Source organism: Salinivibrio sp. IB643, from assembly GCF_001996105.1.
Lineage (GTDB): Bacteria > Pseudomonadota > Gammaproteobacteria > Enterobacterales > Vibrionaceae > Salinivibrio > Salinivibrio costicola.
Map to the genome: position 1 here is coordinate 1 of NZ_MUFF01000006.1, position 115,343 is coordinate 115,343.

The 115,343-nt window shown below is 49.9% G+C and carries 116 protein-coding genes and 1 tRNA gene (1 of these 117 running past the window's edge); 102 read left to right on the plus strand and 15 right to left on the minus strand.

Features of this window, described 5'->3' with window-relative positions; all coding sequences use genetic code 11:
- Positions 1-323: 323 nt before the first annotated feature.
- Positions 324-1,931 (plus strand): malate synthase A, encoded by a 1,608-nt coding sequence (aceB, locus tag BZG77_RS03650; RefSeq protein ID WP_077646239.1) that lies wholly within the window; start codon positions 324-326, stop codon positions 1,929-1,931.
- A 77-nt stretch (positions 1,932-2,008) separates the two neighbouring features.
- On the plus strand, positions 2,009-3,313 hold the full coding sequence (gene aceA, locus BZG77_RS03655) for an isocitrate lyase (protein WP_077646240.1): 1,305 nt from the start codon (positions 2,009-2,011) through the stop codon (positions 3,311-3,313).
- 57 nt (positions 3,314-3,370) lie between these two features.
- Here the strand turns inward: aceA and BZG77_RS03660 are convergent, their stop codons facing one another.
- Complete coding sequence (locus BZG77_RS03660) at positions 3,371-3,811, minus strand: CBS domain-containing protein (RefSeq protein ID WP_077460260.1); 441 nt, start codon at positions 3,809-3,811, stop codon at positions 3,371-3,373.
- 297 nt (positions 3,812-4,108) lie between these two features.
- On the opposite strand from BZG77_RS03660, the gene queA reads away from it, so the two are divergent.
- From queA to secF, 5 genes are all read left to right on the plus strand, one after another.
- Positions 4,109-5,167 (plus strand): tRNA preQ1(34) S-adenosylmethionine ribosyltransferase-isomerase QueA, encoded by a 1,059-nt coding sequence (gene queA, locus BZG77_RS03665; protein WP_077646241.1) that lies wholly within the window; start codon positions 4,109-4,111, stop codon positions 5,165-5,167.
- A 107-nt stretch (positions 5,168-5,274) separates the two neighbouring features.
- A complete protein-coding gene (gene tgt / locus BZG77_RS03670) occupies positions 5,275-6,396 on the plus strand; it encodes a tRNA guanosine(34) transglycosylase Tgt (RefSeq protein ID WP_021022911.1) in 1,122 nt (373 codons plus the stop codon).
- Positions 6,397-6,432: 36 nt separating this feature from the next.
- Complete coding sequence (yajC, locus tag BZG77_RS03675; protein ID WP_077646242.1) at positions 6,433-6,762, plus strand: preprotein translocase subunit YajC; 330 nt, start codon at positions 6,433-6,435, stop codon at positions 6,760-6,762.
- A 27-nt stretch (positions 6,763-6,789) separates the two neighbouring features.
- On the plus strand, positions 6,790-8,643 hold the full coding sequence (gene secD / locus BZG77_RS03680) for a protein translocase subunit SecD (RefSeq protein WP_077646243.1): 1,854 nt from the start codon (positions 6,790-6,792) through the stop codon (positions 8,641-8,643).
- 12 nt (positions 8,644-8,655) lie between these two features.
- Positions 8,656-9,603, plus strand: a complete 948-nt coding sequence (secF, locus tag BZG77_RS03685; protein WP_077646244.1) for a protein translocase subunit SecF — start codon at positions 8,656-8,658, stop codon at positions 9,601-9,603.
- A 135-nt stretch (positions 9,604-9,738) separates the two neighbouring features.
- On the opposite strand, the gene suhB is transcribed toward secF, so the two are convergent.
- Complete coding sequence (gene suhB, locus BZG77_RS03690; RefSeq protein ID WP_077646245.1) at positions 9,739-10,542, minus strand: inositol-1-monophosphatase; 804 nt, start codon at positions 10,540-10,542, stop codon at positions 9,739-9,741.
- 237 nt (positions 10,543-10,779) lie between these two features.
- On the opposite strand from suhB, the gene trmJ reads away from it, so the two are divergent.
- The 19 genes from trmJ (at position 10,780) to der (ending at position 28,264) form a co-directional block, all read left to right on the plus strand.
- Positions 10,780-11,544 carry a tRNA (cytosine(32)/uridine(32)-2'-O)-methyltransferase TrmJ gene (trmJ, locus tag BZG77_RS03695; RefSeq protein WP_077646246.1) on the plus strand — a complete coding sequence of 255 codons (765 nt, stop codon included), beginning with the start codon at positions 10,780-10,782 and terminating at the stop codon, positions 11,542-11,544.
- 122 nt (positions 11,545-11,666) lie between these two features.
- Positions 11,667-12,188, plus strand: coding sequence for a Fe-S cluster assembly transcriptional regulator IscR (iscR, locus tag BZG77_RS03700; protein WP_021022917.1), 522 nt, complete (start codon positions 11,667-11,669; stop codon positions 12,186-12,188).
- 30 nt (positions 12,189-12,218) lie between these two features.
- Positions 12,219-13,433, plus strand: coding sequence for an IscS subfamily cysteine desulfurase (locus BZG77_RS03705; protein ID WP_021022918.1), 1,215 nt, complete (start codon positions 12,219-12,221; stop codon positions 13,431-13,433).
- 53 nt (positions 13,434-13,486) lie between these two features.
- Positions 13,487-13,870 (plus strand): Fe-S cluster assembly scaffold IscU, encoded by a 384-nt coding sequence (gene iscU / locus BZG77_RS03710; RefSeq protein ID WP_025744586.1) that lies wholly within the window; start codon positions 13,487-13,489, stop codon positions 13,868-13,870.
- 21 nt (positions 13,871-13,891) lie between these two features.
- Complete coding sequence (gene iscA / locus BZG77_RS03715; protein ID WP_021022920.1) at positions 13,892-14,215, plus strand: iron-sulfur cluster assembly protein IscA; 324 nt, start codon at positions 13,892-13,894, stop codon at positions 14,213-14,215.
- 13 nt (positions 14,216-14,228) lie between these two features.
- Positions 14,229-14,741 carry a co-chaperone HscB gene (gene hscB / locus BZG77_RS03720; protein ID WP_077646247.1) on the plus strand — a complete coding sequence of 171 codons (513 nt, stop codon included), beginning with the start codon at positions 14,229-14,231 and terminating at the stop codon, positions 14,739-14,741.
- A gap of 45 nt (positions 14,742-14,786) precedes the next feature.
- Positions 14,787-16,637 carry a Fe-S protein assembly chaperone HscA gene (gene hscA, locus BZG77_RS03725; protein ID WP_077646248.1) on the plus strand — a complete coding sequence of 617 codons (1,851 nt, stop codon included), beginning with the start codon at positions 14,787-14,789 and terminating at the stop codon, positions 16,635-16,637.
- Between the two features lie 2 nt (positions 16,638-16,639).
- Positions 16,640-16,978: an ISC system 2Fe-2S type ferredoxin gene (gene fdx, locus BZG77_RS03730; RefSeq protein ID WP_077646249.1), complete on the plus strand. Its 339-nt coding sequence runs from the start codon at positions 16,640-16,642 to the stop codon at positions 16,976-16,978.
- A gap of 29 nt (positions 16,979-17,007) precedes the next feature.
- Positions 17,008-17,208: a Fe-S cluster assembly protein IscX gene (gene iscX, locus BZG77_RS03735; protein ID WP_077460268.1), complete on the plus strand. Its 201-nt coding sequence runs from the start codon at positions 17,008-17,010 to the stop codon at positions 17,206-17,208.
- 203 nt (positions 17,209-17,411) lie between these two features.
- Positions 17,412-18,713, plus strand: a complete 1,302-nt coding sequence (gene pepB / locus BZG77_RS03740) for an aminopeptidase PepB (RefSeq protein ID WP_077646250.1) — start codon at positions 17,412-17,414, stop codon at positions 18,711-18,713.
- Positions 18,714-18,863: 150 nt separating this feature from the next.
- Positions 18,864-19,292: a nucleoside-diphosphate kinase gene (gene ndk, locus BZG77_RS03745; protein WP_021022926.1), complete on the plus strand. Its 429-nt coding sequence runs from the start codon at positions 18,864-18,866 to the stop codon at positions 19,290-19,292.
- Between the two features lie 246 nt (positions 19,293-19,538).
- Positions 19,539-20,660, plus strand: coding sequence for a bifunctional tRNA (adenosine(37)-C2)-methyltransferase TrmG/ribosomal RNA large subunit methyltransferase RlmN (locus BZG77_RS03750; protein ID WP_021022927.1), 1,122 nt, complete (start codon positions 19,539-19,541; stop codon positions 20,658-20,660).
- Between the two features lie 28 nt (positions 20,661-20,688).
- Positions 20,689-21,444 (plus strand): type IV pilus biogenesis/stability protein PilW, encoded by a 756-nt coding sequence (gene pilW, locus BZG77_RS03755; protein ID WP_077646251.1) that lies wholly within the window; start codon positions 20,689-20,691, stop codon positions 21,442-21,444.
- Positions 21,434-22,426, plus strand: coding sequence for a cytoskeleton protein RodZ (rodZ, locus tag BZG77_RS03760; RefSeq protein ID WP_077646252.1), 993 nt, complete (start codon positions 21,434-21,436; stop codon positions 22,424-22,426). The genes pilW and rodZ overlap by 11 nt, the downstream gene beginning before the upstream one ends.
- 15 nt (positions 22,427-22,441) lie before the next feature.
- Complete coding sequence (ispG, locus tag BZG77_RS03765; protein ID WP_021022930.1) at positions 22,442-23,569, plus strand: flavodoxin-dependent (E)-4-hydroxy-3-methylbut-2-enyl-diphosphate synthase; 1,128 nt, start codon at positions 22,442-22,444, stop codon at positions 23,567-23,569.
- A 54-nt stretch (positions 23,570-23,623) separates the two neighbouring features.
- The gene (gene hisS, locus BZG77_RS03770; RefSeq protein WP_028569626.1) at positions 23,624-24,892 is read left to right on the plus strand and encodes a histidine--tRNA ligase; all 1,269 of its coding nucleotides are present in this window, start codon (positions 23,624-23,626) and stop codon (positions 24,890-24,892) included.
- A gap of 12 nt (positions 24,893-24,904) precedes the next feature.
- A complete protein-coding gene (locus tag BZG77_RS03775; RefSeq protein ID WP_077646253.1) occupies positions 24,905-25,498 on the plus strand; it encodes a YfgM family protein in 594 nt (197 codons plus the stop codon).
- A gap of 9 nt (positions 25,499-25,507) precedes the next feature.
- On the plus strand, positions 25,508-26,665 hold the full coding sequence (bamB, locus tag BZG77_RS03780) for an outer membrane protein assembly factor BamB (protein ID WP_077646254.1): 1,158 nt from the start codon (positions 25,508-25,510) through the stop codon (positions 26,663-26,665).
- 93 nt (positions 26,666-26,758) lie between these two features.
- Positions 26,759-28,264 carry a ribosome biogenesis GTPase Der gene (der, locus tag BZG77_RS03785; protein ID WP_077646255.1) on the plus strand — a complete coding sequence of 502 codons (1,506 nt, stop codon included), beginning with the start codon at positions 26,759-26,761 and terminating at the stop codon, positions 28,262-28,264.
- A 400-nt stretch (positions 28,265-28,664) separates the two neighbouring features.
- On the opposite strand, the gene xseA is transcribed toward der, so the two are convergent.
- The gene (xseA, locus tag BZG77_RS03795; RefSeq protein ID WP_077646421.1) at positions 28,665-30,020 is read right to left on the minus strand and encodes an exodeoxyribonuclease VII large subunit; all 1,356 of its coding nucleotides are present in this window, start codon (positions 30,018-30,020) and stop codon (positions 28,665-28,667) included.
- Between the two features lie 269 nt (positions 30,021-30,289).
- Here xseA and guaB point away from each other — a divergent pair, with 269 nt between their 5' ends.
- From guaB to tadA, 4 genes are all read left to right on the plus strand, one after another.
- A complete protein-coding gene (gene guaB / locus BZG77_RS03800) occupies positions 30,290-31,753 on the plus strand; it encodes an IMP dehydrogenase (protein WP_077646257.1) in 1,464 nt (487 codons plus the stop codon).
- A gap of 75 nt (positions 31,754-31,828) precedes the next feature.
- A complete protein-coding gene (gene guaA, locus BZG77_RS03805) occupies positions 31,829-33,406 on the plus strand; it encodes a glutamine-hydrolyzing GMP synthase (protein ID WP_021022937.1) in 1,578 nt (525 codons plus the stop codon).
- Between the two features lie 320 nt (positions 33,407-33,726).
- A complete protein-coding gene (locus tag BZG77_RS03810) occupies positions 33,727-35,241 on the plus strand; it encodes an AbgT family transporter (RefSeq protein ID WP_241844100.1) in 1,515 nt (504 codons plus the stop codon).
- A gap of 117 nt (positions 35,242-35,358) precedes the next feature.
- Positions 35,359-35,904: a tRNA adenosine(34) deaminase TadA gene (gene tadA / locus BZG77_RS03815; RefSeq protein ID WP_077646259.1), complete on the plus strand. Its 546-nt coding sequence runs from the start codon at positions 35,359-35,361 to the stop codon at positions 35,902-35,904.
- Here tadA and BZG77_RS14895 read toward each other — a convergent pair.
- Both BZG77_RS14895 and mltF read right to left on the minus strand, forming a co-directional pair.
- Entirely contained in the window at positions 35,901-36,062 is a 162-nt protein-coding gene (locus BZG77_RS14895) for a hypothetical protein (protein WP_198532384.1), read from the minus strand. The two genes, tadA and BZG77_RS14895, sit on opposite strands and share 4 nt — an antisense overlap.
- A 7-nt stretch (positions 36,063-36,069) precedes the next feature.
- Positions 36,070-37,578: a membrane-bound lytic murein transglycosylase MltF gene (gene mltF, locus BZG77_RS03820; RefSeq protein WP_077646260.1), complete on the minus strand. Its 1,509-nt coding sequence runs from the start codon at positions 37,576-37,578 to the stop codon at positions 36,070-36,072.
- Between the two features lie 339 nt (positions 37,579-37,917).
- On the opposite strand from mltF, the gene purL reads away from it, so the two are divergent.
- Positions 37,918-41,808 carry a phosphoribosylformylglycinamidine synthase gene (gene purL / locus BZG77_RS03825; RefSeq protein WP_077646261.1) on the plus strand — a complete coding sequence of 1,297 codons (3,891 nt, stop codon included), beginning with the start codon at positions 37,918-37,920 and terminating at the stop codon, positions 41,806-41,808.
- A 147-nt stretch (positions 41,809-41,955) separates the two neighbouring features.
- A complete protein-coding gene (gene glnB / locus BZG77_RS03830; RefSeq protein ID WP_021023014.1) occupies positions 41,956-42,294 on the plus strand; it encodes a nitrogen regulatory protein P-II in 339 nt (112 codons plus the stop codon).
- A gap of 129 nt (positions 42,295-42,423) precedes the next feature.
- Here the strand turns inward: glnB and BZG77_RS03835 are convergent, their stop codons facing one another.
- On the minus strand, positions 42,424-43,041 hold the full coding sequence (locus BZG77_RS03835) for a YitT family protein (RefSeq protein ID WP_077646262.1): 618 nt from the start codon (positions 43,039-43,041) through the stop codon (positions 42,424-42,426).
- Between the two features lie 553 nt (positions 43,042-43,594).
- Between BZG77_RS03835 and glyA the strand changes: the two genes are divergently transcribed.
- The 9 genes from glyA to BZG77_RS03880 all read left to right on the plus strand — a co-directional run bounded on the left by glyA (position 43,595) and on the right by BZG77_RS03880 (position 50,971).
- A complete protein-coding gene (glyA, locus tag BZG77_RS03840; protein WP_077646263.1) occupies positions 43,595-44,845 on the plus strand; it encodes a serine hydroxymethyltransferase in 1,251 nt (416 codons plus the stop codon).
- A 172-nt stretch (positions 44,846-45,017) separates the two neighbouring features.
- Complete coding sequence (gene nrdR, locus BZG77_RS03845; protein ID WP_021023017.1) at positions 45,018-45,467, plus strand: transcriptional regulator NrdR; 450 nt, start codon at positions 45,018-45,020, stop codon at positions 45,465-45,467.
- Positions 45,464-46,594, plus strand: a complete 1,131-nt coding sequence (ribD, locus tag BZG77_RS03850; protein WP_077646264.1) for a bifunctional diaminohydroxyphosphoribosylaminopyrimidine deaminase/5-amino-6-(5-phosphoribosylamino)uracil reductase RibD — start codon at positions 45,464-45,466, stop codon at positions 46,592-46,594. The genes nrdR and ribD overlap by 4 nt, the downstream gene beginning before the upstream one ends.
- A 4-nt stretch (positions 46,595-46,598) precedes the next feature.
- A complete protein-coding gene (locus BZG77_RS03855; RefSeq protein ID WP_077646265.1) occupies positions 46,599-47,261 on the plus strand; it encodes a riboflavin synthase in 663 nt (220 codons plus the stop codon).
- Between the two features lie 10 nt (positions 47,262-47,271).
- Complete coding sequence (ribBA, locus tag BZG77_RS03860; RefSeq protein WP_077646266.1) at positions 47,272-48,381, plus strand: bifunctional 3,4-dihydroxy-2-butanone-4-phosphate synthase/GTP cyclohydrolase II; 1,110 nt, start codon at positions 47,272-47,274, stop codon at positions 48,379-48,381.
- Between the two features lie 122 nt (positions 48,382-48,503).
- Positions 48,504-48,974, plus strand: coding sequence for a 6,7-dimethyl-8-ribityllumazine synthase (gene ribH / locus BZG77_RS03865; protein WP_021023021.1), 471 nt, complete (start codon positions 48,504-48,506; stop codon positions 48,972-48,974).
- Positions 48,974-49,438: a transcription antitermination factor NusB gene (gene nusB / locus BZG77_RS03870; RefSeq protein WP_021023022.1), complete on the plus strand. Its 465-nt coding sequence runs from the start codon at positions 48,974-48,976 to the stop codon at positions 49,436-49,438. Before ribH ends, nusB begins: the two co-directional genes overlap by 1 nt.
- 62 nt (positions 49,439-49,500) lie before the next feature.
- Positions 49,501-50,490: a thiamine-phosphate kinase gene (gene thiL, locus BZG77_RS03875; RefSeq protein WP_077646267.1), complete on the plus strand. Its 990-nt coding sequence runs from the start codon at positions 49,501-49,503 to the stop codon at positions 50,488-50,490.
- Positions 50,477-50,971 (plus strand): phosphatidylglycerophosphatase A, encoded by a 495-nt coding sequence (locus tag BZG77_RS03880; protein ID WP_077646268.1) that lies wholly within the window; start codon positions 50,477-50,479, stop codon positions 50,969-50,971. Before thiL ends, BZG77_RS03880 begins: the two co-directional genes overlap by 14 nt.
- A gap of 34 nt (positions 50,972-51,005) precedes the next feature.
- On the opposite strand, the gene BZG77_RS03885 is transcribed toward BZG77_RS03880, so the two are convergent.
- Together BZG77_RS03885 and BZG77_RS03890 are read right to left on the minus strand one after the other, a co-directional pair.
- A tRNA-Arg gene (locus tag BZG77_RS03885) sits at positions 51,006-51,081 on the minus strand.
- 50 nt (positions 51,082-51,131) lie between these two features.
- Entirely contained in the window at positions 51,132-52,265 is a 1,134-nt protein-coding gene (locus BZG77_RS03890) for a flagella assembly protein FlgT (RefSeq protein WP_077646269.1), read from the minus strand.
- Positions 52,266-52,476: 211 nt separating this feature from the next.
- Here BZG77_RS03890 and BZG77_RS03895 point away from each other — a divergent pair, with 211 nt between their 5' ends.
- Positions 52,477-53,112: a FlgO family outer membrane protein gene (locus tag BZG77_RS03895; RefSeq protein ID WP_077646270.1), complete on the plus strand. Its 636-nt coding sequence runs from the start codon at positions 52,477-52,479 to the stop codon at positions 53,110-53,112.
- Positions 53,113-53,137: 25 nt separating this feature from the next.
- Positions 53,138-53,572, plus strand: a complete 435-nt coding sequence (locus BZG77_RS03900; protein ID WP_077646271.1) for an LPP20 family lipoprotein — start codon at positions 53,138-53,140, stop codon at positions 53,570-53,572.
- Positions 53,573-53,789: 217 nt separating this feature from the next.
- On the opposite strand, the gene BZG77_RS03905 is transcribed toward BZG77_RS03900, so the two are convergent.
- The 3 genes from BZG77_RS03905 to flgA all read right to left on the minus strand — a co-directional run bounded on the left by BZG77_RS03905 (position 53,790) and on the right by flgA (position 55,344).
- A complete protein-coding gene (locus BZG77_RS03905; protein WP_077646272.1) occupies positions 53,790-54,224 on the minus strand; it encodes a flagella synthesis protein FlgN in 435 nt (144 codons plus the stop codon).
- A gap of 15 nt (positions 54,225-54,239) precedes the next feature.
- Complete coding sequence (gene flgM, locus BZG77_RS03910) at positions 54,240-54,563, minus strand: flagellar biosynthesis anti-sigma factor FlgM (protein WP_077646273.1); 324 nt, start codon at positions 54,561-54,563, stop codon at positions 54,240-54,242.
- Between the two features lie 88 nt (positions 54,564-54,651).
- On the minus strand, positions 54,652-55,344 hold the full coding sequence (gene flgA / locus BZG77_RS03915) for a flagellar basal body P-ring formation chaperone FlgA (RefSeq protein WP_077646274.1): 693 nt from the start codon (positions 55,342-55,344) through the stop codon (positions 54,652-54,654).
- A gap of 123 nt (positions 55,345-55,467) precedes the next feature.
- Between flgA and BZG77_RS03920 the strand changes: the two genes are divergently transcribed.
- From BZG77_RS03920 to flgL, 13 genes are all read left to right on the plus strand, one after another.
- Positions 55,468-56,391 (plus strand): chemotaxis protein CheV, encoded by a 924-nt coding sequence (locus BZG77_RS03920; RefSeq protein ID WP_077646275.1) that lies wholly within the window; start codon positions 55,468-55,470, stop codon positions 56,389-56,391.
- Positions 56,392-56,417: 26 nt separating this feature from the next.
- A complete protein-coding gene (locus BZG77_RS03925; protein ID WP_077646276.1) occupies positions 56,418-57,245 on the plus strand; it encodes a CheR family methyltransferase in 828 nt (275 codons plus the stop codon).
- A 187-nt stretch (positions 57,246-57,432) separates the two neighbouring features.
- Entirely contained in the window at positions 57,433-57,828 is a 396-nt protein-coding gene (gene flgB / locus BZG77_RS03930) for a flagellar basal body rod protein FlgB (RefSeq protein WP_021023033.1), read from the plus strand.
- A 3-nt stretch (positions 57,829-57,831) separates the two neighbouring features.
- The gene (flgC, locus tag BZG77_RS03935) at positions 57,832-58,245 is read left to right on the plus strand and encodes a flagellar basal body rod protein FlgC (protein ID WP_021023034.1); all 414 of its coding nucleotides are present in this window, start codon (positions 57,832-57,834) and stop codon (positions 58,243-58,245) included.
- Between the two features lie 14 nt (positions 58,246-58,259).
- Complete coding sequence (flgD, locus tag BZG77_RS03940; RefSeq protein ID WP_077646277.1) at positions 58,260-59,003, plus strand: flagellar hook assembly protein FlgD; 744 nt, start codon at positions 58,260-58,262, stop codon at positions 59,001-59,003.
- Positions 59,004-59,027: 24 nt separating this feature from the next.
- The gene (gene flgE, locus BZG77_RS03945) at positions 59,028-60,341 is read left to right on the plus strand and encodes a flagellar hook protein FlgE (protein WP_077646278.1); all 1,314 of its coding nucleotides are present in this window, start codon (positions 59,028-59,030) and stop codon (positions 60,339-60,341) included.
- 169 nt (positions 60,342-60,510) lie between these two features.
- A complete protein-coding gene (locus BZG77_RS03950) occupies positions 60,511-61,260 on the plus strand; it encodes a flagellar basal body rod protein FlgF (RefSeq protein WP_077646279.1) in 750 nt (249 codons plus the stop codon).
- 22 nt (positions 61,261-61,282) lie between these two features.
- Positions 61,283-62,071: a flagellar basal-body rod protein FlgG gene (gene flgG / locus BZG77_RS03955; protein WP_021023038.1), complete on the plus strand. Its 789-nt coding sequence runs from the start codon at positions 61,283-61,285 to the stop codon at positions 62,069-62,071.
- A gap of 23 nt (positions 62,072-62,094) precedes the next feature.
- A complete protein-coding gene (locus BZG77_RS03960) occupies positions 62,095-62,892 on the plus strand; it encodes a flagellar basal body L-ring protein FlgH (protein ID WP_439437554.1) in 798 nt (265 codons plus the stop codon).
- Positions 62,893-62,917: 25 nt separating this feature from the next.
- Positions 62,918-64,006 (plus strand): flagellar basal body P-ring protein FlgI, encoded by a 1,089-nt coding sequence (locus BZG77_RS03965; RefSeq protein ID WP_077646281.1) that lies wholly within the window; start codon positions 62,918-62,920, stop codon positions 64,004-64,006.
- Between the two features lie 9 nt (positions 64,007-64,015).
- Positions 64,016-64,966, plus strand: coding sequence for a flagellar assembly peptidoglycan hydrolase FlgJ (gene flgJ / locus BZG77_RS03970; protein ID WP_077646282.1), 951 nt, complete (start codon positions 64,016-64,018; stop codon positions 64,964-64,966).
- 170 nt (positions 64,967-65,136) lie between these two features.
- Positions 65,137-67,014 (plus strand): flagellar hook-associated protein FlgK, encoded by a 1,878-nt coding sequence (flgK, locus tag BZG77_RS03975; RefSeq protein ID WP_077646283.1) that lies wholly within the window; start codon positions 65,137-65,139, stop codon positions 67,012-67,014.
- 12 nt (positions 67,015-67,026) lie between these two features.
- Positions 67,027-68,220 carry a flagellar hook-associated protein FlgL gene (flgL, locus tag BZG77_RS03980; RefSeq protein WP_077646284.1) on the plus strand — a complete coding sequence of 398 codons (1,194 nt, stop codon included), beginning with the start codon at positions 67,027-67,029 and terminating at the stop codon, positions 68,218-68,220.
- A gap of 103 nt (positions 68,221-68,323) precedes the next feature.
- On the opposite strand, the gene BZG77_RS03985 is transcribed toward flgL, so the two are convergent.
- Positions 68,324-70,426, minus strand: coding sequence for a tetratricopeptide repeat protein (locus tag BZG77_RS03985; protein ID WP_077646285.1), 2,103 nt, complete (start codon positions 70,424-70,426; stop codon positions 68,324-68,326).
- A gap of 106 nt (positions 70,427-70,532) precedes the next feature.
- A complete protein-coding gene (locus BZG77_RS15120; protein WP_274532592.1) occupies positions 70,533-70,661 on the minus strand; it encodes a hypothetical protein in 129 nt (42 codons plus the stop codon).
- Between the two features lie 222 nt (positions 70,662-70,883).
- Here BZG77_RS15120 and BZG77_RS03990 point away from each other — a divergent pair, with 222 nt between their 5' ends.
- The 36 genes from BZG77_RS03990 to BZG77_RS04165 all read left to right on the plus strand — a co-directional run bounded on the left by BZG77_RS03990 (position 70,884) and on the right by BZG77_RS04165 (position 106,255).
- Positions 70,884-72,026 carry a flagellin gene (locus tag BZG77_RS03990; RefSeq protein ID WP_077646286.1) on the plus strand — a complete coding sequence of 381 codons (1,143 nt, stop codon included), beginning with the start codon at positions 70,884-70,886 and terminating at the stop codon, positions 72,024-72,026.
- A 263-nt stretch (positions 72,027-72,289) separates the two neighbouring features.
- Complete coding sequence (locus BZG77_RS03995; protein ID WP_077646287.1) at positions 72,290-73,414, plus strand: flagellin; 1,125 nt, start codon at positions 72,290-72,292, stop codon at positions 73,412-73,414.
- Between the two features lie 55 nt (positions 73,415-73,469).
- The gene (locus BZG77_RS04000; RefSeq protein WP_077646288.1) at positions 73,470-73,898 is read left to right on the plus strand and encodes a flagellar protein FlaG; all 429 of its coding nucleotides are present in this window, start codon (positions 73,470-73,472) and stop codon (positions 73,896-73,898) included.
- Positions 73,899-73,916: 18 nt separating this feature from the next.
- Positions 73,917-75,275 carry a flagellar filament capping protein FliD gene (fliD, locus tag BZG77_RS04005; RefSeq protein WP_077646289.1) on the plus strand — a complete coding sequence of 453 codons (1,359 nt, stop codon included), beginning with the start codon at positions 73,917-73,919 and terminating at the stop codon, positions 75,273-75,275.
- A gap of 2 nt (positions 75,276-75,277) precedes the next feature.
- On the plus strand, positions 75,278-75,580 hold the full coding sequence (locus BZG77_RS04010; RefSeq protein WP_021023051.1) for a hypothetical protein: 303 nt from the start codon (positions 75,278-75,280) through the stop codon (positions 75,578-75,580).
- Between the two features lie 12 nt (positions 75,581-75,592).
- Complete coding sequence (gene fliS, locus BZG77_RS04015) at positions 75,593-75,997, plus strand: flagellar export chaperone FliS (RefSeq protein ID WP_077646290.1); 405 nt, start codon at positions 75,593-75,595, stop codon at positions 75,995-75,997.
- A 163-nt stretch (positions 75,998-76,160) separates the two neighbouring features.
- Positions 76,161-77,645 carry a sigma-54 dependent transcriptional regulator gene (locus BZG77_RS04020; protein ID WP_077646291.1) on the plus strand — a complete coding sequence of 495 codons (1,485 nt, stop codon included), beginning with the start codon at positions 76,161-76,163 and terminating at the stop codon, positions 77,643-77,645.
- Positions 77,646-77,782: 137 nt separating this feature from the next.
- A complete protein-coding gene (locus BZG77_RS04025; protein WP_077646292.1) occupies positions 77,783-78,832 on the plus strand; it encodes a sensor histidine kinase in 1,050 nt (349 codons plus the stop codon).
- On the plus strand, positions 78,829-80,241 hold the full coding sequence (locus BZG77_RS04030) for a sigma-54-dependent transcriptional regulator (RefSeq protein WP_077646293.1): 1,413 nt from the start codon (positions 78,829-78,831) through the stop codon (positions 80,239-80,241). Before BZG77_RS04025 ends, BZG77_RS04030 begins: the two co-directional genes overlap by 4 nt.
- 110 nt (positions 80,242-80,351) lie before the next feature.
- Complete coding sequence (gene fliE, locus BZG77_RS04035; protein WP_021023056.1) at positions 80,352-80,663, plus strand: flagellar hook-basal body complex protein FliE; 312 nt, start codon at positions 80,352-80,354, stop codon at positions 80,661-80,663.
- Positions 80,664-80,678: 15 nt separating this feature from the next.
- Complete coding sequence (gene fliF / locus BZG77_RS04040; RefSeq protein ID WP_077646294.1) at positions 80,679-82,454, plus strand: flagellar basal-body MS-ring/collar protein FliF; 1,776 nt, start codon at positions 80,679-80,681, stop codon at positions 82,452-82,454.
- On the plus strand, positions 82,444-83,496 hold the full coding sequence (gene fliG / locus BZG77_RS04045) for a flagellar motor switch protein FliG (RefSeq protein ID WP_077646295.1): 1,053 nt from the start codon (positions 82,444-82,446) through the stop codon (positions 83,494-83,496). The genes fliF and fliG overlap by 11 nt, the downstream gene beginning before the upstream one ends.
- Positions 83,497-83,525: 29 nt before the next feature.
- Positions 83,526-84,497 (plus strand): flagellar assembly protein FliH, encoded by a 972-nt coding sequence (locus tag BZG77_RS04050; RefSeq protein WP_077646296.1) that lies wholly within the window; start codon positions 83,526-83,528, stop codon positions 84,495-84,497.
- Positions 84,494-85,813, plus strand: coding sequence for a flagellar protein export ATPase FliI (gene fliI / locus BZG77_RS04055; RefSeq protein ID WP_077646297.1), 1,320 nt, complete (start codon positions 84,494-84,496; stop codon positions 85,811-85,813). The genes BZG77_RS04050 and fliI overlap by 4 nt, the downstream gene beginning before the upstream one ends.
- Positions 85,814-85,816: 3 nt before the next feature.
- Complete coding sequence (gene fliJ, locus BZG77_RS04060; RefSeq protein WP_077646298.1) at positions 85,817-86,266, plus strand: flagellar export protein FliJ; 450 nt, start codon at positions 85,817-85,819, stop codon at positions 86,264-86,266.
- A gap of 96 nt (positions 86,267-86,362) precedes the next feature.
- Positions 86,363-87,853, plus strand: a complete 1,491-nt coding sequence (locus BZG77_RS04065) for a flagellar hook-length control protein FliK (RefSeq protein WP_077646299.1) — start codon at positions 86,363-86,365, stop codon at positions 87,851-87,853.
- A gap of 35 nt (positions 87,854-87,888) precedes the next feature.
- Complete coding sequence (gene fliL, locus BZG77_RS04070; protein ID WP_077646300.1) at positions 87,889-88,380, plus strand: flagellar basal body-associated protein FliL; 492 nt, start codon at positions 87,889-87,891, stop codon at positions 88,378-88,380.
- A gap of 8 nt (positions 88,381-88,388) precedes the next feature.
- Positions 88,389-89,459 carry a flagellar motor switch protein FliM gene (gene fliM / locus BZG77_RS04075; protein WP_077646301.1) on the plus strand — a complete coding sequence of 357 codons (1,071 nt, stop codon included), beginning with the start codon at positions 88,389-88,391 and terminating at the stop codon, positions 89,457-89,459.
- A gap of 29 nt (positions 89,460-89,488) precedes the next feature.
- Complete coding sequence (gene fliN, locus BZG77_RS04080) at positions 89,489-89,887, plus strand: flagellar motor switch protein FliN (RefSeq protein ID WP_077646302.1); 399 nt, start codon at positions 89,489-89,491, stop codon at positions 89,885-89,887.
- Position 89,888: 1 nt separating this feature from the next.
- Positions 89,889-90,281 carry a flagellar biosynthetic protein FliO gene (gene fliO, locus BZG77_RS04085; protein WP_158011412.1) on the plus strand — a complete coding sequence of 131 codons (393 nt, stop codon included), beginning with the start codon at positions 89,889-89,891 and terminating at the stop codon, positions 90,279-90,281.
- Complete coding sequence (gene fliP / locus BZG77_RS04090) at positions 90,278-91,117, plus strand: flagellar type III secretion system pore protein FliP (protein ID WP_077460311.1); 840 nt, start codon at positions 90,278-90,280, stop codon at positions 91,115-91,117. Before fliO ends, fliP begins: the two co-directional genes overlap by 4 nt.
- Positions 91,118-91,128: 11 nt before the next feature.
- Complete coding sequence (fliQ, locus tag BZG77_RS04095; RefSeq protein WP_021023068.1) at positions 91,129-91,398, plus strand: flagellar biosynthesis protein FliQ; 270 nt, start codon at positions 91,129-91,131, stop codon at positions 91,396-91,398.
- 11 nt (positions 91,399-91,409) lie between these two features.
- Entirely contained in the window at positions 91,410-92,198 is a 789-nt protein-coding gene (gene fliR, locus BZG77_RS04100; RefSeq protein ID WP_077646304.1) for a flagellar biosynthetic protein FliR, read from the plus strand.
- Positions 92,198-93,334, plus strand: a complete 1,137-nt coding sequence (flhB, locus tag BZG77_RS04105) for a flagellar biosynthesis protein FlhB (protein ID WP_077646305.1) — start codon at positions 92,198-92,200, stop codon at positions 93,332-93,334. The genes fliR and flhB overlap by 1 nt, the downstream gene beginning before the upstream one ends.
- A gap of 192 nt (positions 93,335-93,526) precedes the next feature.
- Positions 93,527-95,632, plus strand: coding sequence for a flagellar biosynthesis protein FlhA (gene flhA / locus BZG77_RS04110; protein ID WP_077646306.1), 2,106 nt, complete (start codon positions 93,527-93,529; stop codon positions 95,630-95,632).
- Positions 95,633-95,657: 25 nt separating this feature from the next.
- Complete coding sequence (gene flhF / locus BZG77_RS04115; RefSeq protein ID WP_077646307.1) at positions 95,658-97,196, plus strand: flagellar biosynthesis protein FlhF; 1,539 nt, start codon at positions 95,658-95,660, stop codon at positions 97,194-97,196.
- A complete protein-coding gene (locus BZG77_RS04120; protein WP_077646308.1) occupies positions 97,189-98,076 on the plus strand; it encodes a MinD/ParA family protein in 888 nt (295 codons plus the stop codon). Before flhF ends, BZG77_RS04120 begins: the two co-directional genes overlap by 8 nt.
- On the plus strand, positions 98,069-98,794 hold the full coding sequence (locus BZG77_RS04125) for an RNA polymerase sigma factor FliA (RefSeq protein ID WP_077646309.1): 726 nt from the start codon (positions 98,069-98,071) through the stop codon (positions 98,792-98,794). Before BZG77_RS04120 ends, BZG77_RS04125 begins: the two co-directional genes overlap by 8 nt.
- Before the next feature lie 51 nt (positions 98,795-98,845).
- Entirely contained in the window at positions 98,846-99,214 is a 369-nt protein-coding gene (locus tag BZG77_RS04130; RefSeq protein WP_077646310.1) for a chemotaxis response regulator CheY, read from the plus strand.
- Between the two features lie 31 nt (positions 99,215-99,245).
- The gene (locus tag BZG77_RS04135; RefSeq protein ID WP_021023076.1) at positions 99,246-99,980 is read left to right on the plus strand and encodes a protein phosphatase CheZ; all 735 of its coding nucleotides are present in this window, start codon (positions 99,246-99,248) and stop codon (positions 99,978-99,980) included.
- Between the two features lie 9 nt (positions 99,981-99,989).
- Entirely contained in the window at positions 99,990-102,194 is a 2,205-nt protein-coding gene (locus tag BZG77_RS04140) for a chemotaxis protein CheA (RefSeq protein ID WP_077646311.1), read from the plus strand.
- 18 nt (positions 102,195-102,212) lie between these two features.
- On the plus strand, positions 102,213-103,349 hold the full coding sequence (locus BZG77_RS04145) for a protein-glutamate methylesterase/protein-glutamine glutaminase (RefSeq protein ID WP_077646312.1): 1,137 nt from the start codon (positions 102,213-102,215) through the stop codon (positions 103,347-103,349).
- A 10-nt stretch (positions 103,350-103,359) separates the two neighbouring features.
- Complete coding sequence (locus BZG77_RS04150; RefSeq protein ID WP_077646313.1) at positions 103,360-104,142, plus strand: ParA family protein; 783 nt, start codon at positions 103,360-103,362, stop codon at positions 104,140-104,142.
- Complete coding sequence (locus BZG77_RS04155) at positions 104,129-105,298, plus strand: chemotaxis protein CheW (RefSeq protein WP_077646314.1); 1,170 nt, start codon at positions 104,129-104,131, stop codon at positions 105,296-105,298. Before BZG77_RS04150 ends, BZG77_RS04155 begins: the two co-directional genes overlap by 14 nt.
- Positions 105,299-105,332: 34 nt before the next feature.
- Positions 105,333-105,821 carry a chemotaxis protein CheW gene (locus BZG77_RS04160; protein WP_021023081.1) on the plus strand — a complete coding sequence of 163 codons (489 nt, stop codon included), beginning with the start codon at positions 105,333-105,335 and terminating at the stop codon, positions 105,819-105,821.
- Positions 105,821-106,255 (plus strand): DUF2802 domain-containing protein, encoded by a 435-nt coding sequence (locus BZG77_RS04165; protein ID WP_077646315.1) that lies wholly within the window; start codon positions 105,821-105,823, stop codon positions 106,253-106,255. Before BZG77_RS04160 ends, BZG77_RS04165 begins: the two co-directional genes overlap by 1 nt.
- Positions 106,256-106,258: 3 nt before the next feature.
- On the opposite strand, the gene BZG77_RS04170 is transcribed toward BZG77_RS04165, so the two are convergent.
- Together BZG77_RS04170 and BZG77_RS04175 are read right to left on the minus strand one after the other, a co-directional pair.
- A complete protein-coding gene (locus tag BZG77_RS04170) occupies positions 106,259-106,585 on the minus strand; it encodes an EscU/YscU/HrcU family type III secretion system export apparatus switch protein (RefSeq protein WP_021023083.1) in 327 nt (108 codons plus the stop codon).
- Positions 106,585-107,388, minus strand: a complete 804-nt coding sequence (locus BZG77_RS04175; RefSeq protein WP_077646316.1) for a hypothetical protein — start codon at positions 107,386-107,388, stop codon at positions 106,585-106,587. Before BZG77_RS04175 ends, BZG77_RS04170 begins: the two co-directional genes overlap by 1 nt.
- Before the next feature lie 121 nt (positions 107,389-107,509).
- Here BZG77_RS04175 and ccmA point away from each other — a divergent pair, with 121 nt between their 5' ends.
- The 10 genes from ccmA to BZG77_RS04225 form a co-directional block, all read left to right on the plus strand.
- Positions 107,510-108,127, plus strand: coding sequence for a cytochrome c biogenesis heme-transporting ATPase CcmA (gene ccmA / locus BZG77_RS04180; RefSeq protein WP_077646317.1), 618 nt, complete (start codon positions 107,510-107,512; stop codon positions 108,125-108,127).
- Positions 108,124-108,792 (plus strand): heme exporter protein CcmB, encoded by a 669-nt coding sequence (ccmB, locus tag BZG77_RS04185; RefSeq protein ID WP_077460320.1) that lies wholly within the window; start codon positions 108,124-108,126, stop codon positions 108,790-108,792. The genes ccmA and ccmB overlap by 4 nt, the downstream gene beginning before the upstream one ends.
- Before the next feature lie 28 nt (positions 108,793-108,820).
- Positions 108,821-109,558, plus strand: a complete 738-nt coding sequence (locus BZG77_RS04190) for a heme ABC transporter permease (RefSeq protein ID WP_077460321.1) — start codon at positions 108,821-108,823, stop codon at positions 109,556-109,558.
- Complete coding sequence (gene ccmD / locus BZG77_RS04195) at positions 109,558-109,764, plus strand: heme exporter protein CcmD (RefSeq protein WP_021023088.1); 207 nt, start codon at positions 109,558-109,560, stop codon at positions 109,762-109,764. The genes BZG77_RS04190 and ccmD overlap by 1 nt, the downstream gene beginning before the upstream one ends.
- On the plus strand, positions 109,761-110,246 hold the full coding sequence (ccmE, locus tag BZG77_RS04200; RefSeq protein WP_021023089.1) for a cytochrome c maturation protein CcmE: 486 nt from the start codon (positions 109,761-109,763) through the stop codon (positions 110,244-110,246). Before ccmD ends, ccmE begins: the two co-directional genes overlap by 4 nt.
- Positions 110,243-112,216: a heme lyase CcmF/NrfE family subunit gene (locus BZG77_RS04205; protein WP_077646318.1), complete on the plus strand. Its 1,974-nt coding sequence runs from the start codon at positions 110,243-110,245 to the stop codon at positions 112,214-112,216. The genes ccmE and BZG77_RS04205 overlap by 4 nt, the downstream gene beginning before the upstream one ends.
- Positions 112,213-112,764 (plus strand): DsbE family thiol:disulfide interchange protein, encoded by a 552-nt coding sequence (locus BZG77_RS04210; RefSeq protein WP_077646319.1) that lies wholly within the window; start codon positions 112,213-112,215, stop codon positions 112,762-112,764. Before BZG77_RS04205 ends, BZG77_RS04210 begins: the two co-directional genes overlap by 4 nt.
- Positions 112,761-113,306: a cytochrome c-type biogenesis protein gene (locus BZG77_RS04215; protein WP_077646320.1), complete on the plus strand. Its 546-nt coding sequence runs from the start codon at positions 112,761-112,763 to the stop codon at positions 113,304-113,306. Before BZG77_RS04210 ends, BZG77_RS04215 begins: the two co-directional genes overlap by 4 nt.
- Positions 113,303-114,514 carry a c-type cytochrome biogenesis protein CcmI gene (ccmI, locus tag BZG77_RS04220; protein WP_021023093.1) on the plus strand — a complete coding sequence of 404 codons (1,212 nt, stop codon included), beginning with the start codon at positions 113,303-113,305 and terminating at the stop codon, positions 114,512-114,514. The genes BZG77_RS04215 and ccmI overlap by 4 nt, the downstream gene beginning before the upstream one ends.
- A 74-nt stretch (positions 114,515-114,588) precedes the next feature.
- Positions 114,589-115,343: the 5' portion of an MlaA family lipoprotein gene (locus BZG77_RS04225; RefSeq protein WP_077646321.1), read on the plus strand. Its footprint extends 4 nt past the window's final position; only the first 755 of its 759 coding nucleotides appear in the window; it begins with the start codon at positions 114,589-114,591; its stop codon lies beyond the right edge, outside the window.

Genomic DNA, 115,343 nt, shown 5'->3' on the forward strand with positions numbered 1-115,343 from the left:
CTTAATTACGTAAGTGGTTACCTTAATTACGTAAGTGGTTACACTTAAGTGACAAAAATATGATCTTGGTAGCAGTGTTACATCATTCTGCTAATCCATTCAAAAAAGCATATTCGAGCTTATGCTCTAAATTATTTAAATGTCTGATTTTAAGTGTTTATTACTGGTTTTTGATTGATAGATGTGAGGTGTTAGGTTGATTTTTATCCGAGGTTGAGTCAACGTAAGATAACTAGCGTGGCGTTGAGTGAGTGAGATGCCACTTGATGTCCGTAAACAACTTTTGTTGTGATTGGATTACAAATGACAGCCAGGGAGGCGATATGACAGAAGCATGCTCAACCTTACGCGAATCACTGGTAATTAACGAGACCGTTACCCCTGCGCAGGCAGAAATCCTAACCGATGATGCCTTGTGTTTTTTAGCCAGTTTGGCTAATCGATTTGCGGATCGTATACCTGGGCTTCTTGCCGCTCGCGAGCAGCGCCAACAGCGTATTGATGCGGGAGAGCTGCCCGATTTCCTTCCTGAGACGCAATCGATTCGCCACGATGATTGGACCATTCGTGGCATCCCCAAAGACTTGCAAGATCGACGGCTAGAAATTACTGGCCCAGTGGATCGGAAAATGGTGATCAACGCCCTGAACGCCAATGTGAAAGTGTTTATGGCGGACTTTGAAGACTCGTTCGCACCAGCTTGGCCACAAGTGGTCGAGGGGCAGCGCAACTTGCGCGATGCTATTAACGGCACCATCAGTTATGAACAACCAGAGACAGGAAAGCGTTATCAACTTAACGATGATCCCGCGCGCCTGATCTGCCGGGTTAGGGGCCTTCATCTGACAGAAAAACATGTCATGTGGCAAGGTAAACCGCTACCCGGTGCTTTATTTGATTTCGCGCTATACTTTTTCCATAACTATCGTCGGTTGCTTGAGACAGGATCCGGTCCTTACTTCTACTTGCCCAAACTACAAGCCTATCAAGAAGCGTCGTGGTGGAGCGATGTGTTCTCATTTGCAGAAGATGAATTTGGGCTAAGCCGAGGCACGATCAAAGCAACCGTATTGATCGAAACCCTACCGGCCGTGTTTGAAATGGATGAGATTTTATATCACCTACGCGATCACATCGTCGCGCTGAACTGCGGTCGCTGGGATTATATTTTCAGTTATATCAAAACGCTTCGTAATCATCCTGATCGGGTGCTACCTGACCGTCAGGTGGTCACCATGGACAAACCTTTTCTCAATGCTTACTCGCGACTGTTGGTGAGAACCTGTCATAAGCGCGGTGCATTGGCCATGGGAGGGATGGCGGCATTTATCCCGAGCAAAGACCCAACCGAAAACCAACAAGTGCTCGAGAAAATCGAAAAAGATAAAACGCTAGAGGCAAATAATGGCCATGATGGAACCTGGATTGCCCACCCCGGATTAGCAGACACGGCAAAAGCCATTTTTGATAAAGCGCTCGGCGATAAGCCGAATCAGCTAACGGTTTCTCGTGAGCAAGATGCGCCAATTACCGCGGCGGATTTGCTTGCGCCTTGCGATGGAGAGCGCACCGAAGCGGGCATGCGCCACAATATTCGGGTTGCGGTCCAATATATCGAGGCATGGGTTTCGGGTAATGGCTGTGTGCCGATTTACGGCTTGATGGAAGATGCGGCGACCGCCGAAATTTCGCGTGCGTCGATCTGGCAATGGATCAAGCATCAAAAGCCGCTCAGCAATGGCAACGTGGTAACCAAAGAGCTATTTACGCAGTACCTCGAAGAAGAAATGGCTGTGCTTGAAAACGAACTGGGCACTGGACGTTTTGCTCAAGGGCGATACCGCCAAGCGGCAACGTTAATGGCCGAGCTGACAACCAGTGATGAGCTAGTTAACTTCTTAACCCTGCCAGGGTACGAGTATTTGCCTTAATGGGCATGGAAGCAAAACAACAACATGGAATGAAAGCGAAGGGCTGACAAGGCTCTGCTAACAAAGAGGAATGGAACATGACTTTGACTCGCCAACAACAAATCGCGCAACTGGAAAAGGATTGGGCTGAAAATCCACGCTGGAAAAACGTAAAGCGAACGTACACCGCTGAAGAGGTGGTCAGTATGCGCGGCTCTTTTGTCCCCGAGAATACCATTGCTAAACGCGGTGCAGCTAAGCTGTGGGACCTTGTTAACGGCAGTGCGAAAAAAGGCTATGTTAACTGCTTGGGCGCGTTAACGGGTGGCCAAGCTGTGCAGCAAGCAAAAGCCGGCATTGAAGCTATTTACTTGTCAGGCTGGCAAGTGGCAGCCGACAATAACACAGCGTCCAGTATGTATCCGGACCAGTCACTGTATCCAGTTGACTCAGTCCCCTCGGTTGTTAAACGTATCAACAATGCTTTTCGCCGCGCGGATCAAATACAGTGGTCAAAAGGTGGAACCCCAGAAGAGGGGACTGATTATTTTCTCCCTATTGTTGCCGATGCCGAAGCTGGCTTTGGTGGTGTACTCAACGCCTATGAGTTGATGCGCAATATGATTGAGGCAGGCGCAGCAGGCGTCCACTTTGAAGATCAATTGGCGTCAGTGAAAAAGTGTGGTCACATGGGTGGAAAGGTATTGGTGCCAACCCAAGAAGCCGTGCAAAAGCTGGTTGCAGCGCGTTTGGCGGCGGATGTTGCAGGGACTGACACGCTCGTGATTGCCCGTACCGATGCTAATGCGGCTGATCTGCTTACCTCAGACTGCGACCCTTATGATAAAGACTTTATTGCAGGTGAGCGCACCGCAGAAGGTTTTTATCGCGTGCGTCCAGGGATTGAACAAGCTATTTCCCGTGGTCTCGCTTATGCACCGTATGCTGATTTGATTTGGTGTGAAACCGCGACACCGGATCTGGAAGAAGCACGTCAATTTGCCGAGGCGATTCATGCGCAATATCCGGATCAATTATTGGCATATAACTGCTCGCCATCCTTTAATTGGGAACAGAACTTGGATGCCGACACCATCGCTCGTTTTCAGCAAGCGCTGTCCGACATGGGTTACAAGTATCAGTTCATCACCTTAGCGGGCATTCACAACATGTGGTACAACATGTTCGATCTTGCCCACGCTTATGCGCAAGGTGAGGGAATGCGCCATTATGTAGAGAAGGTACAGCGACCTGAATTTTCTGCGGCGGAGCGTGGTTACACGTTTGTGGCTCACCAGCAGGAGGTCGGTACTGGCTATTTTGACCAGATGACTAATATTATCCAAGGCGGTCAATCTTCGGTAACCGCACTGACGGGCTCAACGGAAGAAGATCAGTTTTAATTAAAACCGTTATCATGGAAATGAAGCCAGAAAGGGAGTGGAAACACTCCCTTTTATTTATTCACCGTCTTCCATCGGCTCGCTTTCTTCTTGAATTTCGAGCAAGGTCGACGCAATGGCGACAAAGTCACTATCAGTAATGATCCCAACAAGGCGTTGATTTCTAATCACGGGTAAACACCCTATTTTACGCGCTAACATTGATAATGCTGCGGCACGTAACGACGCCTCTGGCGCGACGGTGACAAGTTGCTTATCGGTAAATTGTGCGAGTGGGGTATGGATTTGATGATCGCCATTGGTTGCTCTTCCTAAAGACGATGCCTGGGCTGAAAGCACATCGCGCTGGGTAACGAGCCCAAGCAAGCGTTCATTATCATCGACGATGGGTAAGTGACGGAAGCGTTCCGCGCGCATTAAGCGGTGGGCATCATCAAGCGTATGATCCGGACTCAGTGTATGTGGATGGCGAGTCATCATATCATCAACGGTAAACATGGCACCTCCTTGTTATCAGTGCACAGGATTAATTTAACTGTAGTGCACTTGGCACGGGGTGGACGTGATACACATCAATTATCTGCGCGAGGCTATTATCCGCAAAAGGCTATTATTCGCAAAAGGCAATGATCTGCAAAAGGACATCATCCGCGAAAGTTAATCATCCGCCAAAGGCTTCAAACGTAAATATCGCCATGCTATTAATGCGCACTGAAACGATTGCCTGCTTCGCTCGCTTGATATTCACGGTGGGCTACCTATACTAGCGGCCTGCTTTTTATCTAGGCAAACGTCATGCAATTATCCGATTTTCACTTTGAACTCCCTGATGAGTTGATTGCGCGCTATCCACAGCCGGATCGCAGTGCAAGTCGCTTATTGTCACTTGATGGCACCAGCGGTGAGGTAGCGCATCGTCAGTTTAAAGATATCCTCGAACTGGTTGAACCTGGGGATTTGATGGTGTTCAACAACACACGTGTGATCCCTGCACGCGTGTATGGCCACAAAGCCTCGGGTGGAAAAATAGAGGTGCTGGTGGAGCGTGTGCTCGACGAACGTCGTTTCCTTGCCCACGTGCGCGCGTCTAAAGCGCCAAAACCCGGTGCTGAGTTATTCCTCGGTGATAACGGACAGATCCCGGCAGAAATGGTGGCACGCCATGACGCCCTGTTCGAAATCCAGCTAAACAGCGATAAAGGCGTAGTGGATACACTCAACGACATCGGCCATATGCCGTTGCCGCCGTATATCGACCGTCCTGATGAAGAAAGCGATAAAGAGCGTTATCAAACCGTGTATAACCAAAAACCCGGGGCGGTAGCTGCACCAACGGCGGGATTACACTTTGATGATGCCATTATGGCAACGCTTAAAGAAAAAGGCGTCAATATTGCCTTTGTTACTTTGCATGTGGGCGCCGGAACATTTCAACCGGTTCGGGTCGACAACATTGAAGAGCACATCATGCATGCCGAGTATGCTGAAGTGCCTCAAGAGGTGGTCGATGCGGTCAATCGAACACGTGCACAAGGTAAACGCGTGATTGCGGTGGGGACCACGTCAGTACGGTCATTGGAAAGTGCAGCACAAGCGGCGAAGCAAAAAGGTGAATCACTGGCGCCATTTTTTAATGACACCCAGATTTTTATCTATCCCGGTTACCAGTGGCAGCTAGTGGATGTGCTTGTCACCAACTTCCACTTGCCGGAATCAACCTTGATCATGCTGGTGAGTTCTTTTGCCGGTTACGAACATACCATGGCCGCTTATCGCGCGGCAGTTGAAGCGCGCTATCGCTTTTTCAGCTATGGCGATGCCATGTTTATAACCCGTCAGCAACAACCTGATTAATTAATTTCACGCGAAGCCTGGCTTCGTGTGATCTAAGCTTGCGGCAAGGTAAACCTTGTTAGCATAAGACACACGCCAGACTGTTTCTCTGGCACTGAGGAGGATTCGTGGAATACGAACTGAAGAAAACCGATGGACGCGCCCGCCGTGGCCGTTTGATTTTTGAGCGCGGCACGGTCGAAACCCCGGCATTTATGCCCGTGGGGACCTATGGCACCGTAAAAGGCATGACCCCAGAAGAAGTGAAAGGCACTGGGGCTGAGATCTTACTCGGTAATACCTTCCATTTATGGTTACGTCCGGGGCAAGAAGTCATGCGACTGCATGGGGATTTGCATGACTTTATGCAGTGGCATGGCCCTATTTTAACCGACTCTGGTGGCTTCCAAGTTTTCAGCTTAGGAGATATCCGTAAAATCACTGAAGAAGGGGTGCATTTTCGTAACCCGGTTAACGGTGATCGGATTTTTATGGATGCGGAAAAATCCATGGAGATCCAATACGACCTTGGCTCAGACATCGTGATGATCTTTGATGAGTGCACCCCGTATCCTGCGACGCACGCTGAAGCGAAAAAGTCGATGGAGATGTCACTGCGCTGGGCCAAGCGTAGCCGCAATCATTTTGACAAACTTGGTAACAAAAATGCGCTGTTCGGCATTGTGCAAGGTGGTGTATACGAAGACTTACGCGATGTGTCGGTAGAAGGCCTAACTGAGATTGGCTTTGATGGTTACGCCGTTGGCGGGCTTGCCGTCGGTGAGCCAAAAGAAGATATGCATCGCATTTTGGAGCATACCTGCCCGCAGTTGCCGGAAGACAAACCCCGTTATCTAATGGGAGTGGGTAAACCGGAAGACCTCGTGGAAGGGGTGCGTCGTGGCGTTGATATGTTCGATTGCGTGATGCCGACCCGAAATGCCCGAAATGGTCACCTATTTATTACCGGCGGTGTGATCAAGATCCGTAATGCGAAACATAAAAGTGATACCTCGCCTTTGGATCCAGAGTGTGACTGTTACACTTGCCGCCATTATAGCCGTGCCTATCTTTACCACTTAGACCGTTGTAATGAAATCCTCGGTGCGCGACTCAATACTATCCATAACTTGCGTTATTATCAGCGCGTCATGGAAGGTTTGCGTAACGCGATTGACGAAGGTAGATTAGATGCCTTTGTAGCGGATTTCTACGCGCGTCGTGGCAAGGAAGTGCCACCGCTCGATTGATTTCGAATTCAACAACTAAAACGAGGACGTGATTGAATGTTTATCTCACAAGCTCACGCAGCGGCTGAAGCCGGCCCACAAGGTGGCGGTATGCAGCTTTTTATTATGCTTGGTCTCTTTGCGGTTATTTTCTATTTTATGATTTATCGCCCGCAATCTAAGCGTGTTAAAGAGCATAAAAACCTAATGGCATCCATGAGCAAAGGAAACGAAGTACTGACCGGTGGTGGTTTGGTGGGTAAAATCACCCAAATTGCTGAAGACAATGACTTTATTGTTATTGCTCTTAACGACAATAACGAAGTGACCATTAAAAAAGACTTCGTGACGGCAGTACTGCCCAAAGGTACTATCCAGTCTCTCTAATTCTCGCAACCATAAAGGATGCATGCTGTGCTAAACCGTTATCCTTTGTGGAAGTACATCATGGTGCTAATAACCTTGGTTATTGGCATCGTGTATGCGCTTCCCAATTTATACGGTGAAGATCCAGCAGTACAAATTTCCGGGGCGCGTGGCGCCTCGGTAGATATGACTGCGCTGGACTCCATCAAACAGACCCTCGAATCTAATGACCTCTCCTACCAATCCATTGCGCTTGAAGACGGCACTGTCTTAGCCCGCTTTAAAGACACTGAATCGCAAATCAGTGCTCGTGATGCGTTGATGTCTCGCTTCGATAGCAATAACTATGTGGTCGCATTAAACCTGGCGCCAGCGACCCCGTCTTGGTTAGACGCCCTTGGCGCAACACCAATGAAATTGGGACTCGATTTACGTGGCGGGGTACACTTCTTAATGGAAGTGGACATGGACGCTGCGCTAGAAAAGTTGATTACCCAGCAAGAAGACAGCTTTCGTACCGATTTACGTGAAGCGCGCATTCGCTATCGTGGTTTACGTGTCGAAGATAACACGCGCGTAATGGTTAACTTGCGTAACGCAGAAGACACCAATAAAGCGCTTGAGCTACTGTCGAGCAATTATCGGGATATGAACTTCTCGATTGATGAAGACGACGGCACCTTAACCGCGGTATACAAAGAAGAGCGGTTAAAAGAAATCCGTAACTACGCGGTGGCGCAAAACATCACTATTTTGCGTAATCGTGTCAATGAGCTCGGGGTCGCAGAGCCTTTGGTCCAACGTCAAGGTGCGAGTCGCATCGTGGTTGAGCTGCCAGGTGTGCAAGATACGGCCCGAGCAAAAGAAATTCTCGGCGCGACCGCGACCTTGGAATTTCGTGAAGTCGACCAAGATGCCGATTTATCTGCAGCGATGGCAGGGCGTGTTCCACCGGGTAGTGAGCTAATGAGCTCGCGTGACGGACGTCCTGCGGTGTTGAAAAAGCGGGTCATCTTAACCGGTTCACACATCACAGACGCCAATTCATCACGTGATGAGTACAGTCGCCCACAAGTGAACATCTCGCTCGACAGTGAGGGCGGTGACAAAATGTCTGACTTCAGTAAGCGTAACATTGGCGAACTGATGGCAACGGTGTTTGCTGAGTACAAAGACAGTGGTGAGCGTGACGAAAATGGCAAAGTGATCTTGGAAAAACACGAAGAAGTGATTAACCAAGCGACCATTCAATCGGCACTAGGCCGTAACTTCCGCATAACTGGGATCGACTCAGCAGCTGAAGCTCACAACCTTGCGTTATTGCTACGCGCCGGTGCCTTGATTGCGCCCATTTCGATTGTTGAAGAACGCACCATAGGACCATCCTTGGGGCAGCAAAACATCAATATGGGCATACAAGCCTGTTTATGGGGCCTCGTTGCAGTCATGCTGTTTACACTGGTGTATTACCGCCGCTTTGGCTTGTTTGCTAACTGTGCCTTGTTCGCGAATATCGTCTTGATTATTGGGATTATGTCGCTTATTCCAGGCGCCACCATGACGCTACCGGGCATTGCCGGTATTGTCTTAACCGTGGGGATGGCGGTGGATGCTAACGTGCTTATTTTTGAACGTATTCGAGAAGAGCTGCAAGAAGGGCGTAGTCCACAACATGCGATTGATCGGGGTTATTCCAACGCCTTTAGTACCATTGCCGATGCTAACATTACCACGCTGATTACGGCGATTATCTTGTTTGCTGTGGGTACTGGCGCAATTAAAGGTTTCGCGGTGACACTATCGATTGGTATTTTGACCTCCATGTTTACCGCTATCGTGGGAACGCGTGCACTGGTAAACCTTGTGTATGGCGGCAAGCGCGTCGAAAAACTGTCGATTTAAGGGAGCCCAAGCATGTTTCAAATATTTAAACCGGACATGTCGATCAACTTTATGCGTTGGTCTAAAGTGGCCTTCGTGTTCTCGATCTTCATGATTGCGGCCTCTGTGGTCACCTTATCAACCAAATGGTTGAATTGGGGGCTCGATTTTACCGGCGGTACCTTGATTGAAGTCGGTTTTGAACAACCGGCTGATCTTGCCCTAATCCGTGATTCGTTATCCGCTGAAGGCTTTGGCGATGCGGTGGTGCAAAACTTTGGTAGCGCCACGGACGTGATGGTTCGGCTGCGTCCACGTGATGACATGGAAGGTGAAAACCTCGGTAATGAGGTACTGAGTGCCATCAAAGCCGGTACCGGTGATAACGTCGAGATGCGCCGCATCGAGTTTGTCGGCCCCAATGTCGGGGACGAGCTGACCGAAGCGGGTGGCTTGGCAATCATCATTGCATTGGTTTGTATCCTGATCTATGTCTCGTTCCGTTTCGAATGGCGTCTAGCTTCCGGTGCCGTCATGGCGCTGGCTCACGATGTGATTATTACGCTGGGGATTTTCTCTCTGTTCGACGTGGAGGTGGATCTCACTATCGTCGCTGCTTTGCTGACAGTCGTGGGTTACTCGCTTAACGATACCATTGTGGTGTTTGACCGTATTCGTGAGAACTTCCGCAAGCTTCGTAAAGGCGAGTCAGACGAAATCATCAATGCGTCTGTTTCACAAACCCTAAGTCGGACAACCATTACTTCAGGCACTACCTTGTTTGTGGTGATTGCGCTCTTTACCTTGGGTGGATCGATGATCCATGGGTTTGCCATGGCACTGTTGATTGGTATTACCGTCGGGACATACTCATCGATTTACGTCGCTTCGGCGCTGGCCTTGAAACTCGGTATTGCGCGCGAGCACCTCTTGATCCCTGAAGTGGAAAAAGAAGGGGAAGAGTTCGACGCGATGCCTTAACCACGCTTGCCCTGCGCTTAGAGTGGGGCTATGCAGTGACCAAGTGGCGAATTGTTTACAATACATCATCTTCTTCAGGCACAAAAAAGCGGCGCTCATTGAGCGCCGCTTTTTATTAATATCTTATCGGTGTCTTTATTTTTTCATCGACTCAGGCGCGTGTTCGCGAACTTTGGCGAGCATACCTTTCACCACACGTGCGCCACCGCTGACAATATTGCCAGAGCGCATGTAGTCGGTACCGCCGTTAAAGTCAGTGCAAATGGCACCCGCTTCGCGCGCAATTAACTCACCCGCAGCCAGATCCCAAGGCTTAAGGCCAAGCTCAAAGAAGCCGTCAACACGGCCCGCGGCCACGTAGCAAAGGTCGAGCGCTGCTGAGCCAGTACGACGGAAGTCAGCACAATCGACAAACAACGCCCCAACAACGGCGATAAAGCCTTCAGCGTGCTGTTTAGCTTTGAACGGGAAGCCCGTGGCTAAGACGGTACCGTCAAGCTCTTTGGCGCTGCCAGTACGAATACGCTTGTTATTGAGTTGTGCGCCAGAACCACGTTGAGCGGTAAATAGCTCATTGCGGATAGGATCGTAAACGCAACCAATTTCTGTACGGCCTTTAATGCGCACAGCAATGGAAACGCAGAAATGCGGGAAGTCGTTAATGAAGTTAGTGGTGCCATCCAGTGGGTCGATGATCCATTGATAATCGCTATCTTTGCCTTCCGCCACGCCTGACTCTTCGCCAATGATGGTGTGGTCCGGATATGACTTTTTAATAATATCGATAATGATTTGTTCCGCCGCTTTGTCGACATTAGTGACGAAGTCATTACTGCCTTTTTGTGCGGTTTCGATGTTGTCTTTGTTTTCTGCAGATTTAGCGATAAAATCGCCAGCCTTCCGTGCAGCACGGACGGCGATGTTTAGCATCGGATGCATACGGTTTTCCCAACGGATGTTAAAGAACGAAAGCGGGGCGGAGTATAACAGAGCCAGAGCAAAAGGAAAGTGGGTATTTTTTAACCGTCAATAAGCGCGTGCTCTCTGCTAAATATGACGCCAGCCGCAGGCTTAGCTGAGAAGTATTATCGATTGCACTGTGATAAACTGCGCAGATCTGACAGACCGCTGCCCATCCCATCCAAGATGGACAGAGCAAGAGACGAAAACAACATCATGCTAGATCAAATTCGCGTTGTATTAGTAGGCACGTCCCACTCCGGAAACATTGGCTCAGCCGCCCGAGCGATGAAAGTCATGGGACTGACCAACATGACATTAGTGGCGCCTGGCTGTGAAGTGGACGGTCAAGCTATTGCCTTAGCCGCAGGGGCCAGTGATATTGCCAATAACGCGAGAGTGGTGAATACGCTTGAAGAAGCGGTGGCCGATTGTGGCCTAGTGATAGGCACCAGCGCAAGAAGCCGAACATTAGAATGGCCGATGCTGGATGCGCGAGCGTGCGGCCAAAAAGCCATTCAAGAAGCCGCAACACATCCGGTCGCCATCGTTTTTGGCCGAGAGCGAACTGGCTTAACCAATGAAGAGCTGCAAACATGTCACTATCATGTTTCGATTCCATCCAATCCAGACTACAGCTCTTTGAATTTGGCCATGGCTGTGCAAACGCTGTGTTATGAAATGCGTGTCGCCTGGTTGGACAGTCAAGCCTATCAAGGAGCAACCCTTGAACAAGACTATCCGCTGAACCAAGATTTGGCGCGTTTTTATACGCACCTCGAAACGGTTCTTACTAAAACAGGGTTTATCCGTACTCAGCACCCTGGCATGGTCATGACAAAACTACGTCGCTTATTTAATCGCGCGCGCTTAGAGAGTCAGGAGCTCAATATTTTACGAGGCGTGCTGTCTTCGGTGGAAAAGGTGACCAAACAGGCGGCATCGAGCGAGCAAAATACCGATAATCACTCCCCACGTTGATCCTTTCAAATGAGGCGTCGTACACCTTGGTGAAAACTTGACAGAAATACTCAGGTAAATACTTGACCAAAATACTCGGGTATGTAACCATTTGAGCATCTATTCACCACAGGTAGCGTGTTATGAGATTGACTTCGAAAGGCCGTTATGCGGTTACCGCCATGCTCGACGTGGCGCTTCATGCCGAGCAGGGCCCTGTGCCCCTGGCGGACATCTCTGAGCGTCAAGGCATTTCCTTGTCTTATCTTGAGCAACTTTTTTCACGGCTCCGTAAGTCGGGACTGGTCAGCAGTGTTCGTGGTCCAGGCGGTGGTTATCGTCTCGGGATAGCAGCCAACGAGATTGCCGTTGGCGCGGTGATTGCCGCGGTTGACGAATCGGTTGATGCGACAAAATGCCAAGGTAAAGCAGATTGCCAAGGCGGAACCCGTTGTTTGACACACACCTTGTGGCACGACTTAAGTGCCCGTATTAGCGGTTTTCTAAACGACATCACGCTCGGTGAGCTGATGCATGATAACGAAGTGAAGCAAGTAGCAGATCGTCAGGATGCTAAACTGGACGCCTCATTGGCGCCAAGAAACACGTTTAGCTCGAAGGTCAAACAAGATAGCGCCACCATAGGCGTGAACGTTCGCTCCTGATGACCAATGTCGGTGTAATTGGAGAAAAACATGAAATTGCCCATATATTTTGATTATTCAGCCACGTGTCCGGTTGATCCGCGCGTTGCTGAAAAAATGAGTCAGCATCTGACCATGGACGGGGTCTTCGGTAACCCAGCCTCTCGCTCGCACCGTTTTGGTTGGCAAGCAGAAGAAGCCGTTGATACCGCACGCGAAAACATTGCCGACTATTGCAATGCCGATCCGCGTGAGATCGTGTTCACCTCTGGCGCGACGGAATCAGACAACTTAGCCATTAAAGGCATTGCCAATTTCTACTCGAAAAAAGGCAAGCACATCATTACCTGCAAGACCGAGCACAAAGCGGTACTTGATCCATGCCGGCAGCTAGAGCGAGAAGGCTTTGAAGTCACCTACCTCGACCTAGAAGAAAACGGCTTAGTTGATCTGAAAAAGCTAGAAGCGGCGATGCGTGATGACACCATTTTGGTCTCTATCATGCACGTGAATAACGAAATTGGCGTGATTCAGGACATTTCGGCTATCGGCGAATTATGCCGCGAGCGCAAAATTATGTTCCATGTGGATGCTGCACAATCTGTGGGCAAAGTGCCTTTAGATGTGAAAGAAATGAAAATTGATCTGATTTCTTTCAGCGCGCACAAAGCTTACGGACCAAAAGGCATCGGCGCTTTGTATGTTCGCCGTAAGCCACGGGTGCGTATTGAGGCGCAAATGCACGGTGGTGGTCACGAGCGTGGTATGCGCTCAGGCACCTTACCGACCCACCAAATTGTGGGTATGGGTGAAGCCTTCCGTATCGCTAAAGAAGAGCGTGAAAAAGATTTTGAACATGCACTTGCGTTACGTAATCGCTTTTATGACGGCGTCAAAGATTTAGAAGAAGTTTACGTTAATGGTGATTTGGAGCAGCGCGTTCCACACAACTTGAACGTGAGCTTTGCCTTTGTTGAAGGTGAGTCTTTGTTGATGGCGCTAAAAGATCTGGCGGTATCGTCTGGGTCGGCGTGTACATCAGCAAGCCTGGAGCCTTCTTATGTTCTTCGTGCGCTAGGACGCGACGATGAGCTAGCACACAGCTCACTACGCTTTTCATTTGGTCGTTTTACCACTGAAGAAGAAGTGGATTACGCGATTGAAAAAGTCCGTGAGGCCGTGAACAAGCTGCGAGAAATGTCACCACTTTGGGACATGTACAAAGACGGTATTGATTTAAGTACCGTTGAATGGGCGCACCACTAATACGAAAAACGCGCCAACTGGCAACAGTGAGCAATCATATTGAGGAAACAATTATGGCTTACAGCGAAAAAGTAATTGACCACTACGAAAACCCACGTAACGTTGGCTCGTTTGAAAAAGGCGATCCATCCGTCGGTAACGGCATGGTCGGTGCCCCTGCATGTGGCGACGTCATGAAGCTACAAATCAAGGTGAATGACGAAGGCATCATCGAAGACGCCAAATTTAAAACCTATGGTTGCGGGTCAGCGATCGCATCGAGCTCGTTGGTCACCGAATGGGTAAAAGGCCGTTCGATTGACGATGCCGCTGCAATCAAAAACTCTGAGATTGCGGAAGAGCTTGAGCTGCCACCGGTTAAAGTCCACTGCTCTATCTTAGCGGAAGACGCCATTAAAGCAGCAGTTAGCGACTACAAGAAAAAACACCAGCAGTAAAACGAAGGGGTTGTTGATACTATGGCTATTACCATGACACAAGCGGCATCAGATCGCGTAAGAGCGTTTCTAGACAACCGTGGAAAAGGCATTGGCTTGCGTCTTGGCGTACGGACGTCAGGATGTTCTGGCATGGCCTATGTCATTGAATTTGCTGATGAGCTTCAAGAAGGTGATCAGGTATTCGAATACGATGACGTCAAGGTAATCGTCGATGGCAAGAGCTTGCTCTATCTCGAAGGGACAGAGTTAGATTTTGTCAAAGAAGGCCTAAATGAAGGTTTTCAGTTCAACAACCCTAACGTCAGTAGCGAATGTGGTTGTGGCGAAAGCTTCAACGTGTAAAACGTGAGAGCACATGAATCATTTTGAACTCTTCGGGCTACCGTATCAGTTTGAGCTGGACGGTAGCTCGCTTTCTTCAACGTTTCGGGAGCTGCAACGCCAGTATCACCCAGATAACGTTGCTAGCCAAGACGATAAAACGCGTCTTCAGGCGGTGCAGAAAGCCTCGCAAATTAACGATGCGTTTCAGACGTTGAAAGATCCCGTTCGACGCGCTGAATATATGCTGACGTTACAAAGCATTGATATAAAAGACGAAAAGCAAACAATGCAGGATCCTGAGTTCTTAATGCAGCAAATGACACTGCGTGAAGAACTGGAGTCGATCACTGATAGCCAAGACGATGCTGCGTTATTTGATTTTGGCGCAAAAGCACAAGCGCTTTATGATGCCTTGATCAAAGAGGTTAAGCAGGCACTCGCTACTTCTCAATGGCAAGAGGCGGCAGTGATTGTGCGCAAGCTTAAGTTTGCAGAGAAGCTTCGCTCCGAAGTGGAGCGCGTCGAAGATCAGCTGATGAGCTGATCGGCACTATTCGCCTGTCAACGCAGTAAAGTTTAAGGATTAGACATGGCACTGTTACAGATTTCAGAGCCCGGTCAAAGTGCCGCGCCGCATGAACACAAGCATGCAGTCGGCATCGATTTGGGTACGACCAACACTTTGGTTGCCACGGTACGAAGCGGTGTCGCAACCACCTTGAACGATGAATACGATCGATCACTGATCCCGTCGGTGGTCCACTATGGTGGTGATGCCATTTCAGTGGGTTATGATGCCCTTCCTCATGTGCAAACGGATAGTGCCAACACCTTGGTATCGGTCAAGCGCATGATGGGACGCTCTTTGGATGACGTCCAGACACGTTATCCGCAACTTCCTTATCGGTTTTCACAAACTGAAAATGGCCTGCCACAAGTCGAGACACGACGTGGATCCATCAACCCAGTTCAAGGCTCGTCCGATATTTTGCGGGCGGTACGTGAACGTGCAGAAGTCAGCTTGGGTGATGCGCTTGAAGGCGTGGTGATCACTGTTCCAGCTTATTTTGATGATGCGCAGCGAGCAGGCACCAAAGATGCCGCGACACTCGCGGGCCTGAATGTACTCCGTTTACTCAATGAGCCAACCGCAGCGGCCATTGCTTACGGGCTCGACTCGGGCCAAGAGGGCGTGATTGCTGTGTATGATCTCGGGGGCGGGACCTTCGATATATCGATTCTCCGTCTCTCCCAAGGCGTGTTTGAAGTCATGGCCACCGGGGGCGATTCAGCACTAGGTGGGGATGATTTTGACCACCTGCTCGAGCAATGGATCTGTGAGCAAGCCGGGTTTGAAACCCTCAGTGGTGATGAGCGCCGTACGGTGCTCCACGCAGCGACACAGGCTAAAATCGCATTGTCTTCCTCCGCTAGTACCGACATTGACGTACTCGGTTGGCAAGGTACGCTGACACGTGACACCTTTGATGCCTTGGTCGCCCCTTTGGTTAAAAAGACCTTGATGTCGTGCCGTCGTGCGCTTAAAGACGCCGGCGTCAGTGCCGATGAAATCCTAGAAGTCGTGATGGTCGGCGGGTCAACCCGGGTACCGGCTGTTCGCCATCAAGTCGGCGACTTCTTTGGTCGTGAACCGTTAACCAGTATCGACCCAGATAAAGTGGTCGCGATAGGTGCCGCAACACAAGCGGATATTTTGGTCGGCAATAAGCCCGATTCTGACATGTTGTTGCTGGACGTGATCCCGCTTTCGCTCGGTATTGAAACCATGGGCGGCTTGGTAGAAAAAATCATTCCACGCAATACCACCATTCCTGTGGCGAAAGCCCAAGAGTTCACCACGTTTAAAGACGGTCAAACCGGCATGAAAGTGCACGTGGTACAAGGTGAACGTGAAATGGTGGATGATTGCCGCTCGTTGGCGCGTTTCTCCTTAAAAGGCATTCCACCGATGACCGCAGGGGCAGCCCATGTCCGCGTAACCTACCAAGTGGATGCCGACGGTTTGCTGTCTGTGTCGGCCATGGAAAAGTCGACTGGTGTGGCCTCGTCGATCCAGGTTAAACCGTCTTACGGGCTCAATGATGACGAAATCGCCAACATGATCAAATCATCATTTACCCATGCGGAAGAAGACAAAGATGCCCGCTATTTGGCGGAGCAACGCGTTGAAGCCGATCGGGTGATCGAAGGCCTACTGGTCGCCATGCAACAAGACGGTGACCCCTTGCTCGATCATAATGAGCAACAAGCGCTCGTGAACGAAATTGAAACATTGATCGCGCTGCGTAACGGCGATGATGGCGCTGCCATTGAAGCGGGAATCAAAGCACTAGATAAAGCCAGCCAGACCTTTGCGGCACGTCGTATGGACAAATCGATTCGTAATGCGTTGGCCGGTCAATCCATTGATGAGGTGTAATCATGCCTAAGATTATTGTTCTGCCGCACCACGAGTTATGCCCAGAAGGTGCGGAACTGGAAGGGAAAGAAGGGGAGACCGTCCTCGATGTGGCGCTAAAAAATGGCATTGGCATCGAGCACGCGTGTGAAAAGTCTTGCGCGTGTACTACCTGTCACATTGTGGTTCGCGAAGGCTTTGACTCGCTCGACGAAAGTGATGAGCTTGAAGATGACATGCTCGATAAAGCATGGGGACTTGAGCCAGAGTCTCGCTTGGGCTGTCAGGCGAGAATTACCGATGAAGATCTGGTGGTCGAAATTCCACGCTACACCCTAAACCATGCAGCGGAAAATCATTAATCTAATGCTGTAACGGACGGAGAAGCAAAATGAGTTTAAAATGGACGGATTCACTCGATATTGCGATTGAGCTGTGTGACGCTTACCCAGATGTCGATCCTAAAACAGTGCGTTTTACCGACTTGCATCAATGGATCACCGAACTGGATGACTTTGACGATGATCCTGAGCGCTCGAATGAACGGATTTTGGAAGCGATCATTATGTGCTGGATGGATGAGCAAGACTGAGGGATAGCTCTCGTGAGTGATTGATAATACTTGTGTTATTGTCACCGGCTCGGCACAGTATTGACGGCCAAATAGATTTATTACCAAAAGCGGGCCCATCGGTTCGCTTTTTTTATTCCACTGGGTGCCATGTACTCAACGTACGCTGCCCAGTCAAACACGCTGTACAGTAAAAAACAGCGCGACAGTACAAGGAGTACAAAATGTCAGAAACATTAAAAGTAACCCTGTCGCATCAGCCGGCAGCCGCACAATGGGGCGATAATGCGCTGGTCTCTTTTGACGCCGATAAAGCGCTTATCCATGCACCGAGCGACACCAATCAACGAGATAAGGTGCAACAAGCCGCGCGTAAACTCGAGGGGCAAGGTGTCCCTGCACTGACGCTGACCGGCGAGCATTGGGATCTTGAATTAGTGTGGGCCTTTTACCAAGGGCTTCGCGGTCCTAAAAATAAAGTGGCTTTTGCGCAAGCGGTCTTAAATGACACAGACACCAAGGAGTTCGAACTTCGGCAAACTGTCGGTGACTGGGTGCGCGATATTATCAACCAACCGGCAGAAGAAGTCGGTCCGCATCAGTTGGTTGCCCGCGCAGGGGAATTTGTAAAATCGATGGCACCGGAGCCGGAGCATGTCACTTACAAGATTATTTCAGGCACGGATCTGTTAGAAAAAGGCTGGCACGGCATCTATACCGTTGGACGAGGCTCTGCCCGTAAACCGACCATGTTGCAATTGGACTACAACCCGACCGGCGATCCGGATGCACCGGTTTATGCATGCTTAGTCGGAAAAGGGATCACCTTTGATTCCGGCGGCTATAGCATCAAAGGCTCAGATTTTATGACCACCATGAAAGCCGATATGGGTGGCTCGGCAACCGCGACAGGCGCATTAGCGATGGCAGTAGCGAAGGGCCTAAATAAGCGCGTGAAATTAGTGCTTTGCTGTGCAGAGAACATGATCTCAAGCAGTGCCTACAAGCTAGGTGATATTATCACTTACAAAAACGGCGTGACGGTTGAAGTATTGAATACCGACGCCGAAGGACGCTTGGTGCTCGCGGATGGCTTAATGTATGCCAGTGAGCAAAAGCCTGAACTCTTAATTGATTGCGCCACCCTGACGGGCTCAGCAAAAGCCGCATTGGGTAACGATTATCACGCATTGTTTAGCTTTGATGATAAGCTCGCCCATCGTACCCTTGAGGCGGCACAGCAAGAGGGTGAGGGGATGTGGCCATTGCCATTGGGCGAGTTCCATCGTCAACTGCTTCCGTCCTCATTTGCCGATATCGCCAATGCATCGATGGGCGCATACATGCCAGGTGCGAGCACGGCCGCCGCGTTTTTATCGTATTTTGTCGAAGATTACCAAAAAGGCTGGATGCACATCGACTGTTCGGGGACTTATCGTAAAGCCGCCAGTGACAAATGGGCGGTCGGTGCCACCGGAATGGGCGTGAAAACCTTGGCGCGTGTGTTATTGGATGAAGCCAAATAACCTCATCAATGAATCGGTGAGGTGTTAAGGAATTTTTTGTGTGAGTTAACGCTTCACCGCATTGCTGATAGGGGCAGACAACAAAGTTTGCTAGGGTAAGCGCGTTGTTGCTCCTAGTGAGCCTGATTTAGACAGTAAAAGGACAAGCGAATGACCATTGAACGCACTTTTTCTATCGTCAAACCTGATGCCGTAGAGCGTAACTTGATTGGTACGCTTTATCAGCGTATCGAAAGTGCTGGCTTACGTATCGTGGCAGCGAAAATGTTACACCTTAGCAAAGAACAGGCTGAGGGGTTTTATGCTGAGCACCAAGGTAAACCTTTCTTTGCGTCCTTAGTCGAGTTTATGACCTCTGGACCGATTATGGTGCAGGTGTTGGAAGGCGAGGGTGCCATTAACCGTTATCGTGAGTTGATGGGCAAAACTAACCCTGAAGAAGCGGCTTGCGGGACATTGCGCGCTGACTACGCGGAAAGTATGCAATATAACTCCGTACATGGCTCGGATAGCCCAGGCTCGGCTGAACGTGAAATTGCGTATTTTTTCACCGCGGATGAGATTCATCCTCGTTGTTAATGCAAAGACGGATATAAAAGGTTTATAAAGAGGCGCGAGCCTCTTTTTTGTTTTGTTCTTCTCCTGCCTCTTACCTGAATAACCACGCTCATAGAGAGTGGAAAGTGTGATCTAAAGCCTGTACAATTTCGCGCCTTAAGCGCGTTCCGAACAGGGATCTTGACTAAATTCAAGGTGTATTCACTCGAGAACGCCAGGCCAATACCCGTGTCTTACCATATAGCTAGTTTTTACGAGGCAACCCCAATGACGACAGAGAAAGTAAATCTGCTTGATTTTGACAGGCAAGGATTGCGTGCCTATTTCGCCGATGAGCTCGGTGAAAAAGCCTTCCGCGCTGACCAAGTCATGAAGTGGATGTATCATTTTGGTTGCGATGACTTCGATGAAATGAACAACATCAACAAGAAGTTACGTGAAAAGCTCAAGCTGGTCGCCGAGGTTAAAGCCCCTGAAGTGAGTGAAGCGCATTACTCAAAAGATGGCACCATTAAATGGGCGATGCGAGTGGGCGGTCAAGATGTGGAAACCGTGTATATCCCTGAAGATGACCGGGCAACATTGTGTGTTTCCTCTCAGGTTGGTTGTGCGCTCGACTGCAAGTTTTGCTCGACCGGTGCGCAGGGTTTTAACCGTAATTTGCGGGTTTCTGAAATTATTGGCCAGGTTTGGCGTGCCGCAAAAGAAATTGGTATCGAAAAAGAAACCGGACGCCGTCCTATTACCAATGTGGTGATGATGGGGATGGGCGAGCCGTTGCTGAACATGAAAAACCTGCTGCCATCACTCAACCTGATGCTCGATGATAATGCCTATGGCTTGTCGAAGCGTCGTGTCACGGTATCGACTTCCGGTGTGGTGTCTGGCTTGGAGCAGATGATTGGTAAAATTGATGTTGCGCTAGCGATTTCACTGCACGCGCCGAATGATGAACTGCGTAGCCAAATTATGCCGATTAACGATCGCTGGGATATCGACGCTTTCTTAGATGTGGTGCATCGTTATATTGAAACCTCGAATGCCAACCGTGGTCGTGTCACGGTTGAATATATTTTGCTCGATCATGTGAATGACTACATGGAGCATGCGCGCCAACTCGCAGAGCTGTTGAAAGATACACCGGCGAAGATTAACCTGATCCCATTTAACCCGTATCCTGGATCGCCATTCAATAAACCAAGTAACTCTCGTATTGATAGGTTTATGAAAACCTTAATGGAATACGATTTTACGGTCACGGTGCGTAAAACGCGCGGCGATGATATTGATGCGGCGTGTGGCCAATTAGCCGGAGACATTGTCGACCGGACAAAACGCGCCGAAAAGCGACTGGGTGCGCAGGAGGTGATCCCTGTTCGACCCGTCTAAGCATTATAGGTCTTTATAAGGGAAGAGCATGGTAAAAACTGGCTGGGTATGGGGGTTGATTATCACGTTGGCAGGTTGTGCCTCGCCAGTTTCACAGCAAAACGACGCTAAGTTTGATAAGATTCAGGCGGCCGAGGCACGAATTTCATTGGGGTTAGGTTACTTAAACAGTGATCGCTATCAACAAGCGCAGCAAAACTTGCAGCAAGCACACCAATATGCGCCTAATTACTATCGTACCTCGCTGTCTATGGCGTATTATCAACAACGTGTCGGTGAAACCGACCAAGCGGACCGTTTATATCAAAAAGCGTTATCGCAGGCGTCTAAAAAAGGCGATGTGTATAATAACTACGGTGTATTTTTGTGCGAACAACAGCGTTTTGCTGAGGCAAAAGAGGCATTTTTGCAAGCCGTCGCACAACCGTATTATCATCGCGTGTCAGACAGTTATGAAAATGCCGCGTTCTGCCAGCTAAAAGCGGGCGATACCAAGAGCGCGAAGGCCTTGTTGGAAAAAGCGACTGAGCAAGACCCGCTGAATGTCCGCGCAGGATTACAACTTGCCAAGTTAGAGATAGAACGAGGGCAAGAGACAGATGCCATTACGCGTATCAAACGACTCCATAAACGCGTTGGTGTCCATCCCAGCGGACTATTATTGTTGGTCAAAGCTTATCAGCAACAAGGCAACACGGAGCGAGCTGCCCATGATGCTCAGCGATTGGCGCACCAGTTTCCAGAATCCAAAGAATATCAATTGTACTTAGCGAATGAATACTGAACAGACGGAAGAACACGCGCACAAAGATACGCAACCTGCGCCCGGGGAAGTATTAAAGCAAGCGCGAGAAAAAATGGGCTGGAGTGTTCGCGATGTGGCTGACCGACTGCGATTGCGCGTCAGTGTCATCGAGGACCTCGAAAGCAATAATCCAGATATGGATCAACTGGCCACGTTTACGCGTGGCTATTTGCGATCCTATGCCAAGTTAATGCAAATCGACGCCGACCAGCTTCTCGGTGACAGCAATATGGAAGCAAGCAGTGCGGCAACGGTTCAGAAAATGCAAAGCTTTTCGCGCAAGACACGACGGCAAAGGAGTGAAAGCCGTTTGATGTGGTTGTCTTGGGTGATCATTGCTATTGCGGTGGGTATTACTGGCGTGTGGTATTGGCAAAATCAACAAGCGATGACATCGTTACCCACGCAGCTGGATAGCGAACAAGTCGATGAGTTAGTGACGACCCCTTCTGACCAAGATAGTGCTGTGATTGCGGCCGAGCCCCAACTGACCACCGATGAACTCGACACTGAGCCTGCTAAAGCTGTCGATGCGCCGCAGCCGGGAGAATCCGCGGCCAAAGCCAGTGATGAGGGGCAATCGAATCCTGTGTCTACCTCTGATGAGACATCAGCCGCTAAGACACAAATGGGAGCGCAAACGACTGACGCAGCGAGTCGTCAGGAAACAGCGCAAGCGCCAGTGACGGATCCGGCAGCAAAAACAACCGCAAGCGCCAACGAAAACCGCTTGGTCATGACCTTTACTGGCGATTGCTGGATTGATGTGCGTGATGCCAATGGCGAACGCTTGGCGACAGGAATAAAAGCTGAAGGTGAGCAAATTATCTTAACTGGTGAAACGCCGTACCAATTGGTACTCGGGGCGCCAAGTGTGGTGAACATTACCTTTAATGGCGACAATATTGATCTTGATGGCTATCCAACCGGGCAAGTAGCTCGGTTGCGCCTTCCGCAGTAATCAGAGAACGTCAATATGCACAACGAAAATCCGATTAAACGTCGTCCGTCCAAACGTATCAATGTGGGCAATGTGCCGATTGGTGATGGTGCGCCCATTGCAGTGCAATCAATGACCAATACGCGCACCACGGATGTTGAGGCAACCGTGGCGCAAATAAAAGCGCTCGAAAATGTGGGTGCAGACATTGTTCGCGTGTCGGTCCCCACCATGGATGCCGCTGAAGCCTTTAAAACAATTAAAGCGCAAACGTCGATCCCGTTAGTGGCAGATATTCACTTTGACTATCGTATCGCGCTTAAGGTCGCTGAATACGGTGTCGATTGTTTACGGATCAACCCTGGCAATATCGGTAAAGAAGAGCGCATCCGTGCGGTGGTCGATGCTGCTCGCGATAAAAACATCCCGATTCGAATTGGTGTGAACGGTGGCTCGCTAGAACGTGATCTCCAGGAAAAATACGGTGAGCCAACGCCAGACGCGCTGGTAGAATCCGCGATGCGTCATGTTGATATTCTCGATCGACTCAACTTCGACCAATTTAAAGTCAGTGTGAAAGCATCAGACGTTTTTTTAGCGGTGGAATCCTACCGCAAATTAGCACAACAGATTGAGCAACCTCTTCACCTCGGGATCACCGAAGCAGGTGGTGCGCGCGCAGGGGCGGTAAAATCATCGGTTGGGCTAGGCATGTTACTCGCTGAAGGTATTGGCGATACGTTGCGTGTGTCGTTAGCGGCCGATCCTGTTGAAGAAATTAAAGTTGGGTTTGATATTCTTAAATCCCTCCGAATTCGCTCACGCGGGGTGAATTTTATCGCCTGCCCAAGCTGCTCTCGTCAGGAATTTGACGTCATCGGCACCGTGAATGCGCTTGAACAGCGCGTAGAAGATATTCTGACGCCAATGGACGTTTCAATCATTGGTTGCGTTGTCAATGGCCCAGGCGAAGCCGAAGCGTCACATCTTGGCCTTGCTGGTGGCAACAAGCGCAGTGCTTATTATCTCGACGGCAAACGTCAAAAAGAGCGCTTTACCAATGACAACTTGGTGGATGAGTTAGAAGCAAAAATCCGCGCCAAAGCGGCGATGATGGATGAGCGCAACCGCATCAAGGTGTCTCAAATCGATCAAGAAGGCTAAGCCATCAGGCTGCCTTTTCCCCTTTTATATATGATATCGGTAACGGAAGTTAACGTGGCTAAAACAATTCAAGCAATCCGAGGCATGAATGACTGCCTCCCTTCTCAATCTCCTTTGTGGCAGAAGCTCGAAAATACGATTAAACAGGTCGTCAGTGCCTATGGCTACAGTGAAGTACGTATGCCTATCGTCGAAGCAACACATCTGTTTAGCCGTGCGATTGGTGAAGTGACCGACGTTGTCGAAAAAGAAATGTACACCTTTGATGATCGAAACGGTGACAGCCTAACGCTACGACCTGAAGGCACGGCGGGTTGTGTCCGCGCAGGGATCGAAAACGGCTTACTCTATAACCAGGAACACCGTTTGTGGTATACCGGGCCAATGTTCCGTCATGAACGTCCACAAAAAGGCCGCTATCGTCAATTTCATCAATTTGGGGTGGAAGTGTTTGGCTTGAATGGTCCCGACGTTGATGCCGAATTGATCATGATGACGGCCCGGATGTGGCGTGAGCTGGGGATTGCTGAACACGTACGTTTAGAACTTAACTCCATTGGTTCGCCGCAAGCGCGTGCGGATTATCGCCAAGCACTGGTTGCTTTTCTGATGCAGCACGAATCGGTGTTGGATGAGGACAGTAAACGTCGCATGCAGACCAATCCGCTACGTGTATTAGATACCAAAAACGCGGATATCCAGGCGATTCTTGTTGATGCGCCAAAGCTCAGTGATTATCTGGATGACGAGTCAAAACAACATTTTGCTGGATTGTGTGAACTCTTGGACGCGGCAGGTATCGAATACCAAGTGAATCACCGTCTAGTACGTGGACTTGATTATTACAACCGCACGGTCTTTGAGTGGATTACCGATAGCTTAGGCGCGCAGGGCACGGTGTGTGGCGGCGGCCGCTACGATGGTTTGGTTGAACAACTCGGTGGTAAGGCAACACCGGCGGTCGGGTTTGCAATGGGCCTTGAGCGCTTAGTCTTGATGCTCGAAAACCTGAGCCAAGATGATATCCGCCCAGTGGTGGATGTATACATGGTGACGGCAGGCGAGGGCGCCTTAGCCGCTGGGATGAAACTAGCCGAAAACCTGCGTGAGCAAGTGCCGGGGTTACGCGTTATGTCGCACTTTGGTGGTGGCAGTTTTAAAAAGCAATTTAAACGTGCAGACAAAGTCGGCGCATCCGTCGCATTGGTTTTGGGCGAAGACGAAGTCGCTAATCAAACGGTAGCGCTAAAAGATTTAAAAGGCGGCGAGCAACAAACTCTGAAGCAGGATCAGATCGCTGCGACATTAAAAGCATTGATTTAGAGAGGACAGATCGTGGACGTCTACACCACAGAAGAGCAGCAAGTTGAAGCCATTAAAAAGTGGTGGCGAGATAACGGGAAAGCGGTTGTAATCGGCGCTGTTGTCGGCTTAGGTGCCTTGTACGGCTGGCGTTATTTCCAGTCGCAACAGGTCGAAAGTAAGGAACAAGCCTCTCAACAATACGAACAAACTTTGAACAGTATCGAGAGCGGTGATGGCACGGCACTGAGCCAGCTCGAGGGGCATGAAGGCTATCAAGCGCTGGCGGCACTTAACCTGGCAAAGAAACAGGTTCAACAGGGAGAGCTAGACAGTGCACGTAAACAGTTGCAAACGGCCCAGCAAGCGTTAAATGATGATGCGCTCTATGGGTTGGTAACCACGCGCTTAGCGCGTGTGAACGCGGAGCTGGGTCAGTATGACGCGGCACTGAGTGAACTGGATAAAGTGACCGCGTCAAGTTGGACAGCCAAAGTACAGGAAATTCGCGGTGATATTTTGCTTCGCCAAGGGGACAGTGAGGCCGCTCGTGATGCCTATACCGCCTCGCTTGAGGCAGGAGCGAGTCCAACCGTCACGATGAAGCTCGATAACCTCAGTCAATAAGGGCGCGGTATGAAAAAAGGATTATGGCGCATAGCCGCTGTGGCCACGACTTTGGCGATATTGACCGGTTGTGCGGGTGAAGAAGATGTTGTGCAAATGGCACCATTACCCACTGTAACGGATAAAATTGCATCATCACAGATTTGGCAAGCCCAAGTCGGTGATGGTGTCGGGCAATATTATTCGGCCCTTCAACCGACGGTCGCGTACGATAAGGTATTCGCCGCTGACCGCCAGGGAGAAGTGGCTGCGTTTGATCTTGAAAGCGGCGAGCGTATTTGGCAGCAGTCGGTGCAAACTGAGACGCCAGCGTTGTTATCTGGTGGGCTAAGTGCGTCCTACGGTAAGGTGTATGTTGGCGGAGAAACCGGCGAACTGTATGCCTTGGATGCTGAAACAGGCGAGCGCCTTTGGCAGCAAAATGTGAACGGTGAAATCCTGGCCAAGCCTTTGGTCGATGCTGGTATGGTGATCGTTAATACCAGCCGCGGTGAGTTGGTTGCGCTTGATGCGGAATCGGGTGAGCCTCAGTGGAGTAACGCCAATGATGTCCCTAATCTAAGTTTGCGCGGCGAGAGTGCCCCCGTTACCGTCTCAGGCGGTGTATTCTGGGGGATGGCGAATGGTCGTCTTGGCGCCGCGATGATCGAAACGGGTCGCTCTATTTGGCAAATTCCGATTTCGACACCCAAAGGGGCGACCGAAATTGATCGTCTTGTTGATGTGGATGCGACCCCTGTGATTGATGGCGACCGTTTGTATGCCGTGGGCTATAATGGGCAGTTAGTGTCGATTGATTTACGTTCGGGAAAAGCAGCATGGAAGCGTGATTTTTCATCGGCCAACGATTTTATTGCGGCGGGTAATAGCCTTTATTTAATTGATGATAAAGACAATATTGTCGCATTAGATGCACGTAATGGTTTAGAGAAATGGCGCAACAGTGAGTTAGCGTATCGCATATTAACTGCGCCTGCGGCAAGCGATGGTTATCTCGTGGTTGGAGATAGCCAAGGGTACTTGCATTGGCTCGATCCAGATACTGGGGATTTTGTTGCCCAGCAATCGCTTGAAGGCGAGGGTATTGCGGTGGCGCCCGTGCAAACCGATAATGGCTATATCGTGATAACACGCGATGGCCAATTGAGAAAGCTGGCTATCGACTAGTATCAGCCACCCAGTTTTATATTTAGGCTCCTGGCTGTATAGACAGTTGGGAGCCTTGTTTATTGATAAGAGAATGAAAATTAAGAGGTCTACATGATTCCTGTTATAGCCCTAGTAGGGCGCCCGAATGTGGGAAAATCGACGCTCTTTAACCGTCTTACCCGCACGCGCGATGCATTAGTAGCGGATTTTCCGGGACTGACCAGGGATCGAAAATACGGCAAGGCATTGCTGGATGAGCACGAATTTATCGTGATCGACACCGGCGGGATTGATGGTACAGAAGAGGGTGTAGAAACCAAAATGGCCGAACAATCGCTTGCTGCGATTGAAGAAGCCGATGTGGTGTTATTTATGGTGGACGGGCGTGCAGGATTAACACCTGCTGATCGGGATATTGCTCAACATATCCGTGTCCGCGAAAAAACCAGCTTTTTGGTCGTCAACAAAGTAGACGGTATTGACCCAGATACCGCAACCGCAGACTTTTGGCAATTAGGCATGGACAACATGTATCAAATTGCTGCCGCACACGGTCGTGGGGTCAGCGGATTGATTAATCGTGCTCTGACGCCCTTTGCCGAACAAGCGCTACAGCAAGCGCAGGAAGAGACAGGTCTGGTTGACCTGACCGATGAGCAAGATGACATCGATGATCAAGACAACCCGGCCGTGAACACAGAAGAGCAGGCAGAAAATGAGTACGCCTACCTTCAATCACTGCCGATTAAAATTGGTATTATAGGTCGCCCCAATGTGGGTAAATCGACCTTGACCAATCGCATGCTCGGTGAAGAACGAGTCGTCGTTTACGATATGCCGGGGACCACACGAGACTCCATTTATATCCCGATGGAGCGCGATGGGCGCGAGTACGTGATGATTGATACGGCCGGTATACGTCGTCGTAAACATGTCAGTGAAAAAGTTGAAAAATTTTCTGTTATTCAAACACTTAAGGCTATCGAAGACGCGAACGTCGTGCTGCTAGTGATTGATGCGCGAGAAAATATATCTGATCAAGACTTGAGCTTACTAGGGTTTGCCTTGAATGCGGGCCGTTCGATCGTGCTGGCGGTTAACAAGTGGGATGGCTTAGATAGCGAGATTAAAACGCGGGTGAAATCCGAGCTGGATCGTCGCCTTGGTTTTGTCGACTTTGCACGCGTTCACTTTATTTCTGCGTTGCATGGTACCGGTGTCGGTCACTTGTTTGAGTCCATTCAAGAAGCCTATCAGTCGGCGACCAAACGTGTCGGCACCGCGATGCTAACCCGTATTTTGAAAATGGCGCAAGATGACCATCAGCCTCCAATGATACGTGGCCGCCGAGTGAAGCTAAAATATGCACACGCCGGTGGATATAACCCACCCATTGTGGTCGTCCATGGTAACTTGGTGAGTGAGTTGCCAGACTCCTATAAGCGCTATCTGATGAATTATTATCGTCGAACCTTAGACATTATGGGCACACCGATAAAGATTCAGTTCCAGAACAGTGAAAACCCGTATGAGGGTAAAAAAGAAAAGCTGACGTTATCTCAGTCACGTCAACGCAAACGCTTGATGGACATAGTTAAAAACCGCAATAAGAAGTAAACGAAAGCCCAGCCTTGATGCTGGGCTTTTTTGATCCCGCCTACTTTTAACGATCCAAACCTGGATCTTGACTTTATCATTCGTGATCATACTCACATTAAAGCCACGTCGTCTGTGATGTCGTGGATCTTAGCTTATCGCGTGACTGGGCAGGTTTTGAGCGGCGATAATTGCATCACCCCTTCACGCCACTCTCGTTTCATTTATGCTGGATTTTTAATTCAAAAAACTATTTTTTAGTTTTTTATATCGATAAAAATCCAAATGCAGAATATGTAACTTATGCTTTCGGGAAGTGTATTGATAAATATTCTTTTCAGGGTAGGAAGCTGATCAAGGGGAATTAACCCCAAGATCGCTCGATCGCTTACTGATCGGTTAGAGGTGTATTGTACAGAGTTTAATCAGCCGACTGACTTGGATGACGCTGTTGTACCACGCTGGTGATCTCGCCGTTACTGAGCTGGGTGCGCAGGATATCGCCTTCATGCAGTTGATTGATGTTATTAATAATTCGTCCATCACTGTCACGGCTAATCGAATAGCCACGAGAGAGCGTCGCTAATGGACTGACGGCATCCAAGGTCGCCACCAAGGTCAAAAGTCGCTGCTGCGCGTGTGACAATTGCGAGTTCATCGCGTGGACGAGGCGTTGATGGTGCTGTACCAATTGAGCCTGATGTTGATGAATACGATGCTCAGGCGTCACGCGTTGTAACCGGCTATCCAGGGCATTAAGCTGGTGGTTATATCGTGAAAGCTGTTTCGTCAGTCCTTGGTGAATGCGCCTTTGCAGCTCATCAATATGCTGACTTTGCTGTTGCAGACGACGACGGGGGTGTTGGTGAGACAAACGGTGTTCGTGTTGCGTCAGTGCCCGTTGCTGGCGATAAAGTAGCGTGCCGATCGCGTTTTTAAGCGCTTGCTCGCGCTGCTGATATTGCTGCAAGCGATAACTCAGATCACGGCTAACAAGCTCTGCGGCAGCTGATGGGGTGGGGGCGCGAACATCGGCAACAAAGTCAGCAATGGTCACATCCACTTCATGGCCTACGGCACTGACGATGGGGATCTGACTCGCGGCGATAGTACGGGCGACGATTTCTTCATTAAAGCACCATAAATCCTCGAGTGACCCACCGCCACGACCAACAATCAGTACGTCACACTCATGACGGCTATTGGCGCGCCCGATCGCTTGCGCTATCGATACTGCCGCATCTTGCCCTTGCACCAGGGTCGGATAAATCACCACCGGCAGGCTAGGGTCCCGTCTTTTAAGTACATTCAGAATATCATGCAAGGCAGCGCCGGTTTTGGAGGTGATTATGCCAACGCGCTTTGGTTGGTCGGGCAAAGCTTGCTTAGCGGTTTGTGCGAATAACCCTTCTGCGGCTAACGCTTGTTTACGTTGCTCAAACGCCTGCTGCAGTCGTCCATCGCCTTCGGGCTGCATGCTTTCTAAGATTAGCTGATAGTCGCCTCGAGGCTCGTACATAGACACACGCGCGCGCACCAGGACTTGATCCCCATTTTTGGGTTTAAAGGTCACGCGACGATTGTTACCACGAAACATGGCACACTTCACTTGGCTTTGGTTGTCTTTGAGTGACAAATACCAATGGCCAGACGTTGCCGCGGTAAAATTGGAGAGTTCGCCCGTTAGCCAGACAATGCCAATGTTTTTTTCTAAGCAAAGACGCACCTCCGCATTGAGGCGGGAAACGGACAAAATATGTTGATTACTCGCGGTCACAATCGCTGATCCTTTTGATAAACCTGATCGCATACTACCTGCCGTATACTGGGATGCCAACTGACTCAGCATGACGATAGCCAGGCGATCAAAGCAATCGATTGCGAAAAAATGAACAATGTATCCGTTGATAAATCAACCGACTAAATCTGTCTTGGACAATCAATCGCTATTCTTAGTAAAAATCGATAGCCAAACGTTTGCGCTGCACGTATAATTCTGCGGCAATATTTTGTTCCCCTTCACAACTTTTAGTGTGAGATATTGCAATGCTGAGAATCGCGAAAGAAGCGTTAACCTTTGACGATGTACTCCTCGTCCCTGCCCACTCAAATGTACTCCCTAACCATGCGGATCTGCGGACCCAATTGACCCGTTCAATTAGCCTGAACATCCCTGTGCTCTCTGCAGCAATGGATACAGTGACCGAAGCCCGTTTGGCCATCGCATTGGCACAAGAAGGCGGCCTTGGCTTTATCCATAAAAATATGACCATCGAGCAGCAAGCCGAGCAAGTGCGCTTGGTGAAAATCTATGAAGCGGGCATGGTGTCTAACCCGGTTACGGTGACGCCTGAGATGACCATTGCCGATGTCAAAGCCTTGACCGAACGCAATGGCTTTGCCGGTTATCCAGTGGTGAATAAACAAAAAGAGCTGGTTGGCATTATTACGGGACGCGACGTGCGTTTTGTCTCAGATCTTAGCAAACGTGTTGAAGATGTGATGACCCCTCAGTCTCGTCTCGCCACCGTGCGTGAGGGCGCTGAGCGTGAGCAAGTGCAACAGTTGATGCAGCAGCATCGTGTCGAAAAAATTCTGGTCGTCAACCAAGACCATCACCTCAGCGGCATGATCACCGCCAAAGATTTCCAGAAAGCGGAAAGCAAGCCTAACGCCTGTAAAGACGAACAAGGTCGTTTGCGTGTCGGTGGTGCCGTCGGCGCAGGGGCGGGCAATGAAGAGCGTATCGCGGCCTTGGTGGAAGCGGGAATCGATGTGTTACTTATTGACTCATCACACGGCCACTCTGAGGGCGTCCTACAACGTATTCGTGATGCCAGAGCCTCGTACCCGCACTTACAAATTGTGGGCGGTAACGTTGCCACTGCCGAGGGCGCACGTGCCTTGATTGACGCGGGTGTGGATGCCGTAAAAGTCGGTATTGGCCCAGGTTCTATTTGTACCACGCGTATCGTCACTGGCGTGGGTGTGCCGCAAATTACCGCGATCAGTGATGCCGCTGCCGTCGCACAAGAGTATGGTATTCCGGTAATTGCCGATGGCGGTATTCGTTTCTCGGGTGACTTGTGTAAAGCGATTGCTGCCGGCGCGTCGTGTGTGATGGTGGGCTCAATGCTCGCCGGTACCGAAGAGTCTCCGGGTGAAGTCGAGCTTTACCAAGGCCGCGCGTACAAATCTTACCGCGGTATGGGCTCATTGGGCGCCATGTCAAAAGGCTCATCTGATCGTTACTTCCAAAGCGATAACGCCGCCGATAAGTTGGTGCCTGAAGGCATAGAAGGGCGCGTTGATTACAAAGGCATGATGAAAGAGATCATCCACCAACAAATGGGCGGGTTGCGTTCAAGCATGGGCTTAACGGGCTCTGCCACCATAGAAGAGATGCGCACTAATACGCAGTTTGTTCGCGTGACCGGCGCGGGCATGAAAGAATCACACGCGCATGATGTCACCATTACTAAAGAAGCGCCGAACTATCGCCTCGGCTAAAGACATCACTACCGCGATGCATTTGAGAGGGGAGCACAGCTCCCCTTTGTTCCACTTAATTGAGAAAGCCAGATAATGACCCAGAACATTCATGCTCAACGTATTTTGATCCTTGATTTTGGCTCCCAGTACACCCAGTTGATTGCGCGCCGTGTCCGTGAAATTGGTGTGTATTGTGAGCTTTGGAGCTGGGATGTCGATGAGCAAGACATTCGTGATTTTGCTCCCAACGGCATCATCCTATCCGGTGGCCCAGAGAGCGTGGCAGAAGCCAACTCGCCACGTGCACCGCAATATGTCTTTGACGCAGGCGTGCCTGTGTTGGGCGTATGCTATGGCATGCAGACCATGGCTGAGCAGCTTGGTGGTAAGGTTGCGGGCTCTGAGCATCGCGAGTTTGGCTACGCGCAAGTAAAACGCGTTGGCCAGAGCGCACTGTTTGATGGCATTGAAGATGCTATTGCCGATGATGGTCACCCACTTTTAGATGTGTGGATGAGCCACGGCGATAAAGTGGTCGCGATTCCGGAAGATTTTGTCAAAATCGCTGAAACAGACACCTGTCCGTTTGCAGCCATGGCCAACGAAGATAAACGTTTTTATGGTGTTCAGTTTCACCCAGAAGTGACGCACACGCGCCAAGGCAAACGGATGCTTGAGCAGTTTGTGATGCAAATCTGCCAATGCGAGCGTTTGTGGACACCGGCAACCATTATTGACGATGCGATTGAGCGTATTCGTGAGCAAGTGGGGGATGACGAGGTGATCCTTGGCTTGTCTGGCGGCGTCGATTCTTCTGTAGTGGCTATGCTGGTTCACCGTGCGATTGGCGATAAGCTCACGTGTGTGTTCGTTGATAACGGCCTGCTGCGCCTTAACGAAGGTGAGCAAGTGCTGGAAATGTTCGGTGATCACTTTGGGTTGAACATTATTCATGTCAATGCGGAAGACCGCTTCCTTAATGCCCTGAAAGGTGAAGCCGATCCCGAAGCGAAGCGTAAAATCATTGGCCGGGTGTTTGTCGAAGTGTTCGACGAGCAAGCGAGTAAAATGGACAATGCCAAATGGCTGGCGCAAGGGACTATCTACCCAGACGTGATTGAATCAGCGGCCTCGAAAACCGGTAAAGCGCATGTGATTAAATCACACCACAACGTCGGTGGCTTACCGGAAGAGATGGAAATGGGTCTGGTTGAGCCACTCAAAGAGCTGTTCAAAGACGAAGTGCGTAAAATCGGCCTTGAACTTGGCTTGCCATATCACATGCTGTTCCGCCACCCCTTCCCAGGGCCAGGCTTAGGCGTGCGTGTGCTGGGCGAGATTCAAAAAGAATATTGCGATCTGCTTCGTCGCGCCGATGCGATCTTTATTGAAGAGCTACGCAACGCCGATCTCTACGAGAAAGTCTCGCAAGCCTTCGCGGTGTTCCTGCCGGTTCGCTCGGTAGGTGTGATGGGCGATGGCCGTAAATACGATTGGATCATTGCGTTGCGTGCCGTCGAAACCATCGACTTTATGACTGCGCACTGGGCACACCTGCCATACGATTTCCTTGGCAAAGTGTCGAACCGCATCATCAACGAAGTCGACGGCATCTCCCGCGTAGTTTACGACGTCTCCGGCAAACCGCCAGCGACGATTGAGTGGGAATAAGCGTTTGAGAAAGTAAAACGCTAGTTTAACGACATAAAGCCCATGCCTAGCGTGGGCTTTTTTATTTCTAAATGTTTCATTGCTGTCTGTAAGCATCCGTTTTTTGTGCTGCTTTTCTAACTTTAAAGTAATTTAACATTGGGTTAACTGGCTTACTTATGGCTAACTATGCTGATTTTTGCTTTACTGGCGATAATTTGTCATTTTATTGTCATTAAAGCCTGCTGGATCAGGTAAGCCAAAACWCAACATCGAAAATAATGGAGTTCCCAGTGAGTCAACACATTAACCCAGCAACCGATACAGGCCGACCGCGCGGCATGGATCGGTTTTTAAATATGATAGAGCGTGCGGGTAACCGGATCCCAGATCCTGCCTTATTGTTTTTCTGGGGCCTGGTGACGGTTTGGGTGCTCTCCGCTCTCTTGTCACAAATCACGTTTAATTCTGTTCACCCATTGACCGGGGACACCGTCCAAGTCAAAAACCTGCTCACCGGTGATGCGCTCGCCCACTTTTTAGCCAATATGGTTGACACTTTTACAGGTTTTGCGCCGCTTGGGATTGTATTGGTTGCGATGTTAGGGGTGGGTGTGGCTGATCAGTCAGGCTTTATCACCACCGGTTTGAAGAAAATGCTGAGTGTGACGCCGAAGCAAGCACTCACACCCATGCTGATTTTGGTGGCGATCGTGTCACACACGGCGGCGGATGCCGGCTATGTACTGGTGATCCCACTCGGCGGGATTATCTTCCACGCGGCGGGGCGTCATCCGCTAGCGGGGATTGCCGCCGCTTTTGCTGGGGTGTCGGGAGGCTTCTCCGCGAACTTTATTCCGTCAGGGATCGATCCATTGCTGGCCGGTTTTACTGAATCTGCCGCGCATGTGTTGGACGATAGCTACCAAGTTAATCCCCTCGCTAACATCTACTTTACGGGCTTGTCATCGATTTTGATTGTGGCGCTGGGCTGGTTTGTGACTGAGAAAATTGTCGAACCACGGCTAAATCGCACACCGATTGATGAGGATGCAGAAGACGCACCAAATTTAGGCTCTTTTACGGCGATTGAAGGAAAAGCCTTTAACCGTGCTGGGCTGGCGATGCTACTAGGGATCGCTGCGCTGGTGGCGGCCTCGTGGCCGGAAACGTCCCCGCTGCGCTCTCCGGCGGGTGAGCTGACTGCCTTTGATGCACCGATTATGCAATCAATCGTGCCGCTCATTTTCGTGCTGTTTATTATTCCAGGCATTGTTTATGGCAAAACCGCGGGTACCTTTAAAACCAGCCAAGACGTGATTAAATCCATGTCTGACACCATGGCGACCATGGGCGCTTATATGGTGATGGCGTTTTTCTGCGCGCAATTCTTAGCCGCATTTACGCAATCCAACATTGGTACCTTGTTAGCGCTGAATGGCGCGGAGCTATTGCAGTCAATGAGCCTGCCAGGTGAGATGACGATTGTGGGGATGATTTTGCTCACCGCACTCGTGAACCTGTTAATCGGTTCTGCGTCAGCGAAATGGGGTCTGATTGGACCGATTTTGGTGCCAATGCTGATGGTTGTCGGTATTTCCCCTGAATTGTCACAAGCGGCCTATCGTGTCGGGGATTCCGTTTCGAACATTATCTCGCCATTAATGGTGTTCTTCCCACTCGTTGTGGTGTATTGCCAACGCTATGTTAAAGCAACAGGCATTGGCACCGTGGCGTCAATGATGATCCCTTATTCATTGACCATGCTGGTGGGCTGGACCTTGTTCTTGCTAGCGTACTGGGCATTCGGATTGCCACTGGGTATTCAAGCAAGTTATCAGTATCTGGTGCAATAACGGTTACATAGAGCGCGTATCGTCTATCATGACGTTTCAGACACAGCCGGCCTTCGAGCCGGCTTATTTGTGTCGTATACTAGCGATGAATTACATAGCCAATAAATCGAGGTTGGAATGAACGAGCCACAAACGCCGGATACGATTCACGACGTTTATATGCGCCAGGCGATCATACTGGCCGACAATGCTGAGCAAGAAGGTGAAGTTCCTGTCGGCGCCGTGGTGGTGTATCAAGGTGAGGTTGTGGGCACAGGGTGGAACCGAACCATTACCCAGCATGATGCTACTGCCCATGCCGAAGTGATGGCCTTACGCCAAGCCGGCCAAGTGCTGGGTAATTATCGCCTATTAGACGCGGATCTTTATGTGACACTCGAACCGTGCCCGATGTGTGCGGCGGCGATGGTGCATGGCCGTGTCAGAAAGGTGTATTTTGGCGCGCCGGATCCCAAAACCGGCGCGGCTGGTTCGGTGATGAACTTACTCAGTTATGAAGAGGTAAATCACCATGTGCAAAGCGAGGGTGGGGTATTAGAAGCTGAGTGCCGTGCGCAACTGCAAGCGTTTTTCCGCCGTCGTCGTGCTGAAAAAAAGGCTGCAAAAAAAACAGCCCGTGGTGAGGCTTCTATTGTGTCGTCTGATTCAGACCAAGCGTCTTAAAACGCCTCATCAAACGCGGCAAACTCACGAATCGCAAACGCGCGTTGACGCCATAGTACTTTCTTGTGCATATTTTGGCGCATGCGCTTGCGACGGTTAGCCGATGAAATATTGTTTTTACGAAAGCTTTGTTTCATTAGCCGTTTTTTTGGCACCATAGGATCCTCATTGCGGTTGCTTTTCCGATTGCGATATTGGGTTTTGTTCAGAGCCCTCTGGCGTAGTATCCGGCACTGGTTCAGCAACTTGCTCGGAGGATGGCTCGGGCGCAATGATGGTTTGCAGCCCACCGAGCGATTCGACTTGCTGACTGTCCAGCGACTCTATATGTGCTTTTTCATAGCCTAGAATACTCTGATAATAACGGCGAATATTCTCAACATAGCTTAGCGCTTCATAGCCACGTGCATAGCCGTATCGCGTTTGCGTGTAATATTGGCGCTTAGCGAGCAAGGGAAGGCGCTGTTTCACATCACTCCACGAGTTAGGATTGGCACCTTGCGCTTCAGTGAGTCGCCGTGCATCCATCATATGACCAAAGCCAATGTTGTAAGAGGCGAAAGCAAACCAAATACGCTCGTGTGGGTTAACACTGTCGGGAATCCGGTCGAGCATACGCTGCAGGTAGATTGAGCCGCCTTTGATGCTTTGTTCGGGATCCAGACGGTTGCGCACGCCGACGGATTTAGCGGTCGGTAACGTCAGCATCATCATCCCACGTACCCCTGTGGGAGATATGGCGCGTGGGTTCCAGTGTGATTCTTGATACGACAAGGCGGCGAGCAGGCGCCAATCAAAATCGTTCGCATGCTTTTTGAAAAGGGGTTCCCACTGCGGAAGTTTGCTTTCTATGGCGCGCAAAAATGCGCGGGTATCAACGTAATCAAATTGATTCACGTGGCCAAAATACTTTTCTTCTAAAATTGCCAATTCACCGGTTTGATTCAGCTCACCAAAAAAATTCACCATCAGAGCATAGGCGCTGCTGTCGCCCTGTTTTTTCATAAACCAGGCGACGGGCTCATCTTCACTCAGCGCCATGGCGACGGCAATATCAGGTTGGGTGCGTTGCATTAAGGCAATATCGATGGAGTCGGCAATGGTAAAATCGATATCACCGTCTGCAACCTGTTTAAGCAGTTCATCGTCGTCGGCGTCTTGCACAACTTTCCAGCTTAAATCGGGGTGATCGTTTTTAAGCGATTGTAAGGTGAGATCGTGACTCGAACCTTCCACTACTACCATTACCGCGTTCTCGCGGTTAAAATCGCCCACATCGCGAGGGCGCCAATGTCCTTTTTTATACACCACTTGTTGGCTGACAAAATAGTAGGCGGGGCCGGGGCGAAATTGGGCCAAGCGTTGGTCGGTAATGGTGAGTCCTGCAGCAATTAAATCGACATCACCGCGCTCTAATGCAGGAAAGAGGCCGGATAACGTATAGGTCGGCACCATTTCCAGCTTTACGCCAAGCTTGTCAGCAAAACGTGATGCAAGTTCGTAATCCAGCCCGGTCGGGCCATCAGGACCAATATAATAAGAAAGTTCGTTATTGAGTGTTCCGACTCTTAGCACGCCACGGTCGCGGATTTTTTCCAGCACGGTGCGATCGTCGAAGTGCCAATCACATCCCGTTAATACCAGGCTAACGACCAGCACGACAAGGCTAGTCATCCATGATTTCAGAGAAAAGTCACGCTGTATCAAAGGCTGTCGCTCGCAGTTGCTGGCTAGCGTGGTAGTGCTAGCGATGATCGATAGACGCCACATTCTACGTGAATAGGTTGGATACGGATAGAGGGAAAATTTTTTGCGCAAACGGTTGCGTCAGGTGTGTTGTCGCTAAGGATTTTGCCCTATAATGGCCGCCGTCTGCTAAAAAGGCCAGCGAAAAGGTATTTTTGCGTGTTCAAACCACTGCGGTCAAGAGCGTGGTGATACCCAAGTTATCGTCCCAAGATGCGTCAATTTGGGTATACCCTTTCATTTACCGCTAACGAGAGACGTACGCACATGGATATTTTGCGTGGTTCCCCCGCACTGTCTGAGTTTCGTGTCAATAAACTACTGGCCAGCTGCCAAGCGCATCAGTTACCGGTCACGGCACTGTATGCTGAGTTTATTCATTTCGCTGATTTGCATCACCCTTTGGATAGCGCCAGTCGCGAGAAGCTCGAAAAGCTGCTGACTTACGGACCCACTTTACCGCCGCACGCACCTGAAGGGACGCTATTTCTCGTTACGCCTCGTCCCGGCACCTTGTCGCCGTGGTCATCCAAGGCAACCGATATTGCCGATAATTGCGGGTTGGACGCGGTGAAACGTTTAGAGCGTGGTACCGCGTACTATATTCAACTCTCTGCGCCATTAACTGATGAGCAACACGCAACCTTAATCGGATTGTTGCACGATCGGATGATGGAAACGGTATTTCGTGAGCTTGAGGCCGCTGAGGTGCTGTTTGAGCAAGCGGAACCTGCGCCGATGCACAGCGTGGATATTCTCTTGGGAGGTCGAGCCGCTTTAACTGAGGCAAACCAAGCCTTAGGATTGGCTCTGGCAGAAGACGAAATTGACTATCTGGTTGATAACTTTACCCAGCTGGGGCGTAACCCCAACGACATCGAACTGATGATGTTTGCGCAAGCTAACTCAGAGCATTGCCGCCACAAAATCTTTAACGCCGATTGGACTATTGATGGTGAAAAGCAGCCTAAGTCGCTGTTTAAGATGATCAAAAATACCTATGAGCAAACCCCAGATAACGTGCTGTCGGCGTATAAAGACAACGCAGCCGTAATGACGGGCTCAACCGTTGGGCGCTTTTTCCCGACGCCAGAGAGCCACAGCTATCAGTATCACCATGAACCCGCCCATATTTTGATGAAGGTGGAAACCCACAACCACCCCACCGCGATTTCACCGTGGCCAGGGGCCGCGACCGGCTCTGGCGGTGAGATTCGTGACGAGGGGGCGACCGGTGTCGGCGGTAAACCCAAAGCAGGGTTGGTCGGTTTTTCCGTCTCTAATCTGAAAATCCCGGGTTTTATTCAGCCGTGGGAGCGAGACTATGGCAAGCCTGAGCGCATTGCCACTGCGCTCGATATTATGCTGGAAGGCCCGCTAGGCGGCGCGGCGTTTAATAACGAATTTGGCCGTCCTAGCTTGCTGGGCTACTTCCGTACCTATGAGCAATCAGTGACCTCGCATGCCGGTGAGGAAGTGCGCGGCTATCACAAGCCGATCATGCTCGCAGGCGGAATGGGCAACATCCGCGACGGCCATGTGCAAAAAAGTGAGATTGACGTGGGGGCCAAACTGATTGTGTTAGGTGGCCCGGCGATGAACATCGGCCTTGGTGGCGGAGCAGCATCGTCGATGGCATCCGGCCAGTCGGCGGAAGACTTGGACTTTGCCTCGGTGCAACGTGAGAACCCAGAAATGGAACGCCGTTGCCAAGAGGTGATCGATCGCTGCTGGCAGCTTGGCGAAGACAACCCAATTGCCTTTATCCACGATGTGGGCGCGGGTGGCCTTTCAAATGCGATGCCAGAGCTGGTTGATGATGGCGGCCGAGGCGGGCGCTTTAACTTGCGTGATATTCCGAATGATGAGCCGGGAATGAGCCCGCTCGCCATTTGGTGTAACGAGTCACAAGAGCGCTACGTCTTGGCGGTCAAACCCGAAAACCTGGCGCTTTTCGAAGCCTTGTGCGAGCGTGARCGCGCCCCGTACGCAGTCATTGGTGATGCCACCGACGCGCGTCACCTGTCGCTTGAAGACAGCCACTTCGGTAATAGCCCTATCGATATGCCGATGGATATTCTGCTGGGTAAAGCGCCCAAAATGCACCGTGACGTTACACGCCAACAAGTGACAGGTACCGCGCTAAACACCCAAGGCATTGAACTGGCACAAGCCTGCGAGCGTGTTTTACGCTTGCCAGCAGTGGCGGAGAAAACCTTCTTAATCACCATCGGTGACCGTTCGGTGACCGGATTGGTTGCGCGTGACCAAATGGTTGGTCCGTGGCAAGTGCCGGTGGCGAACTGTGCGGTGACGGCGGCCAGTTATGACAGTTATCACGGCGAAGCGATGGCGATGGGCGAACGTACCCCGGCCGCCTTGCTCGATTTTGCTGCCTCTGCCCGTATGGCAGTGGGTGAAGCGCTGACCAATATCGCCTGTGCCGATATTGGCAGTCTGACCAACATTAAACTGTCTGCCAACTGGATGTCCGCGGCGGGTCACCCGGGCGAAGATGCTGGCTTGTACGAAGCAGTCAAAGCGGTGGGTGAGGAGCTGTGTCCTGAGCTATCACTGACCATTCCAGTGGGTAAAGACTCGATGTCGATGAAAACCCAGTGGCAGCAAAACGGTGAAAACAAAACTGTCACCGCGCCGATGTCGCTGATCATCACCGCCTTTGGCCGCGTGGAAGATGTGCGTCGTACCGTGACCCCACAATTGCGTAGCGATAAAGGTGACAGCCACCTGATTGCGATTGATCTTGGTGAAGGCGCGCAGCGTCTGGGCGCAACCGCGCTGGCTCAGGTGTATCATCAATTGGGCGATAAGCCTGCCGATGTCACCAGCAGCGCCCGCCTAAAAGGCTTTTTCAATGCGATGCAAACCTTGGTGGCAGAGCAAAAACTGCTGGCGTATCACGACCGAGCCGATGGCGGACTATTCGTTACCTTGGCTGAAATGGCCTTTGCCGGTCACACCGGTATTGACGTGGACATCGCCCGTTTAGGCGACGATGCCTTGTCGGTGTTGTTTAACGAAGAGCTGGGCGCGGTGATCCAAGTGGCGACGCAAGACCTCGAGCGTGTTAATACGGTGTTGGATGAACATCAATTAATCGCATGCAGTCACCTGATTGGCGGCCTAAGTGGTAGCGATGAGATTATCGTGCGTCACGGTGAGGCACCTATCTATCAAGCCAGTCGCCAGCACCTGCGTCAGATTTGGGCTGAAACCACCTATCAAATGCAAGCGCGGCGCGATAATCCGGACTGCGCTCGTCAAGAGTTTGACGCCAAGCAGGCGGCCGATCCCGGTTTACACGCTAGTCTGAGCTTTGATGTGCACGAAGACATTGCTGCGCCATATATCGCTACCGGTCAACAACCGACCATGGCTATTTTGCGTGAGCAAGGCGTGAACTCGCATGTGGAAATGGCCGCCGCCTTCGATCGCGCTGGATTTAACGCCGTGGATGTTCATATGAGTGACATTCTCTCAGGGCGCGTTAGTTTGGACAGTTTCCAAGGGCTGGTGGCCTGTGGCGGTTTCTCTTACGGTGACGTGTTAGGCGCCGGTGAAGGTTGGGCGAAATCTATTCTGTTTAATAGTCGTGCGCGCGATCAATTCAGTGCCTTCTTTGGCCGTGAAAACACGCTAGCACTTGGGGTGTGTAATGGTTGCCAGATGCTATCGAACCTGCATGAACTGATCCCAGGGGCTGCACACTGGCCACGATTTGTTCGCAATGAGTCCGAGCGCTTTGAAGCGCGCTTTAGCATGGTGGAAGTACAATCAAGCCCATCCGCTTTTTTTGCCGGGATGGCAGGCTCACGGATGCCCATTGCGATATCGCATGGTGAAGGACGGGTAGAAGTGCGCGATGCTGAGCACTTGGCAGCGATTGAGGCGTCAGGCACGGTGGCGCTGCGTTACACCGATAATCACGGCCAGCCAACACAAGCGTATCCTGCCAACCCGAATGGCTCACCCAATGGCATTACCGCGCTGACTACCGAGTCGGGCCGTGTGACCATTATGATGCCGCACCCTGAGCGGGTATTCCGTACTGTCGCTAACTCTTGGCACCCAGATGATTGGGGTGAAGATAGCGCGTGGATGCGGATGTTCCGCAACGCGCGGGTTACTCTAGGGTAAGCACCGTACCAATAAAGCCGCCACAGTTGGGCGGCTTTTTGGTGATATGCGAGGATCGATGGATGATTTTTTATCTTGCTGCGATACAATTCCAACTAAACAACTGATCCATCAGGACCGGCTGCGGCCAACGAGAAGGATAACGGAATGAAAAAAATTGAAGCCATCATCAAGCCATTCAAACTCGATGACGTACGCGAAGCGCTGGCAGACGTCGGGATTACAGGGATGACCGTCTCAGAGGTAAAGGGTTTTGGTCGTCAAAAAGGCCACACTGAACTATATCGTGGTGCCGAATATATGGTGGACTTTCTGCCTAAGGTGAAATTGGAGGTAGTGGTGTCTAACGATGTTGCTGAGCAATGTGTCGATACCATTATTGAGACCGCGCAAACCGGCAAAATTGGTGATGGTAAAATCTTTGTCTTTGACGTTGAGCGTGTGGTGCGTATCCGTACCGGCGAAGAAGACGAAGAAGCGATTTAATTGCACGGGTTAGACCAATACGGCAAGCAATAAAAAGCCAAGCGTAATGCTTGGCTTTATTTTTATTGTAGTTACGGTGTAGATACTGTATTCACGGTGTAGATAGCGTGTGCGCGGTGTAAATATTGTCTACGCGCCAGGATTGGCCGGATGCGCTTGATAGCGTCCCGGTTTGTGGTTCATCGCTAACACTAAATTGAGTACAATCGCACCGGCCACAGACCACATCAGCAGGTTCAGATCGATAAGGAAGAAAGATAACGCGAGAATGGTGCAGTCGATGCCCATTTGTAGCTTTCCTGCCGAGATCCCAAACTTGTCCTGACAATAGAGCACCAGTACGTTAAAACCGCCTAAGCTGGCATTATGGCGGAAAATTATCAACATACCGACGCCCATCAATAGTCCACCAATCACCGCACAGTAGGCGGGGGCCAGCCAAGTGATTTGAAAAAAGTAGGCAATATGATCAGCCATCACCGATACGGTGCCACCGGCAAGTAAACTGCGTAATGCAAATCGCGGACTCATACGAAACCAAGCCATTACATAAAACGGGCAATTGCAAAGAAAATACAAAGTACCGAACGATAGGTCGGTAAATTGGCTGACTAATAACGCCAGGCCTGTGGTACCCCCGGTTAAGAGTCCGGCCTGTTGCAAAAAAAATACTCCCTGGGCGACTAAAAACGCGCCCGAGGCGATAGCAATAATGTCTTCTTTAAAGCTGTGTTGATACTGGCTCACACGGCTTCTCCCTACTTAATTAGCGTGATAAAAACAAAAACGTGTTAGCAACAAAAGCCCCGCCAAAACCCAATAGGCTGGCGGTTAAAAAAGGTTAATGGGCACTGGCGACGAGTGCCTGCGGGTGCGGGCGCGCATTCTATCGCCAGTGAGGCTTGAGAAACAGTCGACAACGTAAATAACCTACGTCTTGATTGTCACTATTATGATACTTCGCTGTAAAGTATTTACAGTAGATAGCAGCACTGCTGCGCCGCGATACAACCCAAAATAGCCAGGTTTTGAATAAAAAAATCATCCCTCAGGCTACCTGATTGAAGGGAATTTTTGTAGAATAACAAACGCAGTCATGGCGGTAACGAAAACGTTTGCGTAAGTAGGTCTAACGTTTGATGTTGCCTTGGCTTAATCGCTTTGATTCGCAGGTGAAAGCGATTAAGCCAGGGCGTGATCTAAAACATCACACCGAGACTAATTGTTGCTAGATGACCTATCGGATCCTAGCGTTCGCTTTATGGGTGATTGCCCGCCAATGTTAAGTCAGGAGAGACCAATGCTAAAGCGTGACATGAATATCGCGGATTATGACCCAGCGCTGTTTGCGGCGATGGAAGAAGAAAGTACGCGTCAAGAAGAACACATTGAGCTGATTGCGTCAGAAAACTACACCAGCCCGCGCGTGATGGAAGCGCAAGGCTCTCAACTGACCAATAAATACGCGGAAGGCTACCCTGGTAAACGGTATTACGGCGGCTGTGAATACGTGGATAAAGCCGAAGCCTTGGCGATTGAGCGTGCCTGTCAACTCTTTGGTTGTGAGTATGCCAATGTTCAGCCGCACTCTGGCTCACAGGCGAATAGCGCGGTCTACATGGCGCTACTAAACCCAGGTGATACGGTACTGGGTATGAGCTTGGCGCATGGTGGTCACTTAACCCATGGTTCGCCAGTTAACTTTTCCGGCAAGCATTATCATGTGATCCCTTACGGTATCGACGAAGCCGGTAAAATCGATTACGAGCAAATGGAGAAGCTTGCACTCGAGCATAAGCCAAAAATGATCATTGGCGGGTTTTCTGCATACTCACAAGTGGTTGATTGGAAACGCATGCGTGAAATTGCAGATAAAGTCGGGGCTTGGTTCTTGGTGGATATGGCACACGTGGCTGGCTTAATTGCCGCTGGTGTTTATCCCGATCCACTGCCTTACGCACATGTGGTCACGACGACGACGCACAAAACCCTTGCAGGTCCGCGTGGTGGTTTGATCTTATCAAACGCCGGTGAAGACATTTATAAAAAGCTCAACTCTGCGGTGTTCCCTGGCGGCCAAGGCGGCCCATTGATGCACGTGATTGCGGGTAAAGCCGTCGCGTTTAAAGAGGCGATGGAGCCAGAGTTCAAAGCCTATCAAGCGCGCGTGATTGATAACGCACGTGCGATGGTGAAAGGGTTCCAAGCTCGCGGTTATAAAATCGTATCGGATTCCACTGACAACCACCTGTTGTTGGTGGATTTAATTGATAAAGACATTACTGGGAAAGAAGCCGATGCCGCGTTAGGTGCCGCTAACATCACAGTAAACAAAAACAGTGTACCGAACGATCCACGTAGCCCGTTTGTCACCTCCGGTATTCGTGTGGGGACGCCAGCGATTACACGTCGTGGCTTTACCGAGCAAGATGCCGAACAACTCGCGCATTGGATGTGTGATGTGCTTGATAACATCAACAATGAGCAAGTGATTGCAGAGACCAAAGAGAAGGTCCAAGCCATCTGCCGTCGTTTGCCGGTATATGCTTAATAAAGCAATACAGATTATCTAAAAAGATGGGCGCCTATGGGCGCCTTTTTTATATTTATCTGAGAACGAAGTCTAGTTGAGACACAAAACCCGTACTCCGTCTCCTTAGAGAGGCTTTTTCATCCTCGCAAATCGGTTACACTAGCAGGACAATATTGAGGAGACGACGCGCATGCACTGTCCATTCTGTGGTGCTACCGACACCAAAGTGATCGATTCTCGACTCGTGGCTGATGGCCATCAAGTTCGCCGTCGTCGCCAGTGTTTGGCGTGCGCTGAGCGATATACGACGTTTGAAACAGCGGAATTAGTCATGCCACGGGTGATCAAAACCAACGGTAATCGAGAGCCCTTTGACGAAGATAAATTGCGGGGCGGTATTCAACGTGCGTTGGAGAAGCGTCCTGTCAGTACGGATGATATCGAAAAGTCGATAAATAGCATTAAGTCGCGTTTGCGAGCGACGGGTGAGCGAGAAATAGGATCAGCCATGGTTGGCAACTTGGTCATGGAAGCACTGAAGGAGCTTGATAAGGTGGCTTATATCCGTTTTGCCTCTGTTTACCATAGCTTTGAAGATATTCGCGAATTTGGTGAAGAGATTGCACGGTTACAAAAATGACAACTAGCCACCAAGATCAAACGATGATGGCGCGCGCATTAGCGCTTGCGGCCCAAGGTCGCTTTACCACCACGCCTAACCCCAATGTCGGCTGTGTGATTGCTCACGGTGATGACATTGTGGGTGAGGGGTTTCACATTGCTCCAGGTGGTCCACACGCCGAAGTTCACGCCTTAAAAGCAGCGGGGGAACGCGCGGTGGGCGCGACGGCTTATGTCACCTTAGAGCCTTGCTCTCATTATGGTCGCACGCCGCCGTGTTGTGATGCGTTGGTTGCCGCCAAGGTCACGCGTGTTGTCTGTGCGATGCAAGACCCTAATCCTAAAGTGGCAGGGCGCGGTCTCGCGCGGTTACAACAAGCCGGTATTGAGGTCGTGGTCGGTGTGATGGCTGAGCAGGCCAAAGCGCTGAATCCTGGTTTTATTAAACGTATGCAAACCCAAATGCCCTATGTTCAGCTCAAACTGGCGGGCAGTCTTGATGGGCGCACCGCCTTGGCAAATGGGCAAAGTAAATGGATCACGGGTGAACCAGCGCGCGCCGATGTGCAGACATTTCGCGCCCAAGCGAGCGCTATTTTATCGACCAGCGCCACGGTATTAGCCGATAACCCCAGCCTAAATATACGTCGTAGCCAGCTTGCAACTGAGATCCTCGACCATTACCCGCAATCAGTACTGCGCCAGCCGACGCGCGTGATCTTGGATAAACATAATAAAACGTCACCTGAAGCGACCGTCTATCAGCTTGAGGGCGAGGTGATCCGAATTGTCGATATGCCAAGTAGTCAGATATGGCCGGATAACGTCCACGAATGGGTCATGCCCGACGCTTCGCTCAGCGCTATCCTTCACGCATTGGCACAACATGATATCGATAAGGTTTGGGTAGAAGCAGGCGCGAGGCTGGCGAATCAGTTATTAACTGAGTCGTTAGTGGATGAGCTGATTGTTTATCAAGCGCCGGTATTGCTGGGGGCAGATAGCCGCCCGCTGATTGCTTTAGACGGGTTGCAACGTATGGATGACGTACCGCGTTTTCATTTTAATCAAGTGACGCCTATCGGTGACGATGTTCGCCTAATCGCAACGCTCTCGGAGCATGCGGTCATCACGCAAGAGTATTAATACGATGTTTACTGGAATTATCGAAGCGGTGGGCCGAATTCAAAAGCTGACTCGCCGTGGCCAAGACATGACCCTCACCATAGAGAGTGGTGCCCTCGACCTCTCGGATGTCAAACTGGGCGACAGCATCGCTACCAATGGGGTGTGTTTAACCGTGGTTGCATTGACCGCAACCGGTTATAGCGCCGATGTGTCGTCAGAAACGCTGGCGCGTTCATCACTCGGGATCTTGTCTGTTGGCGATAACGTCAACCTGGAAAAGGCGATGTTGCCGACTACGCGTTTTGGCGGACACATGGTCTCTGGGCATGTGGATGGCCTAGGGGAAGTGACGTCAGTGAGTCAAACGGGACGTGCATGGGAGTACTGGATTGCATTACCGCCTGAACTTGCCAAGTATGTGGCGTTGAAAGGATCGATAACGGTGGATGGCATTAGCCTGACGGTGAACGACGTCAATGGCAATGCGTTTAAGCTCACTATCGTACCGCATACGGCTGAACAAACGACAATTCAGCACTTTGCTCCGGGGCGTAAGGTGAACATTGAAGTCGATGTCATCGCCCGTTACCTTGAGCGATTGATGCTCGGAGACAAAGCGGCTGAACCGACACAATCAACGGGCGTGAGTCTTGAAACGCTCGCCCGTTCCGGTTTTTTGAAATAAGGAATCCAAGATGGCAATTAGTAGCGCCCAAGAAATCATTGATGATATCCGCCAAGGTAAGATGGTGGTATTGATGGATGACGAAGATCGCGAAAATGAAGGCGACTTGATCATTGCAGCAGAAGCCATTACGCCAGAAGCGATCAATTTTATGGCGACCCACGGGCGTGGTTTGATTTGTTTAACGCTGACTCAACAGCGTTGTTTGCAACTTGGATTGCCCTTGATGGTGTCAGATAACAATGCGCAGTTTTCCACCGCATTTACGGTATCAATTGAAGCGGCCGAAGGCGTGACCACTGGCATTTCGGCGGCCGACCGCGCGCGCACCGTGCAAGCGGCGGTGGCGTCAGATGCCAAAGCCGCCGACTTAGTACAGCCTGGGCATGTTTTTCCGCTCATGGCGCAAGAGGGCGGTGTACTGACTCGCGCAGGTCATACAGAGGCGGGCTGTGATCTGGCGCGCCTAGGCGGTTTTAGCCCTTCCTCGGTGATTGTTGAGATCTTAAATGAAGACGGCACCATGGCGCGTCGTCCTGACTTAGAAGTGTTTTGTGACAAGCATGGTATTAAACTTGGCACCATTGCCGATCTGATTGAGTATCGTAATTTAAACGAAACGACCATCGAGCGAGTTGCCGCCTGTACCCTGCCGACCGAATTTGGTGAGTTTGATCTGGTGACCTACCGGGATACCATTGATAACCAAATTCATTACGCGATGCGTAAAGGCGAGATTAGCACCGATCCGACATTGGTAAGGGTTCATCTGCAAGATACGTTTACCGATTTACTTCGCTCCGACCGTACTGCTGAGCGCAGCTGGGGGCTGACTCGTGCGATGAAGCGCATCAGTGAAGAAGGCGGTGTGTTGGTTATTTTGGGGAAAGAAGAGACGCCTGATTCCATTATCAGTCAAGTCAAAGCGTTTGAAGCGCAAGATAAAGGTGAGAAACCAGCAGGTGCCAAATGGCAGGGCACGTCACGCCGAGTCGGAATTGGATCACAAATATTAGCCAATCTGGGCGTGAAACAAATGCGTTTGCTCTCTTCATCGACAAAGCGTTATCACGCCCTGTCAGGCTTTGGCCTGAACGTGGTTGAATACGTGACCGAATAAATACTGAGAGAAGCGATGAGGCTCGGGCGCGTTTCCCAAGACACTGAGCATGGTGTCAATGGTAAAAAGTATGCTAGAATCGCGCGGTTTCTCATTCCGGAAAGCAAGTCACAGGAAGGCTCATGAACGTAATCGAAGGTGCATTTGCCGCGCCCAATGCGCAGGTTGCTATTGTTATCTCTCGCTTTAATAGCTTTATTAATGAGAGTTTGCTAGATGGTGCGGTTGACGCACTGAAGCGCCAAGGCCAAGTCAACGACGATAATATTACCGTGGTCCGTTGTCCCGGTGCTTACGAGTTGCCTGTGGTGACCCAAAAGTTGGCGAAAAGCGGTCGTTATGATGCGATTGTCGCGCTAGGCTCAGTGATCCGCGGCGGCACACCGCATTTTGACTATGTTGCCGGAGAATGTAACAAAGGGTTGGCACAAGTAGCGCTGGAGTATGAAACCCCAGTTGCTTTTGGTGTGCTGACGGTAGACACCATTGAGCAAGCGATCGAACGCGCAGGTACCAAGGCTGGTAATAAAGGGGCAGAGGCTGCACTGAGCGCGCTTGAAATGGTGAATGTTCTGTCCCAGATTGAATCCTAATGGGGGTTAAAGTGAAACCAGCCGCACGGCGTAATGCTCGCCAATTTGCATTGCAAGCCATTTACACATGGCAAATCGCAAAAGGGAATGTCGCTGATATTGAAGCGCAGTTTTTGGCCGCAGATAAATACGAAGAAGAAGATGAGCACCAGAAAACAGAGCCACTTCTTCGCGATCCGGAAACAGATGTTGCGTATTTTCGTACGCTGTTCAGTGGTGTTGCGCTCAGCCATCAAGAGCTTGATAGCAAGATGCGTCCGTATTTGTCTCGTCCATTACAGGATCTTGACGACATGGAGCACGCCTTATTGCGCCTTGCGATGTATGAGCTAATCAAATGCGATGATGTCCCTTATAAAGTGGTCATCAATGAAGCCATTGAGTTGGCTAAACGCTTTGGTGCGGAAGACAGCCATAAATTTGTTAATGGTGTCTTGGATAAAGCGTATCCTCGGTTACGTTAATCCCTCCTTACTAGGCCAGCCATGCTGGCCTTTTTATTGATCTAATCCGATAAATAGTTTTTATGACGCGCAACGAATTTGATTTGATTCGCGATTATTTCGCACGTCAACCGGTTAACCGTCGAGATGTCGCCTTAGGCATTGGCGATGATTGTGCGATCACTGAGGTGCCAGACGGCTGCCAACTCGTGGTCACCACAGATACGTTAGTCGAGGGCACGCATTTTCTTCCTTCCGCCAAGGCATCCGACGTTGCTCACAAAGCCTTAGCCTCTAACTTAAGTGATCTTGCCGCAATGGGTGCGATGCCCGCTTGGTGCTCGCTCGCTCTAACCTTGCCCGATTCTGATGAAGCCTGGGTGGCCGGTTTTTGTCAGGGGTTTTCTGCTTTGGCTGAACACTTTCAGGTTCAGTTAATCGGGGGCGATACCACGCGAGGTCCAAGAAGCATTACCATGACGTTGCATGGCCACGTGCCTAAAGGGCAGGCACTGACGCGTTCAGGCGCCAAACCTGGCGACTGGATCTATGTCACGGGATCGCTAGGTGAAAGTCAGGCAGGGCTTGCTTATGTGCTTGGCAAACCCATCGTTGATGAGGCGCGTGCTAATCGCTTGATTAACCATCATTATCGCGCTCAACCGCGCGTAGCTGCCGGGCAGGCACTGCGGGGCATTGCTTCGGCTGCTATCGATATCTCTGATGGTTTGTATGCAGATTTAACCCATATTCTCCAAGCCAGTGATGTCGGGGCGCAAATTGAGGTCACACGGCTGCCGATTTCTGAACGTTTACTCGCAGAGGTTGATAGCGAAACAGCCGCACAAAAAATGGCCCTGACGAGTGGCGAGGAATATGAACTTTGCTTTACTGTCCCAGAAATGCATCGTGGCACACTTGATACAGCATTAAAACACAGTGGCACTAAGGTGCAGCGTATTGGTCAAATTAATGGCCACCGTGCGCTTGAGTTAGTTTCACAAGGTCAGCCACTTGATTGGACGCTGACAGGTTGGGATCATTTTAAGGAGTCAGATTATGACGGATCCTAAACACCGTTTATCGTTGTTTAATCCTATCCACTTATTGGCGCTCGGGTTTGGCGGTGGCTTATCGCCAATAATGCCCGGCACAGTCGGTACGTTAGTTGCGATTCCGTTTTATTGGGCGCTGGTCACTTTTGGTGGGGTTGTTGGGCTTTGGATCGCCATTATTGTTGGCGGCATCGCAGGGATTGCGATCTGTGGGCGTGCGTCTAAAGACATGCAAGTCCATGATCATGGTGCGATTGTTTGGGATGAGTTTGTTGGCTTCTGGTTGACGATGGCGCTTGTCCCCACAACAGATTGGGAAACGGTATTGGCTGGCTTTATTTTATTCCGCCTTTTCGATATGGCAAAGCCTTGGCCAATTAGCTGGTTAGACAAACATGTTCATGGCGGTATCGGCATCATGGTAGATGATATTCTCGCCGGGGTGATGGCGATGCTAAGCTTGTGGCTCTTGACGATCTACATGCCTACGCTTTTTTAGCATGACTCATTGAGCATTCATCATGCAGTAAGGATGGCGCTCCCACAGGGACTCGAACCCCGATCGATCGCTTAGGAGGCGACTGCTCTATCCTGTTGAGCTATGAGAGCGTGCAACCATTATACGTAAAAACAGGCGCGATTTAAGCGCCTGTTTTCGTTTAGTTAAGCCCTTTGGTTACTATGTCGCCAATTTGAATGCTGCCGGTTAAGGTTTGAGGCTGAATAACGGCTTCAGCACTACTCTCATACACGCGAGCAACGGTCAGGGTGATACCGCTTTTTCGGCGCTGAGTGCGTACAATCCCTAAATCATCAGTGAAAGAAGCGACATGCCATAGGTTTAATTGATCACCTTGCTGCACACCATTCACACGGCCTACATTAATTTGCGCAATATTGTCTTTTAATGACACTATTTTAGGCTTACTGGCACGGCAAGCTAATGAAGACTCGAGATCCAACAAAATATTTCGGCTCATCCGGCGCGCCATCTGCCCATAGGGTGATTGCCAAAACCGTGCCGTTTGCGTATCGACTTGGCTGTGTCGCTCAAACGGCCATTGCGCGATATCACGATAGCGACGTTGGAAGATCACTTCCCCGCTCTCACTGTCCATCGCTTGTACATTGACCGCTAATTGTCGATTATTTTTAGCGTTGCCGAAGTCACTATCATCCGTGGTGGCAGATAAGTCGGTGATCGCACCTGTCACAACAAACTGCGCGTCTTTGTCTTCCGCCAGCATGGTAATCGCGTTTGGCATATTGGGTGATACATCAACATTGGCGATCCCGCGTCCCACAAAACTTTGTGCATGCTGTTTAACTTCACGGCTCAATAGCACTGAAAAGTCATCACCGAATTGATAGATCCCACCTAACGCTGCCTGCTGTGGCGACATAATGGGGAAACGGGTTAACACTATGCCTTTTTTATACTGGGTTTTGTGGCAAGCGTTTGCCGAGGGGTAGATATCTAGCCGCAGGTTAACCACATAATTGCCACCTTGCGTGCCTTCCTCCAGCACTTGCACCTCGCGTACCGCGTTACCGCTAAAGAGATAGTCAGGTTTTACTTGTGTATAAAAACGTTTGAGCTGCTGAAGGCTCCCCACATCGGCACCCGCAAAACGAATGGCGTCAAAAGTTGCCGCTTCGAGTGCGCGCACGCGCGCCGCTTGCTGGCTTTCGAGTATCGGGGAACTGGCGGATACCTCATACCAGGCAGCTTGCGTGAACGGAGTGACAACAAAGCTAACAACCAGTGTTAACCGCGCCAAAAGGGTTTTCATAGTCAAGATCTCACTTAGTGGGTACGGAAATTGCTTTAACTTCATTAACGCGTAGGGTAACGGCCTACCAATAAGATGACGCAAAGACGCTGATGCAAGTTGTGTTCCTAAATGAGAATGAGCAATCTAAGGTAAAGGTTTGACGACATAGACCGATACACTAGATAACACACTTGTCTCACATCGATGACTGAGCGCGGAGCATGATACGATGAAAAAGTGGATAGTGGCGATAGTAGCGCTATTGGTAACGGGTTGTGCTTATACGCCTATTTATAACGGTAAAGAGCCGTATTCAGGCAGTGAGTTTTTTCTTAAGCAGCGACCACGCCACACACTCGACTATTTTTTAAATAGCATGGCGGATGAACTTTTAGCGACCAACGCTTATTTGACGGCACGCACACCGCTGGCCGTGACTTCGTTTGTCGATCTGCAAGATATGGGCGAAACAAACTGGTTAGGAAACACTGTCACCGAAGGATTAATTTACCAGATGCAAAGCCGTGGTTTTACGGTGGTAGACTTTAAGTCAACGGGCGCTATTCGGGTCACAGAAGAAGGTGATTTCACGATCAGCCGTGACTGGAAGGAGCTCGATCCTGAGCAGCAAATTGACTATGTATTAACAGGCACCATGCTGCGTCAAGGCGGTGGGGTGCTCGTCAATGCGCGTGTCATCGGTATGGAGTCGCGCGTGGTTGTCGCTTCAGCGCAAGGATTTTTACCCGCAGACCGGATTGGCCGTGATATCGATAGCTTGTACAAGGTGCGTAAACGTGATGGTGTAATCATTCGCGACGATCAAAACCGCATGAAACGTGAAACCGTCGTACTAAAGCCTTAGCACAGGAAAAAAGTAAGGTAGATAAATGTTTAAAAGACATGGATTACTTTTCGCCGCATTATTGATGCTCTCTGCATGTCAGCCTCTTACCAGAATGAAAGAAGAAAGCATCATTTCGGCGGTTGGCATGGCCTCGATCAGCGCCCAACAAGGTGCGACCCAAGAAGACAAAGAAACACGGGCGATGCGCGCGTCTAAAGTGGACGCCTACAAAGAGTTGAGCGAGCAAGTTTATGGATTGCGGATAAGCAGCCGTGCGAGCGTTGACGATCAAAGTTTAGGTCGTGACAGCACGCAAGGCGCCGTCGATGGCATTATTCGCGGCGCCGAAGTGGTGGCGAGTTACAAAGTTGGTGATAGTTACGTCACAGAGCTCGAACTGAACCTAGATACAATGCAAAAAATGAAACGCTATGGTGAGTCACAGCAGGTGCCAACCAACAACTCTATTATCTTCTAATGGCGTTGTCTGATTTTCTAATAATATGTGCGTGAACCACGACAATAAGGCGGGCCAGGTGCTCGCTTTTTTAGTTGGCAGTTGGCTGATTGATTGTGATTAAAAACGACCGTTGCTTAATCAGTTTTTCGCGTTGGGATGGTTGAAGCTTTAATCGATGACAAATATTTGACGCGCAGGCTTAGAGAGGGGGCGAGGGGAAGATGGACAGCGCTTTTTAGGCTTTGATGTTAGTGCCGAGTGTTTTTCTCCCTGATGCATTGCCGTCCTGGTTGTAAGTCAGCTCTGATTTACCACCGCTTTCTTGGAACAAGTTGCGCAGGCGATGAATGCTTAAGCTAGCGCGTTGTAATGCAACGCCGTTGGTTTCGTTTTGCTGTTTACAGGTGGACAAACACGTTTGGATCGCGCTGATGTGTTCACGCATGGCTTCGTCATGATGGAGTGAATCACGTTCAGAGTGACGACTGATTTGCGCATCATTTCGCTGGATTTCATTGATTAACGCCTGTTTTTCTTTCGCGATGGCTTCAATATCATCCGATACACGGCTCGCGATGATACTGGCTTCTTGTTCAAGGATCGTTTGCAGCGCTTGAACACACTCACGCTGTTGCTCGACAAGCGTCATTAAAGGCGCAGTAGGACTCATAACCACTCCGTCAGCTTAGCTTTCGTTTAGATCATTCTCAAAGCGCATCATGTTGGCAGCCAGCTTGTCAGCATCCACTCTGTACGAACCGTTAGCAATCGCTTGCTTGATTTGCTCAACCTTCACACTATCAAAGTGGGGCTCGGCGGCCATTTCTTGATTCATTTTGTCGATCTTTTGGCTTTGTTGGCTTAATGAAACAGCATCGTCTTGAGATTTCACTCCCTGCTGCTCACGGACCGCGCCACCTTGTGTCTCTTGTGTTTTGGTCTGGTTACTGGTGTTTCGTGTGTTGGTCAGCGCTTGCTGGTTACCACGTAGTTGATCAATACTCGCCATAACATTGCCTTACTGTCAGTCGCTTTTGAGTCCGTCGCTCAGCATATCGGCACATTTTGCAGTTACTTTAGCATTGAGACGTAAAAAGTCAGAAATTAACCGTTACTTCGCCGACCGCTGAGATTGTAGCATCGACGAGACGTTTAGATTTGTTGTTCTTGACTTTTATTTGCTCACCTAGCGCTCCATCACTTAATGCCGTGCCTTTTGCAACAATATTGAGTCCTTTTCCTTGTGCAGTAATTAAAACGTCATCATTTCGACACACCGCACAGACATCACTACTGCTGATCGGTTCGCCCATCCCCACCGTCCGTTTGACTTTGGAACCAATCAAGCGGGCGGGCCGAGTATAGGTTCTACCGCGTTGAAACCGACTATTTACCATTTGAATGGCAAGATCATTTGAAGCAATAGTCATGCCACGATTAAGAGGCCGCTTCGCTACGACCGAGGGTGTCATCAGCTCAATCTTAACCGGAATGTACACTTGCCAGTTGTCTTGAACACAAGACACCATCACAGTAACCGACGTATTAAGCTGCTGTCGTCCAGGCACATCGGTATCCAAAGGAACAGGGCAGTCTGTGAGACGCATGCGAGAATCCAGATTACCTGCTGTAATATTGATTTTGCCGTTTTTGGGCACAGAAATGATGTCTGCAACATGTTTTTCTGCTGCATCTTGTACCGCTTCAATTTGACTTACTGTTGCAGCGGCTATACTAAAGCTAAAGCTTGCGAGCAAAGTGACGCTAAATAAGCGTAATATCTTGGACATAGTTCCAAACCATCGGTAGCGGACAAAGAAGAAATTTCCCTTCTTTCTCGAGAGTCATGTGATTACCCACTATGATTGCCATGCTACTCTATAAAAAAAATGGGGCAATATGGAGTTTATCTTATGACAGGTGGTGTTCTTGATTCGGTCAACCAACGTACGCAGTTGGTGGGGCAAAACCGCTTAGAGTTGTTGACTTTCCGCCTGATGAGAAACCAACGCTTTGGCATTAATGTCTTTAAAGTCAAAGAGGTCTTGCAGTGTCCGCGATTGACGGCGATGGCGAATTTGCATCCTCTTGTCAAAGGCGTGGCCCATATTCGAGGTCAAACGATCTCTGTCATTGATATGAGCCTTGCAACGGGTGGGCCAGCTATTCCCGATCCTGAAAATCGATTTGTGATCATTTCAGAGTTCAACCGAACCATGCAAGGATTTTTGGTGGGTTCTGTCGAGCGCATTGTTAATATGAATTGGGAAAAAATACTGCCCCCGCCACAGGGAACGGGCCGCTCGCATTATCTGACAGCCGTCACTGAAATCGATAATGAGCTGGTTGAAGTGCTTGATGTCGAAAAAATCCTCAACGAAATCGCCCCAGTGAATGAGGCAGTCAGTGAAGAAGTCTTGTCAAAACGTGAAGAGCGAGAGGAAAGCGCGCCTAGTCAAGTTTTGGTAGCGGATGATTCCAGTGTCGCGCGTCGACAAGTGAAACGTGCTGTAGAAAGTGTCGGCTATGACGTTATCCTCGTGCAAGATGGCAAAGAAGCGCTCGATAAGCTGAAAGAAATGGCTGCAGAGGGGAGTATCTATAGCCAGTTGGCCTTGGTGATATCCGATATCGAAATGCCTGAAATGGATGGGTACACGCTCACAACTGAGATTAGAAAAGATTCGAGTCTTAAAGATCTTCATGTAGTATTGCATTCATCACTAAGTGGGGTTTTTAACGAGGCGATGGTTCAGCGCGTCGGAGCCAACTCGTTTATCGCTAAGTTCGATCCAGATGAGCTGGGATCTACCGTCCTTGAAGCGGTTAAGTCGTAACGTAACCAGAGCGATTGAGTGAATTAATGACAAATGTAGCAATCAGTGATCAAGAATATCGGGACTTCTGTAAGCACCTCGAGTCCAAGTGTGGGATCGTACTCGGAGGCAGTAAACAGTATCTGGTGCGTAGCCGACTGAGCCCACTTGTGAATAAATTTGGCTTGGCGTCACTGTCTGAGCTGGTTAAGTCGGTCATCGCTGGACGAAATCGTGAATTAGCTGTCGCGACCATTGATGCGATGACGACCAACGAGACGCTATGGTTTCGTGATACCTATCCGTATGAAGTCTTGGCACACCGTTTACTTCCAGAGCTGGCGAAAGCACGTAAACCAATCAAAATTTGGTCGTCAGCCAGTTCATCGGGGCAAGAGCCTTATTCGATTGCCATGACGGTCGCAGAAACACAGCAGCGAAAACCTGGGATGCTGAGCAGTGTCAGTATTACCGCGACAGATATTTCCACGTCGATGTTAGAGGCGTGTCGGCAGGGCATCTACGACAACTTAGCGTTGGGCCGCGGTTTATCTCCAGAGCGTCGCCGCACTTTTTTTGAAGATGTGGGTGACGGCAAAATGCGGATCAAAGACAATATCAAGCGAATGGTGACTTTCCGTCCGCAAAACCTGATGGAAAGCTACAGTTTGCTGGGCAAGTTCGACATTATTTTCTGTCGTAATGTCTTGATTTACTTTTCTCCGGACATGAAAGCCAAGGTGCTTAATCAAATGGCAGGGGCGCTCAACCCCGGTGGGTATCTTATTCTCGGGGCGTCGGAGTCACTCACTGGTCTAACCGATAAATTTGAGATGATCCGTTGTAATCCAGGCATCATCTACAAGTTAAAATAGCATTTTAAAAAGCGGCACAGTGTTTGCCGCTTTTTTGTTTAACACCTGCCTCCTCACTGCATTATGTCGAAGTATGAGTGCTTCGAACCCGCGTCCTACCTAGTGCTCACTTTAAAAAACAGCGCTAAATCGAAACTTGGCACTTTGTTTGCTTTATTACTATTCAGTAAGAATTCGGAGGTTGTCCATGGCGATTACATTTGACAATGCATTGGGTGTGCACCAGCACACCGTTGGCGTAAGAGGAAAGCGGGCAGAGACCTTGTCTAGCAATATCGCTAATGCCAACACGCCAGGCTACAAAGCGCAAGATATTGACTTTCAACGCGCGCTCAAGGCGGCAAGCTCCGAGGCAAGTATTGGCCTAAGTCGCACAAATGAGCGGCACATCGCTGCCTCTAGCCGGGTGACTGGAGAGAAAAAGTACCGTGTCCCATCACAGCCGGATACGGGCGATGGTAATACGGTTGATGCGCAGCTAGAAAAGAATTTGTTCATGCAGAACGCACTGGAATACCAGGCCTCACTCGATTTTCTTGGCTCTAAGTTCAAGAATATGAAGAAGGCATTGAATGGGAAATAATCGATGAGTTTGTTTAATATTTTTAACGTGTCGGGATCGGCCATGAGCGCCGAATCAGTACGATTGAACACCACATCAAGCAACCTGGCCAATGCCAATTCGGTGAGTAGCTCTGCTGAAGAGACATACCGAGCACGGCATCCGATTTTCTCTGCGGAGCTTAATCGCTTTAAGCAGCAGGGCGAAAGTGTGCCGGTCAACATTGATGGTATTGTCGAGAGCCAGAAACCATTACGCGCGGAATATAACCCCAACCATCCGATGTCGAATGACGAAGGGTATATTTTTAAACCGAACGTGAATGTGATGGAAGAGATGGCGAACATGATTTCTGCGTCGCGATCTTACCAAACCAATGTTCAGGTAGCCGATGCGAGTAAACAAATGCTGATGCGTACGCTTCAGATGGGTCAGTAATGTAGGAGGCGAAGATGGCCGGAATTGACGGTACAGGTTCAAGTAACGGACTGTCCTACATTGACCAGCTAAAGGCGCAGCAAGAGAAAAAACTGCAAGAGAGGCAAGACTCGACCACGGGTAAGCAAGCACTCGAACAGGAAGACTTTCTCAAATTGCTCACCAAGCAGCTGTCACAGCAGGATCCGTCCAAACCTGTCGATAACGACAAGATGATCTCACAGATGGCGTCGTTTGCCACGGTAGAGGGCATCGGCAAAATGAACAAGCAGTTTGATACGTTCAATGAGTCGATTACGTCCAACCAGGCATTACAAGCGTCATCGTTAGTAGGGCGTGACGTGCTAGTTCCCGGCTCCACCGGTGTGAAAGGTGAAACGGGCGGTGTCGCGGGCATGGTGAAGCTGCCTCAAGCGCTAGATAATGTCAGTGTTCGAATTGAGAATGAACAAGGACAACTATTGAGAACGTTCAGTATGGGTGCCAAACCACCAGGTGATCATCGCGTCGAATGGGATGGGATGGATGACAACGGCAATCCTATGCCGGAGGGCACTTACAAGCTCAAGGTGAGTGGCATGGTTGATGGACAGACACAAGAGTTTGATGTGTCCACCTATGCCAATGTGAACAGTGTTTTGTTGGGGAATGGTGGTGGCAATGTGATGTTAAATATTGCTGGTTTTTCCTCACCGATGAAACTGGCTGAAGTGCTAGAGGTCGGTAACGCCGACGTCGGTAATGTGACGAAAGGCTGACCGATTTATTAGGAGTGAAAAGCAATGGGTTTTAATATTGCGTTAAGTGGCCTTGGTGCGGCCCAGAAAGACATGAACACCACCAGTAACAACATTTCTAATGCCAATACCTATGGCTTTAAGGAATCTCGCGCAGAGTTTGGTGATGTGTATTCGACGTCGATCTTCTCAAACTCGAAGACTACCAACGGCACAGGTGTTCAAACATCGACCGTGGCGCAGCAATTCCACGAAGGCTCGAGTATTTATACCAATAATCCGCTCGATTTGCGGATTAGCGGCAATGGCTTCTTCGGTGTGTCAAATGACAAACTGCAAAACAATGATTACCATTTAACCCGCAACGGTGCTTTCCACCTTGATAAAAATAACGACATTATCAATTCCGAAGGTCAGTACTTGCTTGGTTACAATGTCGATCCTGATACCCAGCAGGTCTCTTCTTATGAGCCTCAGTCTCTTAATGTACCGGATCAGTTTGGTCAGCCTCGTGCGTCACAAAATGTTGATATTGGTTTGAACTTACCAGCCGGCGGTGCACCAAAAGATCCGAATCAGTTTAATTTTGAAGATCCTGAAACCTACAACAAGCAAACCTCTGCAACGGTTTATGATTCGCTTGGTCAGCCGTATAAGTTGTCGACGTATTATGTGAAAGGTAACGATCCGGCCAATCCCAATAGCTGGTCTGTGTATTACACCATGACGGATCCTGAAGGTGAAAAGCCGGTGAATATCCAAGGTGGCAATTCAACTAATGCCACTGGACAGGTTGGTCACACCATCGACTTTAACTCAGATGGTTCAGTGAACAATATTAATGGCGGTAATCCGATCGTGACCGATGCCTTGGGCCCAACAGGCGCTGGATTAGAGATGAACGGTGCCAACGGTGATCAACAGCTCACGCTCAACTTTGATAACCCGACTCAGTATGCCGCGCCGTTTGAGATGCGCAAATTTTCTGATGATGGGGCGACGACAGGCTATTTGACCAAGGTCGATATTGATCCGAAAGGGACCATTATGGCGACCTACAGTAATGGTGAAAACGTCGCATTAGGCCGGGTTGGCATGGTGCGTGTTGCCAACCAGCAAGGCTTAGCACAGGTTGGTAACACCCAATGGGATATCACCAAAGACTCGGGCGATCCCATTTTTGGTGAGGCGATGCAAGGCGCATTTGGTCAAGTGAAAAGCGGGACCATTGAGCAATCTAATATCGATATGACACAAGAGTTGGTCGATTTGATCACCGCGCAACGTAATTTCCAAGCGAACTCGCGAGCGCTGGAAGTGAGTAACCAGATGCAACAGAATATCTTGCAAATCCGTTAAGCACGCTTTTATTGCCGCCTGCCCATCAGGCGGCAAGTTCTCGCCTTCGTTTACTTCTTTTATCTCCCCTTTCTTGATTTTCTCTTTCTATCTTTCTGAAAAATATGCGTTTAATTAATGGCACGCTCCTTGCTTTGTTACCTACAGAACGATTGTGGAGGCAACCAATATGGATCGCGCGTTATACCTCGCCATGAGTGGCGCTAAGCAAGATATGCAGGCAATGCAGTTGCGCGCTAATAACTTGGCCAATGTCAGCACCACCGGTTTCCGGGCTGACCTTGAACAGTCTCGCTCTATGCAAGCTTACGGTGAGGGGGTACCAAGCCGAGTTTTTAATATGACTGAGCGACCTGGTTATAGCTTCGAGCAAGGCTCCACCATCACAACCGGCCGTAATCTTGATGTGGCCGTTCAAGGTGAAGGCTGGATCTCGGTATTAGACAGCCAAGGTCAAGAAGGCTACACCCGTGCCGGTCACTTGAAAGTGGATCAAACTGGGTTACTTCAGAACAGTAACGGCAATCTCATTTTGGGTGAAAATGGCGGGCCGATCTTTATTCCTTTGCCGGCGGCAAAAATTGAAGTCGGAAAAGAGGGGGGCGTCTCGGTATTGCCCCAGGGTGCGCCGCCTGATGCTATGGAAATGGTGGATAGAATTAAACTCGTTCGCCCAGATAACCAAGACCTTTTCAAAGATAAAAATGGGGTCTTTAAGCCCAAAGAACCTGGCACCGTATTTCCAGCGGATGCAGGCGTGACGTTACAAACGGGAGCTTTAGAGGGCAGTAACGTTAACGCAGTGGGTGAAATGACGGGGCTGATTGATTTGCAACGTCACTTTGAAATGCAAGTGAAGTTAATGAAAACCACAGAAAAAATGGACGAGTCGTCTTCATCGTTATTGCGGCTTGGCTAAGGTTTATTAAGAGGAAGTAATTATGCATCCAGCATTATGGGTCAGCAAAACCGGACTTGATGCGCAGCAAACTAATATTTCGACGATTTCGAATAACCTAGCCAACGCATCAACGGTCGGTTTTAAAAAGTCACGCGCGGTATTTGAAGATCTTTTTTATCAAAACATTAATCAACCGGGCGGCCAATCATCTCAGAACACTGAGCTGCCGAGTGGTTTGATGTTGGGGGCAGGGTCAAAGGTCGTTGCCACTCAGCGTGTCCATACCAATGGTAATGTACAAACAACAGACAATGCGCTCGACATGATGATCGAAGGCGATGGCTTTTTCCAAGTGTTGCTCCCCGACGGCAATATGGGTTACCAACGCAATGGTCAGTTCACCCTCAACGATGAGGGGACTATCGTTACCTCAGGGTCGGGTTATACACTGGAGCCTGAAATCACGATACCGGATGATGCTGTGCAGGTAACCGTCGGCACGGATGGTGAAGTCTCTGTCCGTTTGCGCGGTCAGCAAGAAAACCAAGTCTTGGGTCAAATCACGACGGTGGATTTTATTAACCCAGGTGGTTTGGAGCCGGTTGGTCAGAATATCTACCTACCCACAGGCGCCAGTGGTGATCCGCAAGAAGGCGTACCAGGTTTGAATGGGTTTGGCGAAGTAAAACAATCGATGCTCGAAACCTCAAACGTCAATGTGACCGAAGAGCTGGTCAATATGATCGAAGCCCAACGTGTTTATGAGATGAACTCTAAAGTTATCTCATCCGTTGACCAGATGCTCAGTTACGTAAATCAACAGTTATAATCATGGTGAAGGTATAAGGGGCAATGATGACGGTGCAACGTGGATTAATATCGGGCCTTTTCTTTGCCACCCTCCTAGGGGTGGGCGGTTGCTCATTGCCGAAGCAGCAAGACACAGGCAGTGATCTCGACCAAGCCACCTCGACCACGGATGCGGTTGAAGGCGATACAACGCCGGAAGGTGAGGGCTTGATTGGTTTATTACGTCAGCGTGAAGATCCCAAGGCTGACGATCCGTCTTGGTCTCCGATTCGCCCGCAACAGCCCCCGGAGCACTATGCAACGGCGACAGGATCTCTGTTTAATACCAGCCAACAGCGTGATTTATATAATGGCTCAAAACCCAGTGGACTTGGGGATATCGTGACGGTCATGCTTGAGGAAAACACTCAGGCTCAAAAAAGTGCGAGCTCCGATTTGGCCAAGTCAAACGACTTGAGCATGGATCCTCTGTCCTTAGGAGGGGAAGAAATCACCATTGGCGAGCGCACCTTGTCGTATGAAGTGAGCAATGATAATTCATCAACGGGTTCTTCATCGGCAGATCAAAGCAATAGTCTGCAAGGCTCTATTTCGGTACAAGTGATTAATGTGTTGGCCAATGGCAACTTAATGGTGCGCGGCGAAAAATGGTTAACGCTGAACACAGGCGATGAATACATTCGCTTGAGCGGTACCATTCGACCCGCCGATATTGGTCCGGATAACACCATTGCTTCAACCCGTATATCCAATGCCAGAATTCAATATTCCGGTACCGGCGAGCGACAAGATACCCAAGAACAAGGCTGGTTGGCACGATTCTTTAATGTCACCTTGTAGCCCTATATTGTGACGGAGAGTTGACGTGAAAAAGTGGTTGTTATCGATAGTCTTGCTGGTTGTAGCCACACCAAGTCTTGCGGCTCGAATAAAAGACGTTGCCGAGGTTGCTGGGGTCAGGAGTAACACGTTGACGGGCTATGGTTTAGTGGTCGGTTTGCCGGGGACAGGTGAAAGCACTGATTTTACTGACCAAAGTTTTAAGTCGATGCTAAATAACTTTGGTATCGAACTTCCTACTGATACAACCCCTCAATCAGACAATATCGCCGCAGTCGCAGTGACCGCAGACCTCCCTGCGTTTGCCAAACAGGGTCAAAAACTTGACGTGACTGTGTCATCGATTGGCTCGGCGGAAAGTTTAAGAGGGGGAACCTTGCTCCAAACCTTTCTGAAAGGGCTGGATGGCAATGTCTATGCCACCGCACAAGGCAACTTAATTGTCGGTGGGTTTAGTGCCACGGGGGCCGATGGCTCACAACTGGTGGGGAATACCCCTACTGTGGGGCGAATCACGAACGGTGCCTCGGTCGAGCGCGAAGTGCCGAATCCATTTGGTCGAGGTGATCATCTTACCTTTAATCTTTTTCAATCCGACTTTACCACCGCTCAACGTATGGCGGATGCGATTAACCGCTTTCTAGGACCATCAACAGCGTCTGCGATGGATGCTACGTCGGTGCGTGTCAGAGCGCCACGTGATGTGAGCCAGCGGGTCGCGTTTTTATCCACCTTAGAAAATATTGAATTTCAACCTGGAGATGGTGCGGCTAAAATCATCGTCAATTCTCGTACGGGCACCATTGTGGTGGGACAAAATGTGCGCCTTCGTCCAGCTGCAATTACGCATGGCGGCATGACCGTCTCGATTCAAGAAGACTTTAATGTCGATCAGCCCAACCCATTCGGTGGTGGGGAAGCGGTAGTCACACCGGATACCGAGATCAATGTCGAAGAAGAAGAAGGGCGAATGTTCCACTTTAAACCAGGCGTGACCTTGGACGATTTAGTTCGCGCAGTCAATGGCGTGGGGGCAGCCCCCTCAGACTTGATGGCCATCTTGCAAGCGCTAAAGCAAGCGGGTGCCATCGATGGCCAGTTGATAGTCATATAAGGGACAGCAATGAAATCTCCTGTTGATAGTCAATTTGTACACGATATTAGCCAGCTTGATTCGTTGCGCCGTCAAGCGACTAAGAATGGCGATGGCGATAAAAGTGCCGCATTACGCTCTGCGGCAGAGCAATTTGAAGCCTTGTTCACCCAGATGCTGTTTAAATCAATGCGTGATGCCAATGAAGCGTTCGAGTCCGATCTCATCGACGATCGCACCTCTAAGTTTTATGAGCAAATGGCAGACGAACAAATGGCAAGTGAACTCAGCCGAGAGGGATCGCTGGGGCTGGCTGATATGATTGTGGAACAACTGGGCCAGGCTCTGGGCGATAGTGAACCTGACTTGGAAGATGCGGCGCGCACATCGGCGCAATCTTTGCCTTTGGATCAAAATCGAAGTCGAGAGGCGGCAGAAAAAGCGATTGCCGCGCTGGATAGCCAGTCGATTGCCCCACCGGCAGCGGGAAGTGAGGTGGGACAACGTAATGAAGGCTTTGATTCGCCTGCCGCATTTGTTGATACATTAGCGCCTCATGCACGACGCGCGGCGCGGGCACTTGGCACCGATCCAGCAATCATTTTAGCACAAGCTGCCTTGGAAACCGGCTGGGGTAAAAAAGTGATCGCCAATGCCCGTGATAACAGCCATAACTTGTTCAATATTAAAGCGGATCCACGCTGGAGCGGAGATAAAGTCGCGACGCAAACACTCGAAGTGTATGATGGGATCCCGGTGAAAGAAACGGCGAGTTTCCGCGCCTATCCATCCTATCAAGAGAGTTTTGATGATTTTGTTTCGTTTTTACGAGAAAACCCCCGTTACGAGCAAGCCCTGTCTCAATCTGCGCAACCTGAACAGTTTATTCGCGAACTCCACCAAGCGGGCTATGCCACTGATCCTGAGTATGCCGACAAAGTTATCCGTGTGCTCGATCAAGTCCGTGGCATGATGGAATAATTGAGCGGCAGGCAAAGGCTTGCCGTTTTTTATTTCAGCTTGATTTTTGATGCCTTTAAATCAGTTAAAATCTTGTTTTACATCGCTTTAAAACCCCTCTATCTTCTCTGGCCTGATTTTTGCTTTACTTTGATTATCTCGTTTTAATTGCCGGGTTACTTGGAGGCACAATGGGCTTGGACCTGCTTTCCCTTGGATCGCAAGGCGTACTGACTGCGCAGCGACAGCTGAATACAACAGGTCACAATATCTCTAACGTGAATACGGAAGGGTATAGCCGTCAATCCGTTGAGCAACAAACCAATGATCCGCAATTTTGGGGTGGCAACAATTACGGTACCGGTGTTCATGCTGCTGCGGTACGCCGTAACTATGATAAGTTCGCGGTTAATGAACTGAATGTGGCGACCTCGAACTTGTCTCACGCCGCCGCGCGCAACGATCAACTCGGTCGACTCGACGATATGATGGCGCATTCAGCCAAAAAAATTCCTGAAAACATGAATGAATTCTACGGCGCGGTTAAAGGGTTAACTGACAGCCCAAGTGATATGGGGGCGCGAAAAGTCGTGCTCGAAAAAGCGCGAATGGTCGCTGCCGGCATGAACGACGTCTATGGGGTGTTACAGCAGCAATCAATTGATACCTCGTCACAAATTGATGCCACGGTAAAGCGAATGAACGACATCGGCCAAGAGCTGGTGGATGTGCACAAAGCAATACTTAAAACCCCCGCCCAAGCTAATGACCTATTGGACCGTCATGACAAATTGATTCGAGAGCTGTCTGAGTACACCCAGGTAAGCGTGAATGCACGCGAAGATGGTCTTTTTAATGTCATCATTGGCAGTGGCCATATGCTGGTATCCGGGATGAATAGCAGTGAGTTAACTACCTTGCCGGGTGAGCCGGATCATCAAGAGCGTCGTTTAGCCCTCGTTGAAGGTAAGAGTGTGAAAGCCATTTCGAATAGCGATATTCGCGGTAAACTTGGTGCATTATTTGAGTACCGTGATGACACACTCGGCCAAGCGCGTGACGAGTTAGGCCGAATGTCGATTGGGTTTTCTCAGGCGTTGAATGATTTGCAGGGACAAGGCTTCGATCTTAATGGTGAAGTGGGCAAAAATATCTTTACCGATTTTAACAGTGATCGCATCGCCCGTTCTCGCGTGGTTCAAAACGGTGACTCCACCGCGGACCTTAAAGTTTATATCGATGATTTGCAAAAGCTTAAACCGGGTGACTATCAACTTAAGTTCGATGGCACACAATATACGCTGACCGCCCCAGACGGCAAACAAGCCGCCGTTACCCCTAGTGGTACGCCTCCCAGCTTCAATGTGGACGGAATGCGTGTTCAAATTGATGCAGGATTGGCGGCCAATGAGCGAGTATTAATTCGCCCGGCGCGGTCAGCGGCAGGGCAAATGCGGGTGGCGATGGAAGATCCTGCTGATATTGCCGCACAAAGCTATATCAGTGGTAGCTCGGTGAGTAAAGGAGAGGGCGACGTCCGTGTACTGCAAAGTGGCGGACAAAAAGAATTTCAAGTTCGAATCTCACCGGATGGCAGCCAATTTGCGGTGACAGACACCAAAGGACAAATCTTGGTTGCGCCTCAAGCTTATCCACCCGGTGGGCCGATAGACGTAAATGGGACCGTGATTGATCTTAATGATAAAGCGGTGCCTGACGATGTCTTGGCCGTAAGCTTGATTCCGGCGGATGGCGACAACAGTAACTTAATTCGCATGCAAGAGTTGCAAACGCAAAAGTTGATGGATAATGGCCGCTCCACCGTGCTTGACGTCTATGAAGGGCTGAGTACCGATTTAGGGGTGCAAAAAGCGTCGTATGAGCGTTTGCAGGATGTGAGTATGGTTGAACATGATGCGGCAGAAGGGCGTGTCGCCCAAGTGTCTGGGGTTAACCTTGATGAAGAGGCGGCGAATATGATGAAGTTTCAACGCGCTTATATGGCGGCGTCACGCATCATGACTGCAGCCAATGAAACCTTTGATTCTCTGCTCAATGCAACGCGATAAGGGTCGATCAGTATGATTAGTCGTATTGCTAGTTTTCATAATTACCAATCTGTCTCCAACGACATTATGCGCCAAAATGTGAAGGTGCAAGATAATCAGGAGCAAATGGCGACCGGAAAACGTGTGATCACATCCGGCGATGACCCCGTCTCATCAATCTATATTCAGAACTTTCGCCAGCAAGATGAGCAGATTGATCAGTTTATTGATTCGATCACCTTGGCGAGAAATCGTCAAACACGTGAAGAGATCGCTATTGATGAATCAGAGCAAATCATGGATGGCGCCAAGCGTAAAGTGATGGCGATGATTAATGGTTCGTTATCGGTGGAAGACCGCACTGCGCACCGCCAAGATCTGCAAGGAATGTTTGATAACTTTATGGACTTGGTGAACACCAAGGACGAGTCAGGCAACTTCTTGTTCTCCGGCACCCAAACCAGTACCCAGCCTTTTTATCGTGATACCCAAGGCAATGTCCGTTATGCCGGCGACAGTTACTTTCGTACGGCTCAAGTAGCGCCTGCAGTAGAAGTGCCGACCTCCGATCCCGGCGATAAGATGTTTATGGAAATTGATAACCCTTTTGGCGATTATCAACCGGAATACGATCTTGAAGATGGATCTCTGCTGTTGCTGGCAAACGCGGAAAATAGCAATGATGCTGATACGGCCAACTATTCGGTGTCGTTTGATGTTAATGCGAGTGGTGATACCACGTACTCACTGATGCAAGATGGCACTGAAGTCAGCGCTGGCCTTTACGATCCGCAAACCGGCATTGAGTGGAACACGCTCAAAATGACCTTTGAAGGCGAGATGGAGCCGGGTGATACTATCAACTTAGAAAGACAAGATAGCTTCAATATCTTCGATGCGTTTAAAAATGGTGCGGCTTTATCGTATGCGGATATCGATGATGCCTCGGCAACGGCAGAGCTCCACCAAGTCACTGAGCAGTTTTCAGCCGCATTTAAACACTTGAACAAAGCACGCTCAGAAGTGGGAACGCGGTTGACCACGCTCGATCGACAAGAAAGCATGCATAAAGATTTTAAATTAGTGTTGAATCGCTCTTTGGGTACCATGGAAGATTTAGATTATACCCAAGCCGCCATTGATATGAACGAAGATATGCTGGCACTGCAAGCGTCCCAGCAGGCCTTTGCTAAGACTAAAGATCTTTCGTTGTTTAATTATATCTAACCCAAGGTTGAAGCCTTAGGTGACCGCAAAGTATCAGGGATGAATAAAAACGGGGCCGTCTCAGCGGCCCCGTTTTTATTGGTAGAGGGTGATTCCCCCCTTTTTACCGACCGAGATCGTCAACCATGCGGCGTGCTATCGCATCAAGCAGTGGCTGTTTGTCTTTGATCATTGGCGGATAACTAAACGCATACTCTGCGTAGCCTGGCATCGACTCTGGCGTTTGTATATCGCTCTCTTTATGGCCGGCAAAAAACACATAGCAAGGTGTGCCGACGGCAACCGTCAGCCGATGCACCGCTGTCCCCGCGGTAAATACCCCCGAGAGCTGTTTGATCGCATGCGCGGTCCCCATAAAATCATTTTTAAGATCCAATCCGGGCAGTGACACGATCTCAACGCCCGTTTGTTTTTTGATTTTATTCAGCTCTTTTTCACACTCACCATATTGTAAATTGACAAACTGGGCGTTGGGACAAAGTTGGCGAACGGCTTTTATCCAGCCTGCTAATTCTTCAGCCACCAAGTAGTGAATGTTACGGGTGGCAGCCGCAAGACCACTGCGCCAGCATAGCCCAAACACAGGTCCTTTCTGATGCAATTTAGCTAACGGTGCTATCCAAGGCGCATGAGGTGCGACATCAGGAACAATATAGGTTTGCTGATAAAGATGACGGTCAAAGTGGTGATAGCACAACCCTGCCAGTGATCCACCGGCCACCCAGCTATCAATGTCAGCGAGAACATGCTCAGGGACGAAAATATCTTTTCCATCTTTGCGAGAAATCGGCACAATTTCTGTACTTGGAAATGCTTGACTCAGTAAGGGCTCTAGACGCGGATCGCAGCCAACGTACACTTTTCGAGTACGCTCAACCACCATTGCCACGTTATGAAAATAGGCAAGTTCATCCCCGACACCTTGCTCAGGCATAATGAGCACGGCATCGGTTTGTGGTCGCGACAAATCCCAACGGGGTAAATCACCGTGGTATTTGAGTCGACGGCCGCAATCAAGTCCTGCTTCATTCGCCGAGTAAAACTTATCCCACGCCATTTGGGTACGATAGACAAAGGCAAGGTTAAACTGCAGCGCATGATCATCGGGTTGCGCCGCTAATAACGTTTCTAGGCGATGTTGGGCTTGATCGATATTTCCCATATACCAATCGAGCTCGCCTAATTGTGCATTTAAGGTATTCGCTTGTTTATCGCTGACATGAACGAGAGCCTTCTCGTGGATCTGGTAGCAATCGGTCAATTTATCTTGCGTAAACTGATGATGCTGCTTGAGTCGCTCGAAGGTGGCACGGGCATAGGCATAGTGTAATTCTCCGCGCTCGGGGTCATCACGCAAACATTGCTTGGCCAGCTTACTCGCTTCCAACCAATTGGCTTCCTTGAGATACACCACCAACAGTTGGTGCAAAAAGGCTGGATCTTGAGTTTGCTTATGGGCTTGCAAGCAGCGTTGGCGAGCACTTGTATACGCACCGAGCCCTGACTCTGCTCTTACCAAAAGCAGTTGCCACACTTGATGAGATTGCGCCTTGTCATTACCGCGTAATAAGAGCTGCTGGGCCTTACCGTATTCTTGTTCATCAAGCGCATGCTGAGCCAACGCCATCAATGCAGGAGGGTAGTCGGGCTCAAGCGTCAGTATCGTTTGATAAAGTTGTTCGCTTTGTGCCGTGTGGCCATCCTTCATCAAGTTAGCGGCCAACGCCATGGTTTTGTTGATTTCCTCAGCCAAGCCTTGATTTTTAATTTGATGCAATTCATCACGCAAAGCATGTGTACGACGGCTCTCACCTTGCAAGCCAAGTTTTGCGGTTAACTGTTCACGTAAACTAAGGATATCTTGGTTGGTGGGAGCGGCGGCAAACAAAGCGTCGACAATGTCTAAGGCCGCTTTGTTGTGGCCTTGCTGGGTGAGCAGTTGCGCTTTGTCGAACAACACAGAGCGATCATCAGGCGCGAGCGTAAGGGCATGTTCAAGATGTGTCATCGCTTGGCGATATTGCCCTTGTTCCGCATCTAATACGGCGAGAACCTGCCGCACGGGAACGGTATCTGGCGCCTGGCTCAGTATCTGTTCAAAAACTTGCCGTGCATCGACTTTATTGCCGTCTTGATAGAGGCGAATACCGAACTGGAACGCGTCATCCAGCGTCATATTCGTTTGACCGTCGTTTTCTTGCGTCATCAGTGACTTCGTCCTGTTATTTATAGTTGCCTCGACTTAGCGTCAAGACGCTGGTGGGATGATGAGTGTTATCTATCTGCAAAAAATATGCCTTCTAGCTCAGTCGTTACCGGCGTTGGCCGCCTATTTGCAAGCGTACATCGACAAGCGATAGACCGGTCATGCCGGCAACCGAAGGCGAGGCGTTGCCGCTATATTGCCGCTGGTATAGAAAATCGGCAGATTTCGCTGTCATTATTGCGCTCTATTATACAACAAAAGCCTAGTAACATACTGATTTTTATGGGTTTTAAAAAGTTGGCACATATATTGTATTCGTTCAACCAAGCGGCCAGTTTTTGAACGGGCTGAGACTAAAACTGATTAACAAGCTGTTCCCGCAGCACCGCCATTACACAGTGCAATACGTCGCGGGTAGGCTGTTTCGCAAAGCAAGCGAAAGTCAAAGGAGAGCAAAATGGGTGTAACAGTTAACACCAACGTGTCTGCGATGACTGCGCAGCGTTACCTGAATAAAGCGACCGATGAGTTGAACAATTCAATGGAACGTCTGTCGTCAGGTAGCCGAATCAACAGTGCTAAAGACGACGCGGCGGGTTTGCAGATATCTAACCGATTAGTGGCCCAAACTCGAGGGCTTGATGTGGCAATGCGGAACGCCAATGATGGTATCTCGATTGCCCAGACTGCCGAAGGGGCTATGCAAGAGTCTACCAATATTTTGCAGCGTATGCGGGACCTTTCCTTGCAATCTGCTAACGGTGCCAATGGTAAATCTGAACGTGTGGCTATCCAAGAAGAGATCGAGGCACTGAAAGATGAGCTGAACCGAATTGCAGAAACGACAGCCTTTGGTGGACGTCGATTACTGAATGGTTCGTTTGGTGAAGCCTCGTTCCAAATTGGTGCGGATGCCGGTGAAGCGATCATTATGGGACTTACGAGTATTCGTGCAGATGATTTCCGTATGGGTGGCGTAGAATTTGTTGGCAGTCAACCCAAATCCGCTGGCTGGGAAGTGGATGGTGCAGCCTCGACATTACAGCTGCAATTTACCACTAAAGAGGGTGAAAACGTTAGCTTGAGTATTGGCGCGAAAGCAGGCGATGATGTGGAAGAGCTGGCAAGCTATATCAACGGTCAATCAGATGAAATGCTCACCGCCTCTGTTGACGAAGAAGGCCACCTGCAAATCTTTATTGAAGAGAATAAAGTCGCAGGCGCCGTCAATTTTAGTGGTGGACTCGCCGCCTCCTTAGGAATGGCCACGGGTAATGGTGACTTAGTGACAGCGGCAGACCTCGATGTGTCAGATGTCGGTGGTGCGCAAATGGCTGTTGGCGTTGTCGATTCGGCGATGCGTTATATCGACAGTCAGCGGGCGGATTTGGGCGCGAAGCAAAATCGGCTCAGCCACACCATTAGCAACTTGTCGAATATCCAGGAAAATGTGTCGGCTTCAAACAGTCGTATTCGAGACACAGACTTTGCGCGTGAAACGACGGCAATGACCAAAGGTCAAATCCTACAGCAGGCGGGCACCTCGATGCTGGCTCAGGCCAAACAGATGCCGCAAGCAGCATTGAACCTTCTGCAATAACCCCTCGTTTTTACAGGTAAAAAAAAGCGGCAAGCGGTTGCCGCTTTTTTTATGCCAATTTTTATCAAAATCCCACTAAAGATATCTCTCCTTTGGGCGTTAACCTCCATAGCGCCATACGGCATCGGTATTAATACCGACACGCACAACAAAAAAGCTAAAGCTTTCTCAACGTGCGCCGCTACATGGGTTGTGAACAATTTTACACTGGTTTTCCCTGGTCAGCTGGGCAAAGCCGGACCTAGAACCTAAGGAGAATAGTTATGGCTATTACTGTTAACACTAACGTCCCTGCGATGACAGCTCAGCGATTTTTGAATAATTCAACCGACGCGCTGAACAACTCAATGGAGCGTTTGTCATCCGGCTCTCGTATCAACAGTGCCAAAGATGATGCGGCAGGTCTTCAGATTTCTAACCGCTTGATGGCACAAAGTAGTGGCTTGGGTGTGGCTGTTCGAAATGCCAATGACGGTATCTCAATGGCGCAAACCGCTGAAGGGGCGATGGAAGAGTCAAGCAACATCTTGCAACGTATGCGTGACTTGTCACTGCAATCCGCTAACGGTGCAAACGGTGATGCTGAACGTGGTGCAATCCAAGAAGAGGTTGTGGCGTTACAAGATGAGTTGAACCGTATCGCAGAAACCACCTCGTTCGGTGGTGCCAAGCTCCTCAACGGCACATTTGGTACGCGTTCGTTCCAAGTGGGTGCTGATGCTGGTGAAGCGGTGATGATGGAGTTCAAAAACATCCGTGCTGACCACAGTGAAATGGGTGGCGCTAGCTTTACGGCTACGAATGGTAAGTCAGCAGGGTGGACAGCTACTGCCGGTGCAACCATGGCAATCAATATCACCAATGCGGATGGCACCTCAACATCCATCAATGTAACGGCGAAAGGCGGTGATGACATTGAGGAAATCGCCACCTACATTAATGGTCAGGCTGACGATAAACTCAGTGCATCGGTGACGGAAAACGGTGAGCTGCAAATTGTCACTGGGGCAGGATCGGATGCAACCTTCTCAGGGGCGCTGGCTACGTCGCTCTCCATGGGAACCAAAGTGGATGAAACCATCAAAGATGTGGATGTTTCGTCTATGGGTGGCGCACAAAAAGCGGTCGGTATGCTCGATAATGCGATGCAATTTATCGACTCTCACCGTGCTGAATTGGGTGCGAAGCAAAACCGTTTGAGCCATACAATTGCGAACTTGGATAACGTCAATGAAAACGTATCGGCCTCGAACAGCCGAATCCGTGATGTTGATTTCGCGAAAGAAACAACGAACTTGACCAAATCGCAAATTCTGCAGCAGTCTGGTACCTCGATTTTGGCGCAAGCCAAGCAGGCACCACAAGCGGCACTGAGCTTGCTCGGTTAACCATTCACGAGCGGCGGCCTAATCGCCGCCGCTACGTTTTTGGAGGTGAATAGCAATGGACATTTCATCCGTTTCCAATTCATCCCTGCTGCACTCAAAACCCTCTGATGGCACAAAGATTGCAAAAGATGTAAGAGTTGGACAAACGCAGTCTAATCCGGTGAATCAGCATCAGCAAGCTGAACGTCGAGAGGCGCGAGAATCAATGCAGCAACGGCGTGTTGAACAGTCGCAGCGCATTGAAGAAAACCGTCAGCTACAACAACAACAGCTTGAAAAGCTGGTCGCCCGGCTAGATGAGTTTATGTCTGACTTTAACAAAGGACTCGCATTTCGATTGGATGAAGACACAGGACGGAGCATTGTCACTGTTTATGAAATGACCAGTGGTGATATCATCCGTCAAATTCCAGAAAAAGAAATGTTAGAGCTTGCTAAGCAATTGTCGCAACACGCGCGAGGGCTGGTCACAGAGAAGGTGTAACGAGGTGAGAGAGTCGTTATGAGTGTAAAAGCAGCAGGCATGGGCGGTGGCATGGATATTAATGCCATGGTCACTAAAATCGTGGATGCTGAACGTGCACCCAAACAAGAGCGGATTGTCAAACGCACTAATGACGTTGAAACCGACATTAGTGCGTTTGGTCGCTTAAAAGAATCTCTCGCGACACTTAAAACCCAGATGTATGATTTTCGTCGTAACGAAGGTTTTTCGGCGAGAACCACCTCGGTGAGTAATCCTGACGCGCTCGGTGCTACGGCAACACCGGACGCCATCCCTGGACGTTATCAGATTGATGTACAGCAACTTGCGGGGGCTCATAAGCTCGTCTCGCCAGGCGTTGATCCTGATGCCTCGTTGGGGACGGGTAAACTTACGATAACCATGGGTAATCGCACCAGTGTGATCGATGTGCCGCAGGGCAAAGACAGCTTGGCTGACGTTGTGCGGACGATTAATAACGATCCTAAAAACCCCGGGATCCAGGCGTCGCTTATCCAAGATGATAGTGGTGCACGTATGGTGCTAAACGGAAATAAAACCGGGGAATCGAATCGAATCGAAGTGAATGTTGATGCTCAGATAGGCAGTGCACTCCACCAGTTAGGGTTTCAAGCTCGACAAGCTAACAATGGCATGACGCAAATGCAGGCAGCACAAGACGCCAAAATACTGATTGATGGTATCGCCTCGGTGTCTAGTACAACCAATACATTTGATAATGCTATCGAAGGTGTCTCGTTAGAAGTTGACCAAGCAAGCAGTAGCCCGCAGTCATTGGTTGTCGATCACGATAGAGAATCTGTGCGCTCGTCGATTACGTCATTTGTTGATAATTACAATGCGTTCTTCCGTGTCTCGCAAGCCGTTAGCCAATATGATCCCGAAACGCAACAAGGCGGTCCGTTGGCGGGTGAAAGTGTGATACGTACGGCGACCAGTCGGTTACGTAACTTATTTTCATCCCCGATAGAGAAARCGCCTGAAGGGATGAAAACATTGAGTGAACTTGGGGTGACGACCACCATGGATGGCCGTTTAGAAATCGACAATAAAGTGTTAGACCGCCAGCTGCGTCAAAACTTTAACGCTTTAGAAGGTTTTTTCGGTGGCAATGATGGCTTTGCGCGTCAATTAGAGCAGGTGGTCAATGGGTTCACCGGCGCGGGTGGAGCGATCAGTAACCGTGAAAGCACGCTTTCAGAGCAAAAGCTGAGATTACGTGATGATCAGCGTGAGTTAGATCGACGCATGGAAAGCTTAGAGTCACGAACCATGCAGCGCTTTTCTGCGATGGAAGAAGCAACCAGTCAAATGCGTTCTCAATTGCAAGCAATGCAAAACATCATGCCAGGTTAGCCATGACAGAGATAGCGGATTGGCTCGTTACGTTAGAGGTAATGGATGCAGACATTGCTCAGCACTTAACCTTAAGTGATATTGATCCAGAAAAGCTGGCTCAACAATTGCATGATAGAAAAACGCTGCTCGATAAGATTGCAGCGTCAACACAGGCGCCGAGTCATCCACAATGGTCCGAGGCGTTGGCAAGAACAAAAACGCTCATTGATACGCTCGAAGAGCACAAAGCAGAATCTGCCAAGCGCTTGTTACAGCAGCGCAAGGGGAAGCAGTCTGTGCAGCTGTATAAGAAATTTCAATAGGTAAGGAAGACTATGAGAGGCTCACTACAGGCCTATAAGAAGGTCTCTGTTGACAGTCAGTTAAGCGCCGCGTCGCCTCATAAGGTTATCCAGATGCTGATGGCCGGGGCTATTGAGCGTTTAATTCAAGGTAAGGCGGCGATGGCACAAGGCAATTTATCCGTCAAAGGTGAGCGCCTAGGTAAGGCATTGGATATTATTATCAATCTACGGGCTTGTTTATCTATGGATGAGGGCGGTGATATCGCGGATAATTTGGATGCCATTTATGACTTTATGATTCGACAAGTCAGTGCCGCCAACTTAGACAATACGCCAGAACCCATTGACGATGTGATTGAGCTATTGCGAGAGATAAAATCAGCTTGGGACCAGATTCCTTCTGAATACCATAATATGACCCAAGCGACCAGTTAAACCGCCTACCAAACGACGGACATGGCACTGGAGTCACAGGTTTACTGTGTCTCCAGTTGCCTTATGTGCGTTCTCTATTACAATGTCTTGATTAAAATTGAGATTGTTGTTGCTTACGAGCGGCACAATAATAATAAGTTATCAGGGCAGACGTATCTCACACATGCAAGATTTAGCAAAGATCCTTGTTATCGATGACGATGACCAGTTTCGTCACGATCTCGGCGTGATACTCGATTTTATCGGCGAGCGTTACGCGCTTCACTCGACCACAGATGTCAGTGATGCACTCTGGGAGCAAAACTGGGGCGCATGTTTTCTTGGTCACGTCCGCTCGACATCTCTGTTAGAGAAAGTACTTGACCAGCTTGCAACCTATCACCATGTACCAGTGATTGCGATTCGACGTCATGATCGTGAACTTTCCGGGTTGCCTAATTATGTCGGCGAACTGGGCTTACCGTTAAATTACCCACAATTGTTTGACGCCTTACACCATTGCCGTGAGTTTGCTGGAAAACAAGCGTTTAGTATCCCACAACTCGCAGGTGACAATACCGCCTTTCATAATATGGTTGGCAAGAGCGATGTGATTGAACAGGTTCGTCATTTAATTGATCAGGTTGCTTCAACCGAGGCAAGTGTGTTGATTTTAGGTGAGTCTGGCACCGGTAAAGAAGTGGTTGCACGCCATATTCATCATTCATCCTCACGCGCGACTGGTCCTTTTGTGCCGGTGAACTGTGGTGCGATTCCCGGAGAGCTCCTCGAAAGTGAACTCTTTGGCCATGAAAAAGGGGCTTTTACCGGCGCAATTTCAGCGCGCAAAGGACGTTTTGAACTTGCGGAGGGTGGAACGCTCTTTTTGGATGAAATCGGCGATATGCCGATGCCAATGCAAGTGAAGTTGTTACGCGTTCTTCAAGAACGTACGTTTGAGCGAGTGGGAGGAAATAAAAGTATTCGCGCCAATGTCAGAGTGGTTGCTGCCACTCACCGCACACTGGAAACGATGATCCAAGAAGGCGAATTTCGCGAAGATCTCTATTACCGACTCAACGTATTCCCGATTGAGATGCCTGCATTGCGAGATCGTATTGACGATATTCCCTTGCTTATCCACGAACTGATGTCTCGTCTAGATAGTGAAGGAAATGGACGAATTCATATTTCACCGCGAGCGATTAATTCGCTAATGGAACATCAGTGGCCGGGGAACGTGCGTGAATTGGCCAACCTTATCGAGCGCTTGGTGATTTTATATCCGGGGCAAATGGTGGATGTAAATCACCTCCCCGCGAAATATCGCTACAGTGATATTCCTGAATTTCAGCCAGAAGCGTATTCGGTAGAAGACACCGAAATGGCAGAGCGAGAGGCACTCACTGCGATGTTTTGTGAGCCAGATATTCCCGCGTGTGACGATGAGATGCCAGGCTTTTCTGACAGTCCAGGTTTTACTAGTTTGCCTCCCGAGGGCGTCAACCTTAAAGAGACCCTGGCTGAGGTAGAAGTTGCTCTGATCAAGCAGGCACTCGAGGCGCAGTCAGGCGTCGTTGCGAGAGCCGCGGATATGTTGAGTATGCGGCGAACCACCTTGGTGGAAAAAATGCGTAAGTACGAACTCAACAAAGAAGAGTTAGTATAAATTGACAATGTGTCAAAAAGCGGAGTCAAAAAAATGACTTCGTTTTTTGTCTTCAAGAAGCTGATATTATTGACTATTTTTACGGCTTAATCCCTGCTTAAATGAGTAAAACCTTGATTGAAATGTGTATTGCTTAAATGGAAACCCAATCGTCACCACTTGGATCAGTGGATCAACAACTTACTCGATATAAGCAAGTTCTGGATGTTATGCCTGCGGGGGTCATCTTGCTGGACGCCAATGGACGTGTCGCTGAAGCCAACCCAGAGGCGCATCGACTACTGGGTGAGCCATTGACTCAGCAGCGTTGGTTTGAGGTGATACAACGGGCCTTTTCCCCACGTGACGATGATGGGCACGAGGTATCACTAAAAGATGGTCGGCGAGTAAAACTGGCCATTTCTGCGTCCGATTCGGGGCAGCTCATTTTAATTACCGATATGACCGAAACCCGTTTATTGCAATCGCGTGTCAGTGATCTACAACGCTTATCATCGTTAGGTAAAATGGTGGCATCATTAGCGCATCAGGTGCGTACGCCACTATCGAGTGCCATTTTGTATGCGTCCAACCTAGGTGCCCCAAACCTGGATAATGCGACCAGGCAGCGTTTTCAATTCAAGTTGTTAGACCGTTTGCATGATCTGGAAAAGCAAGTTAATGACATGTTGCTATTTGCCAAAGGCGGTGACAATAACGTGGTCAAGGTATTCAGTGTCGAACAGCTATTTAATGAATTTGAGCCCATGGTGGATGCGGTCGTTCAAGGACACGATGTTGATTTTGCAATTAACAGTGACGACGAAAGTGTAAAGGTGTTGGGCAACCCCAATGCGTTAGCCAGTGCCTTAAGTAATCTTGTGATTAATGCTGTCCAGGTAGCGGGCAAAGGCTGCCAAGTCGTTGTCGATTCACGGCTGCAGGGTGATAACCTTTTACTTTCGGTGGCGGATAACGGGCCAGGCATCGCGCCGGAGTTACATGCCAAAGTCCTTGAGCCTTTTTTTACCACGCGACAACAGGGGACAGGTCTCGGCCTCGCCGTTGTGCAAATGGTGTGTCATGCCCATGATGGCAAGCTCACCTTACAATCTGAGCCTGAAAAAGGGGCCTGTTTTACATTGTGTTTGCCGCTTGCCAAAGGGGCGGTGGCAGATCATGGTGAGAGCGTAGGAGAAACACAATGAGCCAAACAACCGTGCTAATCGTGGAAGATGATGAAGGGTTGCGCGAAGCGCTTGTCGATACACTGGCGCTGGCAGGGTATCACTGGCGAGAAGCGGACAGTGCCGAGCAAGCCTTAGTGACCCTGAAATCAGAGGCCATTGATATTGTCGTCTCTGACGTGCAAATGGCAGGAATGGATGGCCTTGCACTTTTGCGCTCGATTAAAACACACATGCCGAATTTACCGGTTTTGCTGATGACGGCCTATGCCAACATCGAAGATGCCGTGGCGGCGATGAAAGAGGGCGCGATCGATTACATGGCCAAACCGTTTGCCCCCGAAGTGCTGTTAAATATGGTGAGCCGCTATGCCCCTGTCAAAACCGATGACTCCGATGCGATTGCTGAAGATCCAAAAAGCGTCGCCTTACTGGCGTTGGCAGACAAAGTAGCAAATACCGATGCGAATGTGATGATCTTAGGGCCGTCAGGCTCAGGAAAAGAAGTCATGGCGCGCTATATTCACGATCATTCAGCACGTGCCAATGCCGCTTTTGTCGCCATTAACTGTGCCGCGATTCCAGAAAACATGTTAGAAGCCACGTTATTTGGCTACGAAAAAGGGGCCTTTACTGGCGCGGTTCAGGCTTGCCCGGGCAAGTTTGAACAGGCACAAGGCGGAACCATTTTACTGGATGAAATCAGTGAGATGGAGCTTGGGTTGCAAGCGAAATTACTACGCGTGTTGCAAGAGCGTGAGGTTGAGCGTTTAGGTGGACGAAAAAGTATCCAGCTTGATTTGCGGGTGCTTGCCACCAGTAACCGCGACTTAAAAGAATACGTAGCGCAAGGCCACTTTCGAGAAGATCTTTACTATCGCTTGAATGTCTTTCCCATCACTTGGCCGGCGCTCAGTGATCGGCTCGGCGATATTATTCCACTGGCGCATTATTTACTATCACGCCACTGCCAAAAACAAGGCTTACCTTGCCCAAGTTTGCATCCAGATGCCGAACAGAAACTGCTCGCTTACCCGTGGCCTGGTAATGTCAGAGAGCTCGATAACGTTATGCAACGCGCATTAATCTTGGCCACGCAGTCGCACATTCAAGCCTCTGATATTCTACTGGAGGGGCAAGATTGGCAAGACGCGTCTAGCTTACAAAATCAAGTAATGAATACGCGCTTTAACCACCCAGCACAAGCACCGGCCTCTCCTCCAACGACCACTGGGCATGTTGAGCCGCCCCCCAATGGCGTAGGATTGGGCAATGAGTTACGCGATCAGGAATTTTCTATTATTTTAGAAACGATCCGCGCTTGTGAAGGACGACGCAAAGATGTTGCAGAACGCCTTGGGATTAGCCCGAGAACCTTACGCTATAAATTAGCCAAAATGCGTGATGCTGGCATCGATATTCCCCAATAATCGCGCGGTGTTGCGGCTTTTTGCTAAAGTGGTCTCAAAGTTGCAAACACACAGATATCTGATAGAAATCTGACTCATTTGACAAAAAATTGACACAGGAAGGATCGACGATGAAAGCCAATGCCCTGACGCAAGAAATGCAAGCCATGGCGGTAGCCGCGAAAAATGTGTCTCAGCCCGCCACGGGACAGCAAGTTAGCCAAGAGTTTGGCGATATGCTCTCCAGCGCCATTAATCATGTCAATGGACTGCAAAAAACATCCGGTGAACTCGCCACCCGGTTTGATGAAGGCGATCGTAATGTGAGCTTATCGGATGTCATGATCGCTCGGAACAAATCCAGTGTGGCCTTTGACGCAACAGTACAAACGCGCAACAAACTGGTTGAAGCGTATAAAGAATTAATGAACATGCCTGTTTAATGTAGGAATTAATCAGTGGCTGAAGAGAATCAAAATACCGATCTCGCGGTGTCAGTTGGTGCAGCAGCATTACCATCGACCGATGCAACGCTAGACGCGGAGCAAAGCGCGCAAGATCCGGATGCACTCGAACAATCGGCGTCGTCAAATTCGATATTTGGCGATCTCGACATGGTGCGTCAACTGATCTTGGTGCTCGCGGTCGCGATCTGCGTGGCCCTGATCATGATGCTTTTTTTCTGGGTACAAGAGCCAGAGATGCGGCCACTGGGTACGTACGAAACGGAAGAGCTTATTCCGGTTCTCGATCACCTAGATCAAAGCAAAGTCGATTATCAACTCGATGGAAACACCATCCGCGTTCCCTCTAGCGATTACTCGTCCATTCGTCTTGGGCTCACCCGCGCGGGGTTAAATACAGCCACGGCAGAGGGCGACGATATTTTGCTCAATGATATGGGCTTTGGTGTATCGCAAAAGCTTGAAACAGAACGCTTAAAACTGAGTCGTGAACGTCAACTGGCGGCAGCGATCGAAGAAGTGCGTCAAGTACGAAAAGCAAGAGTGCTGTTGGCGCTGCCTAAACAGAGTGTTTTTGTGCGTCACAATCAAGAAGCGTCCGCAACGGTCTTTTTGACCCTTGGCGGGCGTAATACCCTAGGCCAAGAAGAAGTCGACTCGATTGTTGATATGGTGGCCTCCGCAGTGCCTTCTCTGAAACCCACGCGCGTAACCGTCACTGATCAGCATGGACGTTTGCTCAACTCAGGCAGTGAAGATCCAGCGTCGGCGGCACGGCGAAAAGAGTACGAATTAGAACGTAAACAAGAGCGCCAGTTACGGGAAAAAATTGATTCCATTCTCATCCCTGTTTTGGGCTTAGGGAATTATACCTCTCAAGTCGATGTTGCCCTGGATTTTAGCTCGTTGGAAGAAACGCAACGGCAATATAACCCCAATACGCCAGCGACGCGCAGTGAATACACACGTGAAGATTATAACGGCTCCGACCGTGTGTCTGGTATCCCTGGGGCATTAAGCAATCAACCACCAGCGGACGCCTCTATTCCAGAGGATGTGCGAGATTTAAAAAATGGCGCAGGCGGAAATGGTTCGGTCAGTCGAGAAGCGACGCGTAATTTTGAATTAGATACGACAATTCGTCATCGGCGCGCGCAATCAGGCGTGATCGACCGCCAAACTGTTTCAGTGGCGGTGAATTTTAAGCAAAGTGTCGATCCGGACACCGGTGATGTGGTTAAAGAGCCTTTAACGGATGATGAACTGGCAAAAATCCGCCGCTTATTAATGGGCGGGGTAGGTTTTAGTGAGCAGCGCGGTGATGTGCTTGAAGTGATCGCCGTACCATTTGTCGAACCTGAGCAAGCTGCCGAACAAGACGTTGCTATCTGGGATCATCCAAACTTTAATGATTGGGTACGCTGGTTGGCGGCTGCTTTAGTCGTTACCGTGATTATTGTGGTGTTGGTCCGCCCAGCGATGAAAAAGCTGTTGTACCCCAATACCGACGAAGATGGCAATACTGTCGGGCCTAATGGCGAAATCTTGGGTCCGGATGGCCTACCCATTACCCCAGATGGCGATGACGTTGGCTTGATTGGTTCAGAGCTCGATGGCTCGAGTAATTTTGCCATGTCAGCGTCAGATGTTGAGCTGCCAAACTTACATAAAAACGAAGACTTGCTAAAAGCGGTCCGAGCGCTGGTCGCCAATGAGCCAGACTTGGCCGCACAAGCGGTAAAAAACTGGGTGACCGAAGATGGCAAATGAAGTCGCAAACACGGGTGAAGAGCAAGCCGGCTCAAGTTTCGATATCAGCTCTTTAAGTGGGATTGAGAAAGCCGCCATCTTACTGTTAAGTTTAAGTGAGCAAGATGCAGCAAGTATCATTCGACACCTCGAACCTAAACAAGTGCAGCGAGTCGGTTCGGCGATGACATCAATGACCGAACTTAACTCGGACAAGGTCGCGGCGGTACATCGTGCGTTTTTGGAAGAAATCCAAAAATACACATCGATTGGGATGGGAAGCGAAGACTTCGTGCGTAACGCACTGGTGGCGGCGCTGGGTGAAGAAAAAGCTAATAACTTGGTTGACCAAATATTGCTTGGCAGTGGCTCCAAAGGCTTAGACTCACTCAAATGGATGGATCCGCGTCAAGTCGCCAGCATCATCATCAACGAGCACCCGCAGATTCAAACTATCGTGCTGTCATACTTAGATCCTGAACATTCAGCAGAAATTCTCTCCCAGTTTGTTGAGCGTGACCGGCTCGACCTGATGATGCGGATCGCCAACTTAGAAGAAGTCCAGCCAGCGGCATTACACGAACTAAACGAAATCATGGAGAAGCAGTTTGCTGGCCAAGCGGGTGCTCAAGCCGCCAAAATTGGTGGCTTAAAGGCGGCTGCCGAAATCATGAACTACATGGACAACAGTGTAGAAGGTGTCTTAATGGACTCCATTCGTGATCAGGACGAAGAGATGGCATCACAAATCCAAGACTTGATGTTTGTCTTTGACAACTTAATTGATGTGGATGACCGCGGTATACAGACCCTATTGCGCGATGTGCCGCAAGAAGTGCTGCAAAAAGCACTTAAGGGGGCTGAAGATAATTTACGCGAGAAAATCTATCGCAACATGTCTAAACGTGCGGCCGAAATGCTGCAAGATGATATCGAAGCCATGGGGCCAATTCGTGTCTCCGATGTTGAAGGGGCACAAAAAGAAATCCTTTCCGTTGCGCGTCGCCTTGCCGATGCCGGTGAGCTGATGCTCACTGGTGGCGGCGGTGATGAGTTTGTATAAGTTGCTTTTCTTTCGCGTAGAGGTTGTCGATGAGTTTAGATAAACGCCGTGGCTATATTCGTGCCAATGAAGCTGACGCCGAAACGATCGATCGTTGGACACTGCCGCCTTATGGCGATCGAGATAATCTGCCCAAAGATACTGCGCTCAATTATGATCCGAGCTGGGAGCCAGAAGCGGATACTGACGCTGAAGAAAGTGAGCCGGCCCCAGAGCCATTGACGGCCGATGCCCTAGAAGCGATTCGGCAACAAGGTTATGACGAAGGTTATGAAGAAGGCAAACAACTCGGGCATCAAGAAGGGCTAGAGGGTGGTCTAGAAGAAGGGCACGAAAAAGGATTCGAAGAAGGCAAAAAGGCAGGGTATGAGCAGGGTGTTGAAGAGGGAAAAGCATTAATTGAGACGCGCTGTCAGCATCTTGACACCATTCTTAATCAGCTCAGTCATCCATTGGAGAAGCTTGATATAGACGTCGAACAGCAACTTTTGGTAATGGTCCAAGCATTGACTAAGTCGCTGACCGGCGTGGAGTTAGAAACCAATCCGCAGGTCATTTTACAGACATTACGCGCATCGATAGCTGCACTTCCCGTGGCGGATCATCCCGTGACAGCCGCGTTACATCCTGATGATTATGCCGTGGTCACCGAAGCCTACGACGACGCCATGTTAGCCTCACGGGATTGGACGTTACAATCAGAGCCCGCGTTAGCGCGTGGTGATGTACATGTGAAATCGAAAGATTCTGTGGTTGATTATCAATACAGTGAACGGGTGGACGCGTTGCTCCGCGAGTTTCAAGGGAAAAATCAGTCACGGCAATCAGTGCCATCCCAGTCCTCTACGTCTGGCGCTGACGATCCCAGTGTTAATACGCCCAATACTGAAACCGATACGCTCAAGTCGTCGACGCAGCCGTCGTCAGACGCAGCGGCACAAGCGCAAGCAAAACCTCATGCTTCATCCTCATCCAGCGATGATGACGGCGTGTCGTCATGAGTCAGCTGGCTGAGCGCTTAAAGCGGTGTCAATTAGATAACCTTGCGCCAAAACCCGTGGCATCCGGCAAATTGGTACGAATGGTCGGCTTAACGCTCGAAGCGATCGGCTGTCGTGCGCCCATCGGTTCTGTTTGTGCGGTCGAGACCTTAAATGGAACCATCGAAGCGGAAGTGGTGGGGTTTGCCGGAGAGTTGTTGTACTTGATGCCAAACGAACAAGTCTCTGGTGTACTCCCGGGCGCACGCGTGACGCCTTTATCTGAACGTAGCCAACTTTCCGTAGGCATGGAGCTGCTTGGCCGTGTTATCGACGGTATGGGAAACCCACTGGATGGCAAAGGGGATATCTACACTGATAAGCAGGCCAGTTTAGAAGGTATCCCCATCAACCCATTAGCGAGACAGCCAATTAGAGACCCCCTCGATGTGGGGATCAAAGCGATTAACGGTCTACTTACTGTCGGTAAAGGGCAGCGAATTGGGTTGTTTGCCGGCTCTGGTGTGGGTAAATCCGTAACGCTTGGGATGATGACACGTGGCACCACCGCACAAGTCGTGGTTGTGGGGCTGATTGGCGAACGTGGCCGAGAAGTAAAAGAATTTATCGATGATATCTTAGGGGAGGAGGGCCGGGCCCGTGCCGTCGTTATCGCCGCCCCTGCTGATTCATCGCCGCTTGTGCGCTTAAAAGGCTGTCAAACGGCACTAACGATCGCTGAGTATTTTCGCGATCTTGGGTTGGATGTGCTTTTGCTGATGGACTCATTAACACGTTTTGCTCAGGCACAACGTGAGATCGCCTTATCCGTGGGTGAACCTCCCRCGACTAAAGGCTACCCACCCTCGGTATTTGCCCGTTTACCCTCATTAGTCGAGCGTGCAGGAAATGGTGCTGTCGGGCAGGGCTCGATCACGGCATTTTTTACTGTATTGACCGAAGGTGATGACTTACAAGATCCAATTGCCGACGCTGCACGTGCCATTCTTGATGGTCACATCGTCTTGTCTCGCGAATTGGCGGATGGCGGGCATTATCCGGCGATTGATGTCGAACGGTCGGTAAGCCGTGTGATGCCGAATATTACCAGTGACGAGCAAATCTTGATGTCGAAAGCGGTGCGGCAAGTGTTGTCCGTTTGCCGCAAAAACCAAGACTTGGTCTCAATTGGCGCGTACAAGCCAGGCAGTGATGCAGCCGTTGACCAAGCCTTTCACTTGAAGCCAAAACTGGATAATTATTTGCAACAAGGGATGAAAGAGGTGGTCCCTTTCGATATGTGCGTCAATATGTTGCGCTCAACCTTGCAAGGATAATTTATGGCTGACCATGCACTGCATTTATTGTTAGAAAAGGCCCAAGAAGATGAAAAGCAGGCGCAACTCAGCGTCAGTGAAGCCCAGCAAGCATTAGATGGCTATTATCACCAGATCGAGCAAATTGAGCAGTATCGTCTGGAATATTGCCGACAAATGTCTGACCGAGGTCAGTCTGGGCTCTCTGCCAGCGCGTTTGGCCACCTTAATAAATTTATCGTCCAGCTTGATGAAACCTTGGCAAAGCAACGAGATGCCGAGCATCAGTTTAAGGATCATTTAGAACAGTGCCGTCAAGCATGGCAACAAATACGCCAACACCGGCAGTCTCTCGAGTGGTTAATCGAAAAGCGAGCGCGAGAAGAAGCGGAACGTGCTCATTATCAAGAACAGCGTCAAATGGATGAAATGGCAGCAATTATTGCACGCCGACGTCCCTCTCCCTTTTCCTAAGAATAAAATGGCGCGATAATTGCTTTATCATTACCGACATGCCAGCACATTGAGGCTCGGTTTAAAGGATAACCATAAGGTAATGACGAGAAACTTATGACGCAGTCTACGCTGACGCTTTCCAATCTCTCACCTAAAACCCCTCTCGCGACCAGTGACGGTGCGACAGGCGAGGTAAAAGGTGATAAAAATACCGGCTTTTTAGCGGCGTTGCGCCAGTCCATTGATGGCAAGGGTGAGCAAGGCGACATACCGATTAAACTGACCCAAGATGGCAAGACTTTATTGGTTGATGGTCAGGCAATTGATGCCGAGGCGATGCTTGCTGATGGCATGTTTAGCGAAGCGGAAATGGCCGAAATTGCCGATATGACAGCCATGGAAGAGAGCCAAGCACTGCTGATGCGACTGAATCAAGCGGCAGCCATGCTTAATGGCAAATCTTTGCCTACTGCCGACGCTGAAAGTGTGCAGATAGACGGTGATAACACAGAAGGGGTGATCGACAGACAAGCGTTATTGACTGAGCTGGCCAAAAACTTGCCGGAGGGTGTGTCACCCGAAAAAGTACTCGATCAGTTATCGCCGGATCAGTTGGCGGCGTTGGCAAGTCAAGTAAGAGCGACGCAATCACTTGACGCTGAGAGTGCTGCACATCGCAAAGATAACGCGCTTGAATCGGATGGAAGCGCGATAAAATGGTCAACCGCCAAAGCGCAACAAGATACAGATAATCCAGCATCTCTAAGCAAAGAAAAGGAAACGCTGGCGAAAGAAGGCCAGCTGAAAGAGGGCGTCACAAAAGAAGGCGCGATATTATTAAAGAGTAGCGAGCTGACCGATAAACCGCGCCATGATGCAAAATCAGCAGCGACCCCCAATGCCAATCCAGCGTCGTTATTATCAGGAAAAATGGGCCAGTCGGATGACCTCAGCAAAGCCGCATTAAAAGCGATGGCAGAGCAAGCGGGTCAAGCGGACAGCGCATTGACAAGTGGCAGTGCTTCTAGCGCAGCAGAGGGAGTCACACGCCCTGAAAACTTAGCGCAACAATTGGCCAGTGGTTTAGGGTTGTCGTCGGCCCAGTCCGCCACGGCACGACAAGATATGCAAGCAGCGCAGAGTGCACAGGCGCCCCTCCCGCTAGGACAAACTTCCACAGAAGCTGGTGCTGCCTTGACGGAGCGTATTAACATCATGCTGTCAAAAAACCTCAAGCAGGTTGATATTCGGCTTGACCCTCCTGAGCTAGGGCGAATGCAAATTAAGTTGGGAATGAACAACGATCAAGCGACGGTTCACATTACAGTCGCCAACCAGCAAGCGCGAGACGCGGTTGAACAAGCAATGCCGCGGCTTCGTGATATGCTACAGCAACAAGGCTTACAGTTGGCTCAAGGATCCGTTCAGCAGCAAGACAGTGGCGCGCAGCAAATGGCTTCAGGACAACAAAATCATACTGGGGCAGGGGCGTCAGGCGACCCGTCTCTTGGGTTGAAGACCGCTGACGACCATGATGACGCGATGTTAGCAGGGCACGTGTTAAACGTTTCACACAATGATCGCGCTGTCGATTACTATGCTTGATAAAAACGCACCAATAATGAGGAGCATGAATAGCCATGGCAAATGACAACGCAACCTCGGAACAAGGCGGGGGCAAGAAAAAGCTCATCATTATCATTGTTGCTGCTGTGGTGTTATTGGCGGCCGTAGGCGGTGGGGCTTTTTTCTTTTTATCGGGTGACGATAAAAGTCAGGACGATATTGTCTTGGAGGAAGAAAATAACACGTTTCCGGCCATTTATGTCACTCTACCTCAGCCGTTTGTCTTTAACGTGACCGGTGATGAACAACAACGGCTGGTGCAAGTGAATGCACAATTATTGGTGCGTGGTAGTGAGAGAGAAGCGCTAGCGAAGGAAAATTTGCCGCTGGTAGAACATGCGTTACTCAATACCTTTGGTGCTGCCACAGTTGAGCAACTGCGGACCCCTCAAGGTCAGCTAGAAGTCCGACGTCAATCCGCTGAGAATGTGCGCGCGGCTTTAATTAAAGTAACGGGTGAGCCGGTGGTAGAGCGGGTTCTCTTCACTGGGTTTGTGATGCAATAGGTGATGACGTGACTGACTTACTCAGCCAAGACGAGATTGACGCGCTCCTTCACGGCGTTGACGACGTCGATGACGACGATAATGAGCCCGAGGTTGGAGAAGATGGGGCGGTCTCCTTCGACTTCTCGTCACAAGATAGAATTGTGCGCGGGCGCATGCCGACGCTCGAGCTTATCAATGAGCGTTTTGCGCGTCACATGCGCATCAGCTTGTTCAATATGCTGCGGAAAACCGCCGAAGTTTCGATAAACGGCGTGCAGATGATGAAGTTTGGCGAGTACCAAAACACGTTATACGTTCCGACCAGTTTAAACATGGTACGGTTTCGTCCACTAAAAGGGACTAGCTTAATCACCATGGAGGCCCGACTGGTCTTTATTTTGGTTGAAAACTTCTTTGGTGGCGATGGCCGATTTCATGCCCGGATCGAAGGGCGCGAATTTACCCCAACCGAACGACGCGTCATACAGATGCTGCTGAAGCTGATGTTTGAGGATTATAAAGACGCGTGGGCCCCTGTTATGGAAGTGGCCTTTGAGTATCTTGATTCGGAAGTCAACCCAGCGATGGCAAACATTGTCAGTCCATCGGAAGTGATTGTGGTCAGTTCATTCCACATCGAACTGGATGGCGGAGGCGGTGACATTCATATGGTCATGCCTTATTCGATGCTGGAGCCAATCCGTGAGCTCCTCGACGCCGGGGTACAAAGTGACAAGATGGATACCGACGTGCGCTGGAGTAAAGCGCTACGTGATGAAATATTGGACGTGAATGTGGAACTCAGTGCAAAACTACTCGATGTGACCTTATCGTTGCGCGATTTGATGGAGTTACAAAAAGGGGATGTGATCCCGGTTGATATGCCAGATGCGTGTACGGTTTTTGTAGAAGATTTGCCAACCTATCGAGCGAAAATGGGCCAGTCTAACGATAAACTGGCACTGAAAATTGTTGAAAAACTAAAACGACCTGATATGGCGAAGTCTGATATTTCGCTATTACAGGATAAACCTGAGCTTCTCGATGATCTCGAGGAAGATTTACCGATTGATGATAAACAAGGTAAAACTCAGTGAATAAGACCAGTAAACAGGGGTAAGACGTCATGGATCAAAATGATGTAGATGATGATTGGGCTGCTGCCCTGGCTGAGCAGTCTGATTCGGAAGGATCAGACGACGTACAAGCGGCACCATTGGATGAGCTCACTGACGACAGTGAGAAGCAACTGGGCGCGGATGAACAACGTAAGCTCGATGCGATTCTCGATATTCCGGTGACCATTTCGATGGAAGTGGGACACACCCAGATTAATATTCGGAATCTTCTCCAGCTTAACCAAGGCTCGGTGGTTGAACTCGACCGTCTTGCAGGTGAAGCGCTCGATGTTCTGGTAAATGGTACCTTGATCGCCCACGGTGAAGTGGTGGTGGTTAACGATAAATTTGGTATCCGTCTTACCGATGTCATCAGTCAAACTGAGCGAATTAAGAAGCTACGATAAGATGATCGTGAACCGACGCGTTTGGGGTATATTGGTGGTGCCGATGCCCGCTTGGGCAGCGGCGCCAGACGTAAGCATAGTGACAATGCTGTTGTCTCTCGGGCTGGTGTTGGCATTAATCTTTGGGTTAGCGTGGCTATTACGTCGGCTTAAGCTCCCTGGCTTGGCGCAGCAAAGCAATGGGATCAAAATTGTCAGTCAATTAGCTATTGGCCAAAAAGAGCGGATATTAGTTGTGGACGTACATGGAGAGCAACTTGTCATCGGTGTCACAGCTTCTCAGGTGCAGCTATTAAAAGCGCTAGATAATCCTGTGCCCACAACAGCGCCGACTTCGCCAGACTCTCACTCTCGCTTTGCAAATCAGCTTAGCCAACTATTGAATCGAAAATGACGATACGCACGCTATTGGCAGTCTGGGTTTTGGTGGTGGCCACTTTGATGACACCGTTTGCTTTCGCCGAGCAAGAAGCCACGCCCGCCCAGGAAAGCATCACAACCGAGTCACTGAATGATAGCGGTGAAGCGGTTCGCCTGGAAACGCAGCGCAATACCGGAGGCGGGATCCCTGCGGTGACCATGCGAGTCAATCCGGATGGTAGCGAAGACTACTCCGTGACCTTACAAATTTTAGCGCTGATGACCGCGTTGGGGTTTTTGCCAGCGGTCGTCATTCTAATGACGTCATTTACCCGCATTGTGGTGGTGATGGCGATCCTTCGCCAAGCGATGGGATTACAGCAAACGCCGTCCAATCAAGTCATTATTGGCATCGCCATGTTTTTGACCTTGTTCATTATGTCGCCGGTGATCGATAAAATGAATACAGAGGCGGTACAGCCGTATATCAATGAGCAGATGACAGCGCGTGAGGCCTTCACTCGGGTGCAAGTGCCACTACGAGAGTTTATGCTCAGGCAAACCCGTGTCAAAGATTTGGAAACCTTTGTCAATATGTCGGGCGCTCAAGTTGACGAGCCAGAGCAGGTGCCAATGACTGTACTGATCCCCGCATTTGTGACATCAGAACTGAAAACCGCGTTCCAAATTGGATTCATGCTGTTCTTACCGTTTTTGGTGATTGACTTGGTGGTAGCGTCGGTATTGATGGCGATGGGTATGATGATGTTGTCGCCCATGATAGTGTCATTACCGTTTAAATTAATGCTCTTCGTGTTGGTTGATGGGTGGAATTTGATCCTTTCTACCCTCGCCGCCAGTTTTGGCTAAAGGAGGCAGCAATGGCCCCGGAAGCGTTTGTTGAACTGTTCCAGGATGCGCTTTACCTGGTACTACTGTTAGTGTCTGCGATTGTCGTGCCGGGTTTATTAGTCGGTTTGATCGTCGCTGTATTCCAAGCGGCAACCTCGATCAACGAGCAGACACTCAGTTTTCTTCCCCGTTTAATTGCGACGTTTATTGCGCTGATGTTTTTTGGTCATTGGATGACACGGATGTTGATGGAATATTTTTATCGTTTGATTGATCACATCCCAACCATTCTGTACTGACGGAAAGGCATATGGAATATCCGGCCTCGGTGATTTTATCTTGGATGGCTAACTACTTTTGGCCGTTTACACGCATCTCATCGATGATGATGGCGATGACGTTTTTTGGTGCCCGTTTCGTGCCTACCCGGATCCGTTTATACCTTTCTCTTGCGATTACCTTTGCGGTCATGCCTGCACTTCCTGCGGTGCCAGAGGACATCGAGTTAGTGTCATTTGYCGGATTTATGGTGCTCGCGCAGCAAGTCGTGATTGGCGTTGCGATGGGGCTAGTCACGCAGTTCATTAGCCAAACCTTCGTCATCCTCGGCCAGATCTTGGGGATGCAATCAAGTTTGRGTTTTGCGTCAATGGTGGATCCAGCCAACGGTCAAAACACGCCACTATTGGGTCAGTTTTATCTCTTCTTGGCCGTTATGTTATTTCTTTCCACCGATGGCCACTTGAAAATGCTTAACCTAGTGGTAATGAGCTTTGAGACGCTCCCCATTGGCGAGATGATAGGGGCCGCAGATTATCGCAGCCTCGCATCATGGTTTGGGATCATGTTCGAGGTCGCATTGAGTATGTCGCTGGCGGGTGTCATTGCTTTGTTGGTGGTCAATTTGTCTTTTGGTGTGATGACCCGAGCGGCGCCACAACTTAATATTTTCTCACTTGGCTTTGCATTTGCATTGTTGATGGGGTTGTTGATCAGTTGGTACTTACTGTCCGGTATGTTGACGCACTACAACAACCATTGGCAAACCGGGCTCAATCAAATTTGCTCCCTTATCCGGCTGAATTGCGAGTTTAACTAATGGCAGAAAGTGACGGTCAGGAAAAAACAGAAGACGCCACACCCCGAAGACAGGAGCAGGCGCGGGAAAAGGGCCAAGTACCGCGCTCAAGAGAATTAGCGTCAGTGGCTGTTCTGGTGGTGGGTGCCGTCAGTTTAATGTGGTTTGGACAAGCGTTGGGCGAAGCGTTAATGGCGCTGATGACGCGCTTGTTTTCACTTTCGCGTGCTGAAATCTTCGATAGCTCAGAGCTGATGTTGGTAATCGTTGGTGAGCTACTGCATCTAATTCTGCCTCTAGGCTCGATCCTTGTGGTGTTATTTATCTCCGGCCTCGTCGGCGCAGCAGGTTTGGGAGGTGTCAGCTTCTCTTGGGAAGCAGCGCGGCCCAAGTTATCAAAAATGAGCCCGATTTCTGGCTTCAAGCGTATGTTTGGTACCCAAGGGCTCGTCGAGCTGTTGAAGTCAGTGTTGAAAGTCTTGCTCGTCGCCGGCGTTGCGACCTATTTGGTCTATATCAACTTAGAAGAGTTTTTTGAGCTGACGATCGACACCTTTCCCAGCAATCTTTTTCACGCGTTAAATATTTTGTTGGACTTTGTGTTGTTGGTCTGTTGTTCACTGCTGGTGGTGGTGGTGATTGATGTGCCATTCCAAATTTGGCAACACAATGAGCAGCTGAAAATGACTAAACAAGAGGTCAAAGACGAGCACAAGGAGACCGAAGGTAGCCCTGAAGTTAAAGGGCGTATTCGCATGCTGCAACGGGAAATGGCGCAACGCCGGATGATGGCCGATGTGCCTCAAGCTGATGTTGTGGTCACTAACCCTGAGCACTATTCGGTGGCGTTACGCTACAACAGCGACATGGACAGTGCACCGGTCGTGATAGCTAAAGGCTCTGATTTTACCGCACTGAAGATTCGTGAAATTGCAGCAGAATATGATGTTGCTATTGTACCTGCCGCACCGCTGGCACGCGCGCTGTATTTCAGTACCGAGCTAGAGCAGCAGATCCCAGACGGTTTGTTTACTGCCGTTGCTCAGGTGTTAGCGTATGTCTTCCAGCTCAAGCAATACAAAAAAGGTCGAGGCCGACGGCCCACGCGCCCAGATGACACCTACTTACCCATCCCTACTGATTTGAAACACGATTAACTATTGTCATCGGGCGCGTGAACGAAGTCCCGCTATCGGGTTGCTTGTCGGTGTTTTTTGGCTGGTAAACGCGCCAAAAAGCTGACACATTGTCCGCTTTTTCTGGCGTAAAAATTGCTTGCTTTGCACTCTCATTTTATTTCCGCGTGGCAACTGGCCCACGTTCACCAATCATGGACTTGAACGCCTGACATGTTAAAAGCCAAGTGGCGATTGCCATTTTCTGACAAGGTGCCTTACCACCGTCTGGGTGCGATGCCAGCGATCGGCGCACCGGTACTGGTATTGGCCACCTTAGCAATGGTGGTGCTGCCTGTACCGCCGATGCTGCTCGACTTAATGTTTTCTTTCAACATTGCCTTGTCGTTGATTGTATTGCTGGTCACCATTTATACCCGTCGTCCTCTTGAATTTGCTGCCTTCCCCGCGGTGTTGTTAATTGCAACCTTGATGAGACTAGCACTTAACGTTGCCTCTACCCGGGTGGTTTTGCTTTATGGTCACGAAGGCCCCGATGCAGCCGGTCAGGTCATTGGTGCATTTGGGTCAGTCGTGATTGGTGGCAACTACGCTGTCGGTCTGGTTGTCTTCATGATTTTGATGATCATTAACTTTATGGTTGTCACCAAAGGTGCAGGCCGGATTTCCGAGGTCACGGCGCGTTTTACCTTGGATGCGTTGCCCGGTAAGCAAATGGCCATTGATGCCGACTTGAACGCAGGGTTAATCGATCAAGAGCAAGCGCGTGCTCGTCGCCAAGAAGTGACGCAAGAGGCTGACTTCTATGGCTCGATGGATGGTGCGTCCAAGTTTGTTAAAGGCGATGCGATTGCCGGGATCTTGATTCTTTTTATCAACATTGTTGGTGGGCTGTCTATCGGTATGGGCCAACATGATTTAGGATTTTCAGACGCGATAGAAGTGTATACCTTGCTCACCATTGGTGACGGTCTTGTCGCGCAAATCCCTTCATTGCTGTTATCCATTGGTGCCGCCATTATGGTGACGCGTCAAAATACCGATGAGGATATGGGGCAGCAGGTGGTGTTCCAGCTGTTTGATAATCCACGTGCCCTCATGATTGCCTCCGGTATTCTGACGATCATGGGCGTGGTGCCTGGTATGCCACACCTGCCTTTTCTATTTTTGGCGTTGGCTTGTGGTGGACTGGCATATTGGAAATACCAGCAGTATCAAAAAGCACAACAAGCGCCAGAGCAGTCTGATGTCCCTGATGCAGCCCCTCCGGCACCAAAAGAACTGTCCTGGGATGATGTTCAACCGGTTGATGTCATTGGCCTCGAAGTGGGCTATCGGCTCATCGCTATGGTCGACCGAGACCAAGGGGGCGAATTGTTAGATCGAGTGAAAGGGGTGCGTAAAAAACTCTCGCAAGACTTTGGCTTTTTAATCCCGCCCGTGCACATTCGCGATAACCTAGAGTTACCACCGCATAACTACCGCATTACGTTAATGGGCGTCGCGGTCGGTGAAGCAGAGGTACACCCCCAGCATGAATTAGCAATTAATCCAGGCCAAGTGTTCGGACCCATTGACGGTGAACCGACGCAAGATCCGGCGTTTGGCTTAGAGGCCGTCTGGATAGAGCCGAGCCAGCGCGAGCACGCGCAAGCCTTAGGCTACACAGTGGTTGATTCAGCAACGGTACTGGCGACACACCTGAGCCAAATGCTCACCAATAATGCCGAGCGACTACTCGGCCATGAAGAAGCACAGAACTTGATAGATATGCTGGGTAAACAAGTTCCTCGTTTGGTGGAAGGGCTTATTCCCGACCAGGTCCCACTAAGCGTGTTAGTCAAAGTTCTACAGAACTTGCTCAGTGAAGCGATTCCTATCCGTGACATCCGCACCATTGTGCAGACCATGGCGGAGTACACAGGAAAGAGTCAAGATCCCGACATCCTAACGGCAGCAGTGCGGATTGCTCTGCGTCGCTTGATTGTCCAAGAAATCAATGGCAGCGCGCCTGAGCTACCGGTTATCACCCTTGTTCCTGAACTGGAACAGATGTTGCATAAAACAATGCAGGCGTCCGGTGGGGAGTCAACAGGCATAGAACCTGGTCTTGCTGAGCGGTTACAGTCTTCACTGGCTGAAGCAACTCAGCAGCAAGAACTACAAGGTGAGCCTGCGGTATTGCTGACATCGGGTGTGTTGAGAGCCACGCTCGCAAAATTTGTCAAGAATACGATTCCGACGTTACGTGTGTTGTCTTACCAGGAAGTACCGGACGAAAAACAAATTCGTATCGTTAATGCGGTTGGCAACAATTAACCTCTTTTATGAGTAGGGCCGTGCTTTGAAAATAAAACGTTTTTTTGCAAAAGATATGAGAGCTGCGCTGAGCCAAGTGAAAGAAGAACTGGGCGCGGATGCCGTTATCATGTCTAACAAAAAAGTGACAGGTGGGGTAGAGATTGTCGCGGCTGTGGATGCAGACACTGAGCCGATGCCGGATAAGCCTGCTTCTAAGGCGCAGCAGCAGTCGGCAAACGCCTATTCACAGGCACATCGGCAATTGGCTGATGATCAAGTTCAATTGCGCCAGCGTCAGCAAAGCCACGCGCGTCAAAATGGGCAAAGCAAGCGACCGCCTCGCTTTTCTGCGATACTTGATGAGTATCGGGAACAATCACAGCCAACTGAACCCGAAACCGAAGCTGACTCTCTCACTGCCTTGCTACAGCGTCAGCAAAAGCAATCAGGTCTTGGTTCGCGCTCCCAATCTCCAACTGACGCGCGTCAGTCGGCACTGGGTCGTGGCTATGAGCCTCGTCGCCAGTTAAAGAGCAATGGTCGCTCAGGTTGGCAAGATGCATCACCAGCGCCTCGTTCATCGCCCGCTAAACCGCAGCTCGATCCGTCCCGGTTTGAAAGACGGCAATCGCAAGCCTCGGATAAAGAAATTGATGCCATGCGTCAAGAAATGGCCTCGATTCGAAGCTTACTTGAACACCAGTTATCGGGGTTGATGTGGCAAGAGGTGGAACGTCGAGAGCCATTAAGAGCGATGCTAATCAAACGCTTAGAGCGGATGGGGCTATCCTCTGAACTGGCCGATCAACTGGCGTGTTATATCCCAGAAGAAACGCCGCCGAATGAGGCGTGGCAAGCGCTGTTAGATTTAGTGGCTGATCAAGTGATTACGGTTGATGAGAACATGCTAGAAACCGGGGGTGTGATTGCCTTACTTGGTCCTACGGGGGTGGGGAAAACGACCACCATTGCTAAGTTAGCCGCGCGCGCCGCGATGGAATTTGGCCCTGAGGATATTGCCTTAGTCACCACGGACACCTTCCGTATCGGTGCCCATGAGCAACTCGCCACGTATGGGCGAATCCTTGGCTGTCCCGTTAAAGTCGCTAAAGATGCGGATGAGCTTGCCGATATCCTCTATCAACTGCGTCATAGACGCTTGATATTGCTAGATACCGCCGGAATGGGACAGCGTGATCTTCGGTTGTCGGAGCAACTGGATACCCTGATGCAAAACAGTGGCTCACATATCCGTAGCTTGCTGGTGTTGCCTGCGACATCACAGCGGCGCGTATTGCAAGAAACCATCGAACACTTTCGCCGTATCCCTTTATCGGGATGTGTTCTGACCAAGCTAGATGAGTCGCTCAGCCTCGGTGAACTGTTGTGTGTCACTATCGAAAATGCCCTGCCTGTGGCCTATTTAGCCGACGGGCAACGTGTGCCGGAAGATATCCGCCAAGCCACGGGACAGTTCCTGGTTGCAAAAGCCAGCGACATGTTGGAATCAGGTGCGGATCAGCACCGTCACTTCTGGAACAGTGATGTCCCAGAGTCGAATGGGGCGGACTTTTATGATTGAGACAAGCATGCAAGATCAAGCAAGCGGCCTGCGCCGTTTAACCAATCCGTCACGCACCAAGGTTATTACCGTAACCGGGGGAAAAGGTGGCGTAGGGAAAACCAATGTCACACTGGGAATGGCCGCGTCTATGGCCCGCCAAGGTAAAGAGGTCATGGTGCTAGATGCCGACCTTGGTCTCGCTAATGTGGATGTGTTACTTGGCCTAAGAGCGGGTAAGAATCTGTCTCATGTGCTTCAAGGCGTCTGTGATCTAAAAGATATTATTCTCGAAGGTCCGCACGGTATGAAAATCGTCCCTGCATCGTCTGGTCTTCAAGGTATGACAGAGCTGACACCGGCGCAACATGCTGGTTTAATTCGCGCTTTTGGTACACTCGAAGAAGAGGTTGATGTACTCTTAGTGGATACTGCCGCGGGGATTTCAGACATGGTACTGAGCTTTTCGCGCGCCGCACAAGATGTCGTCATAGTGGTCTGTGATGAACCTACATCAATTACTGATGCGTATGCATTGATTAAATTACTCAGCCGTGAACATGGTGTGACACGCTTTAAAGTTGTTGCAAATATGGTCAGAAGCTACCGTGAAGGACGAGACTTGTTCACAAAATTAACGCGAGTCACTGAAAGGTTTCTCAATGCTAATCTAGAATTAGTAGCATGTGTTCCCGTTGACGAAAGGGTGAGGCAATCCGTGAGAAAACAAAAAGTTGTCATTGACGCATTTCCTCGCTCCCCCGCATCATTAGCCATGAATGCGCTCGCAAATAAAGCGCTGACATGGCCGGTACCACGTAATCCGGGAGGCCATCTGGAGTTTTTCGTTGAGCGATTGCTGATCAAAAATGATGACGCAGGAGAGTTAGTTCGTGAATAAAGCGCTCACGTATAGCCGCGTAGGGGTAGATCGCCAAGCGGTACTTGAGCGTTATTCGAGTTTGGTTAAGCGCATCGCGCATCATTTGATGGGGCGCTTACCACCGAGCGTTCAAGTAGAAGATTTAATCCAAGCTGGCATGGTGGGTCTTCTTGAGGCGCAGCAAAATTATGACCCGTCAAAGGGCGCAAGTTTTGAAACCTATGCTGGTATCCGTATTCGCGGCGCTATGCTGGATGATATGCGCCGCGGTGATTGGGTTCCACGGTCTGTCCACAAGGCGAGTCGAACGATCAGTGATAGCATTGCATCGTTAGAGAAAACCTTAGGGCGAGACCCAACTGATGTGGAGGTGGCAGAAAAGCTCGATATGAGTTTGGATCAATACCATCAGGCGCTTAACGACGTAAGCTGTGGGCGTTTAATCGGTATGGATGATCTGGGTGTCTCTGAAGATGCATTCACAACGGAGAGTCACCGTAACGACAACACTCCCTTTCAGGGCGTTGCGGAAGATAGTTTCAAGGCCGCATTAGCGGGCGCGATCAAAAGTCTTCCTGAAAGAGAGGCACTAGTTCTATCTCTTTATTATGATGAGGAATTGAACCTCAAAGAGATAGGCGCTGTGATAGGGGTCAGCGAATCCCGGGTCTGTCAGATTCAAAGTCAGGCTACGCAACGTTTGAGAGCCAAGCTAACCGCTTGGCATAGTGAGTAACTGTTTCGACAATAAAACGAGACCTCACCGGAGGCAACCTTGGATAAAAACATGAAAATTCTCGTTGTTGATGATTTTTCAACAATGCGCCGTATCGTAAAGAATCTTCTTCGTGACTTGGGTTTCAACAATACCGTTGAAGCAGATGACGGCTTAACCGCGCTGCCAATCCTTAAAAAAGGCGGTATTGATTTTGTCGTGACCGATTGGAATATGCCGGGCATGCAAGGGATTGACCTGCTTAAAGAGATCCGCAAAGACGATGAACTTAAGCACCTTCCTATATTGATGATCACCGCCGAAGCGAAACGCGATCAGATCGTAGAAGCCGCGAAAGCTGGCGTGAACGGTTACATTGTAAAACCTTTTACTGCCGCAACGTTGAAAGAGAAGCTCAATAAGATCTTCGAGCGCATGTAATCAGTAACGTGCACAGTCAAAAGGAAACGTCATGATCAACCTGGACCAAGCGAAACAATTGGTCGCGTATCTTGAGAGTGGAGAGCAAGATAACGCTAACACGCTTCTGACTGAGATAGCGAAAGAAGCGCGTGACCCGCTGTTTAATGAAGTGGGCAAGTTGACCCGCCAATTACACGACTCTATTACTGACTTTCGCTTGGATCCCAGAGTAAGTGATTTAGCGAATGTCGATATACCTGATGCTCGCGATCGGCTGACGTATGTGATGCAGAAAACCGAATTAGCGGCAAACAAAACCATGGATGCGGTCGAGCGTACCATGCCGATTGCTAGTGATTTGCAAGACAACCTGCAAGCGGTACGACCTAATTGGAACAGCTTGATGCGGGGCGACATTGCCTTGGATGAGTTTAAGCCATTGTGTCACAGCATTGAGGGTCTATTGACCCAGGTTGAGGGGGGGGCAACAGAACTGCATGCTCACCTTACTGAAATATTAATGGCACAAGATTTTCAGGACTTAACGGGGCAGGTAATCCGACGTGTTATTGAATTAGTGCAGGAAGTGGAACAGCAACTGGTTGAAATACTGACTGCGTTTGGCATGGATAGCGCTGCAATCGAAGCAGCATCGGCAACACAAGCAGATGATACCACCAGTAAATCAGCCCCTGAGGGTCCTGTGATTCATCCCGAAGAGCGTGATGACGTGGTTCACAACCAAGATGATGTTGACGACTTATTATCGAGTTTGGGTTTTTAGAGGTGCGCTATGAGCTTTGAGATGGATGAAGAAATCCTTCAGGACTTTTTGATTGAAGCGGGGGAAATCCTCGAACAAATGTCTGAGCAATTGGTCGATTTGGAGCGTGCCCCTGATGACGCAGACTTATTGAACAGTATCTTCCGAGGGTTCCATACCGTGAAAGGAGGGGCAGGTTTTCTTGGCCTCAATGCCTTAGTTGATACTTGCCATGGTGCTGAAAACGTTTTTGATAATTTGCGGAATCGTGGCCGTGAATTGACGTCCGACGTGATGGACACCATTTTGCAGGCATTGGATACCGTTAATGACCAATTTTCTGCCGTGCAAAATCGTGAAGAGCCTGTTATCGCAGATCCCACGCTGTTGGAAGCGCTTCACCGTTATGCCAAACCGGCAAGCGAAGACGAGGACGTACCCGCAGAGCCAAAACACGAGCCAACTGCTGAACCAGAGCCGCAAAACGATGCGACACCGGCACAAGACGATGGTGCGATAAGCGGTGATTCCGTCGATGAAATTACCGAAGATGAATTCGATAAATTGCTCGATCAGCTTCATGGCGAAGGCAAAGCGCCGACATCTTCAAATGAATCATCGCCCGCTAAGCCAGAAGTAGTGGAAAGCACCGAAGCGGATAGCGGTGATATCACCGACGATGAATTCGAAAAGTTACTTGACGATCTGCATGGCTCTGGTAGAGGCCCAGCCGCATCGCAGCCAGGCGATGATGCGGCTGAAAACAGTGCCTCAGCACCGAGCCAACCTGCCTCATCGGGGAGTGATGATTTTATTGACGATGATGAATTCGAAAAGCTGCTAGATGATTTGCATGGCAGAGGCAAGGGGCCAGCGGCAGATGCTGAAAGAGCGAAAGCCGATGCAGATAAAGTCGACGCTAAGCCTGAGCCCAAAACGGATCCTGCGCCGGCTAAAAAAGCGAGCAAGCCAGAACCCGCCAAAGAAGCAGCACCTAAAAGTGCGGGGGCAGGACCAAAAGCGCCTGCCGCTGTAGAGAAAGCACCTGAGAAAAAACCGCCCGCAGCACCACAGCAAGAGCAGACCGTTCGGGTGAATACCTCCACGCTCGACGGCATTATGAATATGGTCGGCGAGCTTGTGTTAGTGCGTAATCGACTCGTCAGCCTGGGTCAAAGCAGCAATGATGAGAGCATGGCCAAAGCGGTTACCAACTTGGATGTGGTCACGGCGGACCTGCAAGGCGCGGTGATGAAAACGCGGATGCAACCGATCAAAAAGGTCTTTGGTCGTTTCCCTCGTGTTGTCCGCGATCTTTCTCGCAGCTTGAAAAAAGAAATTGTCTTGGAAATGCAGGGCGAAGAGACCGATCTTGACAAAAACCTTGTCGAAGCCTTGGCGGATCCTATGGTCCACTTGGTGCGTAACTCGGTTGATCATGGCATTGAAATGCCTGATGAGCGTGAAAAAGCAGGCAAACCACGTGTGGGTACCATTACCTTAAAAGCCTCCCAGGAAGGGGATCATATCTTGCTGACCATCGCCGATGATGGTGGCGGTATGGATGCAGAAAAGCTGAAAAGCATCGCGGTTAATCGTGGGGTGATGGATGCTGAAGCCGCCGCTCGCTTGAGCAACAGTGAGGCATATAATCTTATTTTTGCTCCAGGCTTTTCGACCAAAACAGAAGTGTCCGACATTTCCGGCCGTGGGGTTGGGATGGATGTAGTTAAAACGGGTATCACTAAGCTGAATGGCTCGATCAATATCGACTCTGAGCTGGGCCGAGGCACAGTGCTGGAAATCAAGGTACCGCTCACCCTTGCGATTCTTCCAACCCTAATGGTTGGTGTGGGAGACAACCCGTTTGCTTTCCCACTGTCCAACGTGAGTGAGATCATCAGTTTAGATATGTCCCGAACTAACACGGTTGATGGCCAGCTCACGCTTATTGTTCGAGATAAAGCGATCCCGATTTTCTTCTTGCAAGATTGGCTATGTAGACGTGCAACGGAGATTGATAAAACCAAAGGGCATGTGGTGATTGTACAAATTGCTCACCAACGTATTGCCTTTGTTGTAGATACCCTATTTGGGCAAGAGGAAGTGGTGATTAAACCGCTTGATGAATTGCTGCAAGGTACACCGGGTATGGCGGGTGCAACCATCACCAGTGATGGTCATATCGCCCTGATTCTGGATGTGCCCAACCTGTTGAAACATTACGCAGGTTAATGAAAGAAAAGGACGCCCATGGCAGTAAAAGTATTGGTGGTAGATGATTCAAGTTTCTTCCGTCGCCGCGTGAGTGAAATAATCAACGCTGATCCAAGAATGGAGGTGATTGATAGTGCGGTGAATGGCAAAGAAGCGGTTGAAAAAACCGCGCAACTTAAGCCAGACGTGATCACTATGGATGTCGAAATGCCGGTATTAGACGGGATTTCAGCAGTGCGCCAAATCATGGCGCAAACGCCAACACCTATCTTGATGTTCTCATCGCTAACACACGATGGCGCAAAAGCGACGTTAGATGCACTCGAAGCGGGTGCACTCGATTTTCTTCCCAAAAAGTTTGAGGATATCGCGCGTAATCGAGATGAGGCAACGAACTTACTCCAGCAGCGCGTGCTTGAGATCGCGCGTAAGCGCCCGGTCATGCGTCGCGCTACACGTCCGTCACCTGCTTCCGGCTCTGAGCAAAACGTACCACCGACGGGCGGGGTGCGAGCGCCTGCACGTCCGGTGTCTAGACCCACCGCGGGTGCGGCGTCTTCAGCAAAAGCGCCGGCGAAATTTGCCGCTTCGGGTAAGCGCTATCAATTAATGGCAATTGGTACCTCAACGGGGGGACCGGTTGCGCTACAAAAGGTACTGACTAAACTGCCAGCGAACTTTCCACTGCCCATTATCTTAATTCAGCATATGCCAGCGACATTTACCGCCGCATTTGCTCAGCGTTTAAATGGTCTGAGTAAGGTAACCGTGGTCGAAGCAAAAGATGGCGATATGCTCAAACCGGGTCATGCTTATCTTGCGCCTGGTGGCATGCAAATGATGGTAGATGGTCGGCCGGGTGCTGCACGTTTAAAAATTCTCGATGGCGGCGAGCGGATGAATTACAAACCCTGTGTGGATGTGACATTTGGCTCGGCGGCAAAAATCTATGGCGATAAAGTCCTATCTATAGTGCTAACGGGCATGGGAGCGGACGGTCGAGAAGGTGCACGCATGCTCAAAAATGCAGGATCGACAATCTGGGCGCAAGATGAAGACAGTTGTGTTGTTTATGGCATGCCGCAAGCGGTCGCTAAAGCGGGCATCTCATCGGAAGACTTGCCACTTGACCGGATTGCCGATCGCATACTGGTTGAGCTGAATTTAAAATAAGGAGTGGGGCTTGATAGTCTGGAGTATCGCCAACCAAAAGGGCGGTGTTGGTAAGACAACCACCACAGTGACATTAGCAGGATTGATTAGCGAGCGTAAGAAACGTGTCCTGCTGGTGGACACCGACCCACACGCCTCACTATCGACGTATTTGAATTTTGATTCGGAGCAGCTTCCGGCAAGTTTGTTTGATTTATTCCAATTACAGACCGTGAATAAAGACACGGTCAAGCCGATTATTTTAAAGACCCAGTTTGAAAACATAGATTTGATCCCCGCTCATATGTCACTGGCTACGTTGGATCGTGTCATGGGTAATCGTGGTGGCATGGGGCTGGTATTAAAGAAGGCGTTGAGCGCACTCTCGGATGAGTACGACTATGTATTAATTGATTGTCCGCCCATACTAGGTGTGATGATGGTTAATGCGTTAGCGGCGAGTCATCGAATCTTAATTCCTGTACAAACTGAATTTTTGGCCATGAAAGGGCTGGAGCGAATGATGCGGACGTTACAGATCATGCAAAAATCTCGTAGCTCCAACTTTAATCTCACCATCATTCCTACCATGTACGACAAGCGAACACGCGCCTCGTTAGAGACATTGCAAGAGTTAAAGATTCGCTACAGCGATCAAGTATGGGCGTCAGCCGTTCCTATTGATACCAAGTTTCGAGATGCGAGCCTCAAACATATGCCAGCGTCTTTCTATGCCAAAAACTGCCGCGGTGTCTTTGCTTACAAAACGCTATTAACCTATTTGGAGCGACTGGAACAGGATGAACACGCATAACACCCTCTCCAGTGGTCAGGCGCTCGATGACTATTTTGAAGCCCTACTGGATGACTTAGGTGACAGCTCGGAAAGCGATTCCCAATCCGTCACACCCGATTTGGGCGTGACGCGGGTGTCGTCTGCCTCATTGATCGAGGATAATGATCCGACACAGCCACGCTTGCAGCCCAAGCCACAACCTAGTGCTGCACCGTTGAAGCCCGATCCGGTTGCTTATGCCGAGCCAGAGCGCGATCTGGCGGAAGTTGAGCGTTTGTTAGCTCAGCTTAGAATTGATGAAGAAGCTGAAGTCGACGCGCAAGCGGAAACCTCAACGCAAACAGAGACTGAGCGCGCCCAAGACACTGCGACTGAAACAACAGAACCCTTGGTTGAAGAAGCGTCTGAGTCAGTGGCAGACACTTACACCATGGCTGATTGGGGCCTAGAAGAAAAAGACGCGATTACGGTAGACGAGTCTGTGCCTGAGGTAGAGACTGCATCCGAGACCGAGACCGAGACCGAGACCGAGACCGAGACCGAGACCGAGACCGACGAAGATGTCTCCGCCGAGTCCGAAGCAACGGTATCTACGTCCGACCAAGAAGAAGTGCGTGTTGATGAGGCGTTCAGGACGGAGCAAGCACAACAGGCGGACGTTGACGTCGAGGTTGACACTCAAGCCGGTGAAGAGATTCCTCCCACACAGTGGGAAAATGCTGAAACTGAAGCGGAGTTTCAGGTATTATTTTTTGAGAGTATGGGCGTTACCTATGCCGTGCCACTTGCAGAATTAGGTGGTATTCATCAACTCGGAGACTGTAATCATTTGATCGGACGACCAGATTGGTATCTAGGATTGCAGACAGAGAAGCAGCAACAGCTTGATGTCGTTGATACTGCTCGTTGGGTGATGCCAGAAAAACTGGCAGATAATCAGCACAGGGACGACTATAATTATATTGTGATACTGGGGGACAGTAAGTGGGGGTTGGCGTGTGATCAACTCCTAGGCACACAAGCTCTCAGTGGAAAAGCCATTCGCTGGCGAAAACAAGCCGGAAAAAGGCCTTGGCTAGCGGGCATGGTCAAAGAGAAAATGTGTGCTTTGATCCATGTCCCAGCATTTATTGCTATGTTAAATCAGGGGATTGACGCCAAAGCGATGGCGTAATAACTAGTTACACAGCGCGTAAAGAGGAAAATCAATGTCTCAGGTAGCTGAAATTCAAAAAGAAGGCGTCAATGACGAAGTATTGCAGTGGGTTACTTTTCAGCTTGAAGAAGAGACCTACGGCATCAACGTAATGCAGGTGCGTGAGGTATTACGGTATACCGAAATTGCACCGGTCCCTGGCGCCCCTGACTATGTATTGGGTATCATTAATCTGCGTGGTAACGTCGTGACAGTGATCGACACACGCTCTCGCTTTGGTTTAGCCTCTGCCGAGGTCACAGACAATACGCGTGTGATTGTTATTGAAGCAGAAACCCAAGTCATTGGCATTATGGTCGACAGCGTGGCCGAAGTGGTATATCTGAAAACATCAGAAATTGATACCACGCCAAGCGTCGGTACAGAAGAAAGCGCCAAGTTTATTCAAGGCGTAAGTAACCGTAATGGTGAACTACTTATCTTGGTCGATCTCAACAAGCTATTGACCGATGAAGAGTGGAATGAAATGGCCATGCTGTAATGGTTGAGCTGCTGCTTACTTGGTTGCCGGTTGTGGTGACGGTGGTGTTTGCCATCGTCACTATGTGGCGCTTGGGCGCGGAAAAACGCGCTCGGGAGCGATTAGAGAACAAGTTGCAGGCGATGGAAACCGTGCTGAAAAGTGCGCGTCAACGCCATGACAGTCTTGCTAAGCAGTTTAATGAATTGCGTGCCGGTAGTATGGGTATGGGTAAAAAGTTGGCGGATTTATCTGCTAATGTTGACGATCTATTGGAAAAATACGTCGAGCTGGAGATGCACGATTCAGGTAGCCGCTTATACAGCCGTGCGAGCAAAATGGTCGACCTCGGTGCCGATGTCGATGAACTGATGCAAGAATGTGATCTCCCCAAAGCCGAGGCTGAGCTTTTACTGAGTTTACGTAAGCGTCAAGCGGCCAATCAGCAACGCTAGTTTTTATACCTGCGTATTGATTGGCTTATGCTCGTGCCAGCCTGGTGGGGTTTTTCCTTCCAATACCCACGCATAAGCAATCAACTCTGCTATCACTTGGTAAAGAATCGGCGGGATTTCATCCCCCTTTTCAAGCTTTTCTAACCACGCGAGCAGGTGAGCATCTTCGTGAATTAGGCAGCCTTGTTCATTAAGTGCTTCAATGAGCTCATGCGCGAGTTGGTTAGACGCTTTGGCTTGAACCGTCGGCGCGTTATAACCATCATATCCAAGCGCGATAGCACGTTTTTCACCTTTCTTACCTTTGCCACCTTTCTCACTTTTCATCATTATACCCTCACTGAAATGCCGGCCCCTGGTGGCACTTCGGCTGTATTCGGTGTGACAGCTTCTACTCTATCACTGACATTGATCTCCATCGCAATGGCTTGCTGAGCGAGTCGGTCATTAAGCCAATCAATCGTTTGATAAATTCGCTGCTGGAGTGCGTGTGTCGGGGCGGTTAGCGTTATTTTATTCTCGACATCTGAGACGTCGACATCCGCACGAATAAATTGGCGGCCAACGGGAAGATAAAGTCGAATTTGCCAGCTTAGGTTTGGTGCCGACTCCGATGAATCTTGAGCCCCGCATCGACGCGCGTTTACCCGAATAGGGGGTTGCTGGGGGTCGGAAAAGGGCAGCACCCATTGCCACTCTCCCGGGCGAGCCGATTCAGCGACCCGCTGTTCGGCCATTAATCGCAATACGCCCTTCATACCGTCGCCTTCAGATTGTGGTGTCAGCCATTGGCGCAGTAACGTCGCCATTAATTTATCTGCGGGGCGTTGTGACAGCCATTCGGCGATTTTATCCGGGTTCAGGTCGTGTGAGCGACTCGATAACGTCCACAATGATAGTAACGATTGCATCAGCGTTTGTGTCGCGGCAGGCTGTTGCTGGATAGTGGCGGTCAGCGCGGGCAATAGGTGTAACTGAGCCAGCACTCCGGAGAGGGAGGCCTGGGACTGACCGGCTAGCAACGTAAATTGCGCCTGCGTCAGTGCACGACTGTCTATCTGACTTGTCATTGGTCTTGCAAGCGCTGCTGGTTTTTCCACCCATTGTTGTGGATTCGTTGGCCCAATCTTCATGGTTTCTCACAATTATTTACGCGAGTCACACTTTGCAACCCTATGGTAACTAACAGTCATTTTGACCATTGTGATACTATGCGTCCACTTTTGTAACACAAAGCAGGATGCAACATTTGTCATGTTGGAAGTGAAACAGCTGTGCTGTGTTCGTGATGATCGAGTGTTGTTTGATGCGCTGACATTCTCTCTGTCTCCGGGTGATCTTGTTCAAGTTGAGGGACCAAACGGGGCAGGCAAAACCACGCTATTACGTATTATCGCGGGTCTAGGCTTAGCGGATAGCGGAGAGGTCTGTTGGCAGCAGCAGACGATTACCCAACAGCGCGACGTGTTTTATCATAACCTTCTCTTTCTAGGGCATACCCCCGGGGTGAAACGCGAACTAACCGCCTTTGAGAATCTCTCTCATGCGATGCAAATGCATGGCCGCTATGACAGTGATGCGATTTGGCAAGCCTTGGCTAAAGTCGGCCTGGCTGGGCGCGAAGATATTCCCGCTGGACAACTATCAGCCGGTCAAAATCGACGCGTAGCATTGGCCCGTTTGTGGCTTACCGACCGTCGATTGTGGATCCTCGATGAACCGTTAACTGCGATTGATAAACAGGGCGTGAAGGTGCTTGAAGCTGTGTTCGAGCGGCATGTCAACCAAGGTGGCATTGTATTGTTCACCACGCATCAAGATATGTTTGTCGACCATCCTTTGCTGCGTCGTATTCGTTTGGGGGCCCAATGATCCAAGCCATGTGGTTGACCATTCGCCGAGAGCTAAAAGTGGCCTTCCGTCAGCCTGCTGACAGTCTCAATCCATTATGGTTTTTTATTATCGTGATTACCTTATTTCCATTAGGGGTAGGGCCTGGCCCGCAATTATTGCAGAAAATTGCCCCTGGTGTGATCTGGGTCGCGGCCTTGCTCTCTGCATTATTATCCTTAGAGCGGCTTTTTCGCGACGATTATCTGGACGGCTCATTAGAGCAGATGATGCTGATGCCTGTCCCTTTACCTGTGTTGGTGATCGCCAAAGTGATTGCACACTGGTTGTTAACAGGGTTGCCTTTGCTGCTTGTGAGCCCGGTACTGGCGCTGTTGCTGTCATTAGATAGCACTAGCTACCAAGCGGTGGTCTTAACCTTGTTATTGGGGACCCCAACGCTGAGTTTTGTTGGCGCTATTGGCGTGGCGCTAACCGTTGGATTACGTAAAGGCGGCGTCTTGTTGAGCCTATTGATCCTCCCTCTTTATATCCCTGTACTGATTTTTGCGACCTCAGCGATTGATATGGCCGCATTAGGGGCAGACATCAGTGGGCAACTGGCTATTCTTGGCGCCATGTTGGTGGGATCGGTCACCTTGGCGCCATTTGCTATCGCCGCCGCGTTGCGTGTGAGCGTGAATTAATTATTAATCAGGAAGTAGAGCAATTGTCATGTGGAAGTGGCTTCACCCTTACGCAAAACCTGAAGTGAGTTATCGGCTCTGTGGGACTTTGCTCCCTTGGTTTGCCGTGCTGGCTGGGCTGAGCTTAATGATCGGAAATATATGGGGGCTGGCGTTCGCGCCCGCAGATTATCAACAAGGCGATAGTTTTCGCATTATCTATATCCACGTGCCGGCCGCAATCTGGTCGATGGGTGCATATATGTCAATGGCGATAGCCGCTTTTATCGGTCGAGTCTGGCAGATTAAAATGGCCGATTGGGCCGTGGGTGCCATTGCGCCTGTTGGGGCCGTTTTTACCTTTATAGCGTTGGTGACCGGCGCAATTTGGGGTAAGCCGATGTGGGGCGCCTGGTGGGTCTGGGATGCCCGACTCACGTCTGAGTTGATTTTGCTGTTCCTTTATATCGGTGTGATGGCACTTTACAACGCGTTCGATGATGCGCGTACCGCCTCACAAGCCGCCGGTATTTTAGCCATGGTCGGCGTGATTAATCTTCCTATTATTCACTTCTCGGTAGAGTGGTGGAACACCTTACATCAAGGCGCCACCATCACTAAGTTCGCTCGGCCGTCTATCGATCCTGGCATGCTATGGCCGCTATTGGTTTGCCTGCTGGGTTTCGCTTGCTTTTTTATCGCCCTGACCTTGATGGGGCTGCGTAATCAAATTTTGTTACGTGAGTCTCATCGACCTTGGGTCCGTGCGCTGGCGGAGGACCACTAATGCATTTTGATAGTATCAGTGCGTTTTTATCCATGGGGGGCTATGCCGCCTATGTGTGGAGTGCGTTTGGTATCACCGCGGGTGCGATGATTGCGCTGATTATCGGTTATCACCGTACTCACAACAAACGCCTGCAAGCCGTTAAACAACAAATCGCACGAGAGCAGCGAATAAAAGACGCTCAATCACTGGAGAATACCTTATGACGCCCCGACGTAAGAAACGATTGTGGATTACCCTTGCTTTGGTTCTTGGCGCCTCGACCACGATTGGGCTTGTTGTCTACGCCTTGAATCAGAATATGGACTTGTTCTATACCCCCACTGAAATCGTGCAAGGCAAACCCGATGGGACTAAGCCAACAGTCGGTCAGCGTCTTCGTATCGGCGGTATGGTGGTGGAAGGCTCGGTGAAACGCGATCAGGAGTCTTTGCAAATTCAGTTTGATGTCGCCGATGTAGGCCCTGCCGTCACTGTGACCTATGAGGGGATCTTGCCGGACTTATTTCGAGAAGGACAAGGCATTGTCGCGCAAGGGGTACTTGTTGATTCGCGTACGGTGAAAGCGAGTGAAGTACTGGCTAAGCACGATGAAGAATATATGCCGCCAGAAATCGCGGAGGCGATGGAGAAAAACCATCAGCCACTTGAATACACCGAGGAGCAAAAACAAGGTAGTCAGTTATGATTGTTGAGCTCGGGCATTATGCGTTAATCCTCGCCCTGGGGCTGGCGCTACTTTTAAGTTTTTATCCCCTCTATGGGGCGAGTAAAGGGCATGAAGGCATGATGAAAATGGCACGACCACTGTCTGTGGGAATGTTTGCCATGTTGCTGTTTTCTTTTATCGCCTTGAGTTGGGCCTTTTACACCAATGACTTTACGGTAGCTTACGTCGCCAGTAACTCCAACAGTGCACTGCCTTGGTACTATCGCCTCACTGCGGTATGGGGCGCTCACGAGGGCTCATTATTACTTTGGGTGTTGGTGCAAGCACTGTGGACGGTCGCGGTAGCTGTGTTTAGTCGCGGCATGCCGCTGTCCTCTGTCGCGCGCGTTTTAGCCGTCATGGGGATGATTTCGGTTGGCTTTTTACTCTTTATTATTCTGACGTCCAATCCCTTTGAGCGCACCTTACCTTACTTTCCTGTCGACGGGCGTGATTTAAACCCATTGCTGCAAGACCCAGGGCTTATTGTCCACCCACCGATTTTGTATATGGGTTATGTGGGCTTCTCGGTTGCGTTTGCTTTTGCAATTGGCTCATTGTTGGCCGGTCGCTTAGATACCGCCTGGGCGCGCTGGTCACGACCTTGGACCACGGCCGCTTGGCTATTTCTTACCCTTGGGATCGCACTCGGATCCTGGTGGGCGTATTACGAACTGGGCTGGGGAGGCTGGTGGTTCTGGGATCCGGTCGAAAACGCGTCGTTTATGCCGTGGCTTGCTGGGACGGCATTAATGCACTCGCTGGCAGTGACCGAAAAACGGGGCACCTTTAAAGCCTGGACCGTATTATTGGCGATATCCGCATTCTCATTAAGCTTGTTAGGCACCTTCCTAGTGCGCTCAGGCGTCTTGGTCTCGGTACATTCTTTTGCGTCCGATCCGGCGCGAGGGCTATTTATTCTTGGCTTCCTGGTGGTGGTGATTGGTGGTTCATTGTTGCTCTATGCGTTGCGCGCCTCAGAAATTCGGGGGAACACCAAGGTGTCGCTCATTTCACGCGAGAACGCTTTGTTGGTTAACAATACCTTGTTGATGACCGCGTTGGTGATAGTCTTAATCGGCACCTTGCTTCCCTTGGTGCACAAACAAATTGGGTTAGGATCGGTCTCCATTGGCGAACCTTTCTTTAACTTTTTGTTCGCATGGCTAATGCTGCCTTTCGCCTTTTTCTTAGGGATTGGCCCCTTAATCCGCTGGAAGCGCGATAAGCTTTCCACCCTCGCCATACCCATGCTCGCAAGCGGGATCGCGGCGGTCGCTTTGGGGATTGGGTCCATTGCCTTATTGGCTGATAGCTTTAAAGCGATGGCGGCTATGGGGGTCACCATGGCGCTGTGGATTACCTTCTTGCATGGCTATGAGCTACATTTACGCGCCACGCATCGGCATCCATTCCGTGTCGGGATCAAAAAGTTAGGGCGCAGTCATTGGGCGATGGTGTTGGGACACATTGGCTTAGCCATTACCATCATCGGTGTGGCCATGGTGGAAAATTATGATATTGAACGTGACGTTAAAATGACGCCAGGAAGCAGTGTCACGCTGCAAGGGTATACCTTTAACTTCACTGACTTGTCGGAAAAACAAGGGCCGAACTATCAAGCTTATGTGGCATCCTTTGATGTGTACCATGGCGAGCGCTTTATCAATCATTTAGAAGCAGAAAAGCGTTTTTATTCGGTTCAGCGTTCGATGATGACAGAAGCAACCATCGATCGCGGTTTAACTCGAGATCTCTACATTGCCATGGGTGAAGAATTGCCGGATGGCGCCTGGGCGATGCGGCTTTACTACAAACCTTTTGTCCGTTGGATCTGGTTTGGTGCTATCGTGATGTCGCTTGGTGGCGCGTTAGCGATCAGTGATAAGCGCTACCGCTTTCGTCGTAAATCGGTCTCATCAACTGCGACATCGGAGGCGAAAGGATGAGGAAGTTACTGTGGTTTCTCCCATTGCTTGCCTTTGTTGCTCTCGCTGGCTTTTTTGTCGCCCAGCTCGATAAAAATGCGCAAGGAGACGATCCCACCAAGCTTGAATCGGTATTAGTGGGCAAGCCGGTGCCCGCTTTTCATCTCGAAGATTTGCAAACGCCGGGCAAGGTGTATGACCAGGCTATTTTTAATGGCGAGCCTTTACTGTTAAACGTATGGGCGACTTGGTGCCCTACCTGTTATGCCGAGCATCAGTTTCTCAATAAACTGGCGTCGCAAGGGGTCAAAATCATTGGACTCAACTACAAAGATGATCGCGGCAAAGCGGTAAAATGGCTGAATAATCTTGGCAATCCTTACCAGATCAGTCTATACGATGGCGATGGCATGCTAGGGCTTGATCTAGGGGTATATGGCGCGCCAGAAACCTTTCTGATCGATGCCAACGGTATCATTCAATACCGGCACGTGGGGGATGTTAACGCACGTAATTGGCAAGAAACCTTAAAGCCTAAATTTAACGCATTGCAGGAGGAGGGATCGTGAAAAAAGTGATCATGATTGTCCTATTGTGGGCCGGTGCGACCTTAGCATTTGCCAATGCGATTGATGTCTATCAGTTTGATTCGGCCAAACAAGAGGCGCGTTTTCGCGCCCTCACCAGTGAGTTGCGGTGTCCTAAATGTCAGAACAATAGCATTGCTGATTCCAATGCCGAATTGGCGCAAGACTTACGGCAAAAAGTTCATCAAATGCTGCAGCAAGGGCGTACTGACGATGAAATTCGCAGCTTTATGATTGCACGCTATGGCAATTTTGTGACCTATAATCCGCCATTGACTGCCTCCACCATAGTTTTATGGCTTGCGCCTGCACTGGTCATGTTCACGGGGCTTGGGTTGATGGTTGTGCGCAGTCGCCGAGCCAAGCACACGCTGAATGAGGCGTTCAGTGATGAAGAGCAACAACGGCTTGATGCGTTATTAGCTTCAGAGAAAGCGACCCTAGCTTCAGAAAAAACGGCCGACGCAGAGCCTAACGTATCCGCTGAGCATGGATCAAACGAACAGAAAAAGGAGCCAAAATGATTGAGTTTTGGGGCGCCACCTTGGTGTTTTTTGTACTTGGCGCGGTGATGTTTCTCTGGCCCCTTTGGCAAAAAAGCGAACACGACCATCAAGCCAGCCGGGATGCACTTAACAAAGCCTTTTATTATGACCGGGTTGAAGAAATCCAGTCTGAGGGTGCCGAAGGGCTGATTGATAATGAGCAGGACCTAACGCAGGATTTGCAACAATCCTTGTTGGACGATATCCCTGAAAAAGAAAAAGCCAAGCAGGCTCGTCATTTGCGCTTAACGCCAATGCAATGGGTGCCGGGGCTTATTGTGCTTGCGATAGTGAGTTTTGGGTTATATGGCATTGAAGGGAGTGCGAATCAGGTCGCGCAGTGGCAGCAAACCGCCAAACAGTTGCCCGAGCTATCAAAGCGGTTACTCGAGGGCGAGAAGCCATTAACTCAGCAAGAGATGCAAGATCTTACCTTGGCGTTGCGGACCCGCTTACAGCACGAGCCGCAAGACAGCACCGGTTGGTTGTTGCTCGGACGTATTGGCTTGGCCAATCGGGATGGCGAAACCGCCAAAGGGGCGATGGAAAAAGCTTATGCCTTGGCACCCTCGCAATCCGATATTCAAGTGGGGTTGGCGCAAGCCTTGCTGTTTGCAGGTGATGAGGCAGACAGTGCCCGGGCGCAGAATTTATTAAAATCTGTGGTGAAAGACGATCCCTTTAATCTACAGGCGATGTCGTTACTGGCCTACCAGGCGTTCGAGCAAGGCCGTTATCAAGATGCCATCGCGACTTGGAATGCGATGAAAACCTTGATTGGCAAAGACGACCCGCGTAACCAAACCCTTGATCAGTCGATTGCCCGTGCCCAGCTTGCTCTCAACAGTGCCGCAGGAGCCAAGATAGCGATCACGGTGAAACTGGGGGAGCAGGTTGAATTACCCGAGGATGGCGTGCTGATCATTTCCGCGCATGCATCGGCTGACGCGGCGATGCCGATTGCCGCTAAGCGTCTCCCACTGTCTAAGTTTCCGGTTTCACTGGCCTTGGCTGATAGCGACAGTTTGAACCCGGTGCAGGCACTTTCTTCGCTTGATAGCGTGGTGATCAAAGCGCGTATTGACCGAGATGGCAATGTCGCGACTAAGCAAGGCGACTGGGTGGGCGTCAGTGATCCGGTGGCCTTAAGCGAAGGGGTTGAACTGGTTATCGACAAACAGCAGTAACCAAGACAAAATAGACAGATTGTTACTAAGGCTGGGCATTCCCAGCCTTTCATTTTATAGAGGAATCCCATTTGATGTGGAAACGTCTGTGTTTAATGGCGCTTATATTAGGTCTTGTCGCAGGGTGTGCGTCACGCCCACCGGGTGCCGAGCCGCACCCCGATGATCCATTAGAAGGATTTAACCGTGCGATGTGGACGGTAAATTACGATTACCTTGATCCCTATGTTGCGCGTCCGGTTTCGATCGCCTACGTCGATTATGTGCCGAGCCCAATGCGCACCGGGATTTCTAATTTTTTGGGTAACCTAGAAGAGCCAGCCAGTTTTTTAAATAGCGTGCTGATGCTAAAGGGCGAAAAAGCGGTCACCCATTTTAATCGCTTTTGGATTAACACCTTGTTTGGCTTGGGTGGCTTAATTGATATCGCCTCTGCGGCTGATATTCAGCAATACGACCAACGTGAGTTTGGCGATGCGATGGGGCACTATGATGTCGGTATGGGCGCCTATATTATGCTGCCGGGTTATGGTCCTACGTCGGTCAGAGAAGGTGCCGGCGAAGTGGTCGATGGCTTATACCCGCCACTGGCATTACTGACCTTGCCGCAGTCGGCGTTAAAGTGGATGTTTGATGGCATGGAATCACGAGCGGCCTTGGTATCGCAAGAATCACAGCTGGACAACTCGCCAGACCCTTATGCGTTTGCGCGTGAGGCTTATCTGCAAAATCGTCGCTATCGTGCCAAAGGGGATGAGGCGTTAGAGCAAAAACCGGCCTTAAATGATGAGTTTCTTGATGACTTTATCGATGGTATCGACGCTGCACC

Coding starts and splice junctions, on each gene's coding strand:
- aceB (WP_077646239.1), top strand. CDS start 324: ATGACAGAAGCATGCTCAACCTTACGCGAATCACTGGTAATTAACGAG.
- aceA (WP_077646240.1), top strand. CDS start 2,009: ATGACTTTGACTCGCCAACAACAAATCGCGCAACTGGAAAAGGATTGG.
- BZG77_RS03660 (WP_077460260.1), bottom strand. CDS start 3,811: ATGTTTACCGTTGATGATATGATGACTCGCCATCCACATACACTGAGT.
- queA (WP_077646241.1), top strand. CDS start 4,109: ATGCAATTATCCGATTTTCACTTTGAACTCCCTGATGAGTTGATTGCG.
- yajC (WP_077646242.1), top strand. CDS start 6,433: ATGTTTATCTCACAAGCTCACGCAGCGGCTGAAGCCGGCCCACAAGGT.
- secF (WP_077646244.1), top strand. CDS start 8,656: ATGTTTCAAATATTTAAACCGGACATGTCGATCAACTTTATGCGTTGG.
- suhB (WP_077646245.1), bottom strand. CDS start 10,542: ATGCATCCGATGCTAAACATCGCCGTCCGTGCTGCACGGAAGGCTGGC.
- trmJ (WP_077646246.1), top strand. CDS start 10,780: ATGCTAGATCAAATTCGCGTTGTATTAGTAGGCACGTCCCACTCCGGA.
- iscR (WP_021022917.1), top strand. CDS start 11,667: ATGAGATTGACTTCGAAAGGCCGTTATGCGGTTACCGCCATGCTCGAC.
- BZG77_RS03705 (WP_021022918.1), top strand. CDS start 12,219: ATGAAATTGCCCATATATTTTGATTATTCAGCCACGTGTCCGGTTGAT.
- iscU (WP_025744586.1), top strand. CDS start 13,487: ATGGCTTACAGCGAAAAAGTAATTGACCACTACGAAAACCCACGTAAC.
- iscA (WP_021022920.1), top strand. CDS start 13,892: ATGGCTATTACCATGACACAAGCGGCATCAGATCGCGTAAGAGCGTTT.
- hscB (WP_077646247.1), top strand. CDS start 14,229: ATGAATCATTTTGAACTCTTCGGGCTACCGTATCAGTTTGAGCTGGAC.
- hscA (WP_077646248.1), top strand. CDS start 14,787: ATGGCACTGTTACAGATTTCAGAGCCCGGTCAAAGTGCCGCGCCGCAT.
- fdx (WP_077646249.1), top strand. CDS start 16,640: ATGCCTAAGATTATTGTTCTGCCGCACCACGAGTTATGCCCAGAAGGT.
- iscX (WP_077460268.1), top strand. CDS start 17,008: ATGAGTTTAAAATGGACGGATTCACTCGATATTGCGATTGAGCTGTGT.
- pepB (WP_077646250.1), top strand. CDS start 17,412: ATGTCAGAAACATTAAAAGTAACCCTGTCGCATCAGCCGGCAGCCGCA.
- ndk (WP_021022926.1), top strand. CDS start 18,864: ATGACCATTGAACGCACTTTTTCTATCGTCAAACCTGATGCCGTAGAG.
- BZG77_RS03750 (WP_021022927.1), top strand. CDS start 19,539: ATGACGACAGAGAAAGTAAATCTGCTTGATTTTGACAGGCAAGGATTG.
- pilW (WP_077646251.1), top strand. CDS start 20,689: ATGGTAAAAACTGGCTGGGTATGGGGGTTGATTATCACGTTGGCAGGT.
- rodZ (WP_077646252.1), top strand. CDS start 21,434: ATGAATACTGAACAGACGGAAGAACACGCGCACAAAGATACGCAACCT.
- ispG (WP_021022930.1), top strand. CDS start 22,442: ATGCACAACGAAAATCCGATTAAACGTCGTCCGTCCAAACGTATCAAT.
- bamB (WP_077646254.1), top strand. CDS start 25,508: ATGAAAAAAGGATTATGGCGCATAGCCGCTGTGGCCACGACTTTGGCG.
- der (WP_077646255.1), top strand. CDS start 26,759: ATGATTCCTGTTATAGCCCTAGTAGGGCGCCCGAATGTGGGAAAATCG.
- guaB (WP_077646257.1), top strand. CDS start 30,290: ATGCTGAGAATCGCGAAAGAAGCGTTAACCTTTGACGATGTACTCCTC.
- guaA (WP_021022937.1), top strand. CDS start 31,829: ATGACCCAGAACATTCATGCTCAACGTATTTTGATCCTTGATTTTGGC.
- BZG77_RS03810 (WP_241844100.1), top strand. CDS start 33,727: ATGGATCGGTTTTTAAATATGATAGAGCGTGCGGGTAACCGGATCCCA.
- tadA (WP_077646259.1), top strand. CDS start 35,359: ATGAACGAGCCACAAACGCCGGATACGATTCACGACGTTTATATGCGC.
- BZG77_RS14895 (WP_198532384.1), bottom strand. CDS start 36,062: ATGGTGCCAAAAAAACGGCTAATGAAACAAAGCTTTCGTAAAAACAAT.
- mltF (WP_077646260.1), bottom strand. CDS start 37,578: ATGACTAGCCTTGTCGTGCTGGTCGTTAGCCTGGTATTAACGGGATGT.
- glnB (WP_021023014.1), top strand. CDS start 41,956: ATGAAAAAAATTGAAGCCATCATCAAGCCATTCAAACTCGATGACGTA.
- glyA (WP_077646263.1), top strand. CDS start 43,595: ATGCTAAAGCGTGACATGAATATCGCGGATTATGACCCAGCGCTGTTT.
- nrdR (WP_021023017.1), top strand. CDS start 45,018: ATGCACTGTCCATTCTGTGGTGCTACCGACACCAAAGTGATCGATTCT.
- ribD (WP_077646264.1), top strand. CDS start 45,464: ATGACAACTAGCCACCAAGATCAAACGATGATGGCGCGCGCATTAGCG.
- BZG77_RS03855 (WP_077646265.1), top strand. CDS start 46,599: ATGTTTACTGGAATTATCGAAGCGGTGGGCCGAATTCAAAAGCTGACT.
- ribBA (WP_077646266.1), top strand. CDS start 47,272: ATGGCAATTAGTAGCGCCCAAGAAATCATTGATGATATCCGCCAAGGT.
- ribH (WP_021023021.1), top strand. CDS start 48,504: ATGAACGTAATCGAAGGTGCATTTGCCGCGCCCAATGCGCAGGTTGCT.
- nusB (WP_021023022.1), top strand. CDS start 48,974: ATGGGGGTTAAAGTGAAACCAGCCGCACGGCGTAATGCTCGCCAATTT.
- thiL (WP_077646267.1), top strand. CDS start 49,501: ATGACGCGCAACGAATTTGATTTGATTCGCGATTATTTCGCACGTCAA.
- BZG77_RS03880 (WP_077646268.1), top strand. CDS start 50,477: ATGACGGATCCTAAACACCGTTTATCGTTGTTTAATCCTATCCACTTA.
- BZG77_RS03890 (WP_077646269.1), bottom strand. CDS start 52,265: ATGAAAACCCTTTTGGCGCGGTTAACACTGGTTGTTAGCTTTGTTGTC.
- BZG77_RS03895 (WP_077646270.1), top strand. CDS start 52,477: ATGAAAAAGTGGATAGTGGCGATAGTAGCGCTATTGGTAACGGGTTGT.
- BZG77_RS03900 (WP_077646271.1), top strand. CDS start 53,138: ATGTTTAAAAGACATGGATTACTTTTCGCCGCATTATTGATGCTCTCT.
- BZG77_RS03905 (WP_077646272.1), bottom strand. CDS start 54,224: ATGAGTCCTACTGCGCCTTTAATGACGCTTGTCGAGCAACAGCGTGAG.
- flgM (WP_077646273.1), bottom strand. CDS start 54,563: ATGGCGAGTATTGATCAACTACGTGGTAACCAGCAAGCGCTGACCAAC.
- flgA (WP_077646274.1), bottom strand. CDS start 55,344: ATGTCCAAGATATTACGCTTATTTAGCGTCACTTTGCTCGCAAGCTTT.
- BZG77_RS03920 (WP_077646275.1), top strand. CDS start 55,468: ATGACAGGTGGTGTTCTTGATTCGGTCAACCAACGTACGCAGTTGGTG.
- BZG77_RS03925 (WP_077646276.1), top strand. CDS start 56,418: ATGACAAATGTAGCAATCAGTGATCAAGAATATCGGGACTTCTGTAAG.
- flgB (WP_021023033.1), top strand. CDS start 57,433: ATGGCGATTACATTTGACAATGCATTGGGTGTGCACCAGCACACCGTT.
- flgC (WP_021023034.1), top strand. CDS start 57,832: ATGAGTTTGTTTAATATTTTTAACGTGTCGGGATCGGCCATGAGCGCC.
- flgD (WP_077646277.1), top strand. CDS start 58,260: ATGGCCGGAATTGACGGTACAGGTTCAAGTAACGGACTGTCCTACATT.
- flgE (WP_077646278.1), top strand. CDS start 59,028: ATGGGTTTTAATATTGCGTTAAGTGGCCTTGGTGCGGCCCAGAAAGAC.
- BZG77_RS03950 (WP_077646279.1), top strand. CDS start 60,511: ATGGATCGCGCGTTATACCTCGCCATGAGTGGCGCTAAGCAAGATATG.
- flgG (WP_021023038.1), top strand. CDS start 61,283: ATGCATCCAGCATTATGGGTCAGCAAAACCGGACTTGATGCGCAGCAA.
- BZG77_RS03960 (WP_439437554.1), top strand. CDS start 62,095: ATGATGACGGTGCAACGTGGATTAATATCGGGCCTTTTCTTTGCCACC.
- flgJ (WP_077646282.1), top strand. CDS start 64,016: ATGAAATCTCCTGTTGATAGTCAATTTGTACACGATATTAGCCAGCTT.
- flgK (WP_077646283.1), top strand. CDS start 65,137: ATGGGCTTGGACCTGCTTTCCCTTGGATCGCAAGGCGTACTGACTGCG.
- flgL (WP_077646284.1), top strand. CDS start 67,027: ATGATTAGTCGTATTGCTAGTTTTCATAATTACCAATCTGTCTCCAAC.
- BZG77_RS03985 (WP_077646285.1), bottom strand. CDS start 70,426: ATGACGCAAGAAAACGACGGTCAAACGAATATGACGCTGGATGACGCG.
- BZG77_RS15120 (WP_274532592.1), bottom strand. CDS start 70,661: ATGACAGCGAAATCTGCCGATTTTCTATACCAGCGGCAATATAGCGGC.
- BZG77_RS03990 (WP_077646286.1), top strand. CDS start 70,884: ATGGGTGTAACAGTTAACACCAACGTGTCTGCGATGACTGCGCAGCGT.
- BZG77_RS03995 (WP_077646287.1), top strand. CDS start 72,290: ATGGCTATTACTGTTAACACTAACGTCCCTGCGATGACAGCTCAGCGA.
- BZG77_RS04000 (WP_077646288.1), top strand. CDS start 73,470: ATGGACATTTCATCCGTTTCCAATTCATCCCTGCTGCACTCAAAACCC.
- BZG77_RS04010 (WP_021023051.1), top strand. CDS start 75,278: ATGACAGAGATAGCGGATTGGCTCGTTACGTTAGAGGTAATGGATGCA.
- fliS (WP_077646290.1), top strand. CDS start 75,593: ATGAGAGGCTCACTACAGGCCTATAAGAAGGTCTCTGTTGACAGTCAG.
- BZG77_RS04020 (WP_077646291.1), top strand. CDS start 76,161: ATGCAAGATTTAGCAAAGATCCTTGTTATCGATGACGATGACCAGTTT.
- BZG77_RS04025 (WP_077646292.1), top strand. CDS start 77,783: ATGGAAACCCAATCGTCACCACTTGGATCAGTGGATCAACAACTTACT.
- BZG77_RS04030 (WP_077646293.1), top strand. CDS start 78,829: ATGAGCCAAACAACCGTGCTAATCGTGGAAGATGATGAAGGGTTGCGC.
- fliE (WP_021023056.1), top strand. CDS start 80,352: ATGAAAGCCAATGCCCTGACGCAAGAAATGCAAGCCATGGCGGTAGCC.
- fliG (WP_077646295.1), top strand. CDS start 82,444: ATGGCAAATGAAGTCGCAAACACGGGTGAAGAGCAAGCCGGCTCAAGT.
- BZG77_RS04050 (WP_077646296.1), top strand. CDS start 83,526: ATGAGTTTAGATAAACGCCGTGGCTATATTCGTGCCAATGAAGCTGAC.
- fliJ (WP_077646298.1), top strand. CDS start 85,817: ATGGCTGACCATGCACTGCATTTATTGTTAGAAAAGGCCCAAGAAGAT.
- BZG77_RS04065 (WP_077646299.1), top strand. CDS start 86,363: ATGACGCAGTCTACGCTGACGCTTTCCAATCTCTCACCTAAAACCCCT.
- fliL (WP_077646300.1), top strand. CDS start 87,889: ATGGCAAATGACAACGCAACCTCGGAACAAGGCGGGGGCAAGAAAAAG.
- fliN (WP_077646302.1), top strand. CDS start 89,489: ATGGATCAAAATGATGTAGATGATGATTGGGCTGCTGCCCTGGCTGAG.
- fliO (WP_158011412.1), top strand. CDS start 89,889: ATGATCGTGAACCGACGCGTTTGGGGTATATTGGTGGTGCCGATGCCC.
- fliP (WP_077460311.1), top strand. CDS start 90,278: ATGACGATACGCACGCTATTGGCAGTCTGGGTTTTGGTGGTGGCCACT.
- fliQ (WP_021023068.1), top strand. CDS start 91,129: ATGGCCCCGGAAGCGTTTGTTGAACTGTTCCAGGATGCGCTTTACCTG.
- flhB (WP_077646305.1), top strand. CDS start 92,198: ATGGCAGAAAGTGACGGTCAGGAAAAAACAGAAGACGCCACACCCCGA.
- flhA (WP_077646306.1), top strand. CDS start 93,527: ATGTTAAAAGCCAAGTGGCGATTGCCATTTTCTGACAAGGTGCCTTAC.
- BZG77_RS04120 (WP_077646308.1), top strand. CDS start 97,189: ATGATTGAGACAAGCATGCAAGATCAAGCAAGCGGCCTGCGCCGTTTA.
- BZG77_RS04130 (WP_077646310.1), top strand. CDS start 98,846: ATGAAAATTCTCGTTGTTGATGATTTTTCAACAATGCGCCGTATCGTA.
- BZG77_RS04135 (WP_021023076.1), top strand. CDS start 99,246: ATGATCAACCTGGACCAAGCGAAACAATTGGTCGCGTATCTTGAGAGT.
- BZG77_RS04140 (WP_077646311.1), top strand. CDS start 99,990: ATGAGCTTTGAGATGGATGAAGAAATCCTTCAGGACTTTTTGATTGAA.
- BZG77_RS04145 (WP_077646312.1), top strand. CDS start 102,213: ATGGCAGTAAAAGTATTGGTGGTAGATGATTCAAGTTTCTTCCGTCGC.
- BZG77_RS04155 (WP_077646314.1), top strand. CDS start 104,129: ATGAACACGCATAACACCCTCTCCAGTGGTCAGGCGCTCGATGACTAT.
- BZG77_RS04160 (WP_021023081.1), top strand. CDS start 105,333: ATGTCTCAGGTAGCTGAAATTCAAAAAGAAGGCGTCAATGACGAAGTA.
- BZG77_RS04165 (WP_077646315.1), top strand. CDS start 105,821: ATGGTTGAGCTGCTGCTTACTTGGTTGCCGGTTGTGGTGACGGTGGTG.
- BZG77_RS04170 (WP_021023083.1), bottom strand. CDS start 106,585: ATGATGAAAAGTGAGAAAGGTGGCAAAGGTAAGAAAGGTGAAAAACGT.
- BZG77_RS04175 (WP_077646316.1), bottom strand. CDS start 107,388: ATGAAGATTGGGCCAACGAATCCACAACAATGGGTGGAAAAACCAGCA.
- ccmA (WP_077646317.1), top strand. CDS start 107,510: ATGTTGGAAGTGAAACAGCTGTGCTGTGTTCGTGATGATCGAGTGTTG.
- ccmB (WP_077460320.1), top strand. CDS start 108,124: ATGATCCAAGCCATGTGGTTGACCATTCGCCGAGAGCTAAAAGTGGCC.
- BZG77_RS04190 (WP_077460321.1), top strand. CDS start 108,821: ATGTGGAAGTGGCTTCACCCTTACGCAAAACCTGAAGTGAGTTATCGG.
- ccmD (WP_021023088.1), top strand. CDS start 109,558: ATGCATTTTGATAGTATCAGTGCGTTTTTATCCATGGGGGGCTATGCC.
- ccmE (WP_021023089.1), top strand. CDS start 109,761: ATGACGCCCCGACGTAAGAAACGATTGTGGATTACCCTTGCTTTGGTT.
- BZG77_RS04205 (WP_077646318.1), top strand. CDS start 110,243: ATGATTGTTGAGCTCGGGCATTATGCGTTAATCCTCGCCCTGGGGCTG.
- BZG77_RS04210 (WP_077646319.1), top strand. CDS start 112,213: ATGAGGAAGTTACTGTGGTTTCTCCCATTGCTTGCCTTTGTTGCTCTC.
- ccmI (WP_021023093.1), top strand. CDS start 113,303: ATGATTGAGTTTTGGGGCGCCACCTTGGTGTTTTTTGTACTTGGCGCG.